Genomic DNA, 115,343 nt, shown 5'->3' on the forward strand with positions numbered 1-115,343 from the left:
GTTGTTAAAAGCAGCGCCACCCAGCGGGCCTTCAATCATAATATCCAGCGCATTCACAATACGGTCTGGTTTGCCAAAATCGGTTTCCCACGGCTGTTCAAAACCCGGAATCCGTAAGTTCGATACTGAAAAACCAACCAAACCCGCTTTTGGTTTAGAACCAACACCTGTTGCGCCTTCGTCACGAATTTCACCACCAGAGCCAGTGGCAGCGCCAGGGAATGGCGAAATGGCTGTTGGGTGGTTGTGGGTTTCTACTTTCATCAGCACATGAATGTCTTCATGGTGATATTGGTATTCTTGGGAGTCTGGTTTTGGGAAAAACCGGCCGGCTTTTGAACCTTCCATCACGGCAGCATTGTCTTTGTAAGCAGACAACACATAATCCGGTGTTTTTTCAAAAGTGTTTTTAATCATTTTAAACAGCGACTTAGGCTGCTCTACGCCGTCAATGGTCCAGTCGGCGTTAAAAATTTTGTGACGGCAATGCTCAGAGTTGGCCTGCGCGAACATATAAAGTTCGATGTCGTTTGGGTTACGACCCAAAGTTTTGAAGTTGCTGACCAGATAATCAATTTCATCTTCAGCTAAAGCCAGACCTAAGCGGATATTGGCTTCAACCAAAGCTTCACGGCCACCGGTTAAAATATTGACTGATGATAATTGGGCAGGTTCAGCTTTACGGAACAAAGCTTGCGCCTGATCCAGTTCAGTAAATACCGATTCCATCATACGGTCATGTAATAACGCCGCCAGCTGTTTATGTTCATCCGCCGTTAAAGCGCGGCTGGTATCTACATAATAAGCCAGGCCACGTTCTAACCTGTTGATTTGGTTTAAACCACAGTTATGAGCAATGTCAGTGGCTTTGGACGACCATGGCGAAATAGTGCCTGGTCTTGGCGTCACCAACAGCAAAAATCCTGTTGGTTGATGGCTGGTGATGGTGGGTCCGTAAGTCAGTAATTTATCCAGAACTGTCTGCTGCTGGGCGGTTAATTCGCCTACAACATCAGCAAAATGGACAAACTCGGCATAAATTGCAGTGACAGGTAACGCCGCTTTGGCGCATTGATCGATGAACTTTTGAATTCTGAACTCGGACAGTGCTGGTGCACCACGCAGGATCAACATAGGCTTTTTTCCCGTGGGTTGAACGTCGATGGAACCTCAAATCAGGCGCTGCATTATATAGAAGAACCAACACAAAGGGTATGAGTAAAAACTGACGACAAGGCGGATTTTTGATATAACTGGCGGCTCAAATTTGGTGAAGGCAAAAAATAATGCGTTGGAAACTGCTGTTGATAGTGCTGATTCTGAGTCTGGCTGCTTGTACGCCAGCGCCAGAGCCTATGCATTTACATCAGATTTATCAACGCGATAGCATTAGAGTGGGCATCTTAAACGGCCCTACCAGTTATTATGTCACCGCCGATGGCGCCACAGGTTATGAGTATGAACTGGCGGTGGCCCTGGCCGACAAACTGGGGGTGAAATTAGATTTGGTTCCCAGCTTTCATTTAGAAGAATTATTGGAAAAACTGCGTACCGGTCAGGTTGATGTGATTGCATCCGGCTCCACTGTTTCAGAAAGTCTGCGTCAGCAATACCGTTTGGCGCCGGCCTATCAATGGAGTGACGAAGTACTGGTATTTCGTCAAAGTGACAAAAAGCCCAAATCACTGGATGAACTTGCCGCCCCTGTGGTGGTGTTAAAAGGCTCAAGTCAGGCCGAAACTTTGCTGCATAAACAAAAAGAGCTGCCTGAGCTTGCCATTCAGTTAAATGAAACCGATGACGCCACTGAGTTATTACAACAAGTGGCAGACGGCAAAATTCAATACACTGTCGCCGACTCGCATTTATTGGCCATTAATCAACGTTTTTATCCCAACCTTGGCACGGCCATGGTGTTAAAAAGTCAGCAACCGGTGGCCTGGTTATTGGCCAAAAATAATGACGACTCTTTAATGAGTGTGCTGGTGGAGTTTTTTGGCCGCAGTTACGAAGGCGCTGAGTTATTAAGTTTAGAAGATAAATATTTTGGCCATGTCAGGCGTTTTAACTACGCCGATACGCTGGATTATATTGAAGCTATTGATAAAACCCTGCCGCGTTACCGTGCTTTATTTGAACAACATTCCGGCAATTTAGACTGGCGTTTGCTGGCCGCAATTGCTTATCAGGAATCACGTTGGGACCCCAAAGCACGCAGCCCACAAGGTGTAGTGGGCATGATGATGTTAACAGTGAACACCGCCAATTTAATGAAAGTCACCAGCCGGGTTGATGCAGCGCAAAGTATCAGAGGCGGCAGTAAATACCTGCAAAAGTTAATCGACCGTATACCGGAGAGGGTTCAAATGCCGGACCGGCTTTGGTTTGCTTTGGCTGGCTACAATATTGGTTATAACCACGTGGAAAGCGCCCGCATGCTGACTGAAAAAGATGGTGCCGACCCTGATAAATGGGCAGAAGTAAAACAACGTTTGTCATTATTACGCCAACGCAAATATTACAGCCAGACCCGTACCGGTTACGCCAGGGGCGATCACGCTGTTTATTATGTGGAAAATATCCGCCGTTATTTTGATACCCTGCTGTGGGTGGATGAGAAAAAACAGGCCGAGCTCAAAGTTCAGCAACAAAAACAGAAGCTTGCGGAAGAATATAGCGAACAGCTTGAAGCTGCTGCCAATAAACCTGTGGTGAAAGACCATAAAAAACCAGCCAAAACCGGCAACCAGACTGATAAATCAGGCCCTGGCAGCAAAAATTAACCAAACAAAAACTGTATCTGCACTGTTAGCCATCAAGCCAGCTTGAGATAAAATGCAACGCTGTTTATAGTGGCGGGCTGTCATACCGGAGCTGGAGTGCTGAATGCTCAAACGTAAAAGACCCAAAATGTTAAGAAAACGCCGCATTATGGATGTTGGCGCAGTACGTCGTCGTATTAAACGTAATGTGGCTGTGATGAAACTGCATCGCAGACAACGTAATTTCCAGACTATCCTGCACACCGAACAACAAAACGAAGCTGCGTGCTGAAATTTTGTGTTACCGCTGTTTTTCCTGACGCTCAGCCTGAACTAAAGCTTTTGCAGCCTTCTGCTCTTGCCGCCGGCGTCTGAAAAAACTGGAAAGTTTATCTGCACATAACTGTGCCAGTACGCCAGAAGTCACTTCCAGCTGATGATTCAGCGCCGGATGGCGCACTAAATCTGTCACAGAGCCTGCAGCCCCAGTTTTGGCATCCAAAGCACCAAATACCAGCCGTTTGACTCTGCTATGCACCAAAAGTCCGGCACACATAGCACAAGGCTCCAGCGTGACATACAAAGTGGTATCCAGCAGCCGGTAGTTTTTTATCTGATTTGCAGCCTGGCGTATCGCCAGCATTTCAGCGTGAGCGGATGGATCGTGCTGACAAATCGACATATTCCAGCCTTCGCCAACCACCTGATTGTCTTTTACCAGCACGGCCCCTACCGGAATTTCACCGGCCTGCTCTGCTTTGTCGGCAAGCGCCAGCGCATAATGCATCCAGTGTTCATCATTTTGCTGCAGCACAGTAGTCACCGGCTTATTTATGTCAGTCATCACAACTCTCAGAGAAAACAACAGAGTTAAAAATTTTACCATCAGCCACTGCAAAATTGCCTATTTTCTGGTGAAGTTGCCAAAGAGCTCAGACACCAGCTTTTGCAACACATTGTTTTCATTGAGTTATAACTTTGGTATAACAATTGCTATTCTTCAAATCATTTCAACAAGAAGGGAAACATCATGGGTGTATTTGATATTGGTTTTGTCGCAGTAGTTCTGGCTTTTGCCTATGCATTTTATGAACAACGTAATAAAACGAAAGTGAAGTTACAAAATGCCGGCGCCGGCAGTGAAGCATTACAGCAAGAAATTGCAGATTTAAAACAGCGGGTTGCAACGCTGGAAGCCATAGTGACCGACAAATCTTATAACCTGAAACAACAAATTAGCCAGCTTTGAGCCAAGCGCAAGAGCAAAAAACAAAAGGAGCCTGAAGGCTCCTTTTACGTTTTTACGCAGATGATGGCAATAGCCGCCAATACCGGCTTTATTCCCACTCAATGGTCGCTGGTGGTTTACCGGAAACGTCGTAAACCACACGGGAAATGCCGTTTACTTCATTGATGATGCGGTTCGACACATGACCCAGCAGCTCGTATGGCAGGTGTGCCCAGTGCGCAGTCATAAAGTCGACGGTTTGTACTGCACGCAGAGAAACCACCCAATCGTATTTACGACCATCACCCATCACACCCACTGATTTTACCGGCAGGAATACAGTAAATGCCTGGCTGACTTGCTCGTACCAACCGGATTTATGCAATTCTTCAATAAAAATCGCATCGGCTTTACGCAATAAATCACAATATTCTTTTTTCACTTCACCCAGCACCCGAACCCCTAAACCAGGGCCAGGGAAGGGGTGGCGGTACAGCATGTCGTATGGTAAACCCAGTGCCAGACCTACTTTACGCACTTCGTCTTTAAACAGCTCACGCAGCGGCTCAACCAGACCCATCTTCATTTCCGCAGGCAGGCCACCAACGTTATGGTGTGATTTAATCACATGGGCTTTGCCGGTTTTAGAAGCAGCAGATTCAATCACATCCGGATAAATCGTGCCCTGGGCTAACCATTTGGCATTGGTTAATTTTTTCGCTTCTTCATCAAATACTTCCACAAAAACACGACCAATGATTTTACGTTTGGCTTCTGGTTCTGCTTCTGACGCCAAAGCATTCAGGAAACGATCTTCAGCTTTGACATGAATAATGTTCAGACCAAAATGGTCACCAAACATATCCATCACTTGCTGGCCTTCGTTTAAACGCAATAAACCGTTATCAACAAAAACACAGGTCAGGTTTTTGCCGATAGCGCGGTGCAGCAGCATGGCCACTACCGAAGAGTCAACACCACCGGACAGGCCTAAAATGACCTGATCGTCACCCACTTGTTTTTTGATGTTGGCAATAGCGTCATCAATGATGGTGGCTGGGGTCCAGAGTTTTTCACAACCGCAGATATCAACAACAAACTGTTCCAGCATGCGCAAACCCTGACGGGTATGGGTCACTTCAGGGTGGAACTGTACACCGTAGAATTGCTTGGTTTCATTGGCCATAGCGGCATGCGGGCAAGTTGGCGTTTGGGCAGTGGTAACAAAACCAGCTGGAATTTCAACAACTTTATCGCCGTGGCTCATCCAGACGTCCAATAAACCGTGGCCTTTGTCATTCACGTGATCTTCAATGCCGGCAAACATCGGGTTATTGGCAATAATTTCTACCTGCGCATAACCAAATTCACGTTTGTCAGAGCTGGCAACTTTACCACCTAACTGCTCGGCCATGGTTTGCATGCCATAACAAACGCCTAATACCGGCACATTGGCTTCAAACACATACTGCGGCGCACGCGGTGAACCGGCTTCGGTCACACTCTCAGGGCCGCCAGATAAAATAATACCGGTCGGGTTAAATTCAGCGATTTGTTCAGCTGTGACATCCCAGGCCCAGAGTTCACAATAAACGCCAATTTCGCGGACACGACGCGCGATTAACTGGGTATATTGCGAACCGAAGTCGAGGATCAGAATACGGTGGAAATGGATATTTTTGCTCATATCAACCTTGTGTCGGTAGCTGGCCAGTTAACACTGGCCGGAAAAACCACGCTGGCACGCACCAGCGATAAAAACCACACCAGCATAGCTGCCAGCGCTTTATCCCCATCATCCCTGAAGCCGCGGGGGCTGCTTTCACTCACTGGGAAACCAGCCGCCCTATCGCATAACTCACTACGCTCATGGGTCGGACTGGCGTTCCAGAACCGTTCAATTGCCGCCTACCCGCATCATCAATGATTTAGGGGATATCATTAGCCAATACGGTAGTTTGGCGCTTCTTTGGTAATTTGAACGTCATGAACGTGCGATTCACCCATACCAGCAGAGGTCACTTTGACAAATACTGGTTTAGTGCGCAGCACTTCAATAGTTTCACAACCGGTTAAACCCATAGATGAACGTAGACCGCCCATTTGCTGGTGAATAATGTTTTCGATTGGACCTTTGTAAGCCACCCGGCCTTCGATACCTTCAGGGACCAGTTTTTCAGCGTTGTTGCTGCCCTGGAAATAACGGTCAGAAGAACCATTACGTTGTGCCATGGCGCCCAGAGAGCCCATACCACGGTAAGATTTGTAATAACGGCCCTGATACAGTTCTACTTCACCCGGTGCTTCTTCAGTACCGGCAAACATAGAACCGACCATCACACAATGCGCGCCAGCCACTAAAGCTTTGGAAACGTCACCGGAAAAACGGATACCACCGTCGGCAATAATACAAACGTCCAGGCCTTTCACGCCTTCAGCAGCATCGGCAATTGCGGTAATTTGTGGCACACCACAACCTGTGACAATACGGGTGGTACAGATAGAACCTGGGCCAATACCAACTTTTACTGCGTTAGCACCGGCTTCTGCCAGCGCTTTGGCGCCTTCGGCAGTAGCCACGTTACCGGCAACAATTTGCAAATCAGGGTAAGCAGCGCGGGTTTGTTTCACGCGGTCAATCACACCTTGCGAATGGCCATGAGAGGTGTCAATTAGCAGAATATCCACACCGGCTTCTACCAAAGCTGCAATACGTTCGTCAGTGCCCGGGCCTACACCCACAGCAGCACCAACACGTAAACGGCCAAATTCATCTTTACAGGCGTTTGGTTTGCTTGCCGCTTTGTAATAATCGCGAACTGTAATTAAACCTTTGAGTTTAAATGCATTATCAACCACTAATACTTTTTCAATACGGTGTTTATGCATTAAAGCCAGGGCGTCAGGGCGTGGTGAATCTTCGTGTACTGTCACCAGACGCTCGCGTGGAGTCATTACAGAAGAAATTGGGGCTTGTGGATTGCTTTCAACGTTTAAATCGCGGCCGGTCACAATACCCACTAAGTTATTGTCGGCGTCGACCACCGGAAAGCCTGAAAAACCATGTTGTTGTGACAGCTGCTGCACATCACGTACTGTTTGTTCAGGACGTACAGTCACAGGGTCAGACACTACACCACTTTCGTATTTTTTCACTTTACGAACGTTGGCGGCCTGCTCTTCGATGGTCATATTTTTGTGGATAAAACCAAGACCACCTTCCTGCGCTAAGGCAATAGCCAGGCGTGCTTCGGTCACTGTATCCATCGAGGCAGACACCATCGGGATATTCAGAGTGATTTTGCTGGTCAGTTGAGTCCGCAGATCTGCGGTATGGGGTAACACTGTGGAGTGCGCTGGTACAAGTAACACGTCGTCAAATGTGAGCGCTTCTTTCACTATCCTGAGCATTGCAACAATCTCTCTGTGTGAGTTAAATAACGGGGAATGTTGCGGCGCTATTTTAGTCGCTTTTACTGAGTGTCACAACGCATTTTTTACTTTTGTGGTAGATTAGCAAAAGTTTTCGTTAAAGCGCTTTGCCAGAACCCCAGCTATGCAACAAGCCGATATCTACACAGTTTCCCGGTTAAACTCCGAAGTTCGCCTCACCTTAGAGCTGCAATTCCGTCAGTTATGGCTGGTCGGTGAAGTGTCAAATTTTGTCGCTGCCAGCTCAGGTCACTGGTATTTTTCACTGAAAGATCAAGCGGCTCAGGTCAAAGTTGCGATGTTTAAAACCACCAACCGCAACGCCACTTTTACCCCACGCAATGGCCAGCAAGTGATGGTGCGTGCCCGCATCAGCGTGTACGAACCCCGTGGTGAATATCAGTTATTGGCCGATTTTATTGAACCGGCCGGTGACGGATTATTACGACAACAATATGAACAACTGAAAGCCAAATTGGCCGCCGAAGGTTTATTTGCACCTGAGCGGAAAAAACCATTGCCGCTAAACGCCCAAAAAATTGGTGTGATCACCTCACCAACAGGCGCTGCTATCCGCGATATTCTGACGGTGTTAAAACGCCGTGCGCCAGGTATTGAAATTGTTATTTACCCCTCTTTGGTGCAAGGTGCTCAGGCTGCCAGCGATTTAACTGCTGCGCTGAATCATGCCATCCGCCGCAATGAATGTGATGTTTTAATCATCGGCCGTGGGGGTGGTTCATTAGAAGATATGTGGTGTTTTAACGACGAAACGCTGGCCCGTACTATTGCCCATTGCCCCATTGCTATTGTCAGCGCTGTTGGCCATGAAATTGATTTTTCCATCAGCGATTTTGTGGCAGATTTACGTGCTGCCACCCCTTCGGCAGCGGCTGAACTGGTATCACCGGATCAACAACATCAGCTTGCTACTTTATTGCAATTAAAACAGCGTCTTAGCCAAAGCATCAGGCAAAAGCTCGGACAAAAAGCCCAGCAGTTTTTACATCAGCACAGTAAATTGCAGTTATTACACCCGGCCAGACGTTTGCAACAGCAACAACAACGGTTGGATGAATTGCAAATCCGCTTGCAGCAGTCGGTGTTACATAAATTACAGCAAAGCCAGCAACAGCTTCAGCTGCAACAAAAAGCTTTGTGGTTATTGTCGCCGGAGCAACAACTCAAACGGCAGCAACTTAAACTGCAACAGTTACAGCAGCGTTTAGAACGTGGCTTTAGCCAGCAGCTGGCGAAAAAACAACAAAGCTGGCAGGCACTTAGCCGCGAGCTGCATACCGTCAGCCCGCTAGCCACCTTACAACGGGGTTATAGTATTGTGTTTGATGCAAACAACACTGTGGTGAAATCTGTATCCCAGCTGCAACAAGGTGATTTAGTGCAGATGAAACTGGCGGATGGTGAGGTTCAAGCGCAAATTAGCGCAGTCAAGCCACAACAATAACAGCAACAAGTATAAAAAAGCCGGCAACATTAGCGCTGCGCTTATTTCCGTTGCTGCAGAAAAGTTTGCAGCAATAACACCCGCTCTGATCTGTTAAACAGCTGGTACAGTTCCAGCCAGTCTAACGCTGTCATCCAGGGCAGTTGATGGCGCCATTCAACTTGTTCTGGCCTGAACTGCCAACACTGCTGCTGATGTTGTTTTACTCTGATGCCCGCCATTAAATCCACTTCAGTGCCATCCGTCGCGACAAAACGGGCAAAAGCTTCACTTTGGTATTCCGGGTGTGGGGCCACTTCAATGGGGGTCAGCACATGGCCTAGCGCAGCTGCTATCAAAGAGAAATCTTTGAGGCTGCAGACTAAATCCAGATCCCGGGCTTTGGTTAATAAACCAAGTTCCATTAGCAATAAACTGCCGCCAATACCAAATTGCAAACCGCTTAAAGCCGGAGTGAGTTGTCTGGCAAGCTGAAAAGGCGCACTTTGCAGCAGAAGCTGAGGAGTTGCCGGCTCGCAGGTCAAAGGTTCGGTTGATGTAGAATGATTAGCTGTCGTCATTTTGCTTACCTGTTACATCCGGTTATTTCCAACATCAGCACAAAGTACAGCCTGATCAATCACTTTTGCTGCTGTTGAAGTGTTGTGCTTTTGTTCAGCCTTTGTTTGAGAAGAAAGACGACAAAACAAAAAACCGCCAGCAGGCGGTTTTTTACTTTCCAGCCGCCTGTTAACCAGGCTGACCAGGTTTCTTTTTATTCGCCAGATTTGCCCGCGCTTTTAAAATACGTTCACGTTTATATTGCTGGTTTGGCGTTAAGGTATTACGACGCTCGGCAAATGGGTTATCACCACCACGGAATTCCACCCGCACCGGTGTGCCCATCATCTGCAACGACTTACGGAAGTAGTTCATCAGATAACGTTTGTACGAATCCGGTAAATCTTCGACCTGGTTACCGTGAATAACAATCAGCGGTGGGTTATAACCACCGGCGTGAGCGTATTTCAGCTTGACCCGACGGCCTTTCACCAATGGCGGCTGGTGATCTTCCTGCGCCATGGTCATTATTTTGGTCAAAAGCGCGGTGCTGACACGGCGGGTGGCAGAATCAAAAGCTTCTTCTACCGATTCAAACAAATTACCGACACCAGAGCCATGCAAAGCAGAAATAAAATGCAAACGGGCAAAGTCGATAAAACCTAAACGACGGTCAAGTTCACGTTTGACTTCATCTTTGATGCTATCGTTTAAGCCGTCCCATTTATTCACAGCAATAACCAGAGAACGACCGGCGTTCAGCACAAAACCTAAAATGCTTAAATCCTGATCAGAAATACCCTGTTGTGCATCCAGCACTAAAATCACCACGTTGGCATCTTCAATGGCTTGCAGCGTTTTCACCACTGAGAACTTCTCAACAACGTCATCAATTTTGCCACGACGACGTACACCGGCAGTGTCAATCAGGGTGTATTTACGCTCGCCCCGCTCCATCGGAATATAAATAGAGTCACGGGTGGTGCCTGGCATATCATAAACAATGACCCGCTCTTCACCGAGAATACGGTTGGTTAAGGTGGATTTGCCCACATTAGGCCGGCCAACGATGGCCAATTTAATATGTAAATCACGCGCCAGTTTTTCTGCTTCTTCATCCACAGGTTCCAGTTCTTCCCCTGCTTCAAAAGCAGCTAAACGGGCTGCTTGTTGTTCAGACAACAAAGGCACTAAAGCACGTTGCAGTAAGTTGGTGACACCACGGCCATGCGCTGCTGCTATTGGGTACACTTCACCAATACCCAGGCTGTAAAAATCAGCAATTGCAGTGTCGGCGTCTAAACCATCGGTTTTATTGGCCACCAAAAACACTGTTTTATTGATTTTGCGAATGTGATTGGCAATAGCGCTATCGGCACCGTTGACACCGGTACGGGCATCGACCATAAACAGCACAATGTCGGCTTCGTCGATGGCGCGCAGTGATTGTTCGGCCATTTCCAGCTCAATACCTTCTTCACTGCCGTCGATACCACCGGTATCCACCACAATAAATTCCAGGCCTTCGTAATCGACAGAGCCGTATTTACGATCCCGCGTCAACCCCGGAAAATCCGCCACTAAAGCATCGCGGGTGCGGGTGAGACGGTTAAATAATGTAGATTTGCCGACATTAGGACGGCCAACCAGGGCGACTACCGGTAACATGTAAATTCCTCAATACTCAGGGCTACCTGATACAGGTAGCTGGATTTTTACCCTTTGGGGTAAAGTGCAGCAGCATGCTGCCTGATACAGCTTTAGTGCTGCCATCAGTAAAACTACGGGTGTTTTATAACGGGTCTTTTACAACAAAAAAACAGGCCTGCAAGCAGGCCTGTTTCTGCAAAACATATTTTTTGCGGTTATTCAGGCACATTCAGCAAGGTGATTTCACCATTGCGACTTTGCAACAATAAATGCTCGCTGGTGGTAACAGCTTCAGCATAAAAGCCTGAACTGTCAAACTCATGCCGCGCCAGATATTCACCACTGCTTTTGTTAAACCAATGCAGGTTGCCTTCGTTGTCACCTACCACCAGATAATTTTTATACACAGCAGGGGCAGTGACAAAATGTTTATGCAACGTCAGCTGAGCCCAGGTTTCCAAACCGGTGCGGGCATCCACTGCATACAATTTACCTACAGAATCAACCAGATAAAGAACATTATCCTCTAAAACCATATCGCGGAAACTGGCATATTCACGCTTCCACAAAGTGCGGCCACTGCGTAATTCCATCGCCACCAGCTGACCGTTATAAGCAATGGCGTAAATTGTACCATTGTCCACTATAGGTGTCGCGTCCACATCGATGATACGGGCTAAATCAGTGGCGCCTTTGGCCACAGTAATAGGCTCTTCCCAGGCTGGTACCCCTTTGTCTGCAATCAGGGCGCCAACTTTACCGTTGCCACTGCCGTAAATGACACCACCACTTTGTGCCGACACCTGGCTGATGCCACGCAAGGTTAAAATAGCGTTTTCGGTTTCGTGCATCCAGCGTTGTTCGCCAGTGTCAGGTTGCAACGCAAAAATACGGCCACCACCGGTATTCACCAGCAATAAACCTTCACCTGCAACAGGTGCTGACAACACTTCACCTTTGATATTCACTGACCAGACTTTTTCGCCGGTTTGCGGGTTCAGCGCCAACACCTGACCGTCTTCAGTACCGACAAACACTTTGTCAAAACCAACGGCGACGCCACCACCAATTTTGGCAGAACGGCCGTTCCACCAGTGGCTGATACCACCAAATAACGGCGCATCGTCACCGTCGCGCAAATCAATAGACCAGAGCGTGTCGCCAGAGGCCAGATCAAAAGCTGATACCATGCCATCACGGCTGGCGGCATACACTTTGTTATCAAAAATGGCAGGCTTTAACCGTGAATCGTAATGGTCAATACCATCACCCACTGCACTGCTCCAGACTTCTTCTGGTTCTACTTTGTTACTGATTTCCGGCAGGACTAACTCTTCTTCATCTTTAGAGGAACAGCCAGCCAACGCCAGCACCAACAATACTGGTGCCCAGGTTCTTACCGATAACTTCACAGCAACCTCTTAACCGGCGACGTGGGCCAGTTCATTTAATTTAACTTGTAACAGCGGATTTTTACCCGCTTCAGAAGCAGTTAACGCAGCCTGATAGGCCGCTTTGGCTTTGCTTTCGTCACCTGATTTCAGCAGCACATCACCTTTCAGTTCTTGCTGTTGTGCCACAAAACTTTCAGGCAATTTTGCTTCCAGTGTTTTTAATGCGGCTTCGTAGTTGGCTTGTTCTAATTGCAGCCGTGCCTGACGCAAAGTTGCCAATGCAATCACCTCAGGTGCTTTACTGCTGGCAATCACAAAGGCCAGTTGTTTTTCTGCTGCGGCGTAGTCTTTCAAAAAAGCAGCTTCTTTGGCGGCAAGCAAAGCAGCAAGTACGCTATAGCTACTGCTCTTGTTGGCATCAATAAATTTTTGCGTTTCAACCAGCCAGGTCGCTTTATCAGCACCTTCAGCACTGACCTGCTCAACTAAGGCGGCATATTGGCCAGACTGAGCTTCAATTGCGCCTAGTTGTTGCGCCTGGTAATAACGAAAACCATACAGGCCAGCCAGACCAATAGCGATACCAGCCAGAATAGAGGTACCGTTGTTTTTCCAGAAACGTTTAATCGCTTCAACCTGTTGTTCTTCGGTGTTGTAAATTTCCATCCATCACTCCGTTACGACTGCATTCAGCACTGTGGCCAGCTCAGTTATTGCGACTGTTTGTTGTGGTTTATCAGCTCTGAGCCATTTTAAGGTCACCTGACCTGTGGCCAGTTCTTCGTCACCCAATAACAAACCCACAGCTGCACCGGACTTATCAGCCCGCTTTAATTGTTTTTTCAGGTTGCCGCCACCGCAGTGCATCACAATACGCTTGCCCGGTAAGGCGTTGCGAAGCTGTTCGGCAACTGAAACTGCGGCAAGTTCCGCCGCTTCGCCAAGTGGCATTAAATAAAGGTCTGCATTGTTACTGACAGCCGGCACTAAGTCCAGACTTTGCAGCAACAACACCAGCCGCTCCATGCCCATGGCAAAACCAACAGCAGGGGTGGCTTTACCGCCCAGTTGTTCCACCAGACCGTCATAACGGCCACCGGCGCAGACAGTACCTTGTGAACCTAGATTGGTGGTGACCCACTCGAACACTGTTCTGTTGTAATAATCAAGACCACGCACCAGCCGTGGATTAATCTCAAAACTAATGCCAGCAGCTGTTAAACGTTGTGTTAAACCTTCGAGGTGAGCCGCAGATTCTTCATCCAGATGATCAAGTAACTGTGGTGCTTTTGATAACATCTCTGCCATGGCCGGGTTTTTGCTATCCAGTACCCGCAGTGGATTGCTGTGCAAGCGGCGCTGGCTGTCTTCATCCAGCAGTTCCTGATGCTGTTCCAGATAAGCCACCAGCTTGTCGCGGTAAGCTGCACGGGCAGCATTGGAGCCCAGTGAGTTCAGCTCCAGCTTGACATAAGGCGCCAGCCCCAGCTGCTGCCATAAACGGGCTGTCAGAATAATAACTTCAGCGTCAATATCCGGGCCCTGCATACCAAAGGCTTCCAGACCAAATTGATGGAACTGACGGTAACGGCCTTTTTGTGGTCTTTCGTGACGGAACATCGGGCCCATATACCACAATCTTTGTTCCTGATTGTAGAGCAGGCCATGCTGATTACCGGCGCGCACACAACAGGCTGTGCCTTCCGGGCGCAAAGTGAGGCTGTCGCCATTGCGATCTTCGAAGCTATACATTTCTTTTTCAACGATATCAGTGACTTCACCGATAGAACGTTTAAAAAGTTCAGTCATTTCGACTATAGGAAAACGAATTTCGTCATAACCGTAGCTGCTGACGGTACTTCTGATCATTTGTTCCAGATACTGCCAAACCGGCGTATCCTGCGGCAGGCAATCGTTCATGCCGCGAATCGCTTGAATATCTTTAGACACTTTAAACCCTGATTATGCGTGTGCTACCCACTGCTGAGGGCAACACTTTGTTCAAATTCAACAATCGTTTATTCAACAGCTTTGATATCAATCAGCTGCTTTTGCTGCGCCAGATAAGCGCGGATTTGTTGTTCCAGCTGCTCGGCCACACTGTCGTTATCGATGCGTAGTTTTTGTCTTTCCCCTTTGAGGTAAAAACCACTTTTACGGTTGGCGCCAGCCACGCCTAAATCGGAAATGAGTGCTTCACCCGGGCCATTCACCACGCACCCTATCACAGAGACAGTCAGAGGGTCGATGATATCTTCCAAACGCTGCTCCAGCTCATTCATGGTTTTAATCACGTCAAATTCCTGCCGTGAACAACTTGGGCAAGCGATGAAGTTAATACCACGGGAGCGGATGCGCAGAGATTTTAAAATATCAAAAGCAACTTTCACTTCTTCAACAGGGTCAGCCGCCAGCGAAATACGTAAAGTGTCGCCAATACCTTCGGCCAATAACATGCCTAAACCTATGGCAGATTTGACGGCACCGGCACGGGCGCCACCTGCTTCGGTAATACCCAGATGCAAAGGTTGTTCAATTTGTTTGGCCAGTAAACGATAAGCACCTACTGCTAAAAACACATCGGACGCTTTGACACTGACTTTAAAATTATCAAAATTCAGCCGGTCTAAAATTTCGACATGACGCATCGCAGATTCCACCAGCGCTTCGGGCGTTGGCTCACCGTATTTTTCCTGAATATCAGCTTCCAGCGAACCGCCGTTGACACCAATACGGATAGGAATATTGTGGTCACGTGCTGATTCAACCACAGCACGGATGCGGTCTTCACGGCCGATATTACCCGGGTTAATGCGCAGGCAATCGACCCCATATTCCGCCACTTTCAGCGCAATACGGTAATCAAAATGAATATCTGCCACCAGCGGAATAGGCGATTGTTGTTTAATCAGTTTAAAAGCTTCGGCCGCTTCCATAGTGGGCACTGACACCCTTACTAAATCAGCGCCTGCTTTGGCAATGGCCTGAATTTGTGCAACTGTTGCATCCACATCTGTGGTTCTGGTGTTGGTCATCGACTGCACCGCTATAGGTGCATCTCCGCCAATCAGCACATTGCCAACACGAATTTGTTTTGATTTGCGGCGGATAATAGGACTTTCTGCAAACATATTAAGGCTGTCCACCTAAGGTTAAACGTGCGACCCGTCCGGCAGCATAACCAGACAAATCAACAGCAACATCATTCAATTGCACTCTGGCCGCTGCTGCATTACCAAGCAGCACTTTAAAGGGCGCAGTACCGGTTAAACGTTCACTCTGACCAGCCTGGCGGGTGCCATAAGCCAATCGTTTTCCTGTAGCGTCTGTCACTTCCAGCCAACATTCAGCACTAAATTGCAAAGTTAACAGCTGAGCATCAACAGCTGCGGCATCAGTGGCCGGCTGCTCTGTTGTCACAGGCGTGGTAATATTTGCAGCAGTGCTGTCCGTTGTGGCAGTGACTGGTGCTGCAGTGGCCGGGCTTGGCTGTTCCGGCAAAGGTGCAGCGGATTGTTGCAACGACTCTGGTTGCACCTGGTTAAGTTGTGGAGCTTCTGCCACTGGCGCTTGTTGAGTCTCAGCACTAAGCACAGCGGTTTCACCAGCCACACTGGTGTCGTCCGAATTCTGGCTCTGGGACTGTTCAGTAGCGGCGGCAACTGTATTTTCAGCTACGCCGGCCGGCTGCTGGTCGTTCTCTGCAGGCACCGCCTGTGGATCTGTCACTGTCACCACCGACATATCAGGCAAGGCAGTCACAGGCTCAGAATCAAGCAGATGGGTTTGCCAGAACCAAATCAAAAATAAACCAATTAACAGCACTATCAGCATATAACTGGCCAGCATAAATCTGTTATCAACGGCGTCCAGGCTGGCTTTGTTAGAAAAGCTGTGCATAGGTTTGGCCTGGTTTCGCAGGTAAGCGGCTTGCAATTCAAAATTGGCCAGAATTTCCTGTTCAGGCAGTTTCATCAATTTGGCATAAGCCCGCAAATAACCGCGGATAAAGGTAGCGGAAACGGCCGGATCCCATTGTTCTGCTTCAATCTGTTCAATCAGACTGACTTTCAGCCGCAACTGACTGGCAACTTCGGCAGTCGTCAGGCCGCGTTGCTCGCGGCTTTGTTTTAACAGGGCGCCGACTCCGCCGGCTTGTGATTGCGCTTGAGTACTCATAATGACGGTGTGGCAGGATCCCGAAGATTAATCGTTTGACCGATCGACAGTGGCTGATCCACCGTCATGTTGTTCCATTTTAATAAGGTATCAAGTTTGATGTTGTATTTATAAGAAATGCTAAACATCGACTCGCCATCTTTCACCTGATAGGTCGCTGGAATCTCTGCAACCTCAGTGTTGCCGGCATCCGGCGCTTTTACTGCGGCATCTGCGGTTAACTTCAGTATCTGACCGGTTTTTATCAGCGCAGCGTTACTCAAATTATTGATGGCCTGTAACTCGGACACCGATAAACGGTAACGACTGGCAATACTATAAAGAGTTTCCCCGGCGGCTACCTGATGGCTGCTGACATCTTCTGCAGCTGTTTCAGTCACAGTACTGCCGGTTTCGGTGATTGTGCTATTTGTGTCAGTCGTGTCAGCTACAACCGCAGTGCTGCTGGTGTCGTTTGCCGGGGGGACGCTATGCGTTGTGTCATGCTGTATCGCTGTCGTAGTGTTTTCAACCACAGTGGTGACAGTTTCTGCCGGCATAGGCTCAGGCGCCTGCAGCGCAGCCAATTCTTCAGCAGCAACAGACGACGTCTGTTCCTGCGCTGCTTCAACGGGCTCTTCAAGATTTGTAGTAGTTGCCGGCGGCACCGCTGTTATTTGGGCAGTATCCACTGCAACAGTTGCTGGTTGCTGTATTTCGGCGGCTTTGCTGAACTCTGCAGTTGTGTCGTCTGATAACACCTGGTCAGTTACAGCACTATCGACGGCCGGGCTGACTGAGGTCTGTGCTTCAGTTGCAACCACCTTCACTTCATCAGCGGGCAAGGCTGCAGCCACCATAGGCGTGACGGCCGCTTTGGCAGTAGTGGCCGACTTGCGTTTGATAATTTTCATCTTAGGTTTATCAGCGCTGGCTACTGCCGGCGAGGTTGTGCCTGCTTCCTGCACTATCGAACTTTTATACGCCTTGCGCATTTGTTCAGGTTTACTCTGGCTAAAATCACTGGCCAGCAACATGGCAGCTTCTGAGCTGCCCGGGTATACCGACAACAGGAATTTTTCGGCGGTTTGTTGTTCTGCAACGTCACCACTGTAATAGGCCACTATATAACGCAACAAGGTGGCTTCAGCCGATACCTGTCCCAGCTGATGCAAGCGGTTTTGCCATCTTTTGGCTTCCGCCAGATTACCCATAGCATATTCCATCACCGCCATATTGTATAAAGCAGAGCTGCGGTTGCTGTTGTGTTGCAGTGACTGTTTCAGGTACTGATGATATTTCACATAATCTTTTTGTTCGAGCGCACAAAAAGCGAGGTTTTCATAACTGTCGGCCACCCGGATATAACCTGGTCTTTTAATTGCCGCCAATAATAATTCTTCAGCTTGCTGATATTTCTGGTGCTGACATAAAAAAGCACCAAAATTGTTGTAAGTGTCGGCGTTATTGCTGTCTTTACGTAACGCGTCGCGATAGGACTCTTCTGCTTGTTTTAGCTCACCGACCTGCTCGTAATAATAAGCCAGTGCATTATCAACTTCGGCCAGATCCGGTGCCAGTTGTTTGGCTTTTTCCAGATTATATTTGGCCTGGGTATTATCACCACGCTGCAAATAGTTTAAACCAAGCGACATCCGGGTGCGGGCGGCTTCTTTCATGTCCGTGCGGGGTTGCCCCGGCCTGTCATTGCCAACAATGGTAGATTCAGACACACAGCCGCTTAAAAGCAGCAGGAAAACACAACCAGCAACCGAAATTTTTCGCATCTTGGTGCACTAATCCTTGTTGTTATCACACTATTTTTACGGAAATCGCCTCACCTTTCATCTGTTTTTTCTCCAGACGTTTAGTGCGGTCAATCACATCACCAACCAGCTGTCCACAAGCGGCATCGATATCATCACCTCTTGTTTTGCGCACCATCACGGTAAAACCGTGTTCCTGCAGCACTTTATTAAAGCGGTCGATACGCGAATTGCTTGATCTTTTATATGGCGACCCCGGATAAGGGTTAAATGGAATCAGGTTAATTTTTGACGGCGTGTCTTTTAACGCTTTTGCCAGTTCATGTGCCTGTTCCATGCTGTCATTGATGCCTTCAAGCATCACATATTCAACCGTCACTTTATCATTGGCTCTCGAATCTTGCACATATCGTTTTGCCGAGGCCAGAAATTCTTCCATCGGGTACTTTTTGTTGACCGGCACCAGCTGGTCGCGCAACTCGTTATTGGGTGCATGTAACGAAATAGCCAGAGCCACATCAATTTTATCTTTTAATAAATCCAAAGCCGGCACCACACCAGAGGTACTTAAAGTAACGCGGCGTTTGGACAGACCAAAACCATAATCTTCCAGCATCAGCTCCATCGCCGGCACCACGTTGTTCAGATTCAGCAAAGGTTCGCCCATGCCCATCATCACCACGTTGGTGACAGGTTTTACGTCGGTATCGCCATAAGAGCCGATGATTTGGCTCACCCGCCAGACCTGACCAATAATTTCTGACACACTCAGGTTACGGTTAAAACCTTGTTGTGCCGTTGAACAAAAAGAACAGTCCAGCGCACAACCGACCTGAGAAGACACACACAAAGTACGGCGGTCTTTTTCCGGGATCCAGACAGTTTCGACTTCCTGACCACCTTTGAGGCCCATCACAAACTTAATGGTGCCATCGGCGCTGTCCTGGCGCGTAACCACTACCGGCGCTTCAATCACACAACTGCGTTTTAGTTTCTCACGCAAGTCTTTGTTGATGTTAGTCATTTTGTCAAAATCATCAATACAGAAATGATAAATCCATTTCATCAGTTGATCAGCCCGGAACGGCTTTTCGCCCAGAGACACCAGAAACTCTTTCATCTGCTCGCGGGTTAAATCTAACAGATTGATTTTGTTTTCAACTGCGCTCATTAATGGTCACTCCTGATGCAACTTAGCGGTCTTGCGGCTGGATTTTGTCTGTGCCATCAACGGGTTGAGACAGATAAAATACAACCGGGTTCAATCATTTAAAAACAGTACAACAAATAGACAGAAAGGGGGCCAGGCCCCCTTTCTGTTATTCAACCCAATCCCGGGCTGAATTCACTTTAACTTAGCGAGTGCGTGCACACAGCTCAGCGTCAGTGAAGAAGAAAGCGATTTCACGGGCAGCTGAAGCAGCAGCGTCAGAACCGTGTACCGCGTTTTCGTCGATGCTGGCAGCATAGTCAGCACGCAGAGTGCCGGCAGCAGCGTCTTTCGGGTTCGTTGCACCCATGATTTCACGGTTTTTACGCACAGCGTCTTCACCTTCTAACACCTGAACCATAACCGGGCCAGACGTCATGAAAGATACTAAAGCGTTGAAAAATGGACGCTCTTTGTGTTCGCCGTAGAAACCTTCAGCCTGTTCGCGGCTCAGGTGTAACATTTTAGCGGCAACAATACGTAAACCGGCAGTTTCAAAACGGTGATAAATAGCACCAATGTGGTTTTTAGCTACTGCGTCTGGTTTTACGATTGAAAAAGTACGTTCTAAGGCCATCGGAGACTCCCTGAATATCTGATTAAATAACTGGTTAAAATTTAGCGGCCGCGAATTATACGCTATTGCTTGCCAAATGCCTATTTGTGCTTAAAAAAAATGCCGGCCCGGCTTTTGGCCTGAATTTAGAAAATCCAGATGTAAGATAAACAACAAAGGCAGCAAAAACCCGGCTGTCGCCGGGTTTTTGGATGGGGCAAAACTAAGCTTGAAGTGTTACTTAAAACTTTCCTACCACTTTTACTGAAGCGTCCACAGCAGCAGCATCGATATAACCTATGGCATTGGCGTCCGCCGCTACTGCAGCTTTCACTTCAGCATCAGAGGCGAGCTCTTTTGGCGGTGTGCCTTTACCGGTAAACACCAGTTTTGACCAATAAGCTTTCATCTGGCTGGATGATTTACCTAATACCTTGCTGTCAAAATGAGCTCGGGCTGGCGCAGACTCAGCCAGATTGAATGGTGTGGCTTTATTGCCGTTATTAAAAGTTGCACCCCGTCCGGTAAAAAGACGGGTAATCTCAGACTGATCAAGGCTGACAGCATTGGACGGATGTACAATCACCGCCACTTCTGCAATTGCTGCGTTAACAATCAGCGCCATAGTCAGGGTCATCACTTTGAACCAGTTCATGGTTTTCTCCAATACTTAAAAAACTAAATCAACACCCATGGTGATAGCTTTGCTGTCACCGGCCACCTGGTTGTTTCCGACCCCTTTATCATTCACGTCATCAAACTGAAATTTAAAGGCGGCTGAATTATGAAAATCCCAGCGCACACCAACACTGGTGGTGTTGTGCATTTCGCCTTCAGAGTCAAAATCAGCATAAGAAACATAAGGTGTGAGCTTGTTAATACGATATCCGGCTGACACCAGATAAGTATCATAATCATCCCCATCCAGCGTCAGGCGATTCACCTCTGACAATAACAGCCAGTTGTTGTAATCAATATTGACTGAAAGACCGGCAAAATTCCCTCTGCGTGTGTCTTTACCGTCCCAGATCACTCTGATGCCATCGCTGTACCTTTCATTCTGATAAGTCATATAAGTCAGGCGAAAATCGAACCAATCCCGGTTCAGACTCAACACACCACCAATAATGTCTTTCCAGATCTCACGTACCGGATCAGTGCCAAAAAACTCTGACAACAGTTTGTTTTCCGCATCATCTTCGCGCCCGGTATAAATGTTACCTGACAAAGACCAGTCGCTGAGCTGATAATTAAACTGCGCATTCACGCCTGTGTAGTTAAAAATCTGCCAGGTGTAGTTATCTGCCGGCGGACGGATCCAGAGGTAAGCGTAACTAACGTCAAAAAAGTCGGAATAATAATACAGCGGTAGACGTTTTTTACCGGCCTGAATAGTCCAGTGTTCGTTCAGCACATAAGATAAATACGCCCACTCAAAACCGGCGTCAAAATCATCAGCCCCACGCCCAACCAATTGTGCGGTCGCGGTCAGTCCTTCGGTAAGCTCAGCAGTCAGTTGCAAACCAAATTTGGAATCCGGTTTAAAGGTCCATTCATCTTCATAAACACCAACAGTCGGATAATTGGCCAGAAAGGTGGGTTCAAGACCAAACAGTGCCACCCCAGTACCGCTGGTTAATTTGCCTCCCATCACAGACGCAAAACCAGAAATATCCACTTCAGCCTGCACCGGATAACTGCAAATTGTCGCTATTGCAGTAGCGAGTAATAGCTGTTTCATGCCTACTCCTCAGTCGTTAAAATGCTTTGAGCAAAAGCCCGTATTGTTAAAATACCAGGTCGACACCAACAGCCATCAGGCTGTCTTTGTTGTCACTCAGTTTGTCTTTGGCCGTACTGAACTCAAGTTTTAATGCTGCTGCCGGGTGGAAATCATAACGAAGCCCCAGATTCCAGGTGGTATTGTCAAACCACTGGGTATTCACGATAGCCGCTATAGTCGGGCGCAACGGGAAATTAGCTGGCAATGCCGCATAAATGTCCGGCTTGGCATCATCTTCATCTTTTTCGTAAGAAACATAAGGGGTGAAAGCCCCAAATCGGCGACCCAAAGACAGATAATAAGAATCCTGATTGGCATAAAAGCTGTCTTCAACTTTTACATGGGTGTATTCAGCGACCATCAGCCAGTCATTACGATCGTAGTTCAGGCCAAAACCAAAAAAACTGCCATCATCTTCATTAAAATCAATAGCCTGAGCTACTGATCCTAAACCGATGTTGGTTAAACCCGCCAATAATGGATTCAGCGAACTGGCCTGAATACTGACATCACCCATCAGATAAGCCAAACGGACCGATAACCAGTCCTGACTCAGCTCCCAGGTGGCGCCAACAATATCATTAATTTTGGCCGGGGATACGGTGCCAACCACAGCCACTTCACCATCGTAAGCACCAAACACCAGTTGCAGATTGGACTGCATTTCACTGAAATTACTGCTGTGATACAAGGACACACCTTCGATGGTGTTAAAGCCCAGATCATAAACACTTTGTGGTGTGCGTAACCAATCGTAGGCATAACCTACATCGCGAAAATCTGAATATTTATAAAAAGGTGTGCGCAAGCGGCCGGCATTTAACCGCCATTCGTCGGTTAACTGATAGGTTAAAAAAGCCCATTCAAATTCAGCGTCAAAATCATTGGCACCCCGCGCCATAATTTGTGCTGTCACCGACAATTTTTCGCCCAAATCAGACTGCACCTGCAGTGCAAACAAACTCTCATTTTTAAAATCAATGTCGTCGGTATATCCGTATAAGGTATCTCCACTGGCTGCCTTACCGGCTTTAATCGAAGCAAAACCATTGATACTCACTTCAGCGGCCACATTTGTTGCACAACAAGCTATTGCGACCCAGGCCGCTAACCAAGTTTTTTTCATAAACAGATCTCCGAGCAGAATGCTTACAGCTATGTCTAGCGTAGACAACGAAGCCAAAAAAACCAGAAAATTCAGAACTATAAATTTTAGTTCCCGATGAACGAAAATAAAAAAGTGCAGAAACTTATATTAAGTTTCAATCATTTACAAGGAAGAGTGCATTTTTACGCAAAGAAAAAGCCAGCATCAATGCTGGCTTAAAAAAATGAACAAAAACAAAAAGATATATTTTTTGCAATAATGCTGTTAATGGCCTTCACTGACCATATTGATGGTGTATTTTGGAATTTCCACCACTAAGTCGTCATCGGCAATACGGGCCTGACAACCTAAACGCGACTCCGGCTCTAAACCCCAGGCTTTATCCAGCATGTCCTCTTCGAGTTCGTCACTTTCGTTCAGACTGTAAAAACCTTCCCGAACTATGACATGGCAAGTAGTGCAGGCACAGGATTTTTCACAGGCATGCTCAATAGCAATACCGTTGCGTAAAGCCACATCCAGCACTGTCTCGCCTTTTTCTGCTGTTAAAGCGGCACCTTCAGGACAGAGTTCGGCATGAGGTAAAAAGATAATTTGTGGCATGTTACACCTCGTCAACTTTATGACCCTGCAGGGCCTGCCGGATTGAATTGTCCATCCGGCGGGCGGCAAAATCGTCGGTGATATGATTGGTTTTATCAATAGCGGCTTTGATGGCTGCGGTATCGTCGCTTTGACTGAGTTGTTTTAACTCAGACAAGGCTTGTTCAATTTCTAAAAGCTCAGCTGCCCCCAACAAGTGGGCATCAGCAGAAATAGCGGCGCTCACCGCTTCCCAAACGCGGCTGGCTTCCACCTGCTGCTCACGTAACAAACGTAATTGCATATCGTGTTTGGCATATTGCATCGAACTTTGGATCATGGTCGCCACCTGATCGTCAGTTAACCCATAAGATGGTTTCACCTGAATGCTGGCGCTGACGCCACTGGATTTTTCCTGAGCTGTGACACTGAGCAAACCATCGGCATCGACCTGAAAGGTCACGCGGATATGAGCGCCACCAGCGGCCATAGGCGGAATATTGGTGAGGTTAAACTGCGCCAGAGAGCGGCAATCGGCCACCAGCTCACGCTCGCCTTGCAATACGTGCAGCGACATGGCGGTCTGGCCGTCTTTAAAAGTGGTAAATTCCTGCGCTCTTGCCACCGGAATGATGGTGTTACGCGGGATGATTTTTTCCACTAAACCACCCATGGTTTCTAAACCAAGCGACAGTGGTATTACATCTAATAATAAAGTGTCGGCATCTGACTTGTTGCCCACCAGCACATTGGCCTGAATAGCGGCGCCAATGGCCACTACTTTATCCGGGTCAATGGAGGTTAAAGGTTCGGCCTGGAAAAACTCTGCCACCAGGCTTCGCACCAGCGGCACCCGGGTAGAACCGCCCACCAGCACCACTTGCGCTACATCGTCGGTTTCAACACCGGCGTCACGCAAACTTTGTTTACAAGCGCGGATAGTGCGGCGCACCAAAGGCAATATCAGACTGTCGAGCTCTTCACGGCTTAAACTCAGCGACAGCCCGCCTTTGGCTGTTGGCAGCACAAAACTGTAACTTGCCTGCGAACTTAACTGCTCTTTAATTTCACGGGCCAGCTGTAAATGCTGGCGCAGACTTTGGTGCGACAACTCAGTTTCGCCACTTTGTTGTTGCAGCCAGTCGACAATAGCGTGGTCAAAATCGTCACCACCCAGCGCAGAATCGCCACCTGTTGCCAATACTTCAAACACACCACGTTTTAAGCGCAGAATAGAAATATCAAAGGTGCCACCGCCTAAATCGTAAACGGCAATCACCCCTTCCTGGCCGGAATCCAGACCGTATGCCAGCGCCGCTGCAGTTGGTTCGTTTAATAAACGCAGCACTGTTAAACCAGCCAGCTTGGCGGCATCTTTAGTGGCCTGACGCTGGGCATCATCAAAATAAGCCGGCACAGTAATGACCACACCTGTCAACTCACCACCTAAGGTTTGACTGGCAGTATCGGCCAGGGTTGCCAGAATTTCAGCCGACACTTCCACCGGGTTTTTAATACCCTGAGCTGTTTCTATCGCCACTAAACCTTGTTGATCGACCAGCTGATACGGCAGCTTATGTGGCAAAGACATAATCTCGGCAAAACCACGCCCCATCAGACGTTTCACCGAGCTGATGGTATTGTGTGGGTCGCTGACAGCAGATTGCTGCGCCACTTTGCCCACCTGCACCGCATCAGCCGTGTAACGCACCACTGAAGGCACCATATCGTCACCACTGCTGTTAAACAGTGTTTTGGCTTCGCCACTGCGCACAGTAGCAACCAAAGAATTGGTGGTGCCAAGGTCAATACCCGCTGCCAGCTTGTGCTGGTGCGGTGCGGCGCTTTGGCCGGGTTCAGCGATTTGTAATAAAGCCATAGTGGGATTTAGTCTTGTAGTTGCTGTTCAATTAACTCCAGCTCATGCTGAAGTTTAAAGAAAAATTTGAGTTTGCGGATTATATCAGCCGCCAGCAGATCCTGCTCGGGCTGATTGGCATCAAGTGCATAGGCTAACTGCTTGAGTAATAACTTTTTCTGCTGCTGAATTTGTTGTTCTGCTTCGTCGATAAGCGCATATGGATCGGTCGAATGCAGAATGTCAGCCAGCAGTTCCCGAAGCTCCATCTGCTGCATTAAAAATACAGTGTCGGTAAAGCTACGTTGTTCATGGCTGATTTTTACACCACGCAGCGCCAGCAAATGTTCGGCGCGCAGCAGCGGTTGTTTCAGGCTGTGATAAGCATCATTAATATTGGCAGCTTGTTGCACTGCCAATAAACGATCGCGTTCAGAAGCAGATGCAAAGTTATCCGGATGAAAATTCCGTTGCAGTTCTAAATAGCGGGTACCAAGCTCAGTTAAATCGAGATCAAACTGAGCAGGCACCTGAAACAGCTGGAAATAATTCATCAGACCGCCAGTTTATACTGTGAAACTTTCGCCACAACCACATTCGCCGTTGACGTTTGGGTTGTTAAACTGGAAACCTTCGTTCAGGCCTTCTTTAACAAAATCAAGTTGGGTGCCGTCGATATAAACCAGGCTTTTGCCATCAACAATCAGTTTCAGATCGTCTTGTTCAAACACCTGGTCGTCTTCATTCAGCTCGTCGACAAATTCCAACACATAAGCAAGGCCAGAACAGCCGGTGGTTTTTACACCAACCCGCAAGCCTAAACCTTTACCACGGTTCGTTAAAAAACTACGGACGCGGTCTGCTGCTGCTGCAGTCATTGAAATTGCCATAACAACTTAACTCCCGTGCCGGCTTTTATAATCAGCAATGGCTGCTTTAATGGCATCTTCCGCCAGAATAGAACAGTGAATTTTGACCGGTGGTAACGCCAGTTCCTGCGCTATGTCGGTGTTTTTGATTTGTGCTGCTTCGTCAAGGCTTTTACCTTTCACCCACTCCGTCACCAACGAGCTGGAGGCGATGGCGCTGCCACAACCATAAGTTTTGAACTTGGCATCTTCAATAATGCCTTGCTCGTTTACTTTAATTTGCAGTTTCATTACGTCACCACAAGCCGGAGCGCCAACCATACCGGTGGCAACCGTCGGGTCGTCTTTGGCAAAAGCGCCAACGTTACGTGGGTTTTCGTAGTGATCTATGACTTTTTCGCTGTATGCCATGGTGCTTTACCTCATTAATCTGGTTTGCCCGCCATAAGGGACGGGCGCCGGTCACAAACTGATCAGATGTTGATCAGTGTGCGACCCAGGCCACTGTGTTTAAATCGATGCCGTCTTTGAACATGTCCCACAGCGGCGACATAGCACGGAGTTTATCAATGGCTTCGTGCACTATTTTAATAGTGTGATCAATCTGTTCTTCAGTGGTAAAACGGCCAATGCTAAAACGGATTGAGCTGTGCGCCAGTTCGTCGGTTAAACCTAAAGCACGCAGTACATAAGAAGGTTCTAAACTGGCAGAAGTACAGGCTGAACCTGACGACACTGCAATATCTTTCAGCGCCATAATCAAAGATTCACCTTCAACATAGTTAAAGCTGATATTGGTAATGCCAGGCACCCGATGGGTGGCATCACCATTTAAAAACACTTGTTCAATGTCCTGAATACCGTCCCACAAGCGCTGACGCAGCTTGGCAAAACGTTCGTTTTCAGCGGCCATTTCCACTTTGGCAATACGGAAAGCTTCACCCATACCGACAATCTGGTGGGTTGGCAAAGTACCTGAACGCATACCACGTTCATGGCCACCACCGTGCGTTTGCGCTTCTAAACGAATCCGTGGTTTACGGCGCACATATAAAGCACCAATACCTTTAGGGCCATAAATTTTGTGAGCAGAAAACGACATTAAATCTACTTTTAATGTTTGCAGATCAATAGCCACTTTACCTGCAGCCTGAGCCGCATCCACATGGAAAATAATACCTTTAGCGCGGCATAACTCACCAATGGCAGCCACATCCTGCACCACACCGGTTTCGTTGTTCACCATCATAATGCTGACAACAGTGGTATCCGGGCGCATCGCTGCTTCTAACTTGGCAAGGTCAACCAGACCGTTGCTTTCCACGTCTAAATAAGTCACTTCAAAACCTTCACGTTCTAAAGCGCGCATGGTGTCCAGCACGGCTTTATGTTCGGTTTTGCAGGTGATCAGGTGTTTACCTTTTTTATGGTAAAACTGCGCCGCACCTTTAATCGCCAGGTTATTAGATTCAGTAGCGCCTGAGGTATAAACAATTTCACGTGGGTCGGCGTTGACCAGCTCAGCAATCTGGCTACGGGCCACTTCAATGGCCTCTTCCGCCTGCCAGCCAAAACGGTGTGAACGTGAGGCCGGATTACCAAAATCGCCATCCATCGTCAGGTACTGCATCATTTTTTCAGCAACACGAGGGTCAACCGGGGTTGTTGCGGCGTAATCTAAATAAATAGGTAACTTCATCTTTGGCTCCGTCTGCTGTTACAACTGGCAGCTGACTTCAATTTCAGTTTCAGGGTTCTTTAATACGCGGCTGTCCTGCCGCTTGGCCACGCTCTGAATTTCATTCTGGCTGACCAATTCACCCAAAGTTATTTGGGTCAGAAAATCTTCAATACGGTGACTTAAGTCACTCCACAAGGTATGGGTCAGGCACTTGGCACCGCCCTGACAATCAGATTTACCCTGACAACGGGTGGCATCCACCGACTCATCCACTGCACTGATCACTTCAGACACTGAAATTTCAGCGGCCGGTTTACCCAGCTGATAACCACCACCAGGGCCGCGCACACTGCTGACCAGACCCTGTTTACGTAAGCGGGCGAACAATTGTTCAAGATAAGACAACGAAATTTCCTGCCGGGCAGAAATATCTGCCAGCGGCACCGGACCTGAACTGGTGTGTAATGCCACATCCAGCATTGCAGTCACGGCATAACGCCCTTTCGATGTTAACCTCATCCTGACCCCATTAGCTTCGACCTGAGAATGGCGCAAATTGTACATTCCTGACTGATTTAGTCAAGTATAAAACCTACTAAAACAGTCAACTATTATGTCCTTTATCCTTGAAGCCGCAGGGGTGTTGACTTCGCTGCTTTGCTGGAGCGCCAGCCCGGCCCGTCACATAGGGTGCTATGTTCCTGGCCGGGCTGGCGTTCCAGTCTCACTTACTCGTCGCGGTTCCACCGTGGCCTACCTGTAACTTCAATGATTTTGGACATAACTCATAGCAAATCTCATTTAATTTCAAATAGTTGGATCAAACTCTTCATGGGCTTTTTTGCGCTGCTGCGCGGCTTCACGTTCAGCGGCTAAAAAAGCTTCATCACCAATATCCATGCTGGGCACTGCGTCACAGACGTTACCGCCTAAGTCGTTGACACTTTTACAAAGCTCGGCCACTTTGTTGTCCAGGCAATGCATGTGATCCAGCATGCGGCCTATGGCATTAGCGACCGGATCCGGGTTGTCACTGGCCACAGCATAAGCGTCAAAACCAAATTTTTTCGCCAGATTCTGCCGTTGTTCCGACACCGCTGAATCCTGCTTGGCAACAATACGACCCGGAATACCGACCACAGTGGCGCCAGGTGGCACGTCTTTCACCACCACAGCGTTAGAACCAATACGGGCGTTCTCGCCGACATACAAGGGACCTAACACCTTTGCGCCGGCGCCTATCACCACATTGTTACCTAAAGTGGGGTGGCGTTTGCCCGGGTTCCAGCTGGTGCCACCTAAAGTCACGCCATGATACAAAGTGACGTCATCGCCAATTTCGGCCGTTTCACCTATCACCACGCCCATGCCATGGTCGATAAAAAAACGCCGGCCAATTTTAGCACCAGGGTGAATTTCCACCCCTGTGAGCCAGCGCGCTATAGTGCTTAAAAACCGTGCCAGCCATTTCCAGCCGGCCAACCAGAGTTTGTGGTTCATCCGGTGCCACCAGATGGCGTGCAAACCCGGATAATTGGTCAGCACTTCAAAAAAACTGCGTGCTGCCGGGTCACGGTCAAATACACTTTTTATATCTTCTTTGATACCTGCAAACATGGAACTGTCCTTTTGCCGCTTCGGTTTATTCGCTTTGGCTCTGTTGTTTTTGCTTACGCTGCATCGAAGTTAAAATGCCCCGCAGAATATTCAGTTCTGCCTCTTCCGGTCTGGCTCTGGTAAACAAACGTTTCAGTTTGGTCATCACCACACCAGGGTGTTGTTTGATAATAAAACCTGTGTCGTTCAGCGTGTCTTCCAGATGCACAAAAAACCTTTCCATCTGCTCTGAACTTGGATATTGAGTTTCATCTGCTTCAACAGCCACAGGTTTGGCAGCAAGTGCCGCTACCCGCACTTCATAAGTAACGATCTGCACTGCCATCGCCAGATTCAGCGAGCTGTATTCAGGGTTGGCCGGAATACAGACATGGAAATTACACAGCTGTAATTCTTCATTGCTCAGGCCATTATTTTCGCGGCCAAATACCAGCGCCACCGGTTTTTGCGTGGCTTCCTGTACTGCTTTTTCACCACATTCACGCGGCTCCAGCATAGGCCAGGACAAAGTACGGGAACGGGCGCTGGCGCCAACAATCAGGCCACAATCGCTGATGGCTTCTTCCAGCGTATCCACCACTTTGGCATTGGCCAGCACTTCGCTGGCACCAGCCGATAACGCATAAGCCTGACCATCGGGCAATTCTTTGGGCGATACCAGCCATAACTGACTTAAGCCCATGGTTTTCATCGCCCGGGCGACAGAGCCGATATTGCCGGTGTGTGAGGTTCCAACCAGAACAATGCGGATTTGATCGAGCATAAAATGAAAATTCCCGGAAAAAGCATAGCGCCTGAAAAAAGAGCGGCATTTTAGCATAAGGATTTTGCAACTGCGCGCAAAATTCGGAAGTGTAGACATCTAAAGTCGGATAAATTTCACTGGTCGGGTCAAAAGGCGAATTTGTCCATTTGCCACTGCAAAGCTGGTTCAGCTTTGCTAAACTAGCGCCTCCTCAACATAACAAGGATCGATCGCATGAAAGCTTTGACCAAGTTCGTTGTATTCGCAGGCTTATTTGCCACTACTATCAATACCTTACCAAGTTACGCCGCCACTAATCCTTTAAAAGACGCCATCAACCACCCGGCACGCAGCGCTGTGAATAAAGCGCGTGATGTGCATCGCCACCCTTACGAAACCCTGAGCTTTTTTGATGTAAAAGCCGACAGCACTGTGGTGGAAATTTCTCCTGGCGGCGGCTGGTACAGCGAAATTCTGGCGCCCTTATTAAAAGAAAAAGGCAAATATTACGCTGCGCACCAACCCGCTGATGCCACTTCTGATTACGCCAAAAGAACCCGTGCTGCTTATCTGGAAAAACTGGCGGCGGACCCTGTGTACAAAGCCGTGACTGTGACAGGTTTTGCGCCGGATAAAATGTATGAAGTAGCGCCAGCCGGTTCTGCCGATGTTGTGTTAACTTTCCGTAACCTGCACAACTGGTACGAAAAAGATAAAGGTGAAGCCAGTCTGCTGACTGCTTTTAAAACTTTTCATGCCGCATTAAAACCAGGTGGTGTGCTGGGTGTGGTTGAACACCGTTTACCTGAAAGCAAATTAAAAACTGACTGGACAGATTCTGGTTATATGCCACAAAGCATGGTGGTGAAAGTGGCAGAACAAGCTGGTTTTGTGCTGGATGGCACCAGCGAAGTGAATGCCAATCCAAAAGATACTGCGGATCATCCAAAAGGTGTCTGGACTTTACCACCAGTGCTGGCACTGAAAGATCAGGACAAAGCCAAATATATCGCCATTGGCGAAAGCGACCGTATGACGCTGAAGTTCCGTAAGCCAAAAGCTGAATAATTCCCAAAACCTTAAGCCAACGAAGTGGACGTATTGATGAAAGTTTTAGTGATAGGCGGCGGTGGCCGCGAACACGCGCTGGCGTGGAAAGCAGCCCAATCGCCAAAAGTCAGTCAGGTGTTTGTAGCTCCTGGTAATGCCGGTACTGCACTGGAAAACAATCTGAAAAATGTGGCTGTTGCAGCCGACGATGTACCGGCTTTATTGGCATTTGCTAAAGCCGAACAGATTGACCTGACCATTGTTGGCCCTGAAGCACCGCTGGCCCGTGGTGTGGTGGACAGCTTCCGCGCTGCTGGTCTGGCTATTTTTGGCCCAACCAAAGCGGCAGCTCAGCTGGAAAGCTCCAAGGCATTTGCCAAAGACTTTTTAGCCCGCCATCAGATCCCAACCGCCGGTTACGGCACTTTCAGCGATATTTCCGATGCCAAAGCTTATGTGGCTGAACAAGGCACCCCTATTGTGATTAAGGCCGATGGTTTAGCGGCTGGCAAAGGGGTGATTATTGCGCAGACCGAAGCTGAAGCTTTTGCGGCCATAGAAGATATGTTGTCTGGCAACAAGTTTGGTGATGCCGGCAGCCGCGTGGTGATTGAAGAGTTTCTGGTTGGTGAAGAAGCCTCTTTTATTGTGATGGTTGACGGTAAAAACGCTTTGGCTTTTGCGTCCAGTCAGGATCACAAAGCCCGCGATAATGGTGATAAAGGCCCAAATACCGGTGGTATGGGTGCTTATTCACCGGCGCCAGTGGTCACTCCGGCAGTGCACGATTGGGTGATGCAAAACGTGATTTACCCTACAGTGAATGGCATGGCAGCAGAAGGCACTGTGTATACAGGCTTTTTGTACGCAGGTTTAATGGTAGCGCCAAATGGCACCTGTAAAGTGCTGGAGTTTAACTGCCGTTTTGGTGACCCTGAAACTCAGCCAATTATGCTGCGCCTGCAGTCAGATTTAGTTGAGCTGTGCCAGAACGCTGTTGAAGGCAAGCTCGACCAAACTGAGATTGCTTTTGACAGCCGCGCTGCAGTTGGTGTGGTGCTTGCTGCCGGTGGTTACCCTGATGATTACCGTAAAGGTGATGTGATCAGCGGTTTACCACAAGCCGACAGCCGTGAAGCCAAGGTATTCCACGCCGGTACCAAACTGGAAGATGGCAAAGTGGTGACAGCAGGTGGCCGGGTCTTATGTGCCACTGCTTTAGGTGCCAATGTGACAGCAGCACAACAAGCCGCTTATCAGCTGGTTGACCAAATTCAGTGGGATGGTGTGTTTAGCCGTCGTGACATTGGTTACCGAGCCATAGCGCGCGAACAGCAAAAATAACCCTTTGTTATCGCTGAAATCAGCAAAAGGCAGCCATTGGCTGCCTTTTTTATCGTTAAAATCCGGCGCTTGATGCCAAGCCCCTTTGTTTGTCAGCATAACTTGATTAAGCTAAGCCGCTATCGCGCGCTGCTGCGCTTTTTCTGTCAGGACATTCCGATGAAGTTTTCTACTGCTGCTCTGGTGTTGTTACCACTGAGTTGTTCTTTGTTGTCGCTACCGCTTGCCGCACAGTGCAGCAAAGAATTTACCACTATTGCCGAAATTCAGGGTGCAGAAGCCCAAAGCCCTTTGCTGGGCAACACTTTAACCACTCAGGGTGTTGTCATTGGCACCTTATATAAAAACAGCAAACAGCCGATGTTGCTGCTGCAAAGTGTGTTGCCAGACAACAAAACACAAACATCGGAAGCCATATTAATTGCCGACAAAGAACTGGCCGGTATTTACCAGCAAGGTCAGTTACTTGAACTGACAGGCACAGTACGTGAATTACAACAAATGACGGCTTTAACCAATATCAGCCACAGTGTTGTTTGTGCCGAAAATCAGCCAGTGCGCCAAAGCACAGTCACACTGCCAGTAAAACAACTGTCTGACTGGGAAAGTTTAGAAGGCCATTATGTCGTATTGCCACAACAGTTGGTGGTGAACGACAGTTACGGCCTGGCGCGTTTTGGTGAGCTGTTATTGGCTGATAAAAGGTTATTTATCGCCACCGAAATTAACCAGCCTGGCAGAGCAGCGGCCGCTTTTGAACAACAACAACTGTTGCATGAGATTGTCATTGACGATCAAAATTCAAAACAGAATGTCGAACCTGTGCCATTTCCGGGCGAGGGTTTAACCGCCGACAATACGGTGCGGGTTGGTGACAAAGTGCAGGCGGTTGAAGGTTATCTGGTACAAAACAAAGCCGGTTATCGCCTGCTGGTAAACAAAAAGCCGGTTTTTACCGCCGCCAATGCACGACAAACAGCACCTAAAGCCAAAAGCACAGGCACAATCCGGGTCGCCAGTTTTAATGTGCTGAATTTTTTCACTGGCGCCGGCAATAACCCACAATTTCCAACCAAAAGAGGCGCCAGTAACCAGGCTGAGCTTGAGCGGCAACAAGCCAAAATGCTGGCCACTTTAACGGCGCTGGACGCTGATGTGATTGGTTTGCTGGAAGTTGAAAATAACGGTGAAGCCAAAGACAGCGCTATTGCCACTATAGTCTCAAGCCTGAACCAGCAACTTGGCAGTGAACAATATGCTTTTGTCAGCAGCAAGGTAAAACCCGGTGGTGACGATATTAAAGTGGCGATGATTTACCGCACTGAAGTGGTACAGCCGATAGGCACAGCAGCACTGAAACTGGACGCACCTTTTGACCGCGGCAGCCGCCCGCCTTTGGCGCAAAGTTTCCGCGATCAGGCGTCCGGCACTGAATTTACCGTCAGTATCAACCACTTTAAATCCAAAGGCAGTTGCCCAAAACAACAGATGCCGGACAGTGATCAGGGCGACGGTCAGGCCTGTTGGAATCCAACCAGAGTAAAAGCTGCCAAAGCATTGCTCAGCTGGCTGGACACTAATCCAACCGGAATTAACAGCCCAAACCGGCTGATCATCGGTGATTTAAATGCTTACCGGATGGAAGATCCGGTAAAAACCTTAGAACAAGCCGGTTTTGTGCATCTGGCGGGTAAAGGTCAGCATTGGTCTTTTGTTTATCGTGGCCGCTCCGGCACTTTGGATCACGCTTTAGCCAGCCCTACACTTGCGAAGCAGCTTCAGCAGTTCCAGCACTGGAATATCAACGCCGATGAACCGGCAGTGCTTGATTACAACACTGAATTTAAATCGAAAAACCAGCAACAGAGCCTGTACGCGCCAACGCCGTTCCGCTCTTCTGATCACGACCCTCTGTTGATGGATTTTAAGTTCTGATAGCTTACAAGAACAACAAAGGGGCCGCTGGCCCCTTTGTTTTTTAAGAGTTTTTATTGTGTTTCCGTTCAGCCTGCGGCTAAAGCAGAGCGCACCAGCATAGTTAAAATTGCGGCGCAGCCCAGCACCCAAACCGCAGAGCGTAAATAAGCTTTATCCAGCCAATACAACAGCACAAACAGCAGCCGGCAAATCAGATAAGCCACCGCCAGTTGTTGCATCAAAACATCTGTGTTGCCGCTCGCCACACAAGCAATAAAAGCCGCCAGATACAGCTGCAAGGCTTCAAAACTATTGTGATGCGCCGCATTGGCGCGCTGGCCCAAACCTTCTAATTTGGCCTGTTGCGCCCGAGGATTATGGTAGTCATAACCACCCAGTTTTTTTTGCGCCTGAATAACCGGAATACGCGCCAGATAAATCACCAGCACCAGGGAAAAAGCCACCCAAATCAACACTGTCATTTAGCGCTCTCCCCTTTCGGCTGGCAAACAAAGGCCAGTTTTTGCTGATTGGCGCTGATACTAAAACGGCTGACACTGCCGTTGCAGCTTTTACTTAAATCCAGCCAGACTTGCCAGCTGTTTGTACCAGGTTGCCAGCTGTAAATGCTGTTGCCGGCCGACACCAGCAAGGTATCGCTGTTGTACCAACGCAAATCCTGCCCGGTTTCCGGCAATAACAGCTGTTTGGATTTTAGGGTTTTGCTGTTAGTTTCAAACCAACTTAATGACAATCTATCCCCATGCTTTTCGGTGAAATAAGCTTCCTTACTATCAGGGCGCCATGCCAGGGAGCGACCAATATTTTTTGCCAGCGTCTGCATTTCACCTTTGCTGCTGCGATAAGCAATCTGATGGTCAGCTTCGTCTTTGCCCAGAATAAATAACAATAAATCAGCATCAGGGCCCCAGGCGTGATAACCCACGTCTTTTGGCTCGGCAAACAAAGCTTTGGCCTCGCCTTGCGCCGGAATACGCCATAGCCGCTGTGTGCCATCGGCTTCCACCACTACAGCAGAAAGCGCACCGTCCGGCAAAACAGTGGGTGAAAATTCACTCAGTGGTGTAGCACGATACAGGCCGGACTCACCGCTTTTAATATTCAGACTGGCAATATCCATTTGGCTTTGCTCAGCGTTTTTTTGCTCTGAGGTCCAGTATAAAAACCGGCCATCGTGACTAAAAGCCGGCTGGTTCTGGTAACCGGTTTTGTGATTGACCTTTTTTATATTACTGATTTTTTGCTGATGTAAATCAGCCAGATAAAGATCGAACTCTGGAGAGGCCGTTTGCGCCTGAACAAAATTAACCACAGCTATCGTACTGATAAAAAGCGTATTTTTAAAAACAGCCATCAAGGTCCTTCCCTAACAAATGTTGTGGCAGCTTCATCTGCTCACCACAAAAGCGGTTGCGAAGTTTTCACTTTATCCTTTATGGTAAGGCCAAGGCAAATGAGGTCAGAGAAGTTATGTCAGAACGCAATCCGATTATTGCCGTCACAGGTTCCAGTGGCGCAGGCACCAGTACCACGACCAATTCTTTTTCGCATATTTTCAGAAGCTTAGGCATTGATGCAGCCATGGTGGAAGGTGACTGTTTTCATAAATTCAGCCGCCCTGAAATGGACGTTGCTATTAGAAAAGCCAAAGAACAAGGCAAATACATCAGCTATTTTGGTGCCGAAGCCAATGATTTTGGCGCGCTGGAAAACTGTTTTGCCAGTTATGCCGAACATGGCATGGCCAAAATTCGCCGTTATCTGCACACTTTTGATGAAGCTGTGCCTTATAACCAGCTGCCCGGCACTTTTACGCCATGGCAGGAGTTACGCCCAGACACCGATTTGTTGTTTTATGAAGGCCTGCATGGTGGTGTGGTTACCGACCACCATAACGTGGCGCAGCATGTGGATTTACTGATTGGCATGGTGCCTATCGTCAACCTGGAGTGGATCCAGAAAATTATCCGCGACACCTCCGAGCGTGGTCACTCGCGTGAAGCGGTACAAGCTAGCATAGTGCGCAGCATGGATGATTACATCAACCACATCACACCGCAGTTTTCCCGTACTCATATTAACTTTCAACGCGTGCCGACGGTGGACACCTCTAACCCTTTTAGCGCCAAAGACATTCCGTCTTTGGATGAAAGTTTTGTGGTGATCCGCTTTCGCGGCATTAAACACGTGGATTTCCCTTATTACCTGCAAATGATCAACGGCTCATTTATGTCGCGGGTGAATACGCTGGTGGTGCCGGGCGGTAAAATGGGTTTGGCAATGGAGCTGATTTTAACGCCGCTGATAGAAGAGCTGATGCTCAAACGCCGTCAGGCACGTGGGCAGGTGAACTGGCTCGAGTGAGGTGGTTTGAGTCTAGTGGCTTGGATCATCCAATAAAAAAACCGCATGCAGCGGTTTTTTTATTTGGCAAAGTATTTATCAACACATCAGTTCATATCGGGCAGATTACGGCCGTAAAAAATTTCCCGCATTTCGCGTTTTACTTTTTTGCTGATGTCTTTTTGTTCGTCACTGCTGAGCGATTCTGCACCAGCACCAAACAAATAGTTATTTAAATCAAAGTCTTTGAGCATCATTTTGGTGTGAAACAGGTTTTCCTGATACACATTCACATCCACCATCTGGAAGGCATTTTTAGTTGGTGCATCCATAAAGTTCTGAATCGAATGAATCGGATGGTCGATGTAATGTTTGACACCATGCACATCACGGGTAAAACCACGCACTCTGTAATCGATGGTGACAATGTCAGATTCAAAACTGTGGATCAGGTAATTCAGCGCTTTGAGGGGTGAAATCACACCACAGGTCGACACTTCGATGTCGGCGCGGAAAGTACAGATGCCGCCATGCGGATGATGTTCAGGGTAAGTGTGCACACAGATATGGCTTTTATCCAGATGCGCCACTATGGCGTCCGGCAGCGGCCCTGGTTGTTCTGAATTATCGTTTTTGGCGTCTTCAGGTTTTTCAATGGGTTCTTCACACACCAGAATGGTCACGCTGGCACCTTGTGGATCATAATCCTGGCGCGCCACATTCAGAATATTGGCACCAATAATATCAACAACTTCACTAAGGATATCGGTCAGACGGTCAGCGTTATATTGCTCGTCGATATACGAAATATATTCCTGCCTGTCCTGTTCAGTCGGGGCATAACAAATATCGTAAATGCTGAAACTTAAGCTTTTGGTTAAATTGTTAAAGCCATGCAGCTTCAATTTTTCAAAAGGTTTTACCACGGTATAAATTCTCCACTGCCGGTGTCAGACACCAGCAGTATAGTGTAAACAAACTTTCTTCAGCTTTGTGGCTGAACTTCAGAAGGATGTACGCTAAACGAATGGGTCACTTCCATAGCCTGCTGCAGCATAATAGACACTGAGCAGTATTTTTCAGCCGACAGGTTTACGGCACGTTCCACGTGTTTTTCGCTGACATCAAAACCTGTGACTTCAAAATGCAGGTGAATTTTGCTAAATACCCGCGGAATAGTGTCAACCCGCTCGCCTGTGAGTACCACACGGCAATTGGTGACCTGTTGTTTGGCTTTTTGCAAAATGCTGACCACATCCACCGACGAACAGGCGCCAGCCGACATTAACAACATTTCCATTGGAGTGGGTGCTACGCCGGAATCTTTATTGGAATCAAACACCACTGCATGACCAGTGCCGGAACGACCTATAAAATTACTGTCGCCCGCCCAACTGACTGTTGCTTGTAATTGGTTATCGCCTGCCATTTTGTTGCTCCATCAAAAATCAGGCAGTTATTCTACGAAAAATGCGCCGGGCAAGCCAGCCAATGCAGGTCGATTTACCGGATTAATCCATCAGGTGGGCAATAGCGGTGTCAAACAGGTTTTTAATCAGCAGCGCAACTTCATTAATTAATTCAATCTGTTCTTCAGTGGCAGGCCTGTTAAGCACAGACGCAAGCACTTCCTGGAAGTCGTACATAATACCGTCAACTTCGCGGATAATCTGGCTACGGTGAATGGTTTCAAGCTCAGTGTGCTGAGTGCAAAGCTGAATAATTTGTTCGGCAATACTTTCTTCAATAATCACACCCAGGGTTTTGCCGTCTGCCGTGGCAGTACCAGCCTGTTCGAACAAGGCTAAATGCTCAGTTAAAAACTGGATCAGGTGTTCATAACCGGGTTTGTCTGTGACCATGGTAAAAACCAAAAAACCGAAGTATGGAAAGAGTAGTCAAATCTGCCACAGAACGCGAAGCAGCGTAAAGCACTGAACGAAAATATTTTTATTGGCTTCGTCAGGGATCGGCCGGGGTTCTGGTTGCACGCTGCAACAACAGATCCATCCGCCACAACACAAAAAATAAAGGGGCATTCACTGCCCCTGCTCTGCTGCATCTGGTCTCTGATGGTTAAAACTTCAGCCCAGGTGATAACTGTGCTGGCATTTCCAAACTGGCCATTTCGACTGAAGCCACCGGATAAGCACAATAATCAGCCGCATAATAAGCGCTGGCTCTGTGATTGCCACTGCCACCTATACCACCAAAAGGCGCCGCTGAACTGGCGCCTGTGATAGGCCGGTTCCAGTTGACAATACCGGCCCTGATACGGCGGAAAAAACGCTGATATAAAGCTTGGTTATCTGAAAGCAATCCAGCCGACAAACCAAAGCTGGTGTTGTTCGCCTGACGAATGGCGTCGTCGAAGTCACTGAATCTGAACACTTTCAGCAGTGGCCCAAAATGCTCTTCATCCGGCAAAGCAGCAGCCGTTGTGCATTCGATAATGCCAGGTGTTAACAAACCGGTGCCTTCCGCCAATAACTGCATAGGTAACAACACTTTAGCACCAAGCTCCACCAGCTGTTTTTCCACTGCCAGCATGCCAAGCGCTACTTTGTTGGAGATCATAGCGCCGATAAATGGCTGATTTTCATCATCATATAAACCAACCTTAAGATTGGCAGTGACTTCCAGCAAACGCGCCAGAACAGCGTCGCCTTGTGCGCCTGTTGGCAAATACAAACGGCGGGCACAGGTACAACGCTGACCGGCAGAGATAAAAGCCGACTGAATAATGTCATGAACAGCGGCGTCTATATCGGCAACATCCTGCACTATCAGTGGGTTATTGCCGCCCATTTCCAAAGCCAGAATTTTATCCGGCCGGCCGGAAAATTGTTGATGCAAAAAATGACCGGTGCGTGAACTGCCGGTAAAAAACAAACCATCCAACTCCTGATGTGCGGCAACTGCTTTACCTGTTGCCACTTCACCTTGCAGTAAATTTAATACACCGGCTGGTAAACCCGCTTCTTGCCATAACTTCACTGTGGCTTCGGCTACTTTTGGCGTCATTTCACTAGGTTTAAACACCACAGTGTTACCCGCCAGCAAAGCCGGCACTATATGACCATTGGGTAAGTGCCCCGGGAAATTATAAGGGCCAAACACCGCAACAACACCATGCGGTTTATGCCGGATAAAAGCCCGGCCTTGTGGCATCGGGTTTTCTTTTTCTCCGGTGCGCTCCTGATAAGCGCGGATGGAAATATCAATTTTGCCAATCATGGCAGCTACTTCAGTGCGGGTTTCCCACAAAGGTTTGCCGGTTTCTTCGGCAATAGTGAAAGCCAATGCTTCTTTGTGCTCTGTGAGTTTGGCGGCAAAGTTTTTCACTACTTCGCAGCGCTGTGCAAAAGATAAATCGGCCCAGGGCTCAAAAGCCGCACGTGCCGCCTGAAAAGCCGCGTCTACCTGAACTTCTGTTGCGGCCTGGCCTTGCCAGATTTGCTGGTTTTTTGCAGGATCCAAAGAGACAAAAAGCTGACCCTGGCCCTGTTGCCACTGGCCGTTGATAAAATGAGTTGTCATGCTGAAAATTCCAATTGTTACTTGCGCTTATAACCGGGCTAACCGCACCCAATCGCCGTCCTGAACCTGTAAGCCTTCGGCAATATCCAGTGGCAAATTCACTTCTTCACTGGTTTCATTCACATGCAAATGTGCCCAGCCAGCGCGGAAATTCATCCGGTCGGTATTACAAATCAGATAAGGCTGACCACCGCTGACATCTTTCACCCGCACCTGCAAACGACGGCTATTGCGCGCAGTGCGGATATGCTCGAGCTTGGCTTCCACTGTTGGACCAGCGTCAAAAATATCAACATAACCTGTGGTGGAAAAACCTTCGGAATGCAATAAAGCTAAAGCTGGTTTGGTTTTTTCATGCACCTGACCAATCACAGCCTGAGCACTTTTACTGAGCAAACTGACATAGATGGGGTATTTGGGCATCAGTTCGGCAATAAACACTTTTTGGCCTATGCCGGTCAGGTAATCTGCGGTTGGAAAGTCCACTGAAAAAAAGTGCTCTTCCAGCCATTGCCAGAATGGCGAATTACCTTTTTCGTCTGACACACCACGCATTTCGGCAATAACACGGTCGGCAAAACGCTGACGAAATTCCGCCATAAACAAAAAGCGAAACCGCGACAACAACTTGCCATTGTGTTTTAAACGGCGGTTTTCCCGAAGGAACAAAGTGCAAAGTTCAGTAGCGCCTGTGTAGTCATTACAAAGCGTCAGAATATCAACAGTGTTGTAAACACCCAGCGCTCTGGAGGTATGCACCACCTTACCCAGATGATAATGGTAAAACGCATCATCCAGGCCAACAGCGGCTTCTATCGCACTGGTACCGCAGATATGGCCGGTTTCAGTGTCTTCCAGCACAAACAAATAACCTTCATCTCCTGGTTTGCTGATTTCTTTGGCAAATGAACTTTCAGAGCGGTTAATTTTGCGTTGTAACAGCTCATCATTGACAGGCAAAGAGGTAAAACCGTGGCCGGACTCCACTGCCATCTCATAGAGGGCAGGATAATCAGCGGCGCGGATTGGGCGAATAATCATCATCGTCGCTTACTCCAATTGGGTGGCAGGTGCTTCACGCCTGCCAGTTTTTTTGCTTTATGTACGCTGTGTTGCCTGATGGCGAATGCCACAGCTGCTTCTTTTTTATTTTGACCTGCTGTTACTGCAGCTCAGGGTTTCGCTATTTTGCTAAGCCCGGACAACACATTAGTGCCTGCCAGATACAGGCACAACTGTGTCTTAACCTTGTACTACTTTGGCAACAGCCCGTTCAAAACGTGCCATACCTTCAATAATGTCGGCATCCGGGATCACCAGACTTGGTGCAAAACGCACCACGTCATAACCGGCCATCAGCACAAATAAACCTTGTTCGGCGCTCGCCAGCAGGAAATCACGCGAGCGGCCTTTAAACTTTTCACTCAGTGCTGCCCCCAATAACATGCCCTGGCCGCGCACTTCGCTAAATACGTCATATTTGGCGTTAATACGCGAAAGCTCAGCGCGAAACAGCGCTTCTTTGGCTACAACTGCAGCCAACACCTGGGGTGTATTGATGGTATCAAGTGCAGCTTCAGCTACAGCACAAGCCAGCGGGTTACCGCCATAAGTAGAACCGTGGGTGCCTACTTTTAAATGGGCGGCAATAGCAGTGGTGGTCAGCATAGCGCCGATAGGGAAACCACCACCAAGCGACTTGGCGCTGGTCAGAATGTCGGGTGTGACGCCATATTGCATATAAGCGTATAAATGACCGGTGCGGCCCACCCCGGTTTGTACCTCATCAAAAATCAGCAGTGCATTGTGTTTGTCACAAAGCTCGCGCACACCTTGAATAAATTCCGCAGTTGCCGGAATAATACCGCCTTCACCCTGGATAGGCTCCATGATCACGGCGCAGGTATTGTCTGAAATCAGCGCTTTTAAGCTGTCCAGATTATTGTATTCGGCATGGTAAACAGCACCTGGCTTAGGACCAAAACCGTCAGAATAAGCAGCCTGGCCGCCCACTGTCACAGTAAAAAAAGTACGGCCGTGGAAACTTTTACCAAAAGAAATAATGTCTTGTTTTTGCTCGCCATGCAGATCTAAAGCCCAGCGGCGTGCCAGTTTTAATGCACCTTCGTTCGCTTCAGCACCAGAGTTGGCAAAATACACTTTTTCAGCAAAGGTGCTGTCGACCAGTTTTTTTGCCAGACGCAGCGCTGGCTCGTTGGTCATCACATTGCTTAAATGCCAGAGTTTATTGGCCTGAGTAGTGAGTGCATTGACCAAAGCCGGATGGCAATGGCCTAAACAATTCACCGCTATACCACCGGCAAAATCAACATACTCTTTGTCTTGTTGATCCCACACGCGTGAACCCAGACCACGCACCGGGATCAGGTTGGCTGGGGCATAGTTTGGCACCATTACTTCATCAAATAAGGCACGGGTCACTGCAAATGTTTCAGACATTATCTTCTCCTGGGCGTGGGTTCTGGCCGGGCGCCACAGGCCCGGCACTGCAACAGCAAAGGCCATATCAGCCGCTGTTTTTTTGTTCAGATTGACATTTATTATTGCAGATTAAAAATTGAAAGTCTTGAGTGAAAATGGCTAAAACCCAAGAAAATCAAGGGCTGCAGATAGATTTGCAGTTCAGATGAATAACTAAGCAGAAGCTTGGATCTGGCTGGGTGCTCCAGCCTTGTTAGCATGCAACAGGCAAGCTTGCCTTAAAACGGCCCGCTTGCTGCTGCATGAATATGGTAAAAAAAATTCGGTTTTATTCAATACTGAGCTTATCCAGTCGGGTATTTTTTAATATTTCCAGATAATCCGGCCGTAATTGCACTTCCTGACGCCACAATAAGTCTTCAGCTTCAGACAACTGCCGGGTCCGGCGTAACCATTGTGCCTGAGCAAAATAATCAGCCTGTTGCAGTAATTTGGCCAAAGGCCCGGCGCCCTGAAAACCAACACCTTCGGCCAGTTGGTCCAAAGTTTGCCCCAGCGGCATCCTTTTTAACTGCCACTTCGACACTAAATCAGCACTGATAAAAGCTGCAAACTCGGTAAAACAACTGGTAAGGAAACTGGCGTCAGCACTCAAGCTGTCCAGAGCGTCAGTCAGCTCGGTATCACGTTCATGTCTGGCTTTGAGCAATGCATCCTGTTTTACCTGAGTATAAGTACGCAGGTAAGTGCGGGTGACTACTAAATAACCCAGACTCTGAAATAACCCAGTGCAAAAGGCGACAAAAGCATTATCACCACTTTCTTCCGCCAGTCGTTTGGCTGCCATAGCAACCGCCATGCTGTATTCCCAGATATTACTTTTAAAGCGGGTAAAAGGATCGGTAGAATGCGGCAGGCAACGTTTCAATGCAAAAAGCGGAATAATTTGTTTCAGGCTTTCAATACCAAACATGCCTAACGCTACTTTCAGCTCTTTGACAAAAGAAGTGGCCACCTTTTTGCGGTATTGCGGCTGATTGGCCAGCTTCAGTAAATCTTCTTTTAGCCATTCAACAGGATTGATCAAGGCTTCCAGCTGACTGAGGGTGACCGCTTTGGCGCTGAGCGCATCCAGCACCGCAGGGAAACCATCTGCCAGATTAAAGACAGTGCTTGCCACTGTTTCGAACTTGCTGAGTTTTAAAAACAGCTCTTCTGCCACCTGATCATGCAAATGCGCCTGAGTAAATTCCAGAAATTGTTGTTTGGCCACAACACCGGCTTGCCGGCTTTGCATAGCCTGCTGCTCTACTGCCAGCAAAGTGCGTTTATCCTGGGCCCCGGCAACTTGTTGTTGGCCGCGCTTTACACCAAAACGGGTTTGCTCAGGGTTCACTTCAAGAATGCAATCAAAAAAACGCTGTTGTAACACTACTGCAATAGACATGCTGTTTCAGGCTTCCAAAATCAAATAACAGGCCAGTGTGCAATCCGGTCGGAGGGCTGTCAACAAAGAGTCGTTTAGCGGCGGGTTATTGCTAAAAAATTCGCCAAAAGCTGGTGTCCTTGTTCTGTCAAAATAGCTTCAGGGTGAAACTGCACTGAATGCAGCGGTAAACTAAGGTGCATCATACCCATAATTTCATCCATTTGACCTTCGGCAGTTTGGGTCCAGGCTGTAACCACAAAATCATCGGATAAGGTATCAGCGGCAACCACCAAAGAATGATAACGGGTCACACTCAAAGGGTTATTTAAACCCTGGAACACCGACAAATTATTGTGTTGAATCAAAGAGTTTTTACCATGCATCACTTCTCTGGCACGCACCACCCTGGCCCCAAAAGCCTGAGCTATGGCCTGATGACCCAAACAAACCCCTAATATTGGAATTTTACCGGCAAAATGTTGAATCGCCTCAAGCGAAATGCCGGCTTCGTTGGGTGTACAAGGGCCTGGTGAAATCACCAAAAACTCAGGTGCCAGAGTGGTTATTTCAGCCAGCGAAATATCGTCATTACGCCGCACCACAACGTCCTGCCCCAGCTCAGCAAAATATTGCACCAGGTTGTAGGTAAAAGAGTCGTAATTGTCGATCATCAATAACATGCAATAAACCTTCAGCGCATAGCAGTATTAAAGCGGCGGCAGTTGTGTCATAGGCCAGCGTGGTGTGACGCCTATGGTTAAATCCTGTTGTTGACCCGCTGCAAGACGCTGATAACCGGCATAAGCAATCATGGCGCCGTTGTCGGTGCAGAATTCTTTTCGCGGATAATACACTTCACCTTTCAGGCTTTTTAACAGCTGCTCCAGCTGTTCACGCAGCGACTGATTGGCACTGACGCCGCCAGCCACCACCAGTCGTTTCAGGCCGGTTTCTTTTAAAGCACGGCGACATTTGAACACTAAAGTATCAACAACGGCCTGCTGAAATGAAGCTGCGATATCAGCCTGCACTGCCGGACTATTGCCTTCGCTGGCAATCACATTGGCCGCTGCGGTTTTTAAACCGCTAAAACTAAAATCAAGACCTGGTCTGTCGGTCATAGGGCGTGGGAACTTGTATTTAGCGCCATCCCCCTGCAGGGCAAGTTTGGCAAGTAAAGGGCCACCCGGATAATCCAGCCCCATCAATTTGGCTGTTTTATCAAAGGCTTCGCCTGCAGCGTCATCAACAGACTCACCCAGTAGCTCATACAAACCAATGCCATCCACTTTCACCAACTGGGTATGGCCACCAGAAACCAACAAGGCAATAAAAGGAAAAGCCGGCGGATTGGCTTCCAGCATAGGCGCTAATAAATGCCCTTCCATATGATGCACTGCAAGTGCAGGTTTACCCCAGGCAAAAGCCAGACTGCGGCCAATAGCAGCGCCAACCAATAAAGCGCCGGCAAGGCCAGGGCCGGCTGTATAAGCAACAGCGTCAATGCTGTCTGCGGTACAATTGGCTTCATTCAGCGCTTGTTGGATCAGGGGCAAAGTTTTACGGATATGGTCCCTTGATGCCAGTTCCGGCACCACACCACCATATTGCGCATGCAGTTCAATCTGACTGTACAAAACATGACTTAATAAGCCTTTTTCGCCGTCATAAACCGCAATAGCTGTCTCGTCACAGGAAGTTTCAATCCCAAGAACCCGCATTTTTTTGCCCCATTAATCATCTCGAAGCCGCGGATTGTAACGGGATCTGGCAGACAGAGCCAGCAAAGCATATATTTGCTTTACTTTGGGTCAGGCTTTTGAGTAAAATGCCGCACCAAATTTAAACGTATTGGTTAGCCGCTGACCAGAACGCGGTATCCAGATAAACCGAGGTGAGATTTTAATGCCTGTAGTGAAAGTAAAAGAAAACGAACCATTTGACGTTGCTTTACGTCGTTTCAAACGTTCTTGCGAAAAAGCTGGTGTATTAGCTGACGTACGCGCCAAAGAATTTTTCGAGAAGCCAACTTGGGTTCGTAAACGTAAGAAAGCTGCTGCTGTTAAGCGCCACATGAAAAAGCTTTCTCGCGAAAACGCACGTCGCATCAAGCTTTATTAAGATCGGACTCCTCAGATGGCTCTGTTAGAGCAACTTCAGGAAGCACAAAAAGACGCAATGCGTGCCAAAGACAAATTGCGTCTGAATACTATCCGTATGGCACTGGCTGAAGTTAAACAACGCCAGATCGACTTACAGATGATTCCTGATGATGCCAACGTTCTTGCAGTTCTGACTAAAATGTCAAAACAACGCAAAGAATCAGCAACTCAATATACTGCCGGTGGCAGACCTGATCTTGCTGAAACAGAGCTAGCTGAAATTGCGATTATTGAGCAGTTTTTACCGCAAGCCTTATCTCAGGCTGAGCTGAATGATTTACTGACGCAGGCAGTGGCCGCGACAGGAGCCAGCTCAATGCAAGACATGGCCAAAGTGATGGCATGGCTGAAACCTCAGGTTCAGGGTCGCACCGATATGGGCGCTTTGAGCGGTTTGGTTAAAAGCAAGCTGAACTAACCGCCTGAAACAACGGTAACCGCTGTTAAACTGCACACCGTGCCTAGCGCACGGTTTGTCTTTTTCTGAAATGAGCATTTTAAGCAAAAGGAAAAAGGTGGCAGGACAAATCCCAAGGCCCTTTATCGACGATTTGTTGGCAAGAACCGACATTGTTGAATTAATAGATTTACGGGTGCCGTTAAAAAAAGCCGGTAAAAATTATACCGCTTGTTGCCCTTTCCATAGTGAAAAATCACCTTCTTTTACGGTGAGTGCCGACAAACAGTTTTATCACTGTTTTGGTTGCGGCGCCCACGGCAATGCCATCAGTTTTATGATGGCCTTTGAACAGCTCGAATTTGTTGAAGCTATTGAAGAGCTTGCAAAAATACATCATCTGGAAGTACCGCGTGAAGCAGGTCACAAAGGCAAAACCTATGTGCAGGGCAGCGCTGACGATTACAGCCAGATGCAAAAAGCAACACAGATTTACCAGCAGCAACTAAAACTGCATCCACAAGCCGCTGCTTATGTTGCCAAACGTGGTTTATCAGCAGAGACCGTCAACAAATACGGTATTGGTTATGCACCTGAAAGCTGGGATTTATTATTAAAACAACTGGGCCAGGGTAAAACCAACCGCGATCAGTTGTTTGAGCTGAAACTGACCAACCGCAATGAAAACGGCCGCGAATATGATTTTTTCCGTGACCGTATTATGTTCCCTATCCGCGACAAACGCGGCAGGGTCATTGCTTTTGGCGGCCGGGTATTGGGTGACGGCACCCCCAAATATCTGAACTCACCGGAAACCCGGTTGTTTCACAAAGGCCGTGAACTTTATGGTTTGTATGAAGCCAGACAAAATCAGGACCGGCTTGAACAATTGCTGGTGGTTGAAGGTTATATGGATGTGGTGGCGCTTTCTGAACACGGCATCCATTTTGCGGTTGCTTGTCTTGGCACAGCCACCACTTCTGAACATATGCAAACCATGTTCAGATTCTGCGGCAAAGTGATTTGTTGTTATGACGGTGACAGAGCAGGCCGTGACGCCGCATGGCGTGCGTTACAAAGTGCCTTGCCGAATTTAAAAGACGGCGTGGAACTGAATTTTGTATTTTTACCCGATGGCGAAGACCCGGACACTTTAGTGCAAAAAGAAGGCAAAGATGCCTTTTTGGCCAGGCTTAGCGACGCTATGCCATTGAGCAATTACCTGTTTGAGCATTTATTGCAGGAGCTGGACGTCAACAGCGATGCTGGTAAATCAGCCCTTTGGGCTAAAGCCAATGAGATGATAGCGCTGATCCCCAGTGAATTTTACCGTGACAGCCTGCTGGAGCGTTTAGCCAATCTGGTTGGCCGAAAACGTCCGGATCAACAAATAAGTGCCGGTAAAAACCGCAAAACAGCGGCAGTGGTACAAAGCACCAAAATTACACCAATGCGTCGTGCTATCGCTTTGTTATTGCAGTACCCGTCGCTTGCACAAGTGATGCCGGTGGCGCCCGAACTGGCGCAGGCGAATATGCCGGGAATGCCTTTGTTAATGGCAATCCAACAACATTTATTGGAAAAACCCCAGTTAACCACAGCTCAGCTGCTGGAATACTGGCGTGAGTTACCTGAGTACAACATTCTGAGCAAACTTGCACTTTGGGACCATCAGGTTGCCGAAGAGCAGTTAACCCAGGAGTTTTTAGATACGTTTCGTTCTATCGAAGATCAATATTTGCAACAGCGCCTTGAATCATTACAACGCAAGGACCAATTAAGCAAATTAACGGTGGCCGAAAAACACGAATACGTGATGCTGTTAAAAGCTTTTAAGAGCAAATAACTGCGGATGAGCGCTCTTAGCTGGCTAGAAAAGCCGCGCTTTGTTATAATCGTTTATTCGCATTTTTGAAATTTAACTATATTTGGGTGGAAGAACAGCCTCTATGGAGCATAATCCTCAGTCGCAATTAAAACTCCTTATCTTAAAAGGTAAAGAGCAAGGTTATTTAACTTTTGCCGAAGTAAACGATCACCTTCCACAAGATATCATCGACTCTGATCAGATCGAAGATATTATCCGCATGATTAACGACATGGGTATTCAGGTGTTTGAAACCGCACCTGATGCTGACGATTTAATTATGTCTGATGCTGCGCCGGATGAAGACGCCGCGGAAGAAGCTGCACAAGCACTGGTTAGCGTCGACAAAGAACTGGGCCGCACTACAGATCCGGTCCGGATGTATATGCGCGAAATGGGTACAGTAGAGCTGCTCACCCGTGAAGGCGAAATTGACATCGCCAAGCGTATCGAAGAAGGCATTAACCAGGTTCAGACTTCAGTGGCTGAATACCCGGAAGCCATCACTTACCTGCTGGAACAGTGGGATAAATTCGAAGCCGAAGAAATTCGTTTAAGTGACATCGTTTCTGCTTTTGTTGATCCAAACGAAGTAGACGACATGGCACCAACAGCCACGCATATCGGTTCTGACGTTCCGGAAGAAGAGCTGGCTGATGAAGACGCCGATTTAACCGGCGACGACGAAGAAGAAGACGGTGAAGAAGAAGCGGACACTGGTCCGGATCCTGAACTTGCCAAAATTAAATTTGGTGAACTGCGTACTCAATACGAAGTGACCCGTAATTCAATTACCCAGAATGGCCGCGAACACGCGACCACCAAAGCTGAAATTGAAAAACTGTCTGAAGTTTTTCGTTGTTTCCGCTTAGTGCCAAAACAATTTGATCGTCTGGTCAAAAACATGCGTGAAATGATGGACCGCGTGCGCGTCCAGGAACGTATTGTGATGAAGCACTGTGTTGAATACGCCAAAATGCCTAAGAAAAACTTCTTAAAAGCATTTACCGGTAACGAAAACAGCAGCGCCTGGATTGACGCAGAAATTGCCGGCAACAAACCATATTCGCCAAAACTGGCTGATATGCGCGAAGAGCTGGTGCGTTCAACCGACAAATTACGCAAAATTGAAGAAGAAACTGGCTTGTCCATTTTCAAAATCAAAGATATTAACCGTCGCATGTCGATTGGCGAAGCCAAAGCCCGCCGTGCGAAAAAAGAGATGGTGGAAGCCAACTTACGTCTGGTTATTTCTATTGCGAAAAAATACACCAATCGTGGTTTGCAATTCCTTGATTTGATTCAGGAAGGCAACATCGGTTTGATGAAAGCTGTAGATAAATTTGAATACCGTCGTGGTTATAAGTTTTCAACTTACGCCACCTGGTGGATCCGTCAGGCCATCACCCGTTCAATCGCCGACCAGGCACGCACCATCCGGATTCCGGTGCATATGATTGAAACCATCAACAAGCTGAACCGTATTTCACGGCAAATGCTGCAGGAGATGGGACGTGAACCTTCGCCGGAAGAATTATCTGAGCGTATGGGCATGCCGGAAGACAAAATTCGTAAAGTGCTGAAAATCGCCAAAGAGCCAATTTCGATGGAAACCCCAATTGGTGACGACGAAGATTCGCATCTGGGCGATTTTATCGAAGACAGTGGTTCAGAATCACCACTGGATTCAGCGACGATGGAAAGCTTAAAAGCCGCTACCAACGAAGTGCTGGCAGGCCTGACCGCCCGCGAAGCCAAAGTTCTGCGCATGCGTTTTGGTATTGATATGAATACCGACCATACGCTGGAAGAAGTGGGTAAACAATTTGACGTAACGCGTGAGCGTATTCGTCAGATTGAAGCCAAAGCGCTGCGCAAGCTGCGCCACCCTTCCCGTTCAGAAGTGTTAAAAAGCTTCCTGGACGAATAAACTTTATAACCAGCACGCTGTTATCGCCGCTTAATGTGGTGCTAGCAAAATTAAAAAAGCGCCTTTGGGCGCTTTTTTAATTCAGGATGAGTCAGGAACCTAGTCATCCGGAAAATTCTGTACAAAGCTTATGTTACTTCCTCTGTACAAGACAAATTAGCAATGCGTTTAAAAAACAAGCAATTGAAACGCTAAAGCCCATCACAGCAAGTGACAAGAGTACAAAATCTTCTTATACTGCCTGCGTTTTATTGCATGCCGCTTTCGCAGCTGCTTCCAGACATGGCCCTATAGCTCAGTTGGTTAGAGCATCCGACTCATAATCGGCAGGTCCCTGGTTCAAGTCCAGGTGGGGCCACCATTTTATTCTCCTTCTGGTTTTAACCTCAGTTTTAGTTTTTTGCATTTGTCAGCAGACTTTTGCTACACGCTGAAAACAAAACATCAAGTGCCGCCACACCCAAAAACATTTCACAAACAGCGACACTCTGAAGCCACTATTATTGATCTTTGCTTTCACCAAAGGGCTTGTAATCGGTTTGTTTTATCACGGGATTGGTATTACTTTCTGCAATCACTGACCCAGTCACATCGGTATGCAGGTAAATGACAGTGCTGAGCGGCACCACACTAAATTCAGCACTGATCAGACAATCATTGCTAATAGTTGCCGTGGTGTATTGCGAACCTGACTGAATGCCGTTACAACCACTCACTTTAAGCAGTGTGGCCCCTGGAGCAGCGGTGAAGGTAAACACGGCTTTCTGACCGGCAATAACTTTTGCTTCCGTAGGCGTCACAGTGCCGGATCCCACAATACTGGTGCTGACCAGATAACTGCCGCCAGTTAATAGCTGAGTGTTACTTAATGCTGAAAATGCCGAACAACCAAAGCTATTACAGGCTTTGACCCGGAATTGATAACTTTTGCCAGCTATCCCACTGCGCTGCACAAGGCTAACATCCGCTGCATTTTGTACACCCAGCGAAATATTGTTTTCAAAGAGTTCATATTGATAAGAACTTGCCGCATAAAGCGCAGTCCAGCTTAACTGCAGCTGCAGCATATTGGCACTAAGTACCGGCGTGGCAGGTATAGCCGGAATTGCCGTTGCAGCCGGAGCTGTCACCACAACACTGGCCGGAGAATAAGCGGAACAACCGGCATTATTGCAGGCTTTTAATAAAAACTGATATTTTCTGCCTGCCCGGGTTGCATGAAGGTAGCGGGTGACATTACCAACAATCACCTCGCCTGTTGCAACCCCGCCTTCATAAGGCTCGACTTTGTAATAGCTGCTGAAACTAACAGCCTGCCAGCTCAGTTCTATCTGAGTTCCAGCGAGCTTAGCCAAGGGGGCTGCCGGTCTGGCCGGCACCTGAGATACAGTCACAACATTACTGGCTGGCGAATAAGCAGAACAACCCGAACTGTTACAAGCTTTGATTAAAAACTGGTAGCTACTGCCATCAGCGACATTATGGCGATACAAAGTGGTATTACCCAGCTTCTGTTGACCTGTTGCTGTCCCATTTTGATAAGGCTCAACCAGATAATAACTGGCAGCTGCCACAGCTCCCCAGGTTAAATCCAGATAACTACCTTTTAAAGTTGCCAGCGGCGCAGCTGGTCTTGCCGGCTGCTGTGGCACTGTCACCAGATTACTGGCTGTTGAATAAGCAGAGCAGCCCGAGGTATTACAGGCCTTCAGCAAAAACTGATAACTATGCCCGATAGTGACATTACGTTGATATAAAGTTGTGTTGCCAACATTCAACTGGCCGGTCGGCAAAGTATTCACATAAGGCTCTACCAGATAATAACTGGCTGCCGCTACCTGGCTCCATTTTAAATCCAGATACAGGCCGGGCAGACTGACAACGGGTGCTGCAGGTTTAGCAGGAACCAAAGGTACATTCACCAGATTACTTGCCGCGGAATAAGCAGAACAGCCTGTGGCATCACAGGCTTTCAGTAAAAACTGATACTGCTGCCCCGGCAATACATTCAGCTGATATAAGCTGGTTTGGCCAACATTAACCTGACCTGTTGGAACCCCACCACGGTATGGTTCCACCAGATAATAACTGGCGCCGGCAACCTGCGACCAGGTTAAATCTATATAAAGGCCTGGCAAGCTGGCTTTGGGCGCCGCTGGTGTTGCCGGCGCCGCCAGCAAAACCGCCGGAACCCATAAAAACATACATAACAACAGCATTTTGGCATGATTTAACATAACAACCTCCTTGTTGTATTGGGCTGCAGTCATGGCATAGCCAAAGCTATACCTGCAGTGATCTGAACATAACGCAGAAATCGATAATTACAATTAATTTACATTTATTAGTTCAAATATTCACATTTAGCCGTAACCAAACAGCAAGCACCACAAGCCAGACTGCCGGATGCAGCCGCTTCGGCCTTTCTGCTATGGGTTGTTTATTTTGGCAACAAGGGCTATCAGGAGAGCAGGTGTGAATTGGCAAAAAAAAGAGCTCCAAAAGGAGCTCAAAATAACAGGAACATAACCCAGGACAACAAAAGTGGCACAGCGCACTGTACTGGCATTGATCATGCACTTTGATGCTGACATTTTTATGGCGTTTTGGTGACATAAATAAGAAAAAGCGCCATCAAGGCGCTGGACTCAGAAGTTTTGTCTTAATCAGCCGGCATTTTTAGCTGTTGTTGATACCAAAGGCTGCTATCCGACAACGGGGTTTCCGGCGGTAATAACGGGTTTTTCAGTTCAATAACCCGGCGTTGTGCCAGCCGGGCTTTTTTTATTGCATCCCCATAACGCTGCTGAAATAACAGTTCAAACTGACCATTTTTACGCAACATCTGCAGCCCGCGTTCCACGTCCGCAGCCAGCTGCTTTTCGGTTTTATTAAAGAAAAAATACACTGCAGAGGGATAATGCATCACCAACTCAGGTTCAACCACAAAACGCTCTCTGGCTTTTTGCTGCTCCTGCTCAATTTCAATCACCGAACGCGGAAAAGCACTGGCTCTGTGGCGTGCCAACATATCAAACAGCTGCTCCGGATGAGGTGCCGTTAATACTTTTAACTGATTAAACCGCAGAATTTGTGTATCTGGCCAGTCGTGGCCCTGCAAAAAACTGAGCCGCCTGAGCCCCTTCAAACTGTCAACACCTTCAGCAATATCGGCCTGATCTGCTGCTAACAACAATAAACGCCAACCATTCAGGCCCTTATCCAGCGGAATGCGCACCGGCAACAGCTGTTTTTCCCTTTCAATGGACGTCATGCTCCAATACACATCTACATTGCCAAGTTCAATTTCTTTCAGGACCCGGCTTTGCACCATATCAAGGTTGGCTGGTTTTAATTGATAGTTGCCACCGCTGGCTTTCAGCGCCGCTGTTAATAATTTAAAAGGATACATCTGCGCTGTTTGTTCGGCAGATATTAACGGACTGCCATAAACCACCACACGGGCCGGATTAGGCTTAGCCTCTGCTGCTTTGCTGGCAAAGCCGCTTAGCATCAACAACAGCACAACAGCAGATAACAAGGTTCTCATTCCTTTGGCTTTTCCTTGATTTTTCCTGCACTTCCCGAATTTGGGGTGCAGCGCCTCAAACACTATAACAAAGTTGTGCACCAGAGCTCAAAACAACAAAGCACTGTTTTCCATCAAAGAAAAGTCCTTTGCATGCCCAGATTAAAACGACAAACCACCGGCCCAAACCGGTCAAAGGCATTTTTCCTGCTTGAATTTCCAACAAACAAAACATAGAATGATCGTTCACTCTAAAGTTGGAGATTTATCATGCGACGTCCATTACGTCCTGTTATTGCCCTGGGGGCCACTGTTATTTCATTGCTGTTGTTAAGCGCCTGCCAACCGGCAACCACCCAACAGGCAGCTTCAGCACCGGCCGCTGTGGAAGTGGCTGTAGTACAACTGCAACCTCAGGCAGTGACACTGAACACTGAATTACCGGGCCGCACAGTTGCATTTCAAAAAGCGCAAATCCGCCCTCAGGTTGGCGGTATTATTTTGTCGCGTAACTTTACTGAAGGCAGTGAAGTTAAAGCGGGCGACACTTTGTATCAGATAGATCCGGCGCAGTATCAAAGTGCGGTGAACAACGCCAAAGCCCAGCTTGCCAAAGCAACAGCCAATTTAACCCAGGCCAAAGCCAAAGCCAGCCGCTTTCAAGACTTACGTAAAAGTAAACTGGTGAGCCAACAAGACGCTGATGAAGTTTTCGCTTTGCATCAACAGGCAGAGGCCGATGTGCTGGCCGCCAAAGCCAGTCTGGAACAAGCCAGTTTGCAGCTGACCTACAGCAAAGTGCTGGCGCCTATCAGCGGTCGTATTGGCAAATCTGCCGTGACTGCCGGCGCATTGGTGAGCTCAGGTCAGGCAGAAGCTTTGGCCACTATCACGGCACTTGATCCTATGTATGTTGAAGTGACCCAATCAAGCAAAGAGTTGCTGCAACTGAAACAAGCGCTGGCAAATGGCAGCCTGAATGCCGCCAGCACTGAAGTGAGTTTAACGCTGGAAGATGGCAGTTTGTATCAGCACAAAGGTCAGCTGCAATTTTCGGAAGTCAGTGTTGATGAAAGCACTGGCTCAGTGGTGCTGCGTGCTCAGTTTGCCAACCCGGATCAGCTGTTATTACCTGGCATGTATGTACGCGCCACCCTCAATAGTGGCGTAAAAACTGCCGCTATTCTGGCACCACAACGGGGTGTTAGCCGCAATGCCAAAGGTGAAGCAACTGCACTGGTGGTGAACAACGAAGGCAAAGCTGAACTGCGGTTATTAAAAGCCAGCCGCACTTTGGGCGATCAGTGGCTGATTGAAGATGGTTTAGCCGCCGGCGATCAGCTGATTGTTGAAGGTTTGCAAAAAGTACGGCCAGGTAGCCCGGTTAAAGCTGTGCCTTTTGAGGTTGAGCCAGCCGCTGATGCAGGCAATGCAACCGGCAATAAAGCCAAAGGCAACGGAGCCGCGTTATGAGTCGTTTTTTTATCGACAGGCCCATTTTTGCCTGGGTTATTGCCATTGTCATTATGCTGGCCGGTGTGCTCGCCATTAAAGGTTTGCCCATAGCGCAATACCCTTCTATTGCACCACCCGCCATCAGCATTAGCGCCAGTTACCCCGGCGCTTCGGCCAAAACGCTGGAAGACAGTGTCACGCAAGTCATTGAGCAAAAAATGAAAGGTCTGGATGGCTTGTTGTATATGTCATCCACCAGTGAATCCAGTGGCACTGCCACTTTAACCCTGACTTTCAGCGCTGACACTAACCCCGATATTGCCCAGGTGCAGGTGCAGAATAAACTGGCGCTGGCCACACCGTTATTGCCACAAGAAGTGCAGCGCCAGGGCGTGCAGGTGGCAAAATCTGCCCGCAATTTCTTGTTAGTGATGGGTTTTGTCTCTGAAGATGGCAGCATGAACAATATCGACATTGGCGATTATGTGTCAGCCAATGTGCAGGACATTATCGCCAGGGTGGAAGGTGTGGGTGAAGTGCAGATGTTTGGTACCCAATATGCTATGCGCATCTGGTTAGACCCTGCCAAACTCGCCAACTACAAACTGAACCCGGCGGATATTAACGCCGCTATTCAAGCGCAAAACGCTCAGGTATCGGCCGGTCAGCTCGGTGGTTTACCTTCAGCAACAGGCCAGCAACTCAATGCTTCCGTTACAGCGCAAAGCCGGCTGCAAAGCACAGAGCAATTTGGCAATATTTTGCTGCGTATTAATGCCGATGGCTCTGCGGTAAAACTCGCTGATGTCGCCCGTATTGAACTGGGTGGTGAAACTTATGAAGTGTCAGCCCGTTATAACGGCAAACCGGCCATTGGTTTAGGAGTAAAACTCGCCAGTGGCGCCAATGCACTGGACGCCGCCGATGGTGTTAAGGCAGCAATCGCCAATATGCAGCCGTATTTTCCGGCCGGTTTACAGGCGGTGGTGCCATTTGACACTACCCCTTTTGTCAAAATTTCGATAGAAAAAGTGGTACACACTTTAATTGAAGCCATAGTGTTGGTGTTTTTAGTGATGTATCTGTTTTTACAGAACTTTCGCGCGACGTTAATCCCAACTATCGCCGTGCCGGTGGTGTTGCTTGGCACCTTTGCGGTGTTATCGGCTTTTGGGTATTCCATCAATACCCTCACTATGTTTGCCATGGTGCTGGCGATAGGTTTGTTGGTGGATGACGCCATAGTGGTGGTGGAAAACGTGGAACGGGTAATGACCGAAGAAGGTTTATCGGCCCGCGACGCCACCCGTAAATCGATGGACGAAATTACCGGCGCTCTGGTGGGTATTGCCTTGGTGCTGTCGGCAGTTTTTGTACCTATGGCGTTTTTTGGTGGTTCTACCGGCGTCATTTACCGCCAGTTTTCTATCACGCTGGTGTCTGCCATGGCGCTGTCGGTGTTGGTGGCCCTGGTGTTAACACCGGCACTTTGCGCCACTATGCTCAAACCGTCCGGCCACAGCGGTGGCGGTTGGCTGGGTAAATTTTTCTCCGGTTTTAACCGTGGTTTTGATGCCACCAATAACAGCACTCAATCTATTGCCAGACGCATGATCAATCAGCCCAAACGTTATTTATTGGTTTACGGCCTGATTGTCGGTGGCATGGTGCTGCTGATGTTACGTTTACCTTCGGCCTTTTTACCGGATGAAGACCAGGGCATTTTATTTAACCAGATTGTGTTACCGGCCGGCGCCACCAGTGAACGTACACTGGAAGTGGTCAAGCAAGTGGAACAACACTTTTTGGTTGAGCAAAAAGAAGCGGTGAAATCGGTGTTTTCGGTCAGTGGTTTTAGTTTTGCCGGTCGTGGCCAGAACGCCGCCATTGGTTTTGTTAATTTAAAACACTGGGACGAACGCCAGCGCCCCGACCTCACAGTCAAAGCTGTCAGCGGCAAAGCCATGGGCGCTTTTAGCCAAATCAAAGATGCTATGGTGTTTGCATTTGCGCCGCCAGCAGTCGTTGAACTTGGCACCGCCAATGGTTTTAACCTGCATCTGCAAGACAGAGCCAACTTAGGCCATGAAGGTTTGCTAGCTGCCCGTAACCAGTTATTGGGTATGGCAGCACAAGACAAACGCCTGATGGCAGTGCGGCCCAATGGTCAGGAAGACACACCGGAGCTGAAGCTTGATATTGATTTGGCCAAAGCCGGTGCTTTAGGTGTCAGTCAGGCCGATATTAACCAGACAGTACAAACCGGCTGGGGCGCAAGTTATGTTAATGATTTTATTGATAAAGGCCGGGTGAAAAAGGTATTTGTGCAAGGCGATGCGCAAGCCCGTATGGTGCCGGAAGATTTAGCCAAGTGGTATGTGCGCAATCACAACAATGAGATGGTGCCTTTTACCGCTTTTGCCAGCGCACACTGGAGTTATGGCTCACCAAGGCTGGAACGTTATAACGGTATGTCGTCGATGGAAATTCAGGGCATGGCAGGCCCTGGCTTCAGCACAGGTGAAGCTATGCTGGCGATGGAAGAATTGGTGGCCAAACTGCCGGCCGGTGTTGGTTTTGAATGGACGGGCATGTCGTATCAGGAACGCATGACCGGCGATCAGGCGCCTATGTTATATGCCCTGAGTTTATTGGTGGTGTTTTTATGTCTGGCCGCTTTATATGAAAGCTGGTCGATACCTGCAGCTGTAATGGCCGTGGTGCCGCTGGGTATTTTTGGTGCTTTGGTCGCCTCAACGGTACTGAAGTTATCCAACGATATTTATTTCCAGGTGGGTTTATTAACCACTATGGGTTTGGCCGCCAAAAACGCCATTTTAATTGTTGAGTTTGCCAAAGGCGCTTTGCAACAAGGTATGTCTTTAAGTGACGCCGCTATTGCCGCAGTGCGTTTGCGGTTAAGGCCTATTTTAATGACGTCTTTTGCTTTTATTTTTGGTGTATTGCCGCTGGCGACTGCATCAAGCGCGGGCTCAGGTGCACAAAATGCACTGGGCAGCAGCGTGATTGGCGGTATGTTGGCATCCGCTATTCTGGCGGTGCTTTTTGTACCACTGTTTTATGTGCTGATTGGCAGAGTGTTCCCGCAGCTTCCTTCAACTGAAAGGACAACTGAAGAGACAGCTGCAGAAACAGCCTTAAAAACGCTGGCGCAAAACCCCGACAAAGCCTGATAATCCCGGCAACTTACAACGGCAGCCCCAGCTGCCGTTTGTTTTGGAGTGGTGATGAATACAAAAACTAAAAAACATCAGGATCCGGCACAAGCCGAAGCCAGGAGGCAACAAGTATTAACGGCAGCCGCCGATTGTTTCCGTCGTCGTGGTTATCACGGCGCCGGTATGGCGGAAATTTCCAAAACGGCCGGCATGAGCCCTGGCCATATTTACAATTATTTTGTTAGTAAAGAAGCCATTATCGAAGCCATAGTGGCGCAGAATATGGCGGACATGTTTTCGATGTTAAGCGCTTTTGCCCAAGTGGAAGGTGATTTACTGGACGCTTTGGTGAATGGTGCTGATCAGGGTGTGGAAAAAAACCTGAATCCGGCTTATTCAGCTTTGCAGCTGGAAATGTTGTCAGAAGCAGCCCGTAACGACAAAGTAGCAGCATTGCTGCGCCATGCCGATCAGGCCGCCCGCGCACAAATTAAAGCGCTGTTAACCGGGCCTGAAGGTACTTTACGCAGCCTGCCGGATATTGAAGTGGACGCCCGGCTGGAGCTGCTTTCATCGGTGTTTAACGGTTTATTGGTGCGGGCTGTGTTAAACCCGGAGTTGTCGCGCCAGCAACTATTGCTGGCACTGAAACCCTGGCTTCGGCAGTTGTTGTCTGTTTAAAACTGCTGACTACAACGGCTGGGTAACATTCAGCGCAGCGGCAGGCCGCAGCAGCTACCTCTTGCGGCACATTGACAAGCAGGTCGCAACTTTGTAAAAACACCGCCTTGTTTGCTGTGCTGTTATTTTTGAACCGGAGTGTCTGATGAATCACATTTCTTTAAACTGGCCAACACGCCAGGACTGGATCAGCGACATCATGCCGGATTTTTATCAGCATGGTCTGGCAATATTGCCACAGGCTATTCCGGCAGAGTTATGTCAGGCACTGCTGGACGAAGTTTCTAAGCGGCAGGATTTAACAGCGGCAGGTGTTGGCAGAGCTGGCGCCCTGCAACAAAACACTGAAATACGCCGCGACCAAACCGCCTGGCTGGATGCTAGCAGTGAAGCACAACAACACTATCTGGCACTGATGCTGGCGCTGCAACAACAAATGAACCGTCAGTGTTTTTTAGGCCTCACCCATCACGAATGCCATTTTGCCCGTTACCAGATTGGCGATTTTTACCAAACCCATCTGGACGCTTTTCGCGGCCGCTCTAACAGAGTGCTGACCACAGTGCTGTATTTAAACTCTGTGGCCGAAGGTGGCGAGCTGGTGATTTATGATGAAAACAACAACGAGCTACAACGGGTGTTGCCACAAGCTGGTTTATTGGTGATGTTTGAAAGCGAAAGATTCCCGCATCAGGTGTTACCTGCTAAAGCGCTACGCTACAGCATCGCCGGTTGGTTTCGCAAAGATTAAATCCCGCTTTATTGGGCTTATAACAAGCGCAATCTGGCATTACACACTTTATTCTGACGAAGAATTCAGCTGGCCAGAACTGCGTCTGACACCAGCTTTGCAAGATCCGTCGCAGCGCCCTGTTGTGCTTGTTGAATAAGCAACAATAACTCCACAGTAGCGCGGGCATCGGCATAAGCACGGTGATGGTTATGCAGTGGTATGGCAAAATGCTGGCATAAATTGCCAAGACTATAAGATTGCAGCCCTGGATAATAACGGCGCATTTGCACCACAGTGCATAACTTAGGGTTTTGTAGCGTGAGACCACAACGCTGTAACTCAGCGCGGACAAAACCATAATCAAAAGCGGCGTTATGAGCGACAAAAATACTGTCACCGATAAACTCAATAATGTCTGTCGCAAGCTCACTAAAAGTGGGGGCGCCCGCCACCAGACTGTTGCTGATGCCGGTCAGGCCTGTGATAAAAGACGGAATATGTCGTTTCGGATTAACCAGACTTTGGTACTCGCCAATGATTTGGCCACACTGCACTTTAATTAACGCTATTTCAGTAATACGGTCGTTTTCACCATGTCCACCTGTGGTTTCCACGTCCACCACCACATAAAGCCGGTTGGGGTCTTGCCACCACAACACTTTTTCCAGCCGTACCATAAAACCCAGTTGCTGCATGCTTAACAAACGGCTGAGTTGGTTACGACGCAACACATCACCCTGAGCTTTGAGCTCAACAAAAATCAGCTGGTCATTTTTCACCAACATTAAATCCGGGTACCCACTGCGATGATTGCGAAAATCCAGCGCCATTTGTTTCAGCATTGTGGCAAGGGCGTCAGCCGGCGCCAGTTTGACCAACAGCGGTAACGCAGTAGCAAGCTCTGGCGTCCAGTTAAACAGCGCATTGGGGCTTTGAAAATATAAAGTCTGGTTCTGCAATAACAACTGCAATGCCTGCTTTGGCGAGGCGAACAACGCCAGTTTGTGGTCTATCGCTTGTTGTTGCTGCTGATAAAAACCGCCACTGGTTAAATTAACGGGTTTAAGTTCAAACTCGTTATAAATGGCACTGTGTTCTGCTAAAAACAGCTCCTGCCAGAACAACAAGGTAAATAACGCCAGCCATAACTGGTTTTCGGCAAAAAATACCTGATAACCCTGCTGCTGGTAATACAGCATGGCCCCCCGCTCTGCCTGGCCCAGATACAACTCATCCAGCTGAATACTACCGGCACTATTTAATAAATCGGTTAAATCTGAAGTTTTTTTCCGGCCAAATTTACGGCTGGCAAAATCACGGGCAAACCAGAATTCGTCATCACAACAGGGGTTTTGTTGCATTTGCGCCAGCAATTGATCCAGCGCCTGTTGTTTGGCAGGGTCGCTGCGACCGGCATAATACAGCCGCACTAAACGTTCGGATGCCGGATAACCAGCGCTTTGCTGATAAAAATAAATAGCGAGTTCAGTGACTTGCCGGCGCAGCTGTTGGCATAAACCGCTAAAGGCCAGCTCAGGCTCAGACTCAGACTCAGACTCAGACTCAGACTCAGACAGCTTCAGGTTCAACCCTGGCTCAGCGCCCAGCACTGCAGCACGCAACAAAAAAACGTTGTGTTCATCTGCGGCATTCAGCGTCGATACCGCAGTAAGCAGCTTTTCCGCCAAACGCCCCAGCTGGGTATAAAGTTGCTCCCGCCACAGTTCAGTGCGTTCGTCCAAAGGCTGTGGCCATTGTTGTTGCCGCTGCCACCAAAGCTTTAACTGTTGTAGCTGCCACGGGAGGTTTTGTGTTTTCCAGTCAAGTTGTAGTTGTTCGAATGCCGGTTTGAGTCTGGCATAGACAAAAGCCGCTTTGGCTTCGTCTACTGAGGCAAAACGTGCTTTGAATGTTGATTTAAAAGCAGGTTTAGCAACAAGACCTAAATCCCTTAACGTAAAAGCACTCAGGTTGCTTTCAAAACGGCCAAAAAATAAAAAATAACAATATTGCAGTTCGTCCTGGGCTTTCAGGCAGATATATAACCCACTCAGGTTAATCAGCTCTGCCAGCGCTACAAATTCACGAACTGTCTGAATTAGCGCTAACAATTCGGCTTTGGTCGCTGCTTTTTTCAGTTTTTGCTCAGGCAACACCCCATTTTTGTCCGCTTGCCGAATCAGCTGCCATAACTGCTGTTTATCAGCGCGTAACAAAAAATCGGCAACTTCGTCTTGCTGTTCAATGTGCCCCACCAGATTGGCGGCGCGCAACTCTGCCACTGCAGCGGCCTGATCCGGCACTTCGTCATACAGAATATCCGCAAGTGCAAACACCAGCCCTTTGCGGTTCAGCATCCGCAGCCATAACCTTTTGGCCGGCAACGACAAAGCATAAAAACGCTGCAGCAGCGCCTGATGCTGCGGCAACAATAACTCTGCACTCTGGTTTTGCAGCTGCGTTAATAACTCGGAAAAATGGTTCAGATAATAATCGGGCGGCAATAACAAGGCTGGTTTTGGCATACAGTTTCCCGACAGGGCACACAACATCTGTTTGCAGTCTAATCAAAGACTGTATGTTTGCACAGCACTTCAGCACAAAAGAGCTGCATAACGATAAAAACCGACTTTTGTTACATTCTGATACAGCAGCTTTTGTATTAAGTCTTGCCCTGTACAGAACTTGACCGCTAAGCTGGCTTCTGGCTTGTTTTTTAGCCTCAGGATTTTTCAGTGCGGACTGTGTTTCCGGGCTCAGTTTGTGGACTGTGGCTATGTTTGCAAACTGGGTTGGTCAAACACAGCCTATTGGCAACAACATCATTTATTTATCAAAGGCACTTTTACCCATCAAAGCTGCCTTGTTACAAGGAGCTGTTATGAATACCAAAAGCCTGCTGGATCAATTATTTCGTTCTGGTGCAGAAATGTTGCAAGGCAAAAGCAGCAGCCAGAGCGGTTATTCGACGTCTCAATATTCGTCGCATTCGTCAGCACAGCATTCACAGCACACCACACAAAAGCAAAGCGGCTCAGATCTCAGCTCGCAGCTGTCGTCGTTATTGCCGGGATCTTTAGCTGGCGCCTTGTCGGGCAAAGCTGGTGCAGCACTGGCCGGTGGTGCCTTGGGTTTATTACTTGGCAGTAAAAGTGGCCGCAAAATGGGTGGCACTGTGCTGACTTATGGCGGTTTGGCGGCTCTTGGCGCCCTTGCTTATAAGGCCTACCAGAATTACCAGCAACAGCAACCGGCCACTGCTGCCAATACAGGACATGCAGCATCAGTGCAGCCGCTGGAGCAATTGCCAGCCCCGGTGCAGGAAGCCCATAGCAAAGCCATTTTGGTGGCTTTAATTGCTGCCGCCAAAGCCGATGGTCATATTGATGCTAAAGAGCGGCAGCTGATTGACGGTGAAATTGCCAAAATCACCCATGACCACAGCGTGCAGCAGTGGTTTGACGCCGAGCTGCAAAAACCTTTGGATCCTGCTGAAATTGCCCGTTATGCCACAGATCAGGCCATGGCCAGCGAAATGTTTTTAGCCAGTGTACTGGTGGTGGACGAAGAAAACTTTATGGAAAAATCTTATTTGCAGGAGCTGGCGCGTCAGCTGCAATTACCGGCAGAACTGCAACAAAGTTTAAGAGCACAAGTGGCTGAAGTGCAGCAAGCGATGCGCTCATAACTTTGCTTATCTAACAAGGGCGGCGTTTTGCACCGCAACGCCGCCTTTGTTATTTTTATTGTGGTCAGGCGGTAGATGTCAAAAAATGGCGGATCAATACCCGATGCCCCCAAAAAATCTACCCCAAAAATCCGACGCAACCCAGCAGCACAACTTCCTGACAAATCAGCTAAATCTGCGCCAATAACACTTCCTGCTCCAGAAAATGTTTGCTTTGCAAAAACGCCGCCTCAAGGCCAAATAAACGATGTTTTGCCGCCAGTGTGATGGCCTTTTCAAGTTGCGTTTTTTGTTTGGGCTGATATTTAAAACCGGCAAGCCAGGGTGTTAAATCAGGCGCCACCACAAACTGCACTTTATCACCGTACTTTTTTTGCAAAGTATCAAAGACTTCAAGGCCGGCGGCGTCAAAATCAAAAGCACAATAAATCTGGTTATATTGCGCCAGCCAGCCGGTTAATAACGCCGAGCCAATACGGGAGCCCGCCGCCAAAGCCACATCACAGTTATCCAGATTTAACGACAACGCCAGCATCTGGTTGGTTAACTGCAACACTTTGGGATAACAAAAGAAATTTTCTTCGTTTTCAATCAGCAGCAGCGTATTTTTTGGCTGATAACCTTGCGAAATATTCGCTGAACCATCCGGATTATTGCTGGCCAGCACCAGATCGGGTCTTGGGCTTTGAAGTGCATTGTGATACAGCAGCAAATAACAATAAGAAGTGACCGAATTGTGCGAGTTGCCCTGCAAACTGGCGGTTTGCCGGTCGGCAGGTGCCAAAGCACTTTGCCATAACTGCTCAAACAACTGCTCGTCCAGTACCGTCAGCAACCATTTGCCGGCGCCAGTGGCTTTTACTTTAAAAAGTTCACTACGGCGCTGATAAAAACCAGGCGGCAACAACTGCAATAATTTAGTGTAATGCACTGATTTGCCATCTTTTATTTGCTGCAGATACTTTTTTAACATGCCAGCACCTGAGCGACTGCCTTGTGCCAGGCCAGCAGCAATTGTTGCCGCTCTGTGTCTGTCATTCTGGGTTCAAAACGTTGCAGTGGCCTTGGCAAAGCTGCTGTTGCCGCTAAATTGGCGTACCAGCCATGGGCAATACCAGCAAGCAGCGCAGCGCCATAAGCTGAGGTTTCGGCTGAAGCAGGCCTGAGCACAGGCACATTCAGCATGTCTGCCAGATATTGGCAAAACCAGCTATTCACCACCATGCCGCCATCCACTTTCAGCGCCGTTACTTTGGCGCCATCGGCTTGCATCGCCGCTAATAAATCAGCGGTTTGATACACCACTGCTTCAAGCGCCGCCCTTGCCAGTTGTGCCTTGCCGGTGCCAAGCGTCATACCCACCAAAGCTGCACGCACATCGGCGCGCCAATAAGGCGCGGCTAAACCGGTAAAAGCCGGTACTAAATACACACCGCCGTTATCCAGAAGCCCAGCGGCCAGAGTTTCAGTTTCACTGGCACACTGAATCACGCCCAGCTGGTCGCGCAGCCATTTCACTGCAGCACCGGCCACAAAAATAGCGCCTTCCAGCGCATATTGGGTTTGGCCCTGCACTGTGCTGGCCACAGTGGTCAACAACCTGTTGTTGGAAAAAAGCGGTTTATCGCCGGTATTCAGTAAGGCAAAACAGCCGGTACCATAGGTACTTTTTAACGCGCCCTGGCTGACACAACCCTGCCCTATAGCCGCTGCCTGCTGATCGCCAACCAGCGCCAGAATGGGCAAAGCAACACCTAAAACAGTTTCTGCACAAAGGCCATAAAAATCAGCACTTTGTTTTACCTCTGGCAAACAATGCTCCGGCACGTTAAACAGCGCAAGTAACTCGCCATCCCATTGCAGACTATTGATATTAAACAACATAGTGCGACTGGCATTGCTACTGTCGGTGGCAAACACAGCACCACCTGTCAGGCGCCATAATAAAAAACAGTCGATGGTGCCAACACAAAGTTGTTTTGCCGCCGCCTCTTGTTGCACAGCAGTATTGTGCTTGAGCAACCAATTGATTTTGCTGGCTGAAAAATACGGGTCCAGCTCCAGTCCGGTTTTTTGTTGTACCAGAGTGGCGTGGCCCTGCGCTTTAAGCGCAGCACAATCATCAGCAGTGCGCCTGTCTTGCCAGACAATAGCGGGCGCCAGTACTTGTCCTGTGGTTTTATGCCAGGCCACTGTGGTTTCGCGCTGATTGCTGATGCCAAGCCCCACCACCTGCAATTGCAGTTGCTCGGCTTGTTTAAGCACATCACGGCATACTTTCAGCACCGACAACCAGATATGTTCGGCGTCCTGCTCTACCCAACCTTGCGATGGATATTGGCAATTGAGCTCCTGCTGCGCCTCTGCCAGCACTTCACCTTGTTGATTAAATAACAAAGCCCGGCTGGACGAAGTGCCCTGATCCAGCGCCAACATCACCTGTTGCATCACAACTCCTGTAGCCAAAGCCAGTTAAAAGGTTTGTCCCAAAGACAAATAAAAACGATAAGGTTGTTGTTCTGTAGTGGCTTGTGCCTGGCCATAACCCAGATATAAAGGGCCAAAAGGGCTGTCCCAACCGGCAAAAATACTGCCGGCCCAAATCCAGCCTGCACCTGCAACACCATCAGCACGGTTAAACCTTGGCTGATATACAGCACCCCGCTCCAGCGAAGCGCCCAGATAAAATGGTGCGTTAAAAAAACTAAATTTACTGTCATTCAGCTGATACAAATACACCAGACTGCCAAAACGCACTTCAGAACCAAACAAATAAGCTTTGGGGTAACCGGACAAATTTAATAAACCACCCAGCGAATACTGCTCCAGCGCCAGCACACCGGCATCACCATTAAAAGTATCCCAGCGCAGCCTGCTGCGCAGCACATGGGTGCCAAAACGCCGTGCGCCCTGCAGCTGCAACATCGAACTGACACTACGAGTGCGGCTTTGGAATACATTGTCTTGCATCCGCTGCACTGTCAGATCCAGTTTTAAACCCCGGCTTGGGAAACTGACACTGTCCAGATTATCCCAGGACCAGCTGCTGGCCACACCACGTCGCAGGTAAGAAAACGAATTAAAACCAAGCGTTGCCGCCACACCGGCCGGCAAAATGTATTGGCCGTCTTTTTGTAATAAAGCCAGACTCATTCTGCTGTGGTCGGACAACTCATAACCCAATTCCGAACTTAACAACAACTCTGAGTTGGTCAATTCACCATCCGACAACCCCTGATCACTCTCCAAACCAAGCACAGTGCGCTGTTGCGCCAATCTGGCGGCGGTATAAAAACCGGAAGCTGCCAAAGGCCAATACAATTCAGTTTGCAGATTTTTGTCGGTGCCAAGGGCAATATCTGTTTGCCACTCTGCACCATAAGGTGAAAGCCCTGTCCATAAATAAGAAGCCGCCAGCTGATAATTGTGAGTATTACGAAAATCGTCCTGCAACTGCAAACGAAAGTTCAGATAGGCAGGACCCCAGCTTTTTTCCAGCGCCTGCACCTGTAGCAACTGTTGGCCATCAGCTTTACGCTGTAAGTTGGAACTAACCCGTTCCATAGTGTCCAGGCCATACACCCGGTGCAGCGCCTGACTTAGTTCATCTTTGCTTAATAATTGTCCTGGAGTTAAATCCAGCCTTTTTAATAACACTTCATCAGCCAGCGCTGTTTGGTTGTCGAGCTCAACCCCTGATAACTTAAGCGGCAGCTGACGTTTTTGCCGGTGTTGTTGCCGCCAGCCGGCATAAATTTCTGGTTGGCTTAACGCAGCAAAAGCCTGCTGCTGCGCCTTGGCATTAACAAAACCTGCGCGAATCGCTTCAGCAATACGTTCAAATTCTAAAGTACCAATCTGCTCCAGTTTGGGTTTGAGTAAAATATCACACGGCTCCAACAGGGCCAGTTGGCGCTCTACTGCTTCACGCACTAAAAAACTGGTCAGCTGCTCGGTGATGGCCACTGCGCTGTTCAGTTCATCTTGTTCCAGTAAAGGTGCGTCTATCGCAACAGCTATCACTCTGTCGGCACCAAGGGCCTTGGCCACACTGACAGGCAGGTTATTGGCTACTCCACCATCCACCAGCCAGAGGCCGTTTAATTCCATTGGCCGCACCACACCCGGAATAGACATAGAGGCCTGCACCGCCTGCAATAAACTGCCATGGTCTAATACCACTTCAGCTCTGTTCACCAGATTGGTGGCAACAGCCCGAAACGGAATGGCCAGCCCGTCAAAACTGGCAAGCTCAGGCACCACCCCATAAGCGTGACGAATAAGGGCTGCCATCGACTGACCATGCAATACCCCCTTGGGCAACTTCACACCAGAGGCATCAACACCTATATCCAGATTGATGGGAAAATCATCTTTTTGTTGTTTACGCCGCACCGGCATTTCGTCACGCACCACTCTGTCGCGAAAACCTAACCCCCAGTCAGTGTGAAGCAGCATTTTTTCAATAGCTGCCGGGCTGTGCCCTTGCGCATATAAACCGCCCACATAAGCACCTATGCTGGTGCCCACTATCAAATCCACCGGCACTTGCTGTAACTCAAGCTGTTTTAGCACGCCAACATGGGCACCACCGCGGGCGCCCCCCCCACCCAACACCAAAGCAATACAAGGCCGGTTTTTCACAACGGCACAAGGACCACTTGTTGGTTGTGCCGCAAAAAGCTGCAGCGACAGACACAACAGCAATAAAAAAATGGGAAAAATAAGCTTCATCATCAATCCCTTATGCATGATTGCTCCAGCTTAGCGGAGCCCTCACCTTCTGCCAATTGCTGTCTGCCCGTCAAGTTGATCTGCAGCGGGAAAACTGAAAAAAAATTTAAATTTTTTTAGCTGACTGATCCGTCCAGTAAATCAACTATTTACCGCAAAAAATGTCAGCTAATTTTACAAAAGCATGTAAAGGTTTCAGAAAGATTCATTAGTCTTTATTGAAATTGTCATAAATATTCTCTAACGTGCAGCAGCTAAATAAAAAACAGCTATTTTTTGCCCAACTTTAGCTACAAATTGCGGCAAATTTTAACAACAGCCAAGCCCAACAATTTCAGTCATGGAAACCCTATGAACATTAAAATGCTCCTGCTGCCGGCGTTACTGGCGCCGACACTTCAGGCAGAACCGTTTTTTTCGGAATATGTAGAAGGTACTTCAAACAATAAAGCGCTGGAAATTTATAATCCGGCCGAAACCGCGCTGGATTTATCCGGTTATTCCATCAAAGTGTTTTCCAATGGTGCTGTCACTGCTGGCAAAACCATCAATTTGTCTGGCCAGGTGGCAGCAAAGTCAGTGCTGGTGCTGGTCGATACCAGTGCAGAACAAGCTTTAAAAGACAAACAAAGTTCAGCCAGCCTGACACTGGGCTCGGGCAACTTTAACGGTGATGACGCCGTTGCTTTATATAAAGGCACCACCTTACTGGACGTGATTGGCCAGATTGGTCTGGATCCTGGCACAACCTGGGGCAGCACAGTCAAAACGCTGGACACTACCCTCGTGCGTAAAAGCAGCATCGGCAAAGGTGATAATGTAGCTGACGATGCTTTTGACCCGGCCGCTGAGTGGGACGGTTTTGCCGCCAATACTTACAGCAACCTGGGCAGCCATGCCGGTGGTACCGGTGGTGGCACTGAACCAGAGCCAGAAGAGCCGGTGCCAACCCCGGCCTTAGGCAGCTGTGGTGACGCCGCCAGCAAAATCAGCCTGATCCAGGGCGCAACTGCCGTATCAGCTGAAGTAGGTAAAACCCATATTATTGAAGCTGTGGTCACTCAGGTGCTGCCAACAGCAAATGGCTTTTTTGTACAGGAAGAAGCCGCAGATCAAGACGCTGACGCCAATACCTCAGAAGCAATTTTTATCTACAACAGCGGTGTGACTGATTACCCACAACCAGGTCAAAAAGTGCGGGTGCAGGGTGTAGTGGAAGAGTTTTTCACGAAAACCCAATTAAAACGCAGCACTGCCCTGCTGGACTGTGGTGTCGGTGAAACTATTGCTGCGCTGAGCGTGACTTTACCTGTCAGCAACCTGAGCCAGTGGGAAAACATGGAGAGTATGCAGGTTGAATTTAACCAGACTCTGACTGTGGTCGATACTTACAACCTCGGCACTTATGGCGAGCTGACTTTGGCCTCAGAGCGGTTATTTACCCCAACCAATCTGTATCGCCCGGGCAGCGCCGAAGCTGTGGCACTGAGCGACCAGAACCGTCGGAATAAAATTGTGCTGGATGACCTGCAAAACGGCAAAAACCCGGCCAACATTCTTTACCCAGCTCCTGGCCTGACCATGCAAAACCCGGTACGTAGTGGTGACAGCTTCAGCAATCTGCGTGGCACCCTGGATTACAGCTTCAGTGCCTGGCGTTTATTACCGGTCAGCGCACCACAACTGTTAAACACCAACCCACGCACCGAACAAGCACCGCTGAAAAATACCGGCACTTTAAAAGTCGCCAGTTTTAACGTGCTGAATTATTTTAACGGTGACGGCGCTGGTGCTGGTTTCCCAACCTCACGTGGTGCCAGTTCAGTGGCAGAGTTTGAACGTCAGTCAGACAAAGTGATTGCCGCTCTGGCCGCTTTGGATGCCGATGTGGTTGGTTTAATGGAAATTGAAAACGATGGTTATGCCGCCAGCAGCGCCATTGTTGATTTAGTCAGCAAACTGAATCAGCGTCTTGGCAGCACTGTGTATCAGTTTGCCCAGGTGCCAGGCTTAAACCTGCTTGGCAGTGACGAAATTGCCGTGGGTCTGATTTACAAAACCGCCAAAGTGGCGCCTTTGGGTGCAGCTGTCACTAATAACACTGGTGTCTTTGCTTATGGCAACCGTCAGCCACTGGTACAGACCTTTAAACAACTGTCAAACAACGAAGTCTTTACGCTGGCCGTGAACCACTTTAAATCAAAAGGCGGTTGTCCAAGCGGCAGCACCAATCCGGATCGTGATTTTAAAGACGGTCAGAGCTGCTGGAATGCTACCAGGGTGCAGGCTGCCAACGAGCTGATGACCTGGCTTGCCACTAACCCAACAGGTTCTGCCGATAAAGATGTGCTGGTGATTGGTGACTTAAACTCTTACGCCAAAGAAGATCCAATCCACGCTTTTGTCAGCAACGGTTTTATCGACTTAGTGGGTAAATATCAGGGCAGCCATGGTTATGGTTATGTGTTCAGCGGTGAAAGTGGTTATTTAGACCATGCGCTTGCCAGCACAAACTTATCTTCTCAGGTGACTTATGCCACTGAATGGCATATCAATGCTGACGAACCTATCCTGTTCGACTACAACGTTGAAAACAAAACGCTGCAACAACAAAACGATTTGTATCAGCCAACCCAGTTCCGTTCATCTGACCATGATCCTGTGGTGATTGAGCTGGCGCTGAAAACCGACAATCCGGCCGACTTCGATAAAGACGGTGATGTCGACAACAAAGATATCAGCCTGTTTAACAACCTGCTGCGCACCGGCGCTGTATTACCGCTGATTTATGACTTTAACAAAGATGGCAAAGTGAATTTGCTGGATGCCCGCGCCATGACTGCGCTGTGCACCTATGCCCGTTGTGCCATTTACTAACAGCGCCATTTACTAAATGTGCCATTTACAAACAGGAATTAAAAAATGATGTTTAAAACTTTATTTGCCGCCGCAGCGCTGCTGTTTTCACTGCAAAGCCAGGCCACTATCATCAATATTCAGCTGGACCAAAACCAATATGAAGTGGGTGACACTGTTACTGCTGAATTGTGGCTCAGCGATATTCAGGATCTGGTAACAGGTTTTGATGCCAGCCTGTTGTTTAACACTCAGTTATTACAACTGCAAAATGTCAGTTTTGGCGATTTCCTCAGCATCCCAGCTGTTGGCAGCGATCGCGATTTTTTTGCCAATGGTGGTCAGCTGGACTTGTGGGAACTGTATTTTGGTTTTTCCACTGAAGATATGGCAGATTTACGTGCCGTGCAGCCTGGCAATAACTTCCGTTTAGCCAGCATCAGCTTTACTGCGCTGAAAAACGGCTTAGCGAAGCTGCAACTGGGCTCGGCCAATGTGGTGTATGAACCTGTAGGCAACATGCCATATCTCGATATGGAAGTGCGCGCAGATCAGGCTCTGGTACAGATTGGTGATCAGGTCACTGCAGTCTCAGCTCCGACCACCGCCTGGCTGGTGCTGCCGGCACTGCTGCTGATGTTGCGTTTACGCCGTCGTTAATCTTTGCCTGAACTCTTAATCAGCCGCCTTAGGGCGGCTTTTTTATGCTGTTGATAAGCCAAATTCCCTTTTTGTTATCCGGTTAAAGGCCACTTTTTGCCAAAAGCCGGCAATTTTTCCAAGTTTCATCCCGTCCCCGTTGAAAGCATGGCCTTCAACGCCTATTGTTAAACAACTTAACACTAAGCTACTGAAACAGCACAGATGTTCGCAGCTGCCGTCCCCATTATGATATTCTCCACCTCAGCAAAACATACCAGTCCGACGAGGTCTCATGTTTGACTCTTTACGTGTTCGCCTGATTATTCTGTTCACGGGTTTATTAAGCCTGATGACAGTTGCTATTGCAGTCGCCACTTTAAGTGCGATGAAACGTGATAATTACAGCGAAGCACAACAAAGTCTTTCGGTTGCCACCAAAGTGTTCCAGCAACTGCTCAGCAATAGATCCGAACAGCTCAATACCTCAGTGCGTATTGTGGCCAGCGATTTTGGTTTTCGCCGTGCAGTCGCAACCTCAGAGCAGGACACCATCAGCTCAGTGCTGGAAAATCATGGTGACCGTATTGATGCCAGCATAGGTATGCTGCTGTCCCCTGCCGGTGAATTGCTGGCCAGCACGCAGAACCAGATAGCACAACAACAAATCAGCGATTTGTATCAGCAAATTAAACAAAGTGGCCGCAATGGTTACACCGACATAGTTCTGCTGGGCGAAGACGCTTATCAGCTGGTGATGGCACCAGTACTGGCGCCCCAGTTAATCGCCTGGGTGGGGATGGGGTTTAAACTGGATCAACAACTGGCGGCACAAATAAAAGGGGTCACAGAGCTGGATATCAGTTTTCAGCGCCATCAGGCTGACCAGCTGGTGCCACTGGCCGCCACCATACCATTACCACAAGCAGCTGAGCTGGCAACAGCCAGCCAGCAGCTGACTTCAGATACTTTTGCCGACAGCATCCCGGCTTATTTAAATCAGGCGGTGGCGCTGGATCAACATCAACAACTTTTTGCCTATTTGCATTTGCCAACCATACGCTGGCGTGAAAATTACCTGCAAGCCAGAGCGCAGCTGCTGGTCATTTTTGGCCTGGGGTTATCGCTGGCTTTGGTGCTGGCTTATATCGTTGCCCGCAGTATCACGCATCCGCTCAAACAACTGAGCGAATTTGCCCGCCGTATTGGTCAGGGTTTACAAGCCGACGCCCCTGCAGTGCATAAAGGGGAAGTAGGTTTGTTAAGTCAGACACTGCGCCGTATGCAACTGGATATCAGCAAAAGGGAACAACTGATTTTATATCAGTCACAACATGATGGCCTGACCGGCCTTGCCAACCGCAGTCTGGCTGAGCTGCAACTGCCTGAATTGTTAAAATTGCCCCAAGCACAGCTGCTGCTGGTCAATATCAAAGACTTTAAACATATCAACGACACCTTTGGTTATCAGAACGGTGATTTATTGTTGCAGCAGCTGGCCAAAAGGCTGGAAACGTCGATGTTAAAACCTTTGTTGATCGCCAGGCTTGGCGGTGATGAGTTTTTATTATTACATCAGCGCCTGCTGACAAAAGAGCTGCTGCAAGCCGCACAACAACAGTTATCGCTGGATTTTAAGTTACAGGACTCCAGCCTGAATCTGACGCTGGCACTGGCCTTTTATGCGCCTGTTGCCAGCGACAATGTCACGGCCGGCGATGCGTTAAGACGGGTTGATATTGCCATGATGCACGCCAAACGTCAGGCCGATCATCTGGCCTGGTATCAGAGTGGGCAGGATGAAAGCCACCAGCGTGAACTCACTATCTTGCGCGACTTACCTTTATCTTTACAAAGCGGCCAGATGTTTGTGGTGTATCAGCCCAAGGTGGAACTGCAACAACGACGTTGCCACAGTGCCGAAGCGCTGATCCGCTGGCAACATCCGGAGCTGGGTTTTATTCCACCCGATGAATTTATCCGGCTGGCAGAACATTCCGGCCTGATTGCACTGGTGACACACTGGATGATCGATCAGGTAATGGCGCAACTGGCGCAATGGCAACAACAACAAATTCAAATGCAGGTTGCTATTAACCTGTCGGCCAATGATTTAACCAACCCTGAGTTACCGGCTTTATTGGCAACCAAACTGCAGCAGTTTGGTTTAAACGCCAGCTCGTTGGCGCTTGAAGTGACCGAAGGCGCTGTGATGCAGGAACCGCTAAAAGTCATTCAGATCCTCGGAGAACTGCGCACCATGGGTATTGAACTGGCTATTGATGACTTTGGCACTGGTCAGTCGTCTTTGGCTTATATTAAACAGCTGCCGGTGCATGAGGTAAAAATTGACCGGGCTTTTGTCAAAGAAATTGAACACAATCAGAATGATGAACTGATAGTGGCCGCCACCACCCAGCTGGCGCATGGTCTGGGCTTACTGGTCACAGCCGAAGGGTTGGAAAACCAACAGGGGCTGGCAAAACTGCAACAACATGGCATCGACAAGGTACAGGGATATTATTTTTCCAAACCTTTAACTGCTGAAGCTTTTTATCAGTGGTTGCTGCAATTTCCTTTACAACAATCCAGTTTATTTGAGGAGAATGCCTGATGAAATATGCAGTTTTGTGCTTGCTGGCGCTGGCATTGCCCGCTCAGGCTGGCAGCAAAGTGATAGCAACGGGCGGCGCCAGCAGCATTGAAGGTGCTGCCGGCGGAGGCATTGTGCCCTGGGCTGTGATTAATGGTTATGCCAGCAGCGATCAGTGGTCTGTAATTGCTTTTAACAATAATGTTGGGGTTGATGATTTCAGCCTGCACACTTATGGCATGGCCGCCAGTTATAACAATCAGTGGGAGCTGTCTTATACCAGACAACAGTTTGATCTCGATACGCTGGGTGGTGAGTTACAACAGGATGTGATAGGGCTGAAATACCATATCGCCGGTGAACTGTTATACAGCCAGCTGCCACAACTCAGCGCTGGCATTCAGTATAAAAAACACCGTAATTTTGCACTGCCCTCTGCTGTTGGCGCCCATGACGATGATGATATCGATTATTACCTCGCCGCCAGTAAAGTGTATTTTGCCGCTGTGGCAGGCCGGAACCTGTTGCTTAATGCCACAGTGCGCGCCAGCAGAGCCAACCAGATTGGTTTATTAGGTTTTGGCAGTCACAACGACAACAGTTATCAATATTTAGTTGAAACTTCAGCCGCTGTAATGCTGACACCACAACTGGCGCTTGGGGTGGAATTCCGGCAAAAACCAAATCAACTGGCTTTTGCCGATGAGCAGCACTGGCGCGATATTTTTGCCGCCTGGTTTATTAATAAAAATTTCAGTCTGGTGGGCGGTTATGTCGACCTTGGCCGTATTGCCGGTTTTGCAGAGCAGCAAGGTTATTATCTGGCGCTGGAAGCAACATGGTAAACGACTTCACACAGAACAGGAAAACAGTATGACATCTCACGCAAAGCTTTGGCGTCTGGCTTATTGCCTGACGTTTTGCCTCAGCATCACAGCCTGCAGCCAGACGCCGTTGGCAAAAGATGAACTATATCAGAAGCTTGGCGCCAAAGCTGGCCTGGAACAACTGGTGGATGGCCTGCTTGTTGAAATTGAACAAGACCGGCAAATTGTGCATCATTTTCAGGACACTGATATTCCAAGGTTTCGCAACCTGCTGATTGAACAACTTTGTGAACTCAGTGGCGGCCCTTGTAAATACAGCGGCGCTACGATGCAGGAAAGCCATACCGGTTTTCACATCACCCAGGCGGACTTTGATAACCTGGTGAACCATCTGATGAAAGTGATGCAGCAACAAAATATTGATATCAAAGCACAAAATCAGCTGTTAGCTTTATTGGCTCCGATGTACAAAGATGTAGTGTACCGTTAGGGATTTACAGCTTCCGCGACTTGGCTGAATCTGGCTTGCTGATATAAAGCGGCATTGTTAAACAGAGTTTTCAACCGGCCTGATTGATACAGCCTGAGCATACCTTCATCAAAAGCTCTGGCTAACAAACGACCTTGCAGATCATCACGAAACACCGGATACATGGCCCTCGCCTGCTGCAGCTCGATAGCAGACAACTGCGACTGCAGGTTTGGCGGCACATGCACCTGATAACTGATAAAAGCCTTTAACCGGCCATGCTGTAATAACTGAAAACCTTCGGTGTGGCTGGCCACTTCATAAGCTTTCACCTGCACCGGCAGATATTGGTCAAAATCATAACCCAGCAACCAGCCGACAGGTTGTTCCGCCAGCTCAGCGATGTCGCCGAGTTTACTAAGACTAAATACTATTACACTGGGATCATAATCCAGATGCCAGCGCGGATAATACCAACCGGGATGTTCAGTTTTATAATCACAAATTAAGATGTCAGCACGATTGGCCAGAAAGCTATGTTTGGCTCTTTTCCAGTTGCTGACTCTGATATGCATTTTTAAATCCGGCTGATTTAACGCTTCACGCAGAATATCAAAATAAAGGCCTGAACCATTGGCGTGGGTGTAACCCGGCCACTCGCCGGCTGCTATTACAATAGATTTTGCCTGCGCCTGTGTCATAAACAGCAGCACGAAGAATGCCAAAGCTGCACGGCAGAACACAGCGAAAAAAGTTGCCAGATGAGTCATTTACACCAAAACACCAGCTGAATTTCAGCAACAGGACAAAAATGGAAAAATTCCTTTATTGATAGGTGTTTCATCTGGTAAAAGCAAGGTTTTTACGGTGACAGGGGCGAAAGATGAACAAAATGGTCTTCCTCGATGCGGCGAGTCTGCCAGGCGTCGATTTAACGCCGTTACAACAATCAGGGTTGTCCTTGTGTTGTTATCCTCACACCAGCCCTTTGCAGGTGTTAGAGCGGCTGGCTGATGCAACAGTGGCTATTGTCAATAAAGTGGTGCTGGATGCCAAAACCCTGGCCGCTTTACCTCAGTTAAAACTGATTTGTGTGACAGCTACCGGCATTAACAATATTGATCTGGCTGCGGCCACTGCAGCCGGCATCCGGGTTTGTAATGCCCGGGATTATGCAAAAGACGCAGTACCACAACACACCATGGCGTTATTGTTGGCGCTGGTTAATCAGGTCCTGCCTTATCAGGCAGCCATCCGCCGGGGCGACTGGAGCCGGAGCCCACAATTTTGTCTGCTGGACTACCCTATCCGCCAGCTCAGCGGTTTAAATTTTGCGGTGATTGGTTTTGGTGGTCTGGGACAGGCGACAGCTGCGCTGGCCCGTGCTTTTGGCATGCAGATTCTGGTAGCAGAACGACCAGATGCCAGCAGTATCAGGCCAGGCCGGCTGTCCTTTCGCCAGACGCTGGAGCAGGCCGATGTGTTGTCTTTGCATTGCCCGGCGACCAGCGAAAATCATCAGTTGTTAAACAGCACCACTTTAAGCTGGCTGAAACCAGGCGCCATAGTGCTGAATACGGCGCGGGGCAGCCTGATAGATTCTGCCGCTCTGGCTTTGGCACTGAAAAACCATCAGTTGTCAGGCGCAGCATTGGATGTGCTGGAACAGGAACCGCCCCCGGCTGACCATCCGTTATTAGACCCAACAGTGCCGAATTTATTGTTATCACCCCATGTTGCCTGGGCAAGCGGCCAGGCAATGCAGAATTTAATTATTCAAACAGCTGACAATATCCGCGGCTGGCAACAACATCAGCTGCTGCGTTGCTGCAATTTGCCAGAGCCCGCCAATCCAATATAAGTGACTGAAGTTACGCTGGAATTCACTGGTATAGCAGGTAAAAGCTGTTGGCGCCCTGTGCACTAACAGGTACACTGCAGAACAACACACACTGTGCAGGGAGGCCGTGATGAAAAAATACGGATTATTATTGTTATGGCTTTATGCCCTGCCGGTTGTTGCCGCTGACTTTGCCGGCGAACTGAAAAAAATCCAGCAAAATCCTGCCCAATACGCCACTGAACTGAGCCAGACCGCGGAAGCACAAAGAGATGCCGAACAGTGGTTAAAACTGGGTGTTGCTTACCTGCAATTAAAGAACAAAGATGCGGCGCTGAATGCACTGAATCATGCGATTGAGGCTGGTTTAAACCCGGCGCTGCAGTTGCAGGCCTGGCAACAAAAAGCCCTGGTGTATGGCATGTTGTTCAGAGATAACAACAATGCTTTGCAGTCGTTGCAGCAGGCCGAGCTATTGCTGGCGCAAGTACCTGCCATCGAAAAACCACAGCTACAAGCCAGTTTGTATGAAAATTTTGCTCAGGCTTACAATCAGCTTGGCAATCTGAATCAGGCCAGCCGTTATGCCGAACTCAGTGTCAACATTGCCGTTGCCCATCAACTTGCTTATGCCGAATTAAAAGCCCGTCTTATTGCCGGCCGGCTGGCATTGCAACAAAATAACTTTGCCTTGACCCAGCGTCAGCTCAGCCGCGCCCTTATATTGGCGCAACAGCTGGACGAACAAACCTCTTTGGCTTCTATTCACATGCGCCTGGGCATGGCTTATCGCAAGCTGGCGCAGCTGCCTTTGTCGCTGCAACATTTACAGGCGGCTGAAACTTTGTATCAGCAGTCGGTGCATCAGAATCTGTTGGTCAACGCCAGGATCAATCTGGCAGAAACTTATCTGCAACTGGGTGAAATTGACAAAACAGCTCAGACCTTGCGGCTGGCGATGCAAGACGCCCAGCAGCTTGATGACAGCCATCTGATAGCGCTGGTGCATTATGGTCAGGCACAACTGGCGATGAAACAAAACGACTATGCCCTGGCAAAACAACGGCTGACCAAAGCCATGCAGCTGTTTTCACAGCTGGGTCACGATACTTTGTATCAGGAGTTATTACTGGCCCTGGCCGAAATTGCTGTTGCCCAACAAGATTGGCAAGCCGCAACTAAAGCGCTGCCGGCAGAAGCAGAATTGCAACAGGCCGCTGACTTTCTGAAATTAAGGTATTGGGAGCTGAAAGCCAGCCTGCATGCCGGCCAGCAACAATGGCAACAGGCATTTTACGCTAGCCAGCAGCTGGTGGCATTGCGTTTTGCCCAAACCGCCATACAACAAAAATACACGCTGGATTTGCTGACCGATGATTTAAACCAACAACAGTTAAAACAACAGTTGCAACAAGCACTTGCCCGGCTACAACAACAGAATTTATGGCTGGCAGGCCTTGGCAGTTTAGTGTTGTTGTTATTGCTTGCTGCGGCCTGGCGGCATTTTTTCCGCCCAAATACCGACACAAGCCCTGAATTGCCGGCTTTACCGCAAGCCACCAGCTGGACTGAATTTGCCCGTAAAGTACACAAAGAAGCACAAAAAACCGATCAGCTGCAGTTACAGGCGCTGCAACTGGCTGGTCCACAACAATTTAAATTTCAGTTTGGTGAACAGATTTTACGCGACGCTATGCTGCAGCTGGTGGAAGAACTGCCGGTGGCCGCCATGGCCGCTTATACAGTACACACTGACGCTTTATGGTTGGCCTGGCGCTGCCCGCCAGAGCAACTGGCAGCGCTGCAACAACAATTGCAGGCAGCTGTCACGTTGATCCGGCGTCAGTTACCGACCCAACCCAAAATTTATAGTTGTGTAACAGCACTGACCCCTTTGCTGGGCAAACAATGGCCTGTCCAGGAATTGGCTGGTATCCGCGAACTGGTCTGGCTCAGCTGGGCTCAGGCCACCGAACAACAAAACACAGCCGACCATTATCAGGTTGAGGTACAGTGTCTGCAGCCCAACCCTTGCAGCTGGCAAACCGAGGATGTCAGGGCTGATTTAATCAACGCCTTGCGTCTGGATTTACTGCGGATCAGTTGTAATCAACAGCTGCTGGAAAAACCGCAGCTTTAAGGCCGGTTCCCGCAAGGGCAAATCCGGGTTTGCAATCATCAGTTTGTGCCGGCATAACGACGCAGCGCTTTGGGCAAAGTGTAATGATAAAGTTTTGGCTGGCCTGCAAACTGAAAACTCAGCTCAACAGCCTGCAAACCAAGACCTGCCGGATCCTGATTTTGTTCTCCATAACGCGGATCGCCCATCACCGCATGGCCTATAGCAGCAAAATGGCGACGGATCTGGTGTTTACGACCGCTAATCAGCTGAATATCCAACAAAGTATGTTGCGCTGAAGGTTGCACCCCGGCCAGCTTAAAATGGGTTTCACATTTTTTGCCATCCAGCGGCAAGTCGATAACCCCCTTGTGCAGCAATTCATCGGCCAACTTACCACGCACCAGCACCTGATAATGTTTGGCCATCTGTCGACCAGCAATCAGCTGGCTCAGCGCTGCTGCAAGTTTTGGACTATGCGCCAGCAACAACAAACCACTGGCTTCTCTGTCCAGCCGGTGAATTAAAAACACAGCTCTGTTACCAAGCTGTTGTTCGGCAAAACGCAATAAACTCAGATGATCTCCCCATTCATTGCCTTGCGACAACATACCAGGCGGTTTGTACCAGACGCTAAAAGTGCGTTCATCGGCCAGTAAGACCGCAGCTTCACACTGGCGCGACAACAAATCGTCATCATAATTCAGTTCAAGCTGTTCACCGGCAGCCACCGGGCTTTGCGCCCGGCGCAGCCGTTTTGTTTGTTTACCACGGCGCCAGATCACCGCGCCTTTATTCATGGCATCTTTTAACCGGCCTTTAGACAACTCAGGCACAGCAGCGGCCAATAAATCAACAGCCAGACCCGGTGTTGCCACCAGAATGGTTTTACTAATTTTCATCAGATTTCCATACAACCCCATGTGCCGGAAAAACAACGGTCAGGGTGGTTAAAAATTCAGGAGCTATTCAGCCATCTCAGCTCAGGATCATATCAAAGCCGCCGGAGATATGCCCATGAAAACCCTGAGTTCACCGTCTTTACTGCAATATTGGTTATTTATTGTCTTTTTTTGCTTCACCGGATTCAGTGCCCGGGCCGATGACGAGCTGCAGGCACTGCAACCGACCAAAGAACAACATCTGGCTGCCAGTGTTGTTGCGGCTTCCGCCAAAACCGGCACTACAGCCCAGGCCAACAGCCGCAGCATGGCCACCAGTCAGGCTTATCAAAGTACTGCCTGGTTCCAGAGTATTGACTTAACCTTAAAAAGGGACTTAAACGGCAACGGTTTTTATTCCCAACTTTATGTGCGTTTTGACGCCCACACCGACTATGCCAGCCAGCCGGTGTACGCCATTTACAGCCTGATCGGCAGCAATGGTGTGTCACGCCGAATCCACACCAGTTCCATTTTTACCCTGTACGGCCAGAGTTCACAGGACTGGTTTAGCGTCGAGACCAATCTGGTTAGTTTGGGGCGGGATTATTACAAACTAAAAATTCAGCTGGTTGATGCACAAAGTGGTTATCTGCTGGCTGAAATGTCAGGTTACGACAATGCCACCCTGGACCGGTTAGCGCTGGAAGATCAACACAGTGACAGCTACAGTCAGGTGATCATTCATGAAGAATCAGGTGGTAGTTTTGGTATTTTCGCCCTGCTCGGCTTAAGCTGTGTTTATCTGTGGCGAAGGAAACAACATGTTGTTCAGAATTGTGATGTTACTCAGTGCCTTGCTGCTGGCCAATCCGCTGCAGGCAACAATGGAATTTCAGCGTATTGAAGGTGAAACCAGCACTGAATTTATCTATCAGCGGCCACCACTGCCAACCTTAAGTTTTATGCTGAACAACCAACAAATGCGCGGCCAGCACAGCAGCAAAAAAAAGTATTCTGCTGAGCTGGCCGAACTGCATGTGCGTCATCAGCTGTTACTGAACTCCGTCAAACTGCAACAACGTGGGGTGAAAATCCGGCTGTCGCCAAACAACCTGCCATTAACAGTCACAGTGTCGGGTGGCGACCTTCATCAGGTTGCCGCCATCCGCGATAAGCTGGCAGCAACGCAGCAGCAGGCTTATCAAAGTTATCTGCAACGTGATTATCTTTATTTACTCACCACCAACCTTGGCGAAAGTTATGTGATCCCGGACCATGTCCGTGTCATGCGAGAACACTTAGCCCTGTTGCAACCCGTAGCTGCCAGTTTTATCAGTTTGTATGGCCGCAACAATATCCGCAAAATTTCAGCCCAGATAGCACAATGGCTGCAGCAAATTCCATATCAGGATTTATCCGACAGACGCGAGTCTGCCGGTGCCGGTTATTTAACACCGGTGCAAATGTTGATGGCTAATCAGGGAGACTGTGACAGTAAAGCTGTGGTTTTTGCGGCAGTGCTGAGGAATATTTTCCCAAAACTGGGCATCGCTATTATTTATTTTAATGATCACGCTGTGATTGCAGCACAAATTCCGGCGCTGGACGATGAATTGACAGTGCAGTTAAACAACATGAGTTATTTGCTGCTCGACCCGACAGGGCCGGCAGCAATGCCGCTTGGCAAACTGAACCCACCTTACGATGTGCAGCTACAAAGCCGCCAGTTTAGTTACCGGTTATTTTGATCCTGCTCTTTGCCCCTGAGTTGTTCCACCTGATGAAACAACTCCAGCCAGTCTGCCGGAATATGCCTGACACCTTGTGGATCGCCCCGGCCCAGTCGTTCTACATGCACCAATAAACGTTGAAATGGCGCCAGAACTTTGCTGCGAAAACGACGGCGAAAATACCACCACAAAGACAATAAGGTCAGCAAATACAACAAAAAATGTCCAAACAGATCACGCAGTTCCGCCAGAGCCGAGCGTGCATCCTGAGGTTCCAGATGCAGTGTCACCGGCAGAATATTTAAAGTGCGTAATCTGTCGCTATGATGCAGCGCTTCAGTGTCGGCATCCAGCATCACCTGACCCTGAGCTATTGCCAACAAAGGTTCACCAATGTCATTTAATAACTGTAAAGTGCTGTCCTGCTGGCCTTTGGCCACCCGCTGCAGCATAGCGGCCAAATCAAAATTCAACACCAGCTCACCCAATATCTGGTTATTTTGTTGTAATGGCACCGACAACATAAACACTGTTTCAGCCGCTTTAATCCGATGCAGCTGCAGCTCCTGATGATTTAACTTATGCAGTTGCTCCTTCTGTTGCCAGAATAACTGTGCTTCCAGCTCCAATGCCGCTGAACGTTGTTCTACCGGCACGTACCAGACACCAGACGCTGATAAATAACTGAATTGTTTGACAATATTGGAGGTGCGCTGCGCCATCTGCAATTGTGGCAATAACCCATTTAACATTGCTTTTTCAACATCCGACAGTTCCAGCCCGGTCGCTGAAGGCTGCAATGACCATTGTTGACCGTACAGGGATGCGGGAGCCGGCTGCGCCTGCAACACACTGGCTTCGGCATCCTGTTTCAGCATCTGGAGTAAATGAGCCACGGGCGCCAATTGGTGTTCCAAATCTTCAGCCGCCGACAATAACAGCTGCTGGCGCTGCACAATACGCTGATTCAACGCAAGAAAATAATCAACAGTTGCAGCTGTCACCGCTAAAGCTGCGACCAGCAATAAAGTATATAACCGCGCTTTTTTATATTCGTTATACAGTGGATTCATCAATTATTTTCCCTGTTGCGGCCTGAAGATGCCGGACTCTGAGTTGGTAAAGGTACTGACTCAGTTTTGCAGCCCCTTCAGACATTTGCCAATACAAAGCGGCATCAGTCGCTGCAACCTCAGTCTGCTTTTGTTCACCACACCAGAGCAGCAGTGCCGGTTTGTGGTGGATATCCAGTTCCTGCTGCAATGACCATGGCAGGCAATACAGATCCTGCTGCAAATCACCGGGTAAAGCAGGCCAATGTTCGATCAACGCTGTTTCATAAGGCAAGGTCAACAACTGTTGCTCCAGATACCACAACGCCAGTGGATCCGGTTGATACAGCCAAACCCTGGTTTTGGGTAACAAAATTTCACCTTCAGCCGCTGAATTCAGCGCTAATGCCAGCTGTGGCAATACCATAGGTTTAGCCAACAACTGAATACCGGCGCTTTGTTGTTGCCATTGTGATGGTTGACGCACACAAAACAGGATCCGGACTTTAGGAAAATAACGTCGTACCACAGTCGCTATTTTGCCCAGCAGGCTTGGGTCGGCTGCGGCAAAACTTTCGTCAATCACCAGTTGGTCAAGCTGCTGCTCTGTATCGCTGCACCACTTTAACAACTGACTGGCATCGTCCATCGGCAATAAATCATAACCAAGCTGGCGCAACATTCTGTTGTACAACTGCTGGGAAGCGCCGGGCGGACACAACAACATTACCCGACCAGTTAACTTGGGTAAGGTAAAACTCTCAACAGCGGGTTCCGGCAGTTCGTAATGAAACTCCAGCACTTGTTTATTACCATGGGCCGGGTCGGAGTGGCCGGATAAATGGGCCTGAAACAGCGGTAACAGTTGTTGCAAGCGACGATAATGCTGCGCCTGCTCTGATTGCTGATCGGCAGGCGGGTCCAGTAACTTCAGCCACTGGCCGTCCGTTAAGGCATCCCCCTGATCCAATAATTCCAATCTGAGCTGATGATTGGCTGCCACCAGCAAACGCAGCTGGCACTGCTGATGCCCCAGTCGCTGCCGGGTCAGTTGCAACCATATTTCTATACAACGGAACAACGCCAGTTTTGCCACTAATACCACAGCGGGTAATTCAGTATTCAGTTCCAGCAGACAATCAAGCTGCTCATCCTGCTGCATCTGCAGCTGGATCAACTCAGGCAGTTCAGTCACCAGTTCACAGGCATAAATGGCGTCGAATTTCAGCTCTTGCTGCTGTGCCTGCAGGTAGCTGCGGCTCAGCTCTGCCAATCTGCTGTTATGCGGCTGCTGCAACCAGGCCTGCAACAAAGCATTGGCTGCCGGCAGATGATGTGGCGTCTGTACCTGGTCTTCAACAATTCCCTGTTGCTGGCTTAAGTTTTGGCTAACTGCCGGCTCGTCCGGCGGTAGCTCATCTTCCAGCTGCACCGTGGTTAGGTCTCCGGTGACGGGGGGATCAAAATCATGTAAAGCCCAATCTTTTTCCTCAGGCTGGCTGGCAAGCGCCGTCTGACGACCACGGATGATGCTGCGATTCAGGTACCAGAACATCAGCAACAACACCACTGTAACTCCGCCCAGAGCGGCCAGCAGTTGTTGTTTCAGTAATTTTAATTGTTGCAGCATGGTACTGGCGTCTTGTTCGGCCACCAGATACAGTTGCCAGCCTGGTAACCAGCGCCATGCCGCCAGCGTTTTTCTACCCAGATAATTTTGATAGGGTTTTAACAACAAACCCTGACGACGTTGCTGCATAGCACTTACCACTGCACTCAGTGGCCAGGCTCCGGCATCCTGATACTTTTGCCGGCTCAATAACAGGTTTTCAGGTGGTCTGCGGGCAAAAAGCTGCAGCTGCTGATTATCGTCCGTTTGTTCCATGCCAAGACGCGGCAACAAAGATTTCTGGTAACGGCTACGGCCATATAAACCAGCCTCAGTATCCAGTAACAACAACTCACCGGCCGAACCACCACTTGCCATCAACTGTTGCAACTGGGTTTGTAAAGTTGCAGCATCAAACCACAACACCAGCTGCAGATTATTTTGTTGCACTTGCAATGGCAGTACCCAAAGTTTGCTTAACACCAGCGGAGGCAAAAAAGTCGGTGCTTCGGTACTGCTGAATTTGGTTTGACTAAAGAGTTGCCGCGCCTGGCTGGAGCTGAAACGTAGTACTTTGCCTTCATTGTCCAGCACCACATAAGCCAATAAAGGGTCTGGCCATAAAATGCGGCGAATGCGATCGTCCAGCTCCTGCAACGGATCCAGCAAGGGGGTGGCTTCAGCCGAAGGTGTTAACGCCGTTTTTAAATAAGACAGATGCAGCTGATAACCCTGTTGCCAGTCTTGCAGCAGGGCTTCAGCTTTGTCGAGTTGTACAGTGAGCTCAGTTTTTTGTTGATTGAGGTGCCAGTTGCCGTTTTGTAACCATAACCAGTAGCCGCAGCTCCAGATAAAAACCAACGACAATACAAACACTAAGCCAGACCACGAAAACAATTTCACCAGGCTTCCGCTTCCTTGATGTGAACAGAGTGACTAGCCTAGCGGATCAGCCACTCAAGTCAACCTGTTTACAAATTGGCCTCGGCAAAAGAGGCTAATCTGCTACGTACCACCCCATTTAAGTTAATAGTGGTGCTGCCTTCAAAGTTTTTAAAACGCTCAACAATATAAGTCAGACCCGAGGTCACCGCTGTCAGATAGTTACTGTCAATTTGTGACAAGTTCCCGGAACAAATCAGCTTGGTGCCTTCGCCACATCGGGTGATGATGGTTTTTAGCTGGGCTGCACTTAAGTTCTGGCATTCATCCAACAGCACTATCGCATTCTGAATACTGCGCCCACGCATAAAGTTCACCGATTTAAACTGAATATTGGCTTTGTCCATTATGTATTGCACGCTGGCATGTGGATGTTCATCGGTTTTATGCAACACTTCCAGCGAGTCGGTAATAGCTGCCAGCCATGGCGCCATTTTTTCTTCTTCAGTCCCTGGTAAAAAACCAATAGATTCAGCAATTTCCGGTGTATTACGCGTCACTATCACTTTGTCGTATAACCCCCTTTCTATCACCATTTCCAGTGCAGCGGCCAGCGCCAGCAAAGTTTTGCCACAACCGGCAGGCCCGGTCAGAATCACCAGATCCATTTCAGGGTCGAGCAAAGCGTTTAATGCCATCGCCTGATAGACATTTTTTGGATGTACACCCCAGGCTTTTTTATGCATCAGTCGCTCAAAACCTAAATCCAGCACTTTAATTTCAGTTTCCGAAATGCTGACTACCCGGCCGGCAAAAGTTTCGTGTTCATCCACCAGGTATTCGTTCAGATAAGGATTAGGTAACACGGCTTTGGGCAAATAATGGTAAGTTTCGCGGCCTTCGTTGGCACTGCGGCAATCTTTAATCTGGCTCCAGAAATCGCCCGGCACCTTAAAATAACCTTTGTATAAAAACCGAACGTCGTCAATCAGCTGGTCGGTGCGGTAGTCTTCCACCAGTTTCAGACCAGCGCCTTTGGCCTTCAGCCGCATATTGATATCTTTAGTCACCAAAATCACTTTGACCGGTGCTTTTTCTCTTTGTAAAAACAAGGCGGTATTAATAATTAAGTGGTCGTTTTCGCCGCCAGGTAAACCCGGAATTTGATCAGACAGATGATGGTCATTCACAATAAATAAGTGACCGTTTTCTTTATTTTCCAAAGGGGAAGGCAAAGCTACCCCTTGCAACATTTGTTCGGGACTGGCGTCTTTCAGCACATCTTCCAGCGCCCGGATAGCCACCCGCGCTTCGCGGCTAACGTCTTTGTGTTTATCCTTAATATGGTCTAATTCTTCTAACACTGTCATAGGGATAACAACGTCGTGTTCTTCAAAGTTCAGGAAGGCAAAGGGTTCGTGCAGCAGGATGTTGGTATCAAGAACGTAGATTTTTTTTTCTTTGCTTTTTCTTCGCGCCATATGCAGCTCCTTAGCGTTGGACCAGCGTAAACAACTTTCGCTGTTATTTTAACTTTAGAGCAAGAATCCACAGCACGGATGACATTTGCATGACAGATTTTCAGCCATGTTAAAAAAATCTGCTGTGACAGATGCAGTTTGGGTCTTTTCTTAGTACCATGCAGCCCCTTTTTTGGAGTGGTATCAAACATGATGAAATTTGCACTTGGGCAACGTTGGATCAGCGATTCAGAATCAGATTTAGGCTTAGGCACCATTGTTGGTATTGAAGGCCGGATGCTGACCCTGCTGTTCCCGGCCAGCGGTGAAACACGCTTGTATGCCACTGCAGAAGCGCCACTGACCCGCGTGCAGTTTAATCCGGGTGACACCATCAAAAGCGCTGAAGACTTCAGTTTGGTTGTTGATACTATTGAAGAAAAAAACGATACCCTAACCTATCACGGCCACAGAACTGACAATGGCGAAGCGGTCAGTTTACGTGAAACTTTTCTGGATCACTTCATCAGTTTTAACCAGCCCCAAGACCGTCTTTTTGCCGGCCAGCTCGACCGTTTTGAGTGGTTTACGTTGCGTTACCACAGCTGGCAACATATTCACCGCCAACAACAAAACCCGATGCGCGGTTTAGGCGGCGGTAGGGTTAGCCTTATTCCACACCAATTATACATTGCCGATGAAGTGGCCAAACGCCATGCTCCACGCGTTTTATTATCAGACGAAGTAGGTTTGGGTAAAACCATTGAAGCTGGTCTTATTATTCATCAGCAGCTGATCGCCGGTTTAGCACAGCGGGTGCTGGTGGTGGTGCCCGAGTCGCTCATGCACCAGTGGCTGGTGGAAATGCTGCGCCGTTTTAACCTGAAATTTGCCATTTTTGATGAAGAACGTTGCACCGAAGCCAAAGCTGATGGCGGTAATCCGTTTGAATCTGAACAGCTGGTACTGACTAGCCTGGAATTTTTCAGCCGGAAAAAAAGCTGGCACGAAGCGGCCACCGAAGCGCACTGGGATTTATTGGTGGTGGACGAAGCCCACCATTTACAGTGGAGTGAAGACAACCCCAGCACTGAATACCAGCGTATTGAAGCTTTGGCACAAGACACCCCAGGCGTTATTTTATTAACTGCAACACCGGATCAGCTTGGCCATGAAAGCCATTTTGCCCGTTTGCGTTTACTCGATCCAAACCGGTTTTATGATTATCAGGCCTTCCTCCGGGAAGAGCTGCAATACAAAGAAATTGCCGATTTAGCCAAGCTGGTGTTAGCCACTGAACCGCTGGATAACAACACCGCCCAAACTTTACAACAACGTATTGCCGAAACGGATTTATCCAAAGAGCTGGCGTTATTACAGCAACAAGATGAAAACGACGACAAAGAACAAGCCCGTCAGTCGGTGATCCGCCAATTGCTGGACCGTCATGGCACAGGCCGCATTTTATTCCGTAATAGCCGCAGCGCCATCAAAGGTTTCCCTAAACGTCAGGCGCATTTATTGCCTTTAACTTTGCCTGAGCAATATCAGAACGCCATTAAAGTGCAGCAAGCCTTTAACGGCAGCCAGACCGATTTACAAAAAGCCACGGCGCAGTTATTCCCGGAACGTATTTTTCAGGAATTTGAAGGTTCAAAATCCAGCTGGTGGCAGTTCGACCCGCGGGTTGAACTCTTAATTGAACGTATCAAAGGCAATAAATACAAAAAGTTTTTAGTGATTTGCGCCCATGCCGACACCGCCATTGCGCTGGAAGAAGCACTGCGCCTGAAAGAAGGTATCAGAGCAGCAGTGTTCCACGAAGGCATGAGCATAGTGGAGCGTGACAAAGCCGCCGCTTATTTTGCCCAGGACGACAACAGTGCCCAGGCGCTGATTTGTTCGGAAATTGGCAGTGAAGGCCGTAACTTCCAGTTTGCCCATCACCTGGTGTTATTTGATTTACCGTTGAACCCGGATTTACTGGAGCAGCGTATTGGCCGTCTGGACCGTATTGGCCAGCAGCATGATATTCAAATCCATCTGCCGTATTTTACCAACCATCCACAACAGATTTTGCTGGACTGGTACCATCAGGGTTTACAGGCGCTGGAACAAACCAGCCAGACCGGCCGCGCCGTGTTTGATCAGGTCAAAGAAGAATTATTGGCGCAACTGGCCGCCAAAGAATCAGACAACAACGCTGTTGCTGCCCTTATCAGCAAAACTTATGAGCTGAATCAGGCGCTGAAACAAAAATTAGAACAAGGCCGCGACAAACTGCTGGAAATCAACTCGGCCGGTGCCGGCCGTGCTGAACAAATTGCAGCAGCTATTGCAGCGCAGGACGACGAAACTATTTTGCCACTTTATATGATCAAAGCCTGGGATATTCTGGGCATTAATCAGGATGACCGCAGCGACACCAGTATTATTCTGACGCCCTCAGAACAAACCCAGGGCCATTACCCTGGCCTCGAAGATGACGGTGTTTCTGTTACTTTTGACCGCAAGACCGCATTGGCACAAGAAGATATCCAGTTTTTAAGCTGGGACCATCCTATGGTGCAAGGCACGCTGGATATTGTTACTAATGACTCGATGGGCAATAGTTCTGCCGCCATTTTGTTTAATAAACAACTGCCGGTGGGCAGCTTTTTTGTTGAGTTTATTTATGTGGCTGAAGCCAGCGCACCACCTGAGCTGCAGTTAGGTCGTTATTTACCACCCACCCCTATCCGGTTGTTGTTGGAAAAAACCGGTAAAAATTTAGCACCGAATGTGCCTTTTGATAATTTTAACCGTCAGCTAAAACCTGTTGGCCGCCAGACAGCGGCCAAACTGGTGGGCGCTTTACAAAGCACTATTCACCCGTTAATTGCCAAAGCCGAAGCTTATGCCAGCGCACAACTGGCGCAAATTCAGCAGGATGCCCAGCATAAAATGGACGAAGCTTTACAAGCGCAAATCAACAGGTTAACAGCACTGCGTGCCATAAACCCTGCGGTGCGGCCGGAAGAAATTGCCCATTTTGAACAAATGCAGCGTGAACTGACCGACTACATCGGCAAAGCGCGGCTGAAGTTTGATGCCATCCGGGTGATAGTGGCGAGCCACGAGTGAGTCAAATGACGCTGTTTTGGGAACTCTGTTAATGCTGTTGGTCTACGAACCGCCATTGTCGCCCTATCTGGATATTTTGTATCAGGATGAGCAGTTGCTCATTCTGAATAAACCCAGTGGTTTATTAACAGTGCCGGGGCGTTTGCCGGAGCACCAGGACAGCCTGGAGCTTAGGGTAAAAAGGGTGTTTCCAGAAGCGCGCATTGTGCACAGGCTGGATATGGCAACCTCAGGTTTGGTGGTGATGGCACTTGGCGCCGACAGTCAACGCCATCTGAACCTGCAGTTTGAGAAGCGCCAAACCGAAAAACACTATATAGCGCGCCTGGAAGGCAAAGTACCGGTGCATTGTGGTTCAGTCGAATTACCACTGATTTGTGACTGGCCAAACAGACCCAAACAAATGGTGTGTTTTAGCCGTGGTAAAAAAGCCCTGACCCACTTTGCCGTGCTGTCGCAGGATGAACACAGCAGCTTTGTGAAACTTATTCCGGTCACGGGACGTTCGCATCAGCTGCGGGTGCACATGCAGTGGCTCGGGCATCCTATTCTTGGGGATAAGTTTTATGCGTCTCAACAAGGACTTGCAGCGGCGTCTCGCTTGCAACTGCATGCTGCTTACCTGGCGTTTTACCATCCGTCAGATGGCCGTTGGTTGAGCTTTAGCTGTCCTTGCCCTTTTTAAGCTGGCACAACACAAAATTTAATTAACCTCAGATTCATCTTCAGCTGTTATGCTGCCGCCGCTTTCGCAACCTATTGCCACACAACTGAAATAATATTGAGTGAAATTTGTTTAATCCCAGCAAATCAAATAAAATTAGCCGGTTGGAAAAAACACCCCTTAAGGAGATACGGATGAAACTTAAAACTAGCGCAATTGCCATTTTGGCAGCTTTTCCCCTGATGTCGTTTGTAGCATCTGCGGCTCCAACTGCAGAACAGTTACAAGATCGGGCTTTTGGTTCTATATTCTGGGAATATTACACACCAGACAGCGACAAATCACGTTCTGCTGAATGGGAAGGTGCTGACAATGGTGACGGCATGGGTCTGCAACTGGGCTACCGCATCAACAAAGCATGGGCTATCCGTGCTGAATACGTACGTCAGGATCTGGAATCTGCATTAAGCGATCTGGATGTTGAAGGTAACCGTGTTGGTCTGGACCTGATGTATCACGTTGACAGCCTGCCAGTGTACGTTGTTGGTGGTGTGAAAAACTTCACTACTGGCCGCAGTGCTTCTGCAGCTAACATCGGTATCGGTGCAAACCTGTTTGCCACTGACGACCTGGCTGTATTTGTTGAAGCCAACCGTTATCAGGGTATCAGCAAATCATTTGCTGATGCCGGTGTTAAATTAGGCTTAAGCTACCACTTTGGTTCAGCTCCTGTTGCGGCGCCTGCGCCAGCTCCAGAGCCAGCTCCTGCTCCGGCACCAGTGATTGGTGATGCGGATCAGGACGGTGTAACTGATGATAAAGATCAGTGTGCTAACACACCAATCACTGACAAAGTAGACACTGTTGGTTGTTCAATTTTCACTGAACAGTCAGTCAGCATCGCACTGAACGCTCAGTTTGATAACGACTCTGCAGTAGTAAAAACTCAGTACCATGCTGATATCGAAAAACTGGCAAACTTCTTAAAACGTTTCCCAAATACTGACGTTGAAATTGGTGGCCACGCTTCTAACGTAGGTAAACCAGCTTACAACATGGCACTGTCACAACGTCGTGCTGACGCTATCGCTGCAGTACTGGTGAACGAGTTTGGTATCGCTTCTTCACGCGTAAAAGCTGTAGGTTATGGCGTGACTAAACCACGTGCTGCCGGTAACACAGCTGCAGCTCATGCTGTAAACCGTCGTATCGAAGCGACAGTGACTGCTTCTGTGAAAGAAGCTGTTCAGCGTTAATTGCTGATGTTTTGCTGAAAAAGCCGCCGCCTGGCGGCTTTTTTTTGCCGGAAAAACACCTTTCAGCAACAGGCTTCAGACAAAATGTGCACTGCGATTTAAGTTCTCTGCCAAAAGGCCGATACTCTTTTTAATCAGTCTTTTGCCGGAATGTTCAGATGTTAAAACCTTTGTTGTGTTGTGGCCTGCTGATGTTCAGCAGCATCACTCCAGCTGTTGATATGGCAGCCAGTGTGGAAAGCGCCCACAGCTTTGATTTACAAAGACAATTAGCAAGCAATGAATTTGAAACGCTCAAAGCCGGCGACATTACTTTTACCACTTTGTATAAACCGGCCATGACAGCTTTTACCAAAGGCACTGTGATTTTATTGCCTGACTGGTCACAACACGCCGCCAGCCCGCGGGCTATTAATATGCTGCGCCAACAACTGGTGGATTATGGTTGGGACACCCTGGCTGTGATGGTGCCAGATCCTTTGCCGCACCCTGATGCGGAAAACTTATTAACTTATCAAAATGAATTGTTGTTGCGACTGCAAGCCGCGATGGAAAAAGCCCAAAGCAAAACCGGCAGTGTGATAGTAGTGGCACAGGGCAGCAGTGGCGCCATCTTAAATCAGTTATATCAGAGCAGCGACGTGGCAAAACCCGACGGCCTGGTGCTGCTCAGTGCTTATCTGGCAGAGCCGGCTTTAAACGAAGCAGTGTCGCTGGCGTTGGCCAAACACAAAGTACCTACCCTCGATATTCAGCAACAAGATGACAATGCTTTTGTGCTGGCCAGCAGCACACTGCGGTTACAGCTGGTACGTAAACATATTAAAGAACTGTACCGGCAACGTATTTTGCCAGGCTCCATGGATGACCGTCATAACCAGCAGTGGTTATTCAGCGAAGTAAATGGCTGGCTGAGTTATCTGGGGTATTAGTCGGGAAAAAACGCCGCCATTTGCTGCTGCCCGGCCACCCGCCAAGCGTGAGGCGCAACCACGGCAGCACGCCAAACTGTTGGTGTGCGATCCCGCAGTTGCCCTGCAATAGCGGCATACCTTCAGCCCGGCCACCCGCCAAGCGGGAGGCGCAACCACGGCAGCACGCCAAACTGTTGGTGTGCGATCCCGCAGTTGCCCTGCAATAGCGGCATACCTTCAGCCCGGCCACCCGCCAAGCGGGAGGCGCAACCACGGCAGCTCGCCAAACTGTTGGCGTGCCGAGATCCCGCAGTTGCCCTGCAATAGCGGCATACCGTACATCCTGTACATAAAAAAAGGGCGCTTTGAGCGCCCCTTGTCAGCAATAAACAACACTTATTTTTTAAAACGTTCCACTAACTGATACAAAGATTCAGCGTTTCGTTCCAAATCACTGCTGACGGCTGCTGCCTGCTCGCTGTTGTGATAACTGTCACCGGCTAAATCAGCAATACGGCTGACCTGCCTGTTAATATCCTCGGAGACATGGGCTTGTTCTTCCACAGCAACCGCAATCTGATGGCCCATTTTGGCAATAATATTCACCGCATCCATAATGCCGTTGAGCATCTGTTCGGTTTCCTGCACCTTGGCAACCCCTAACTCTGTGGCATGTATACCTTCATTGGCCGCCGACACCGCCGCAGTGGCGCCACTTTGTAAATTATTAATAATTACCTGAATTTGTTTGGTCGATTCCTGAGTTCTTTGTGCCAAATGCCGCACCTCATCGGCCACCACCGCAAACCCCCTGCCCTGATCACCGGCTCTGGCAGCTTCAATGGCCGCATTGAGTGCCAATAAATTGGTTTGTTCAGCAATTTGCTGAATAATTTCGGCAGCCTGGGTAATGCTGGACGTTTGGGTCGCCAAATCTGTGACAGCTGTGGAGATGGCCTGCACAGTGCGTGCTAAGGCATTAATCGCTTCTTTGGTCTGCTGGGCCACTAGCTGACCCTGACAGGTCAGTTCATTGGCATTGGCGGCCTGATTCGAGGTCAGTTGCACATTCTGCGCAACCTCAGCAATGGTATGGGTCATCTGGTTCATTGCAGTGGCTGTCTGGTCAGTTTCCTGCTGCTGCGAGCTGATAGAACCCAAAGTTGCTTCTGAAAGCTCATGGGCTTGCGCTGATTCTTTTGAAGCCAATAAAGCAGCATCTTCCAGCCGGGTTAACACAGTGCGCAGATGAGCTGTTTCTGTCACCAGCGCCAGTTCCAGTTGCCCCCAACTATTAGATTTGCCGGTATAAACCTGACTGGCAATAGGACATAAAAACGGATTGCTCAGCTGGGCCTGCAATTGTTGTCTTGCACGCACTGTGCCTGCTCTTTCAAACCACAACATGGCAAAACTGCTGGCTGCTGCTGCAATACCGGCGCCGTATTGCCCTAACACGCTTGCCGCCATCACTGTCACCACTAATACGGCCGCTGCCCCAAGTGGCAAGCGGACTGCTTCCGGCAACAACTGACCCGCGGGTTGTTTACCCAGACTCATTTGCCGGTAAACTTGTTCAGCCCTTTGTACCTGCTCCAGCGTTGGTTTGACCCGGACAGATTCAAAACCCACCACCTGACCTTGTTGCAAAATGGGTGTGACATAAGCATTCACCCAATAATAATCGCCATTTTTACAACGGTTTTTCACTACGCCCATCCAGCATTTACCGGTTTTCAGGTAGTCCCACATGCCGGCAAAAACCGTTTCCGGCATATCCGGATGGCGCACCAGATTATGTGGCTGACCGATAAGCTCTTCACGGGTAAAACCGCTGACATCAACAAAAGCATCGTTACAATACTGAATATTTCCCCGCACATCAGTTGCAGAAATTAATCGTTGTTCAGCGGGAAAGGTTCGTTCTCTGGAAGTAACCGGCAGATTCTGGCGCATGGCAGGCAATCCTTTGTTAGACACACAAAAAGAAAATACCGGATTTCAATATTCGGTACTATGTACCGATAAATCTAGATCAACACCTTGTCATTGCAAGGAAAAAACTGATTAAAATTTAAACTGTTATCATACTAGTTACCAAAGCTGAACAACTGCCGTTTTCAGCGCCTGCATGTTAGGATCTGCAGTTGTTTGCAGCCATTTTTCTGAGGTATCCATGTTCCAGCCAAGTCCGGTGCTCAGCACCATTATTCTGCTGTTATTGAGTAATATTTTTATGACTTTTGCCTGGTATGGCCATCTGAAGCACTTGAAAGGCTCGGCGATTTACATCGCTATTCTGGTGTCCTGGGGCATTGCGTTTTTTGAATATATGTTGATGGTGCCTGCCAACCGGATTGGTTCACAGGTGCTGTCGCTGGCACAACTGAAGATATTGCAGGAAGTGATTACACTGTCGGTGTTTATTCCATTTGCGCTGTTTTATATGAAAGAGCCGTTTAAATGGAATTATGTGTATGCCGGCTTTTGTTTATTGGGCGCAGTGTATTTTATGTTTTATCACAAGAGTTAAAGCGGGCAGCGCAGCTTGATAAAGCCTGTATTTGACGTTTCATGTTGTGGATGGTGTTTTGCGGTCAGCAGCTCAAGGTTGCTGCCGGCAATAACCGGCAACCCAACTTAACTGCGGTGTTGCTTAATCATTTCATAAGCGGCCTGAATATCCTGAGTTTTGCGTTTGGCCAGTTCCAGCATTTCTGCCGGCAGGCCTTGCGACATCAGTTTATCCGGATGATGTTGCGCCATCTGTTTTTTGTAAGCTTTTTTCAACTCACTTTCGCTGCATTCCGACGTCACCCCCAACAACTGATAAGCGTCCTGCAAGGTATCGGCCTTGGCCGCTGTCTGGCGCGGTCTTTTGGCAAAACGGGCTTCCGCCTGATAACGCCCGAGCAGATATTGCAGTCTGCTGGCTGAAATTGACAAAGCGTCGGCCAGTTGCTGCAACAACCTCTCTTCCACAGCACTTAAATGCGCGTCCACATATGCGATGCTGATTTGGATTTCTAAAAACAGCTGCAATAAATCCGGACGCCAGCGGTAGCTTTGTTTTAACAAGGCCAGCTGCGTCAATAATGGAAAATCAGCAGCCTTACCTTCACGAAACGCCCGTTGTGCTTCCTGTTGCTGCCTGGTATTCAAGCCAAGCTGCTGCATAAAATCAGTGGCTTTATCAATATGGGCAGTGGTTACCACACCATCAGCTTTGGCCAGGTGCCCCATCACCGCAAAGGTGCTGTACATAAACACGCCCTGGGCTTCGCTGTTGTCTTTTTTTAGTGCGGCAAAACCGCCGGACGCTTCAAAAGAAGAACGCAAACTGCGGTCAAACCAATGACCAATCAGCAGACCCAATAACAAACCCGGCCACTTAAACAATGCCATACCAAACATAGCGCCCAGCAATTTACCCCACATTAGTTGTACTCCTGCGCGCTGCGAAACTCTTTGTCGGCCAGCGCCAACCGCTCAGGCGTACCAATATCTGCCCAAAAACCGCGATAAATGTCACCGCTGACCTGCGATTGAGCCATAGCCTGACGTAAAAATGGCGCCAGTTTTTGTTTGCCATCCGGCACATCTGCAAAAAACTCCGGCCGGTACAACCCTATACCACTGAAGGTAAATTGTTCCGTTCCCTGGCTTGTGACTTTTGCAGTTGCAAAGTCAAAACCAAAATCTCCCTGAGGATGTTGAGGTGGGTTGGGCACCAACACCAAATGCGCCAGCAGCTGAGCCGGCAGCACCTTTGTTAAGGCGGCAAAGTTAAAGTCGGTCAGCACATCACCGTTTACCACTAAAAACGGCTCAGCACCCAACAACGGCAATGCTTTTTTAATACCGCCAGCGGTCTCCAGCCCGGTTTCACCTTCAGCTGAATAGTGCAACCTGACACCAAACTGGCTGCCATCACCCAATTGCTGCTCTATTAAAGCACCTAACCAAGCGTGGTTAATGACAATATCGATAATGCCAGCTCGGGCTAAGGCTTCAATATGATGAACAATCAAAGGCTTACCAGCTACAGGTAACAAAGGTTTAGGCAAATGGTCGGTCAAAGGCCGCATCCGTTCGCCACGACCAGCTGCCAGAATCATGGCTCGCATGCGGTTACCTCAAAAAAACGCGGCAAAATTTTTGCCTGTAACAACGCAGAAAAATCAGCAAACTCCTGATACAAAGCGGCGGTATCGGCAACATAAGCCACGACTCTGGGTAAATCCGGCAAATAACCGGCTTTGCCATCGCGATGATACAACCTGGCAAAAATGCCACAAACTTTGATATGGCGTTGCAGCCCCATCCAGTCAAAACTTTGCGCAAAACGTGTTTTATTCCAGTCGGCGCCAAGCTCACCACTTTGTTGTAACTGAGTAAAAAAATCGTCCCGCAATTGCGCAACAACGGCATCGGGCCAACGTAAATAACAGTCTTTTAATAACGAAACAGCATCATAACTGACAGGCCCAAACACCATATCCTGAAAATCAATCACCGCCAGACTTTGATCCGGCAGCACCATCAGATTACGGGCATGATAATCGCGGTGCATACCTGCTTGCGGCTGTGCCAGCGCCGAATCAGCCAGCAGACTAAAAGTTTTCGCCAGCAGCTGTTGTTCGGCATCACTGAGTTCCAGCTGTAAATGCACCAGACAAAACCAATCAATAAACAGCTGCATTTCGCGTAATAAAAAAGCCTGATCAAAGACCGGCAAAGGTCCTTGTGCAGTAGCCCTGACCCGGCGCACCTGCGACAACAAGGCCAAAGCCTGCTGATACCGCTGCACTACAGTGTTATCGTTCAGCTCTGACAACAACAAAGAATCACCTAAATCTTCCAGCAGAATAAGTCCATTGGCTAAATCCTGCGCTACAACTGCCGGCACCCGGACTTCTTGTGCAACCAGCGCCTGCTGTACAGCAACAAAACGCGCACCGTCTTCCAGTGTCGGCGGAGCGTCCATCAGCACATAAGGCCGATTTTGCTGAATCACGCGAAAATAACGGCGGAAACTGGCGTCACCACTGAGCGGCAACAGCTGATAATCCTGCTTTGGCCAGACACTGGCTAAAAAACTACAAATAAAAGTCATGCGATCCGGCACTTTTTACTCCCAGCGGGTCAAAGAGCGCACTATATCCGATTAGCAACAACCATAAAATTGCTTTATCATGACCAACCTGCTGTTTTTGCAACGATGCAACTGCAGCAAGGCTTCTACTCTGAGACTGCGGGATGAAACGAACTTTATTAAATCAATGGATACTGCTGGCCATCAGTGGTGCTGCTGCGCCATGGTTTTCGCATGCGGCGACAGTACTGCAGTGTTATCCCAAACCCGAATTACCGCCCATTCTGGCCAGTCTTAATAAAAATGATGACCAGCTGCGCATCGATTCGGGCCGTGCACAACTTATTGGCAATCAGGTGGCTGAATTCAGCGACACTGTGCAGCTGACATATCGCGACACTTTATTAACAGCGCCAAGCGCCCGTTTTAGTAAACCTGAGCAGAGTATGTCAGCCGATGGCGGCATCAGTTATTACAGTTCAATGCTCAAAGTTAGTAGTAGCTCATTCAGCGCACGCCTGGCAGAAAACAAAGTTACTTTGCAGGATGCTGAATACCGCTTTTTAGGCCAGGCTGGCCGCGGTTATGCCGCACAAATGTCGGCCTCAGATCAGAACGTCGAGTTGCAGGAAGCGAGTTTCACCACTTGCCCGGATGGCGACAATGGCTGGGCATTGGAAGCAGAAAAAATTCAGATCAACGCCGATGATGGCTGGGGCGAAGCCTGGAATTCCTTTGTGAAAATCAAAGGCGTGCCTGTGTTATATCTGCCTTATATGACTTACCCTGTCAGCAACAAACGCAAAACAGGGGTGTTATTTCCCAATATCGGTAGTTCACAAAAACTCGGTTTAGATATCCAACTGCCGTATTATCTGAATCTGGCGGAAAACTACGACGCCACTTTAACCCCCAGATATATGAGCCAACGTGGCACCCAGCTCAATTCTGAATTCCGCTATCTGACAGAGGCCCACCGTGGTTCTTTGTATCTGGAATATCTGGATAAAGATCAGGAAAAAGCCGTCGATTTTGGTGCCCGTTATTTATCCCATATCAGCCATATTGCCGATTTTAGCGACCGCTGGCGCGCCAGTGTCGATTTTACCGATGTCAGTGATGATGCTTATTTAACTGAACTCGGCTCTGCCATCAATAACCAGAGTGATACCCAACTGTACCGTCAGGCCAATCTGAGTTATTACGGCGATTATGTGCATTCGGATATTCAGCTGCAAGGTTTTGAAATTCTCGGCAATTACAATAAAGCCTTCAGCGCTTTACCGCAGTGGGACTTCAGCTCTGCCAAAGCTTTGCCATTGGGCGACAAGCTGCAACTGCTGTGGGCCGGTCAATATGCCCATTTTGAAAATGATGACCTGTATAAGCGCAGCGCCGACCGGGTGCATCTGGAGCCAACGCTGCGGCTGCCTTATACCACTCCGGCACTGGAACTGGTGCTGGAAGGCAGTTTATTACATACCTATTATCAGCAAAAAACCACTGAACCCGGCATCTTGCTGGACGAGTCTGTACAACGCAGCATGCCCAAAGTCAGCTTGAACGGTAAACTGAATTTTGAACGGGAAACCCGCTGGTTCGGGCAGGATTCATTGCAAACGCTGGAACCCCAGCTGCAATATTTGTATATCCCTTTTCGCGACCAAAGCAATATTGAACTGTATGACACCGCCAGGTTACAGGACGACTATTCGGGTTTATTCCGCCAGAACCGTTATTCAGGCCTGGACCGCATTAATGATGCCAATCAGCTGACATTAGGCTGGACGACCAGGGTGTACGACGAGCAAGACACCGAACGTTTCAGGTTCAGCATGGGTCAGATTTTGTTTTTAGCTGATCCGAAGTCACCTGCATTAACAGATCCTGCAGGTCCAACAGGCGAACAACAAAGTGTCGCCGCCACTGAATCTATTTTTGCTGCCGAAACGCTGGTGCACTGGCGGCAAAACTGGTTTCTGAATGGCGGTGTGCAATATGATGCTGAAAATAAAAAAATGGTCAAAAGCAATGTCACCCTGGATTATCGCAGTGATGATAAAAAATTATTTCAATTGAACCATAGATACAGCCGTTATGTCTCAAACACCGAAATTGCCCAGCTGGGTGCTTTAGGGACAATGCCCATTGCTAACCAATGGCAAGCAGTGGCCAGTTACTACCGCGATATCAATAATGACCGGATGATTGAAGCCAATATAGGTTTGCAGTATGAGTCCTGTTGTTGGGCAATCCGGCTGGTCGCCCGCCGTCAGATTGAAACTAATCTGGAGCTGTTGGTGAATAATCCAAACAATCCGGTGAAACTGGACAGCGGCATTGCGTTACGTTTTGTGTTAAAAGGATTCGGTGATTCAGCCGGATTTGATGTGTCAGATATGTTGTCCAGCGGCATCTTCGGATATCGCCGCCCTTATTTACTTAATAATTAATGTGGAAATTTATGAAGTTACAAAAGTTGATTGCTGTTGCCGTAACAACCTGCTTCATGCTGAGCAGCCAGGCTGCCGAAACAAAAGTTGATGCAGTTGCTGCTGTCGTCAATAACGGCGTGGTGCTGGAGAGCGAAGTTGAGGATATGGTCGCGCGCGTAAAGAAAAACGCAGCGGCACAAAATCAGACTTTGCCTTCCGACCGCGCACTGCGCACCCAGGCACTGGAAAGGCTTATTCTGAACAACCTGCAGATGCAAATGGCCAAACGGATGGGGTTACAAATTACCGACCCTCAACTGGATGAAACCATTGAAAACATTGCCAAAGAGCAAAAAATGACTGTGACCCAGCTGCGTGCTCAGGTGGTGAAGGAAGAAGGCAGTTATGAATTGTTCCGTGAGCGTCTGCGTGAAGAAATCACCACAGGTGAAGTATTACGTGCCAACGTACAACGCCGTATTTATGTCAGCCCACAAGAAGTGGACACTGTACTGAAGTTGATGGAACAACAAGGCGGCAGCAATGAACAATACAATATCGGTCATATTCTGGTGGCATTGCCAAGTGAACCCAGCACCGAACAAATGAAAGAAGCCGAAGAAAAAGCTAATAAAGTGATGGAGTTGCTGCGCTCCGGCAGCGATTTCAAAAAAATAGCTATTGCCTCTTCTTCCGCTGAAACTGCGCTGGAAGGTGGTGATATGGGCTGGCAGAACATTAACGAGATGCCAACCTTATTTGCCGATCAGGTTCGTGGTAAAAAGAAAAAAGACCTGATTGGTCCGCTGCGCTCGGGCGCTGGTTTTCATATTCTGACTATTTTTGATATCAAAGGCGCCAATGTGGTGGAGTTTGAAGAAGTGAATGCCCGTCATGTCCTGATCAAACCGTCCATTATTGTCAGCGAAGAAAAAGCCAAAAATATGCTGGCCACTTTTGTAAAAGACTTTAAAGCTGGCAAAGCCGATTTTGCTGAATTTGCCAAAACTTATTCTGAAGATCCGGGTTCAAAACTCAAAGGTGGCGAACTGGGTTGGGCAGATCCGGCTAAATATGTTGTTGCTTTTCGCAATACGCTGGCCACGCTGAAAAAAGGCGAGATCAGTGAGCCTTTTGCCTCAGAGTTCGGTTGGCATATTATTCAGTTGCATGACCGTCGCACCGTAGACGCTACCGCTGAGAAAAAACGTGAACAAGCAGGCCGGTTAATTTTCAACCGTCGTTATAACGAAGAATCCAGTAATTTCCTGCGTGAATTGCGCGATCAGGCCTTTATTGAAATTCTGGCGGAAGCTGAATGACATTACGTATCGGTATCACACCCGGAGAACCTGCAGGTATAGGGCCGGATCTGGTGGTGCAACTGGCGCAGCAAAGCTGGCCGGTTGAACTGGTGGTTTGTGCCGATCCAGAAGTACTGACACAAAGGGCAGCCCAGCTTGGGTTGCCTCTAACCTTATTGCCTTATCAGAGTGAACAAGAGCCCAAACCCCAACAAGCTGGAACCTTAACCATCGCCGCTATTCATGCACCCCAGTCTGTAATTCCTGGCGTATTAAATGAAAACAATGGCCATTATGTGGTGGAAACCTTAAGTTTTGTTGGGGAAAAATCTATCAGTGGTGAATTTGCCGCCATAGTGACAGGCCCGGTGCACAAAGGCATTATTAATAAAGCTGGCATCCCCTTTAGCGGCCATACCGAATTTTTTGCTCATCAGTCCAATACACCTTATGTGGTGATGATGCTGGCAACCGAAGGTTTAAGAGTGGCCTTAGCTACCACCCATATTCCACTGGCTTATGTTGCCAAGGCCATTACCCGTGAAAGACTGACCCAGGTACTGCGTATCCTGCAGCAGGATTTACAGCAAAAATTTGCCATTGCCAAACCGCGCATTTATGTCTGTGGCCTGAATCCACATGCGGGTGAAGACGGACATCTGGGGCGCGAAGAAATTGATGTGATGATCCCAACCCTGAATGAGCTACGTGCCCAGGGCATGGATCTGGTTGGCCCTTTGCCGGCCGATACCTTGTTCCAGCCAAAGTACCTGGACAATGCCGATGCCGTGCTGGCGATGTATCATGATCAGGGTTTACCTGTTCTCAAATATAAAGGTTTTGGCCGCTCAGTAAATATCAGTCTGGGTTTGCCACTTATCCGAACTTCCGTCGATCATGGCACCGCGCTGGATTTAGCAGGCAGCGGTAAAGCCGACGCAGGCAGTATGCTGCATGCCCTTGATCAGGCGATATTTTTAGCGACTCAATCGAAACTATCTCATGAATGATAAAGTACATTTAGGCCATACGGCCCGTAAAAGATTTGGCCAGAACTTCCTGCATGATCCTGTGGTGATTGAACGTATTGTCAAAGCTATAGCGCCAAAACCTGGTGAACATCTGGTGGAAATTGGCCCTGGCCTTGGCGCATTAACTGAACCTGTGGCTGAAAAAGCCGGTCACTTAACAGTGGTGGAACTTGACCGTGATTTAGCCCAGCGTCTGCGTGAACATCCGGTACTTGCCAACAAGCTGACGATTCATCAGGGCGATGCGATGAAATTTGATTTCAGCACGCTGGTGCCTGATGGCGGCAAGCTGAAAATTTTTGGTAACTTGCCTTATAACATTTCCACCCCTTTGCTGTTTCATCTGTTTGAATTTACCAATCACATTGAAAACATGCACTTTATGCTGCAAAAAGAAGTAGTGGAGCGCATGACTGCAGGTCACGGCTCTAAAACTTATGGCCGTTTAAGTGTGATGACGCAATTTTTCTGTCATGCCATGCCGGTGGTTGAAGTGGGGCCTGGTGCTTTTAAACCAGCACCTAAGGTAGATTCTGCTGTGGTGCGGCTGATCCCGAAGAACGACAGCGAACGTGATGGAGTTCCGGTGACTGTGCTGAACCGGGTTTGTCTGGAAGCCTTTAACCAACGCCGTAAAACTTTGCGTAATTGTTTTAGCAATTTTGCCACAGCCGAACAAATAGAAGCTTTGGGTATAGATCCGTCATTGCGGCCGGAACAACTACCGGTCAGTGAATTTATCCGTATTGCTAAGTGGTTATCACAACAACCGGATGTAAAAAATGACTGAGCAGTATTCAATCCCGATTCAGGTCGAAACTTTTTACATTGAAAATCAGTCGGATGAAAAAGCAAACCGCTATGTGTTTGCTTATACCATCAATATCCGCAACAACAGCCTGGTGACAGTACAGTTATTGCGCCGTTATTGGTCTATCACAGACGCCAATGGCAAAAACTCTGAAGTTTATGGTGATGGTGTTGTTGGTGAACAACCTCAACTGGCGCCGGGCAGCAGCTACAGCTACACCAGCGGTGCAGTACTGGAAACTCCGGTTGGTACTATGCAGGGGCATTATGAAATGAAAACCGAATCAGGTGAGATGTTTAATGCACCTATTCCGGTATTCCGGCTGGCCATCCCAAATATTCTGAACTGACAATGCCAAGATATGTGATTGGAGATGTGCAGGGCTGCTTTGACCAATTGCAGCAACTGCTCACAAAGATCAATTTTAAACCCGACCGTGATCAGCTCTGGTTTTGTGGTGACTTAATTGCCCGTGGCCCACAATCGCTGCAAACCTTAAGGTTTGTGCGTGATTTGGCAGATAACGCCATCACGGTACTTGGTAACCACGACTTAAACTTTCTGGCGTCCTTGCACGGTTATGGCAAAATTACTGCCGCCGATCAGCTGCAAGAACTACAGCAGGCCCCGGATAAACATCAACTGGCAGATTGGCTGCTACAACAACCGCTGATCCACTATAATGCCAGCGAAAATTTAATGCTGGTACATGCCGGGCTCGCGCCTGGCTGGAGTCTGGTAACAGCATTAGAGGCCGCAGCTGACGTTTGTCAAAGTCTGCTACAGGACGCCCCTTCAGTATTTAGCCAGATGTATGGCAATCAACCCGATTTATGGCAGGATGCCGACACCAAAGCGGCAAGATGGCGATTTACCATCAATAGTTGTACCCGAATGCGTTATTGTCTGGCAGATGGCCGGCTGGAATTAAAAGAAAAAGGCGAAGTCTCGGCAAATCCGGATTTGATCCCCTGGTTCGAGTTTTGGCGTGACAAGCAGCACCCAACCATTTTTTTTGGTCATTGGGCTGCACTACAGGGAATATGCGATGTGGAGGCCATCCACGCGCTTGACACAGGTTGTGTCTGGGGTAATTCTTTGACGGCCTATTGTATTGAATCGCAACGGCGTTATAGTGTAGTTGGATATAAAAAACAACTATAATACAGTCGTTTTCCGAAAGACAAATTGGTCGTCAGGCCAGGCCGCCGCAGATTTGCGCGACTAATTTAAAACCCGTTGGGAGTTCCATATGAAGTTAACTGTAGCACTGCGTATTGTGGGTGGCTTTGGTGTTATTTCACTGCTGTTGTTATTCATCGGTATCACGTCTTATATAAGTCTGAGCAATATTAGTGATTCAACCAGTCAGGTAAACACCATTTCTATTCCTGCGCTTGAAAACAGTGCAACCTTACAGAGTGAATTTGTAAAAATGAGCAAAGTAAGCCTGCAGGCTTATTACGCTGATGAAGTGAAAAATGTTTCTACTCTGGAAGGTCAGTTCCAGTCCGAAAAAGCCATGTACGATGCAGCTGCAAAATCTCTGCAGTCTGTGGTGGCAGCAGAACAAGAACTGGCAGCCAGCTTTAAACAAGTTAATGCTGCATATGAGCAGTTTATTCCAACCAGTAACGAGCTTTTCGCCGCGTTAAAAAAGAGCCTGACCTTAAGAGATCAGATGGACAATAAGCTGTCAGATCTGGAAGGTAACTCCGACGACGCAGCATCATTAATTCTTGATTTTACAGACATTCGCAGTGCAAGTAGCAGGTTCCCAAAATCTTATGCAGCCGCATCAGAGATGGAAACAAGCTTAAACTCTCTGGTGTCTACAGTGGTTGATCTCATTCGCACCAACACACCAACCACCAGCGAAACTTTGAGCAATGAAATTAAAAACCGCATGAGCGATATCGCCGGCAAAATGACGGTGATCAAAGACGAAGCTGGTGAATCAGTTGAAATGGTGGCAGATCTGGAAGAAAAAATTACTGCTATCAATGACCTGCTCAATTCAGCTGACGGCATCCTGGCACTGAAACAACAACGGCTTGCCGCCACTGCTTCTGCACAAAAAATGCTGACTACAGCAGAACAACAAACCACAGATGCAGTTTCTGCATTGAATCAGTTATTAAGCAAAGCCCGCAGCGCTGCAGGCGAAATTCAGCAGGAAGCTGAATCAGGTGTCAGTAATGCTGTGGTACTGATTTTTATCGTGGTACTGGTTTCAATCGTATTGGCTGTGGGTATTGCACTGTTAACGGTACGCAGCATCACTACGCCACTGGCTAAAGTAAATGAAATTTTAGGTGTGGTCGCTTCGGGTGACCTGACGAAAAAACTGGATGATTCGGCGTCCGATGAATTCGGCGAGCTGGCAAGAAACTGTAATCAGGTGATCAGTAATCTGCGTCAGTTAATTCAGGGTATTATTTCACGTTCTACCCAGCTGGCAGCGGCGTCAGAACAGACTTCGGCTATCACTGTACAGTCGACTCAGGCGATTCGTGAGCAGAAATCTCAGGTCACTCAGGCAGCAACAGCGACCACTGAAATGAGCAGCACCTCACAAGGTGTGATGCAAAGCTCAAGCGACGCTCTGGCTGAAATTAAACATGCCGACAGTGAAGCTGAGCGGGTAAAAGGTATTTCCAATACCAACAAACAGACCATTCTGCAGTTATCACAGGAAGTTGAACAAGCTTCTAAAGTGATCAACAAGCTACACCAGGACAGCGCTTCTATCGGTAGCATCCTTGATGTAATTCGCGGCATCGCTGAACAAACAAACCTGCTGGCATTAAACGCAGCCATTGAAGCGGCGCGCGCCGGTGAACAGGGACGTGGTTTTGCTGTTGTTGCCGATGAAGTTCGTTCACTGGCCAGTAAAACCCAATCTTCAACGCAGGAAATTCAGGCGATGATCCAGGTATTACAATCTGGGGCTCATGCTGCGGTTGAAGCCATGAACAAAGGCCGTCGTCAGGCGGAAAACTGTGTCACACAAACTGAAGTTGCCGCTGAAGCTCTGGACTCCATTACCCATGCGGTGCATTTGGCGCATGATATGAGCGAACAGATTTCCCACGCCGCCCGTGAGCAGAATCAGGTTTCACATGAAATCAGTAAGCTGCTGGAATCTATCGTAAATATCGCTGAAGAAACAGCCTCAGGTGCAGAGCAAACTTCGGATTCAAGTCACGAAGTAGCTCGTCTGGCGGAAGAATTACGCCAGTCTGTAGACCAGTTTAAAGTTTGATAAAACTGCATAGAAAAAAGGAGCTCACTGAGCTCCTTTTTTATTGCCTGTGACCCGTCCTGAATAATGGTGGCACTGCGGGCTTATTTGCTTTAGCAATACATCCGGGACTGGCATAAACACAACCCAGGTACCAGTAACCCTATAACGACGAGCTTGTTTTACCAGCGAGCAGGTTATTGTGACACCACCAATGCCACTTAATTTATACGCAAAAAAAACCGCTTAACAGCGGTTTTTTTAACTCAATTATTCACCGCCACCGGCGCGTTCTTTTAATACCGCAATCAGCGGTGAGCCTGCATGGTTCGACTCGGCCCAGGCAATGTCACCAGAAGCCGTAATTTGTGCTGCTGGAAGCTGTTTAATAATAAACTCCCCCGCCCCTGCCGCATTGTTTTTTACTGCATGGCGGATCATCGAGTTGCCATCACACATCACACCATCATATATATTGCGCAAACGCAGACGGTTTTCACTTAACAATTTACGAAAACGGTTTTTATCATCTGCTTTGACATAATCACACATGGATGCCGCCAGCTGCTGGTCGGCGTAAGCTGCAGGAGTAACCACGAACAGACCAGTTAACAGCGAACCGCATAACATCGCTGGTAATACTTTCATAGACGACCTCTCAGACTGTTGGGATCAAGAACCGACTAATAGTAGCAACATGTTATAAGCTGTGCAATCCACCAGCAACTCAGGAGCTTTTTTCAACTAACACAAAGCGATACGAATAAGGATTCTGTCCATCAGCCTGATGTTGTTCTGTTGAAATGACCTGCCAGCCCGGCTCACTCTGATAGTCAGGGAAAAATGCATCCCCTGTAGTTTCCAGATCAATATGTGTCAGATAAAGCCGGTTAGCCCGCGCTAACATCTGCCGGTATAACTGAGCGCCACCGATGATCATCACTTCCGGCTCATCGGCGACTAACGCCAGCGCAGCTTCCACTGAATCAACCCAGTCGGCCGTAAAGCCTGCAGGCGCAGTCTGACGGCTGATAATGATATTACGGCGGCCCGGCAACAACCTGCCGATAGAATCGTAAGTTTTACGCCCCATAATAACCGGCTTACCCAACGTAACTTTTTTAAAGTGCGCTAAATCTGCCGGCATATGCCAGGGCATCTGATTGTTAAGGCCAATCACATTTTGATTGGCCATAGCTGCAACCAGAGCTATTTTCATGCAGTTTCCTTAACGGCGGTAAATAACTTCAACATCATAATCATCTTCATCAAAATCATCGTCATCATCCAAATCGTCCGATAAATCCATCACTTGCTCATGGTAATCGTCCCATTTGAACTGCACCGGATCAAGTAACTGCTCGGTCGGTTGTTCTTTTGGTAATACATCTAAATAAGACTGGATGTCCTGACACATTTTTTCGGTGTTGGTGCGGGAAGCGGCTGAAACAGTGTAAACAGGACCATCCCACTGAATAGTATCAATAACACGCTGTTTAATTTCTTCCAGTTCGTCTTCAAGTACCAAATCAATCTTGTTAAAGACCAGCCAACGTGGCTTATGAGCCAGTTTGTCGCTGTATTTTGCCAGTTCCTGAATAATCACCTGGGCATTTTCTGCCGGATCTGAACCATCTGCTGGCAACACATCAACCATATGCAACAATAAACCACAACGCTCGAGGTGCTTCAGGAACTGAATACCAAGGCCAGCACCTTCGGATGCGCCTTCAATCAAACCTGGAATATCTGCAATTACAAAAGACTTACTGCTTTCGGTGCGCACTACACCCAGATTTGGCACTAAAGTGGTGAAAGGATAATCAGCAACTTTAGGTTTGGCAGATGAAACAGCACGTATAAAAGTAGACTTACCGGCATTAGGCAAACCCAGCATACCAACATCAGCTAAAAGCAGCAGTTCTAAGCGCAGGTTACGTACTTCACCTGGTGTACCATTGGTCTTTTTCCGCGGGGTACGGTTGGTGCTGCTGGCAAAACGGGCATTGCCCAAACCATGCCAGCCACCTTTGGCAACCATCAGTTTTTGGCCATTTTGCGTCAGATCACCTAAAGATTCGTTAGTGTCGATATCCACAGCACGGGTACCCACAGGCACACGCAACACCATATCTTCACCTCTTTTACCGGTGCAGTTGGTGCTCATACCATTTTGGCCGCGAGGGGCAATATGAATTTTTTCGAACTGATAATCTACCAGCGTATTAAGGTTACTATCTGCCAGTAAATAGACGTCGCCGCCATCCCCGCCGTCACCGCCGTTTGGACCGCCTTTTGAGACAAATTTTTCCCGGCGGAAACTGATAATACCGTTGCCACCATCACCGGCTTCGACGCGGATCACCGCTTCATCTACGAATTTCATCTGCAATATCCTGCTGTTGTTGCTAGCGGTTTAGTATAAACCGAATGCGCAGAATCGGCTAAATGAGCTGGATTACTGCGCTATACCAGTGCATCACTGGAAAACTATGGCCCGACAATAATGCTATATCAGCGCCATACTGACTTATCTGAACATCAAACTTCCTGAAACAAGCAAACCAAGCTTGTTTTGTTTCTGTGTCAGCCCACAGGCTTTCACGTAAAAAAAACCCCGCACTGGGCGGGGCTTTTTCCGGAAACTTTCGGATTATTCGCTGACAATGCTCACGAACTTACGATTGTGTTCACCTTTCACTTCAAACTTAACTTTACCGTCAGTTAAAGCGAATAATGTGTGGTCTTTACCGATACCAACGTTTGAACCAGCGTGGAACTTAGTACCACGTTGACGCACGATGATGTTACCGGCTAATACTGACTCGCCGCCGAAACGCTTAACACCTAAGCGTTTCGCTTCTGAATCACGACCGTTACGTGTACTACCTACACCTTTTTTACTTGCCATGAGTCGTTACTCCTGAAATTAAGCGCTGATGCCAGTAATTTTCACTTCAGTAAACCACTGACGATGGCCAGCTTGTTTACGGTAGTGCTTACGACGACGGAATTTGACGATTTTAACTTTATCGCCACGGTCATGATCGACCACTTCCGCAGTTACTTTACTGCCTTCAACTAAAGGAGTACCGATTTTGACTTCTTCGCCATTGACAATCATCAACGCAGCGAATTCAACGGTTGCACCCTTTTCTAAGTCCAGTTTTTCTAGACGAAGGGTTTGGCCTTCAGTCACACGGTGCTGTTTGCCACCACTTTGGAAAACCGCGTACATAGTTAACTCCGTACAGATCACGCCAGCCACATAAGGGGCGTGTTAATTATATTCACAGGGCGCGAATTGTACGCAATTTCCCCTACCCTCGCAAGAGGAAAACTGAAAAAGATCAGCACTTCACAAAATGTGAGACTTTTAGTTTTGCCAATATAGCTCTTGGTGTAGAATCGGGGCACTTTAACCGTTGGTGCAGTTATTCAGAATGACGCTCGATGAAATCAAGCTGTTAAGTCAAAACGACATGACAGCAGTCAACCAGCACATCTTCTCTCAGCTCAGTTCAGATGTCGCTTTAATCAATCAACTTGGCATCTATATAGTCAATAGTGGCGGCAAGAGATTGCGTCCGCTGCTGGCCGTGCTGGCCGCCCGTGCTTTGGGTTACCAGGGGCAGCAACATGTGACGCTTGCCACTATTATTGAATTTATTCACACCGCCACCTTATTGCATGATGACGTCGTTGATGAATCGATGTTGCGTCGTGGCAAAGAAACGGCAAATGCTGTTTTTGGCAATCAGGCCAGTGTACTGGTGGGCGATTTCCTTTATACCCGCTCTTTCCAGCTGATGGTGTCACTTGGCAGAATGCGTGTAATGGAAATCCTCGCTGATGCTACCAACATCATTGCTGAAGGCGAAGTATTGCAGTTGATGAATGTCAACGACCCTGATACCACCGAAGAAAGTTATATGCAGGTTATTTATTGCAAAACAGCCAAACTGTTTGAAGCGGCAACCCAACTGGCGGCTGTTTTATCAGATCAGGAAGAACATGTTGTAGACGCTATGAAAGCATATGGCATGCACTTAGGCACTGCATTCCAGCTGATTGACGATGTGCTGGATTATCAGGCCAACGTTGATGAGCTGGGCAAAAATATCGGTGACGACCTTGCTGAAGGTAAACCAACGTTACCGCTGATTCATGCACTGAAACATGGTACCAATGCCCAACAGGCACTTATTCGTGAAGCCATTGTTGAAAGTAATGGTTTAAGCAAGCTGGCTGAGATTATGGCAGCGCTGGAACAAACCCAGGCTTTTGAATACACACGCAATATCGCCGAACAGGAAGCGCAAAAGGCACGTGATGCTATCGCTTTCCTGGCTGATTCGCCTTATAAAAATGCTTTGCTCGCATTGGCTGACATGGCGGTAGACCGCAATCACTAAATTGTTTAGCAGATTCACTCCATGCACTCAGGCAGAGAATAGATGTGCATCTGAACGCGGTAAAACCGCATAAAAAAAGCCAGCATTAGCTGGCTTTTTTATCTGTTGAGCGGCCCTGTCCAGGTATCAACCTATTTCAGGACTCGTCATATCAATCATTATGCTTTGTTTACAAAGTCTTCGCCTAACGTGATATCTGCTTTTAATGTAGGCAGCATCTCGTTCATGGCTTTTTGCTCGTAAGCGCTTAAAGCACCAATTGGTAATAAAGCTTCAACACCGTTTTTACCTAAAGTAATAGGCTGAGCGAAGAAACGGGCGTGTTCGCCGTTGCCTTCAACATAAGCGTATTCAGTGACAGCTTCGCCTTGCAGACCTTTTACCAAAGATACGCAGAAACGGGCAGCTGCCTGACCCATAGATAAAGTTGCTGAACCGCCACCGGCTTTTGCTTCCACAACTTCAGTACCGGCATTCTGGATACGGTAAGTTAAGGAAGAAATCTCTTCATCAGTGAAGCTCACACCATCAACCTGAGACAACAAAGGCAGAATAGTAGTACCGCTGTGACCGCCAATTACCGGAACAATAACGTTGGCCGGGTTTTTGCCTTTTAATTCACCAACAAAGGTTTCAGCGCGGATCACGTCAAGTGTGGTTACACCAAACAGACGTTTTGCATCATAAGTACCGGCTTTTTTGAAAACTTCAGCAGCGATAGCAACAGTCGTATTCACCGGGTTAGTGATAATACCCACCAGAGCTTTTGGACATTGTTGCACAATAGCTTCAGCCAGTGTCTTCACAACACCTGCGTTGATGTTAAACAAGTCTGAACGATCCATACCTGGTTTGCGCGGCATACCGGCTGGGATCATCACGATATCAGCGCCTGCCAGGGCAGTGTTTAAATCTTCTTTACCATGGCCTGTCACTTTTACAGCTGTAGGGATATGGCTTAAATCTACCGCGACGCCTGGAGTGACCGGAGCCAGGTCGTATAACGCTAAATCCGTACCGGCTGGCAGGTTTAACTTCAGTAATAAAGATAAGGCCTGACCGATACCACCAGCAGCACCTAATACGGCAACTTTCATGCTATTCTCCCAATTTACGGTTCTGTTAAAAAACGCGCCCAACAATACTGAAATCATGGGCAAATTACAAATGACTTCTGCTTATTGTGCGCAATAAAAACACCAAGTAGAACACGGTTTCCAGCGAATAGATATTCACCAAAAGTCTAGCCATTTTAGCTTAACTGCATCGATTTTACTGCCTTCGTTCGTCAGCTGTGGTAACTTTGCTCAAACCGGCCGGTAAATTTGCAAAGAAAGATAAATGATGACTAAACAATCCAAACAAGAAGCGCTCATCTCTGCTTTTAAATCTCTGCTGAAGGAAGAGCGTTTTGGCTCCCAAAGTGACATTGTTGAAGCATTAAAAGCCGAGGGCTTTGACAATGTGAGTCAATCAAAAGTCTCCAGAATGCTGAGCAGATATGGTGCAGTACGTACCCGTAATGCCAGGCAGGAGATGGTGTATTGTTTGCCCCCAGAGCTGGGAGTACCAACCACCAAAAGCCCATTGCGCCAACTGGTGCTTGATATAGAACACAATGATGTCATGATTATTATCCGCACCAGCCCCGGAGCAGCTCAGCTGATAGCACGTTTGCTGGATTCCGTCGGAAAAGCCGAAGGAGTACTTGGTACTATTGCCGGTGATGACACTATTTTTATTGCCCCCACCAGTGTTAAAAATATCAATCAGACTTTGTGTAACGTCACCGCATTATTTGAAACTGTTTAATCAGCTTGACGCCTGAATGCCGGTTTATAAACCGGCTTCCTGCTCCATAAAACTGATTGACGGTGCAAAAAATGCAGCGCCACAGTCAGCCTGAACATAATCCAGCAACAAATCATAATTCTGTTGCCCACTCTGCCCCATCCGGTTTTTCAGCCATTGCAAATAGGCTCTGCCATCAGCAGAAAAACCTAGTGTAAGCATACCCTGCACTTTTAACTGCCCGTAAGGCATATTCTGAAACAACAATGGTAAAACCCTTGATTCTTCAGACGTCAGCGCTGCTGTGACCGCATGGCTTTGTCCGGATAACTGAGCGCTGGCGATGAAACTGCCATCCATTTTTTTATAACCCATAATCAGCTCTTGCTGATTTTGCGTCAGTTGTTGCCAGCGATTTAAATCGAGACGATATCGCTGAAAATGTAAATAACTGCCGCCTGCAAATAAAGGATCATTATCTTCTGAGACTAATGCTAACTCGCGTTTTCTTTTACCTTTAGGAGCGCCTGGCTGATCAATAAATCCTGTCAGATCACGACCATCCATATATCTGAATGCATGAATTTGCTCCTGAACTTCGACATGAGGTTGTAATAACTGAAAACATTGTTGTGCAGCCAGATGTAAAACATCATAACGATCAGAGCGAATTTGCAAAAGTAAATCAAAGGGTGATGCCGGCATATCTAAATCATCAACCACCAGCGGAGGAAATGACTGCAGCTCTTGAGGTCTGGCAGAAGGATAAAGCGAATCCCAATAACCTGCCCCGACCGCGATCACTGCAGATAAATTTGACTCCGAGAATTGATCAGACAGTCGCTGAATCAAAGCATGTAGCCTGGCTAGCTGCACCCGAAGCAATGCATGATGCCCATCTAATACATTGATAAGAAACACAAATCCATGTAAGTTTGCTTCAGCACAAATACCAAACTGCTCGCGTGCCATGTGGGGGTGGACTCCGGAAAACTCAGAGGATAAAGGCTGACAGGATAATATTTTGACTCCGAAATTACCATCCTTTGCGCTATAACTGACAATTGCACCTTCACAGTGTGAGATATATCTCACATATTAGTAAGCCATCACAGATTTTACATACAACAAATTCATAACAAATAAACATAATCATATGTTTTTAAAAGAATTAATCACCAAGTTCCTATATTGCAATCTTATTTCAGCAATCGCTGTTTTCCTACAAGGCGCATGGAACTGTCGTTTTAATTCATACTGTGTTTACTGGATTTGAAGGAACAAAGCCTGAGCAAGGATACAGCGGCAGGCGAAGGATGTAACACGGATTCAGGAAGTTCAGGAAGAACTCTACTGTAAGGATGACGGTAGCAAGGATAAGGACAGCTCAGGAAGAGCTTTAAAATCACGGATGATTTTAACAGGGACTGTGTGACAGCTCAGGACGAGCTTTAG

97 protein-coding genes, 1 tRNA gene and 2 pseudogenes are annotated in these 115,343 nt (G+C 48.3%); 41 read left to right on the top strand and 59 right to left on the bottom strand.

Annotated elements, in window-relative coordinates; genetic code table 11:
* Positions 1-1,134 (bottom strand): annotated as a pseudogene (locus RCH83_RS16420) (phosphoribosylformylglycinamidine synthase); the annotation flags it as partial.
* A 152-nt stretch (positions 1,135-1,286) separates the two neighbouring features.
* Here RCH83_RS16420 and mltF point away from each other — a divergent pair.
* Together mltF and RCH83_RS16430 are read left to right on the top strand one after the other, a co-directional pair.
* Entirely contained in the window at positions 1,287-2,783 is a 1,497-nt protein-coding gene (mltF, locus tag RCH83_RS16425; RefSeq protein ID WP_306523868.1) for a membrane-bound lytic murein transglycosylase MltF, read from the top strand.
* Positions 2,784-2,886: 103 nt separating this feature from the next.
* On the top strand, positions 2,887-3,054 hold the full coding sequence (locus RCH83_RS16430) for a hypothetical protein (RefSeq protein WP_306523869.1): 168 nt from the start codon (positions 2,887-2,889) through the stop codon (positions 3,052-3,054).
* A gap of 9 nt (positions 3,055-3,063) precedes the next feature.
* Here the strand turns inward: RCH83_RS16430 and tadA are convergent, their stop codons facing one another.
* Positions 3,064-3,606, bottom strand: coding sequence for a tRNA adenosine(34) deaminase TadA (tadA, locus tag RCH83_RS16435; protein ID WP_306523870.1), 543 nt, complete (start codon positions 3,604-3,606; stop codon positions 3,064-3,066).
* Between the two features lie 186 nt (positions 3,607-3,792).
* Between tadA and RCH83_RS16440 the strand changes: the two genes are divergently transcribed.
* Positions 3,793-4,011 carry a hypothetical protein gene (locus tag RCH83_RS16440; protein WP_306523871.1) on the top strand — a complete coding sequence of 73 codons (219 nt, stop codon included), beginning with the start codon at positions 3,793-3,795 and terminating at the stop codon, positions 4,009-4,011.
* 88 nt (positions 4,012-4,099) lie between these two features.
* Here the strand turns inward: RCH83_RS16440 and guaA are convergent, their stop codons facing one another.
* Positions 4,100-5,677 carry a glutamine-hydrolyzing GMP synthase gene (gene guaA, locus RCH83_RS16445; RefSeq protein WP_306523872.1) on the bottom strand — a complete coding sequence of 526 codons (1,578 nt, stop codon included), beginning with the start codon at positions 5,675-5,677 and terminating at the stop codon, positions 4,100-4,102.
* 254 nt (positions 5,678-5,931) lie between these two features.
* On the bottom strand, positions 5,932-7,401 hold the full coding sequence (gene guaB / locus RCH83_RS16450; protein WP_306523873.1) for an IMP dehydrogenase: 1,470 nt from the start codon (positions 7,399-7,401) through the stop codon (positions 5,932-5,934).
* Positions 7,402-7,546: 145 nt separating this feature from the next.
* Between guaB and xseA the strand changes: the two genes are divergently transcribed.
* Positions 7,547-8,887 carry an exodeoxyribonuclease VII large subunit gene (gene xseA / locus RCH83_RS16455; protein WP_306523874.1) on the top strand — a complete coding sequence of 447 codons (1,341 nt, stop codon included), beginning with the start codon at positions 7,547-7,549 and terminating at the stop codon, positions 8,885-8,887.
* 41 nt (positions 8,888-8,928) lie between these two features.
* Here xseA and RCH83_RS16460 read toward each other — a convergent pair whose 3' ends face one another.
* The 22 genes and pseudogenes from RCH83_RS16460 to trmJ all read right to left on the bottom strand — a co-directional run bounded on the left by RCH83_RS16460 (position 8,929) and on the right by trmJ (position 30,422).
* Positions 8,929-9,447, bottom strand: a complete 519-nt coding sequence (locus tag RCH83_RS16460; RefSeq protein ID WP_306523875.1) for a hypothetical protein — start codon at positions 9,445-9,447, stop codon at positions 8,929-8,931.
* Positions 9,448-9,616: 169 nt separating this feature from the next.
* The gene (der, locus tag RCH83_RS16465) at positions 9,617-11,095 is read right to left on the bottom strand and encodes a ribosome biogenesis GTPase Der (RefSeq protein WP_306523876.1); all 1,479 of its coding nucleotides are present in this window, start codon (positions 11,093-11,095) and stop codon (positions 9,617-9,619) included.
* A 197-nt stretch (positions 11,096-11,292) separates the two neighbouring features.
* Entirely contained in the window at positions 11,293-12,489 is a 1,197-nt protein-coding gene (bamB, locus tag RCH83_RS16470) for an outer membrane protein assembly factor BamB (RefSeq protein ID WP_306523877.1), read from the bottom strand.
* 9 nt (positions 12,490-12,498) lie between these two features.
* Positions 12,499-13,137 (bottom strand): tetratricopeptide repeat protein, encoded by a 639-nt coding sequence (locus tag RCH83_RS16475; RefSeq protein WP_306523878.1) that lies wholly within the window; start codon positions 13,135-13,137, stop codon positions 12,499-12,501.
* A gap of 3 nt (positions 13,138-13,140) precedes the next feature.
* Positions 13,141-14,421: a histidine--tRNA ligase gene (gene hisS / locus RCH83_RS16480; protein ID WP_306523879.1), complete on the bottom strand. Its 1,281-nt coding sequence runs from the start codon at positions 14,419-14,421 to the stop codon at positions 13,141-13,143.
* A gap of 68 nt (positions 14,422-14,489) precedes the next feature.
* Entirely contained in the window at positions 14,490-15,602 is a 1,113-nt protein-coding gene (gene ispG / locus RCH83_RS16485; protein WP_306523880.1) for a flavodoxin-dependent (E)-4-hydroxy-3-methylbut-2-enyl-diphosphate synthase, read from the bottom strand.
* 1 nt (position 15,603) lies between these two features.
* Entirely contained in the window at positions 15,604-16,650 is a 1,047-nt protein-coding gene (gene rodZ / locus RCH83_RS16490) for a cytoskeleton protein RodZ (protein ID WP_306523881.1), read from the bottom strand.
* Positions 16,647-18,416: a type IV pilus biogenesis/stability protein PilW gene (gene pilW, locus RCH83_RS16495; RefSeq protein WP_306523882.1), complete on the bottom strand. Its 1,770-nt coding sequence runs from the start codon at positions 18,414-18,416 to the stop codon at positions 16,647-16,649. Before pilW ends, rodZ begins: the two co-directional genes overlap by 4 nt.
* A gap of 25 nt (positions 18,417-18,441) precedes the next feature.
* Entirely contained in the window at positions 18,442-19,566 is a 1,125-nt protein-coding gene (locus RCH83_RS16500) for a bifunctional tRNA (adenosine(37)-C2)-methyltransferase TrmG/ribosomal RNA large subunit methyltransferase RlmN (RefSeq protein WP_306523883.1), read from the bottom strand.
* A 184-nt stretch (positions 19,567-19,750) separates the two neighbouring features.
* Positions 19,751-20,182, bottom strand: coding sequence for a nucleoside-diphosphate kinase (gene ndk, locus RCH83_RS16505; protein WP_306523884.1), 432 nt, complete (start codon positions 20,180-20,182; stop codon positions 19,751-19,753).
* A gap of 220 nt (positions 20,183-20,402) precedes the next feature.
* On the bottom strand, positions 20,403-20,816 hold the full coding sequence (locus tag RCH83_RS16510) for a phosphate ABC transporter substrate-binding protein (protein WP_306523885.1): 414 nt from the start codon (positions 20,814-20,816) through the stop codon (positions 20,403-20,405).
* 15 nt (positions 20,817-20,831) lie between these two features.
* Entirely contained in the window at positions 20,832-21,902 is a 1,071-nt protein-coding gene (locus RCH83_RS16515) for a porin (protein WP_306523886.1), read from the bottom strand.
* Between the two features lie 46 nt (positions 21,903-21,948).
* Positions 21,949-23,070 (bottom strand): porin, encoded by a 1,122-nt coding sequence (locus RCH83_RS16520; protein ID WP_306523887.1) that lies wholly within the window; start codon positions 23,068-23,070, stop codon positions 21,949-21,951.
* 246 nt (positions 23,071-23,316) lie between these two features.
* A complete protein-coding gene (fdx, locus tag RCH83_RS16525; RefSeq protein WP_306523888.1) occupies positions 23,317-23,655 on the bottom strand; it encodes an ISC system 2Fe-2S type ferredoxin in 339 nt (112 codons plus the stop codon).
* Between the two features lies 1 nt (position 23,656).
* The gene (hscA, locus tag RCH83_RS16530; RefSeq protein ID WP_306523889.1) at positions 23,657-25,513 is read right to left on the bottom strand and encodes a Fe-S protein assembly chaperone HscA; all 1,857 of its coding nucleotides are present in this window, start codon (positions 25,511-25,513) and stop codon (positions 23,657-23,659) included.
* A gap of 8 nt (positions 25,514-25,521) precedes the next feature.
* Positions 25,522-26,046 carry a co-chaperone HscB gene (hscB, locus tag RCH83_RS16535; protein WP_306523890.1) on the bottom strand — a complete coding sequence of 175 codons (525 nt, stop codon included), beginning with the start codon at positions 26,044-26,046 and terminating at the stop codon, positions 25,522-25,524.
* Between the two features lie 12 nt (positions 26,047-26,058).
* Positions 26,059-26,382, bottom strand: coding sequence for an iron-sulfur cluster assembly protein IscA (iscA, locus tag RCH83_RS16540; RefSeq protein ID WP_306523891.1), 324 nt, complete (start codon positions 26,380-26,382; stop codon positions 26,059-26,061).
* A gap of 6 nt (positions 26,383-26,388) precedes the next feature.
* Positions 26,389-26,772: a Fe-S cluster assembly scaffold IscU gene (gene iscU / locus RCH83_RS16545; RefSeq protein ID WP_306523892.1), complete on the bottom strand. Its 384-nt coding sequence runs from the start codon at positions 26,770-26,772 to the stop codon at positions 26,389-26,391.
* 73 nt (positions 26,773-26,845) lie between these two features.
* On the bottom strand, positions 26,846-28,060 hold the full coding sequence (locus RCH83_RS16550) for an IscS subfamily cysteine desulfurase (protein WP_306523893.1): 1,215 nt from the start codon (positions 28,058-28,060) through the stop codon (positions 26,846-26,848).
* Positions 28,061-28,078: 18 nt separating this feature from the next.
* Positions 28,079-28,561, bottom strand: coding sequence for a Fe-S cluster assembly transcriptional regulator IscR (iscR, locus tag RCH83_RS16555; RefSeq protein ID WP_306523894.1), 483 nt, complete (start codon positions 28,559-28,561; stop codon positions 28,079-28,081).
* A gap of 288 nt (positions 28,562-28,849) precedes the next feature.
* Positions 28,850-29,662, bottom strand: a pseudogene (gene cysE / locus RCH83_RS16560) (serine O-acetyltransferase); the annotation flags it as partial.
* 22 nt (positions 29,663-29,684) lie between these two features.
* Positions 29,685-30,422 (bottom strand): tRNA (cytosine(32)/uridine(32)-2'-O)-methyltransferase TrmJ, encoded by a 738-nt coding sequence (trmJ, locus tag RCH83_RS16565; RefSeq protein WP_306523895.1) that lies wholly within the window; start codon positions 30,420-30,422, stop codon positions 29,685-29,687.
* A 216-nt stretch (positions 30,423-30,638) separates the two neighbouring features.
* Here trmJ and RCH83_RS16570 point away from each other — a divergent pair, with 216 nt between their 5' ends.
* The 3 genes from RCH83_RS16570 to RCH83_RS16580 all read left to right on the top strand — a co-directional run bounded on the left by RCH83_RS16570 (position 30,639) and on the right by RCH83_RS16580 (position 34,733).
* On the top strand, positions 30,639-31,472 hold the full coding sequence (locus RCH83_RS16570) for a class I SAM-dependent methyltransferase (RefSeq protein ID WP_306523896.1): 834 nt from the start codon (positions 30,639-30,641) through the stop codon (positions 31,470-31,472).
* A gap of 36 nt (positions 31,473-31,508) precedes the next feature.
* A complete protein-coding gene (gene purD / locus RCH83_RS16575) occupies positions 31,509-32,798 on the top strand; it encodes a phosphoribosylamine--glycine ligase (RefSeq protein ID WP_306523897.1) in 1,290 nt (429 codons plus the stop codon).
* 159 nt (positions 32,799-32,957) lie between these two features.
* Positions 32,958-34,733 carry an ExeM/NucH family extracellular endonuclease gene (locus tag RCH83_RS16580; RefSeq protein ID WP_306523898.1) on the top strand — a complete coding sequence of 592 codons (1,776 nt, stop codon included), beginning with the start codon at positions 32,958-32,960 and terminating at the stop codon, positions 34,731-34,733.
* A 68-nt stretch (positions 34,734-34,801) separates the two neighbouring features.
* Here the strand turns inward: RCH83_RS16580 and RCH83_RS16585 are convergent, their stop codons facing one another.
* Complete coding sequence (locus RCH83_RS16585) at positions 34,802-35,197, bottom strand: MAPEG family protein (RefSeq protein ID WP_306523899.1); 396 nt, start codon at positions 35,195-35,197, stop codon at positions 34,802-34,804.
* Positions 35,194-36,090 (bottom strand): hypothetical protein, encoded by an 897-nt coding sequence (locus RCH83_RS16590; protein ID WP_306523900.1) that lies wholly within the window; start codon positions 36,088-36,090, stop codon positions 35,194-35,196. The genes RCH83_RS16585 and RCH83_RS16590 overlap by 4 nt, the downstream gene beginning before the upstream one ends.
* Positions 36,091-36,206: 116 nt before the next feature.
* Between RCH83_RS16590 and RCH83_RS16595 the strand changes: the two genes are divergently transcribed.
* Positions 36,207-37,100, top strand: a complete 894-nt coding sequence (locus RCH83_RS16595; RefSeq protein ID WP_306523901.1) for a phosphoribulokinase — start codon at positions 36,207-36,209, stop codon at positions 37,098-37,100.
* A gap of 86 nt (positions 37,101-37,186) precedes the next feature.
* On the opposite strand, the gene speD is transcribed toward RCH83_RS16595, so the two are convergent.
* The 9 genes from speD to tsaD form a co-directional block, all read right to left on the bottom strand.
* On the bottom strand, positions 37,187-38,005 hold the full coding sequence (gene speD / locus RCH83_RS16600) for an adenosylmethionine decarboxylase (RefSeq protein WP_306523902.1): 819 nt from the start codon (positions 38,003-38,005) through the stop codon (positions 37,187-37,189).
* A 59-nt stretch (positions 38,006-38,064) separates the two neighbouring features.
* Positions 38,065-38,508, bottom strand: a complete 444-nt coding sequence (locus RCH83_RS16605; RefSeq protein WP_306523903.1) for an OsmC family protein — start codon at positions 38,506-38,508, stop codon at positions 38,065-38,067.
* An 82-nt stretch (positions 38,509-38,590) separates the two neighbouring features.
* Positions 38,591-38,941, bottom strand: coding sequence for a DUF3802 family protein (locus RCH83_RS16610; protein ID WP_306523904.1), 351 nt, complete (start codon positions 38,939-38,941; stop codon positions 38,591-38,593).
* Between the two features lie 214 nt (positions 38,942-39,155).
* Positions 39,156-40,619 carry a succinylglutamate-semialdehyde dehydrogenase gene (gene astD, locus RCH83_RS16615; protein ID WP_306523905.1) on the bottom strand — a complete coding sequence of 488 codons (1,464 nt, stop codon included), beginning with the start codon at positions 40,617-40,619 and terminating at the stop codon, positions 39,156-39,158.
* Between the two features lie 27 nt (positions 40,620-40,646).
* On the bottom strand, positions 40,647-41,663 hold the full coding sequence (astA, locus tag RCH83_RS16620; RefSeq protein ID WP_306523906.1) for an arginine N-succinyltransferase: 1,017 nt from the start codon (positions 41,661-41,663) through the stop codon (positions 40,647-40,649).
* A gap of 198 nt (positions 41,664-41,861) precedes the next feature.
* Positions 41,862-43,079: an aspartate aminotransferase family protein gene (locus tag RCH83_RS16625; protein ID WP_306523907.1), complete on the bottom strand. Its 1,218-nt coding sequence runs from the start codon at positions 43,077-43,079 to the stop codon at positions 41,862-41,864.
* Between the two features lie 310 nt (positions 43,080-43,389).
* On the bottom strand, positions 43,390-44,508 hold the full coding sequence (locus tag RCH83_RS16630; RefSeq protein WP_306523908.1) for an HDOD domain-containing protein: 1,119 nt from the start codon (positions 44,506-44,508) through the stop codon (positions 43,390-43,392).
* Positions 44,509-44,582: 74 nt separating this feature from the next.
* On the bottom strand, positions 44,583-45,170 hold the full coding sequence (locus RCH83_RS16635; RefSeq protein ID WP_306523909.1) for an aminodeoxychorismate/anthranilate synthase component II: 588 nt from the start codon (positions 45,168-45,170) through the stop codon (positions 44,583-44,585).
* A 27-nt stretch (positions 45,171-45,197) separates the two neighbouring features.
* Positions 45,198-46,211: a tRNA (adenosine(37)-N6)-threonylcarbamoyltransferase complex transferase subunit TsaD gene (tsaD, locus tag RCH83_RS16640; protein ID WP_306523910.1), complete on the bottom strand. Its 1,014-nt coding sequence runs from the start codon at positions 46,209-46,211 to the stop codon at positions 45,198-45,200.
* Positions 46,212-46,395: 184 nt separating this feature from the next.
* On the opposite strand from tsaD, the gene rpsU reads away from it, so the two are divergent.
* The 5 genes from rpsU (at position 46,396) to RCH83_RS16665 (ending at position 51,207) form a co-directional block, all read left to right on the top strand.
* Positions 46,396-46,611: a 30S ribosomal protein S21 gene (gene rpsU, locus RCH83_RS16645; protein WP_031567241.1), complete on the top strand. Its 216-nt coding sequence runs from the start codon at positions 46,396-46,398 to the stop codon at positions 46,609-46,611.
* Between the two features lie 15 nt (positions 46,612-46,626).
* Complete coding sequence (locus RCH83_RS16650; RefSeq protein WP_306523911.1) at positions 46,627-47,070, top strand: GatB/YqeY domain-containing protein; 444 nt, start codon at positions 46,627-46,629, stop codon at positions 47,068-47,070.
* Positions 47,071-47,167: 97 nt separating this feature from the next.
* Positions 47,168-48,895: a DNA primase gene (gene dnaG, locus RCH83_RS16655; RefSeq protein WP_306523912.1), complete on the top strand. Its 1,728-nt coding sequence runs from the start codon at positions 47,168-47,170 to the stop codon at positions 48,893-48,895.
* 103 nt (positions 48,896-48,998) lie between these two features.
* Entirely contained in the window at positions 48,999-50,846 is a 1,848-nt protein-coding gene (gene rpoD / locus RCH83_RS16660; protein ID WP_306523913.1) for an RNA polymerase sigma factor RpoD, read from the top strand.
* A 284-nt stretch (positions 50,847-51,130) separates the two neighbouring features.
* A tRNA-Ile gene (locus RCH83_RS16665) sits at positions 51,131-51,207 on the top strand.
* A 139-nt stretch (positions 51,208-51,346) separates the two neighbouring features.
* Here RCH83_RS16665 and RCH83_RS16670 read toward each other — a convergent pair.
* Complete coding sequence (locus RCH83_RS16670) at positions 51,347-53,083, bottom strand: hypothetical protein (RefSeq protein WP_306523914.1); 1,737 nt, start codon at positions 53,081-53,083, stop codon at positions 51,347-51,349.
* 425 nt (positions 53,084-53,508) lie between these two features.
* The gene (locus RCH83_RS16675; protein WP_306523915.1) at positions 53,509-54,396 is read right to left on the bottom strand and encodes a transporter substrate-binding domain-containing protein; all 888 of its coding nucleotides are present in this window, start codon (positions 54,394-54,396) and stop codon (positions 53,509-53,511) included.
* Positions 54,397-54,645: 249 nt separating this feature from the next.
* On the opposite strand from RCH83_RS16675, the gene RCH83_RS16680 reads away from it, so the two are divergent.
* From RCH83_RS16680 to RCH83_RS16695, 4 genes are all read left to right on the top strand, one after another.
* A complete protein-coding gene (locus RCH83_RS16680; protein WP_306523916.1) occupies positions 54,646-55,848 on the top strand; it encodes an efflux RND transporter periplasmic adaptor subunit in 1,203 nt (400 codons plus the stop codon).
* The gene (locus tag RCH83_RS16685) at positions 55,845-59,024 is read left to right on the top strand and encodes an efflux RND transporter permease subunit (RefSeq protein ID WP_306523917.1); all 3,180 of its coding nucleotides are present in this window, start codon (positions 55,845-55,847) and stop codon (positions 59,022-59,024) included. The genes RCH83_RS16680 and RCH83_RS16685 overlap by 4 nt, the downstream gene beginning before the upstream one ends.
* Before the next feature lie 54 nt (positions 59,025-59,078).
* Entirely contained in the window at positions 59,079-59,690 is a 612-nt protein-coding gene (locus RCH83_RS16690) for a TetR/AcrR family transcriptional regulator (RefSeq protein WP_306523918.1), read from the top strand.
* Between the two features lie 145 nt (positions 59,691-59,835).
* Entirely contained in the window at positions 59,836-60,441 is a 606-nt protein-coding gene (locus RCH83_RS16695; RefSeq protein WP_306523919.1) for a 2OG-Fe(II) oxygenase, read from the top strand.
* Positions 60,442-60,506: 65 nt separating this feature from the next.
* Here the strand turns inward: RCH83_RS16695 and RCH83_RS16700 are convergent, their stop codons facing one another.
* Complete coding sequence (locus RCH83_RS16700) at positions 60,507-62,948, bottom strand: exonuclease domain-containing protein (protein ID WP_306523920.1); 2,442 nt, start codon at positions 62,946-62,948, stop codon at positions 60,507-60,509.
* Positions 62,949-63,352: 404 nt separating this feature from the next.
* On the opposite strand from RCH83_RS16700, the gene RCH83_RS16705 reads away from it, so the two are divergent.
* Positions 63,353-64,111 carry a tellurite resistance TerB family protein gene (locus RCH83_RS16705; RefSeq protein ID WP_373689816.1) on the top strand — a complete coding sequence of 253 codons (759 nt, stop codon included), beginning with the start codon at positions 63,353-63,355 and terminating at the stop codon, positions 64,109-64,111.
* 169 nt (positions 64,112-64,280) lie between these two features.
* On the opposite strand, the gene RCH83_RS16710 is transcribed toward RCH83_RS16705, so the two are convergent.
* Genes RCH83_RS16710 through RCH83_RS16720 form a run of 3 tightly spaced genes read right to left on the bottom strand, consistent with a single transcriptional unit; the run spans position 64,281 to position 68,845 of the window.
* Complete coding sequence (locus RCH83_RS16710) at positions 64,281-65,084, bottom strand: hypothetical protein (RefSeq protein WP_306523922.1); 804 nt, start codon at positions 65,082-65,084, stop codon at positions 64,281-64,283.
* Positions 65,078-66,559: a glycerol kinase GlpK gene (glpK, locus tag RCH83_RS16715; RefSeq protein ID WP_306523923.1), complete on the bottom strand. Its 1,482-nt coding sequence runs from the start codon at positions 66,557-66,559 to the stop codon at positions 65,078-65,080. The genes RCH83_RS16710 and glpK overlap by 7 nt, the downstream gene beginning before the upstream one ends.
* A gap of 24 nt (positions 66,560-66,583) precedes the next feature.
* Complete coding sequence (locus RCH83_RS16720) at positions 66,584-68,845, bottom strand: patatin-like phospholipase family protein (RefSeq protein ID WP_306523924.1); 2,262 nt, start codon at positions 68,843-68,845, stop codon at positions 66,584-66,586.
* Positions 68,846-69,196: 351 nt separating this feature from the next.
* Between RCH83_RS16720 and RCH83_RS16725 the strand changes: the two genes are divergently transcribed.
* The 5 genes from RCH83_RS16725 to RCH83_RS16745 all read left to right on the top strand — a co-directional run bounded on the left by RCH83_RS16725 (position 69,197) and on the right by RCH83_RS16745 (position 76,250).
* Positions 69,197-71,722 carry an ExeM/NucH family extracellular endonuclease gene (locus RCH83_RS16725; RefSeq protein WP_306523925.1) on the top strand — a complete coding sequence of 842 codons (2,526 nt, stop codon included), beginning with the start codon at positions 69,197-69,199 and terminating at the stop codon, positions 71,720-71,722.
* A 45-nt stretch (positions 71,723-71,767) separates the two neighbouring features.
* Positions 71,768-72,361, top strand: coding sequence for a cohesin domain-containing protein (locus tag RCH83_RS16730; RefSeq protein ID WP_306523926.1), 594 nt, complete (start codon positions 71,768-71,770; stop codon positions 72,359-72,361).
* Positions 72,362-72,635: 274 nt separating this feature from the next.
* Positions 72,636-74,954, top strand: a complete 2,319-nt coding sequence (locus RCH83_RS16735) for a bifunctional diguanylate cyclase/phosphodiesterase (protein WP_306523927.1) — start codon at positions 72,636-72,638, stop codon at positions 74,952-74,954.
* Positions 74,954-75,778, top strand: a complete 825-nt coding sequence (locus tag RCH83_RS16740; RefSeq protein ID WP_306523928.1) for a DUF3034 family protein — start codon at positions 74,954-74,956, stop codon at positions 75,776-75,778. Before RCH83_RS16735 ends, RCH83_RS16740 begins: the two co-directional genes overlap by 1 nt.
* Before the next feature lie 28 nt (positions 75,779-75,806).
* Positions 75,807-76,250 (top strand): group 1 truncated hemoglobin, encoded by a 444-nt coding sequence (locus RCH83_RS16745; protein ID WP_306523929.1) that lies wholly within the window; start codon positions 75,807-75,809, stop codon positions 76,248-76,250.
* Here RCH83_RS16745 and RCH83_RS16750 read toward each other — a convergent pair.
* Positions 76,247-76,999 carry an ABC transporter substrate-binding protein gene (locus tag RCH83_RS16750; RefSeq protein WP_306523930.1) on the bottom strand — a complete coding sequence of 251 codons (753 nt, stop codon included), beginning with the start codon at positions 76,997-76,999 and terminating at the stop codon, positions 76,247-76,249. The genes RCH83_RS16745 and RCH83_RS16750 overlap by 4 nt on opposite strands.
* Positions 77,000-77,112: 113 nt before the next feature.
* Here RCH83_RS16750 and RCH83_RS16755 point away from each other — a divergent pair, with 113 nt between their 5' ends.
* The gene (locus tag RCH83_RS16755; RefSeq protein WP_306523931.1) at positions 77,113-78,090 is read left to right on the top strand and encodes a D-2-hydroxyacid dehydrogenase; all 978 of its coding nucleotides are present in this window, start codon (positions 77,113-77,115) and stop codon (positions 78,088-78,090) included.
* 109 nt (positions 78,091-78,199) lie between these two features.
* Positions 78,200-80,209, top strand: coding sequence for a hypothetical protein (locus RCH83_RS16760; protein WP_306523932.1), 2,010 nt, complete (start codon positions 78,200-78,202; stop codon positions 80,207-80,209).
* 38 nt (positions 80,210-80,247) lie between these two features.
* Here the strand turns inward: RCH83_RS16760 and RCH83_RS16765 are convergent, their stop codons facing one another.
* Positions 80,248-81,090, bottom strand: a complete 843-nt coding sequence (locus RCH83_RS16765) for an RluA family pseudouridine synthase (protein ID WP_306523933.1) — start codon at positions 81,088-81,090, stop codon at positions 80,248-80,250.
* Positions 81,091-81,205: 115 nt separating this feature from the next.
* On the opposite strand from RCH83_RS16765, the gene RCH83_RS16770 reads away from it, so the two are divergent.
* Both RCH83_RS16770 and RCH83_RS16775 read left to right on the top strand, forming a co-directional pair.
* Positions 81,206-81,976 (top strand): choice-of-anchor H family protein, encoded by a 771-nt coding sequence (locus tag RCH83_RS16770; RefSeq protein ID WP_306523934.1) that lies wholly within the window; start codon positions 81,206-81,208, stop codon positions 81,974-81,976.
* Positions 81,894-82,820: a hypothetical protein gene (locus tag RCH83_RS16775; protein ID WP_306523935.1), complete on the top strand. Its 927-nt coding sequence runs from the start codon at positions 81,894-81,896 to the stop codon at positions 82,818-82,820. Before RCH83_RS16770 ends, RCH83_RS16775 begins: the two co-directional genes overlap by 83 nt.
* Here the strand turns inward: RCH83_RS16775 and RCH83_RS16780 are convergent.
* The 3 genes from RCH83_RS16780 to RCH83_RS16790 form a co-directional block, all read right to left on the bottom strand.
* Positions 82,805-83,875 (bottom strand): hypothetical protein, encoded by a 1,071-nt coding sequence (locus RCH83_RS16780; protein ID WP_306523936.1) that lies wholly within the window; start codon positions 83,873-83,875, stop codon positions 82,805-82,807. The genes RCH83_RS16775 and RCH83_RS16780 overlap by 16 nt on opposite strands.
* Positions 83,859-86,366, bottom strand: a complete 2,508-nt coding sequence (locus RCH83_RS16785) for a hypothetical protein (protein WP_306523937.1) — start codon at positions 86,364-86,366, stop codon at positions 83,859-83,861. Before RCH83_RS16785 ends, RCH83_RS16780 begins: the two co-directional genes overlap by 17 nt.
* Positions 86,367-86,434: 68 nt before the next feature.
* The gene (locus RCH83_RS16790) at positions 86,435-87,826 is read right to left on the bottom strand and encodes a PhoH family protein (protein WP_306523938.1); all 1,392 of its coding nucleotides are present in this window, start codon (positions 87,824-87,826) and stop codon (positions 86,435-86,437) included.
* Positions 87,827-88,015: 189 nt separating this feature from the next.
* Between RCH83_RS16790 and rapA the strand changes: the two genes are divergently transcribed.
* The 4 genes from rapA (at position 88,016) to RCH83_RS16810 (ending at position 93,780) form a co-directional block, all read left to right on the top strand.
* The gene (rapA, locus tag RCH83_RS16795; protein ID WP_373689810.1) at positions 88,016-90,928 is read left to right on the top strand and encodes an RNA polymerase-associated protein RapA; all 2,913 of its coding nucleotides are present in this window, start codon (positions 88,016-88,018) and stop codon (positions 90,926-90,928) included.
* Between the two features lie 16 nt (positions 90,929-90,944).
* On the top strand, positions 90,945-91,613 hold the full coding sequence (locus RCH83_RS16800) for a pseudouridine synthase (RefSeq protein WP_373689812.1): 669 nt from the start codon (positions 90,945-90,947) through the stop codon (positions 91,611-91,613).
* Positions 91,614-91,786: 173 nt separating this feature from the next.
* Positions 91,787-92,848, top strand: a complete 1,062-nt coding sequence (locus tag RCH83_RS16805; protein WP_306523939.1) for an OmpA family protein — start codon at positions 91,787-91,789, stop codon at positions 92,846-92,848.
* Positions 92,849-93,006: 158 nt separating this feature from the next.
* Positions 93,007-93,780, top strand: a complete 774-nt coding sequence (locus RCH83_RS16810; protein ID WP_306523940.1) for a DUF3530 family protein — start codon at positions 93,007-93,009, stop codon at positions 93,778-93,780.
* Between the two features lie 378 nt (positions 93,781-94,158).
* On the opposite strand, the gene RCH83_RS16815 is transcribed toward RCH83_RS16810, so the two are convergent.
* Positions 94,159-95,718 carry a PAS domain-containing methyl-accepting chemotaxis protein gene (locus RCH83_RS16815; protein WP_306523941.1) on the bottom strand — a complete coding sequence of 520 codons (1,560 nt, stop codon included), beginning with the start codon at positions 95,716-95,718 and terminating at the stop codon, positions 94,159-94,161.
* A 220-nt stretch (positions 95,719-95,938) separates the two neighbouring features.
* Between RCH83_RS16815 and RCH83_RS16820 the strand changes: the two genes are divergently transcribed.
* Positions 95,939-96,295 (top strand): DMT family protein, encoded by a 357-nt coding sequence (locus tag RCH83_RS16820; RefSeq protein ID WP_306523942.1) that lies wholly within the window; start codon positions 95,939-95,941, stop codon positions 96,293-96,295.
* 107 nt (positions 96,296-96,402) lie between these two features.
* On the opposite strand, the gene djlA is transcribed toward RCH83_RS16820, so the two are convergent.
* The 3 genes from djlA to RCH83_RS16835 are packed head-to-tail and all read right to left on the bottom strand — an operon-like array spanning position 96,403 to position 98,890.
* Positions 96,403-97,200, bottom strand: a complete 798-nt coding sequence (gene djlA / locus RCH83_RS16825) for a co-chaperone DjlA (RefSeq protein WP_306523943.1) — start codon at positions 97,198-97,200, stop codon at positions 96,403-96,405.
* On the bottom strand, positions 97,200-97,889 hold the full coding sequence (murU, locus tag RCH83_RS16830; RefSeq protein WP_306523944.1) for an N-acetylmuramate alpha-1-phosphate uridylyltransferase MurU: 690 nt from the start codon (positions 97,887-97,889) through the stop codon (positions 97,200-97,202). The genes djlA and murU overlap by 1 nt, the downstream gene beginning before the upstream one ends.
* On the bottom strand, positions 97,877-98,890 hold the full coding sequence (locus RCH83_RS16835) for an aminoglycoside phosphotransferase family protein (protein WP_306523945.1): 1,014 nt from the start codon (positions 98,888-98,890) through the stop codon (positions 97,877-97,879). The genes murU and RCH83_RS16835 overlap by 13 nt, the downstream gene beginning before the upstream one ends.
* A gap of 131 nt (positions 98,891-99,021) precedes the next feature.
* On the opposite strand from RCH83_RS16835, the gene lptD reads away from it, so the two are divergent.
* The 7 genes from lptD to RCH83_RS16870 all read left to right on the top strand — a co-directional run bounded on the left by lptD (position 99,022) and on the right by RCH83_RS16870 (position 107,703).
* Positions 99,022-101,310, top strand: coding sequence for an LPS assembly protein LptD (gene lptD, locus RCH83_RS16840; RefSeq protein ID WP_306523946.1), 2,289 nt, complete (start codon positions 99,022-99,024; stop codon positions 101,308-101,310).
* A gap of 11 nt (positions 101,311-101,321) precedes the next feature.
* A complete protein-coding gene (gene surA / locus RCH83_RS16845) occupies positions 101,322-102,614 on the top strand; it encodes a peptidylprolyl isomerase SurA (protein WP_306523947.1) in 1,293 nt (430 codons plus the stop codon).
* Complete coding sequence (gene pdxA / locus RCH83_RS16850; protein ID WP_306523948.1) at positions 102,611-103,606, top strand: 4-hydroxythreonine-4-phosphate dehydrogenase PdxA; 996 nt, start codon at positions 102,611-102,613, stop codon at positions 103,604-103,606. Before surA ends, pdxA begins: the two co-directional genes overlap by 4 nt.
* On the top strand, positions 103,599-104,417 hold the full coding sequence (rsmA, locus tag RCH83_RS16855) for a 16S rRNA (adenine(1518)-N(6)/adenine(1519)-N(6))-dimethyltransferase RsmA (RefSeq protein ID WP_306523949.1): 819 nt from the start codon (positions 103,599-103,601) through the stop codon (positions 104,415-104,417). Before pdxA ends, rsmA begins: the two co-directional genes overlap by 8 nt.
* Positions 104,410-104,787 carry a Co2+/Mg2+ efflux protein ApaG gene (gene apaG, locus RCH83_RS16860; protein ID WP_306523950.1) on the top strand — a complete coding sequence of 126 codons (378 nt, stop codon included), beginning with the start codon at positions 104,410-104,412 and terminating at the stop codon, positions 104,785-104,787. The genes rsmA and apaG overlap by 8 nt, the downstream gene beginning before the upstream one ends.
* Positions 104,788-104,789: 2 nt before the next feature.
* Positions 104,790-105,602: a symmetrical bis(5'-nucleosyl)-tetraphosphatase gene (locus RCH83_RS16865; RefSeq protein ID WP_306523951.1), complete on the top strand. Its 813-nt coding sequence runs from the start codon at positions 104,790-104,792 to the stop codon at positions 105,600-105,602.
* A gap of 88 nt (positions 105,603-105,690) precedes the next feature.
* Entirely contained in the window at positions 105,691-107,703 is a 2,013-nt protein-coding gene (locus RCH83_RS16870; protein WP_306523952.1) for a methyl-accepting chemotaxis protein, read from the top strand.
* Positions 107,704-107,952: 249 nt separating this feature from the next.
* On the opposite strand, the gene RCH83_RS16875 is transcribed toward RCH83_RS16870, so the two are convergent.
* The 5 genes from RCH83_RS16875 to rplU form a co-directional block, all read right to left on the bottom strand.
* Positions 107,953-108,330: a DUF3718 domain-containing protein gene (locus tag RCH83_RS16875; RefSeq protein ID WP_306523953.1), complete on the bottom strand. Its 378-nt coding sequence runs from the start codon at positions 108,328-108,330 to the stop codon at positions 107,953-107,955.
* A 79-nt stretch (positions 108,331-108,409) separates the two neighbouring features.
* On the bottom strand, positions 108,410-108,901 hold the full coding sequence (folA, locus tag RCH83_RS16880) for a type 3 dihydrofolate reductase (RefSeq protein ID WP_306523954.1): 492 nt from the start codon (positions 108,899-108,901) through the stop codon (positions 108,410-108,412).
* A gap of 9 nt (positions 108,902-108,910) precedes the next feature.
* Positions 108,911-110,068: an Obg family GTPase CgtA gene (cgtA, locus tag RCH83_RS16885; protein ID WP_306523955.1), complete on the bottom strand. Its 1,158-nt coding sequence runs from the start codon at positions 110,066-110,068 to the stop codon at positions 108,911-108,913.
* A gap of 267 nt (positions 110,069-110,335) precedes the next feature.
* The gene (rpmA, locus tag RCH83_RS16890; RefSeq protein ID WP_008609266.1) at positions 110,336-110,593 is read right to left on the bottom strand and encodes a 50S ribosomal protein L27; all 258 of its coding nucleotides are present in this window, start codon (positions 110,591-110,593) and stop codon (positions 110,336-110,338) included.
* An 18-nt stretch (positions 110,594-110,611) separates the two neighbouring features.
* Positions 110,612-110,920, bottom strand: a complete 309-nt coding sequence (gene rplU, locus RCH83_RS16895; protein WP_306523956.1) for a 50S ribosomal protein L21 — start codon at positions 110,918-110,920, stop codon at positions 110,612-110,614.
* Positions 110,921-111,125: 205 nt separating this feature from the next.
* Between rplU and ispB the strand changes: the two genes are divergently transcribed.
* Positions 111,126-112,097, top strand: coding sequence for an octaprenyl diphosphate synthase (gene ispB / locus RCH83_RS16900; RefSeq protein WP_306523957.1), 972 nt, complete (start codon positions 111,126-111,128; stop codon positions 112,095-112,097).
* A 158-nt stretch (positions 112,098-112,255) separates the two neighbouring features.
* On the opposite strand, the gene mdh is transcribed toward ispB, so the two are convergent.
* Positions 112,256-113,194: a malate dehydrogenase gene (gene mdh, locus RCH83_RS16905; protein WP_306523958.1), complete on the bottom strand. Its 939-nt coding sequence runs from the start codon at positions 113,192-113,194 to the stop codon at positions 112,256-112,258.
* Between the two features lie 244 nt (positions 113,195-113,438).
* Here mdh and argR point away from each other — a divergent pair, with 244 nt between their 5' ends.
* Positions 113,439-113,909 carry a transcriptional regulator ArgR gene (gene argR, locus RCH83_RS16910; RefSeq protein ID WP_306523959.1) on the top strand — a complete coding sequence of 157 codons (471 nt, stop codon included), beginning with the start codon at positions 113,439-113,441 and terminating at the stop codon, positions 113,907-113,909.
* Between the two features lie 24 nt (positions 113,910-113,933).
* Here argR and RCH83_RS16915 read toward each other — a convergent pair whose 3' ends face one another.
* A complete protein-coding gene (locus RCH83_RS16915; RefSeq protein ID WP_306523960.1) occupies positions 113,934-114,860 on the bottom strand; it encodes a Dyp-type peroxidase in 927 nt (308 codons plus the stop codon).
* Positions 114,861-115,343: the final 483 nt, after the last annotated feature.

The organism is Rheinheimera sp. (genome assembly GCF_030824435.1).
GTDB lineage: Bacteria > Pseudomonadota > Gammaproteobacteria > Enterobacterales > Alteromonadaceae > Pararheinheimera.

Bases quoted from the DNA above. Each gene is read 5' to 3' on its own strand.
- RCH83_RS16650 (WP_306523911.1), top strand. From the start codon at position 46,627: ATGGCTCTGTTAGAGCAACTTCAGGAAGCACAAAAAGACGCAATGCGT.
- tadA (WP_306523870.1), bottom strand. From the start codon at position 3,606: ATGACTGACATAAATAAGCCGGTGACTACTGTGCTGCAGCAAAATGAT.
- folA (WP_306523954.1), bottom strand. From the start codon at position 108,901: ATGAAAATAGCTCTGGTTGCAGCTATGGCCAATCAAAATGTGATTGGC.
- RCH83_RS16595 (WP_306523901.1), top strand. From the start codon at position 36,207: ATGTCAGAACGCAATCCGATTATTGCCGTCACAGGTTCCAGTGGCGCA.
- RCH83_RS16755 (WP_306523931.1), top strand. From the start codon at position 77,113: ATGAACAAAATGGTCTTCCTCGATGCGGCGAGTCTGCCAGGCGTCGAT.
- RCH83_RS16775 (WP_306523935.1), top strand. From the start codon at position 81,894: ATGTTGTTCAGAATTGTGATGTTACTCAGTGCCTTGCTGCTGGCCAAT.
- cgtA (WP_306523955.1), bottom strand. From the start codon at position 110,068: ATGAAATTCGTAGATGAAGCGGTGATCCGCGTCGAAGCCGGTGATGGT.
- RCH83_RS16725 (WP_306523925.1), top strand. From the start codon at position 69,197: ATGAACATTAAAATGCTCCTGCTGCCGGCGTTACTGGCGCCGACACTT.
- RCH83_RS16570 (WP_306523896.1), top strand. From the start codon at position 30,639: ATGAAAGCTTTGACCAAGTTCGTTGTATTCGCAGGCTTATTTGCCACT.
- RCH83_RS16790 (WP_306523938.1), bottom strand. From the start codon at position 87,826: ATGGCGCGAAGAAAAAGCAAAGAAAAAAAAATCTACGTTCTTGATACC.
- fdx (WP_306523888.1), bottom strand. From the start codon at position 23,655: ATGCCACAAATTATCTTTTTACCTCATGCCGAACTCTGTCCTGAAGGT.
- RCH83_RS16585 (WP_306523899.1), bottom strand. From the start codon at position 35,197: ATGACAGTGTTGATTTGGGTGGCTTTTTCCCTGGTGCTGGTGATTTAT.
- RCH83_RS16630 (WP_306523908.1), bottom strand. From the start codon at position 44,508: ATGTCTATTGCAGTAGTGTTACAACAGCGTTTTTTTGATTGCATTCTT.
- RCH83_RS16700 (WP_306523920.1), bottom strand. From the start codon at position 62,948: ATGCCAAAACCAGCCTTGTTATTGCCGCCCGATTATTATCTGAACCAT.
- rodZ (WP_306523881.1), bottom strand. From the start codon at position 16,650: ATGAGTACTCAAGCGCAATCACAAGCCGGCGGAGTCGGCGCCCTGTTA.
- RCH83_RS16720 (WP_306523924.1), bottom strand. From the start codon at position 68,845: ATGAAGCTTATTTTTCCCATTTTTTTATTGCTGTTGTGTCTGTCGCTG.
- RCH83_RS16590 (WP_306523900.1), bottom strand. From the start codon at position 36,090: ATGGCTGTTTTTAAAAATACGCTTTTTATCAGTACGATAGCTGTGGTT.
- rpsU (WP_031567241.1), top strand. From the start codon at position 46,396: ATGCCTGTAGTGAAAGTAAAAGAAAACGAACCATTTGACGTTGCTTTA.
- trmJ (WP_306523895.1), bottom strand. From the start codon at position 30,422: ATGCTCGATCAAATCCGCATTGTTCTGGTTGGAACCTCACACACCGGC.
- mltF (WP_306523868.1), top strand. From the start codon at position 1,287: ATGCGTTGGAAACTGCTGTTGATAGTGCTGATTCTGAGTCTGGCTGCT.
- RCH83_RS16430 (WP_306523869.1), top strand. From the start codon at position 2,887: ATGCTCAAACGTAAAAGACCCAAAATGTTAAGAAAACGCCGCATTATG.
- glpK (WP_306523923.1), bottom strand. From the start codon at position 66,559: ATGCAACAGGTGATGTTGGCGCTGGATCAGGGCACTTCGTCCAGCCGG.
- rplU (WP_306523956.1), bottom strand. From the start codon at position 110,920: ATGTACGCGGTTTTCCAAAGTGGTGGCAAACAGCACCGTGTGACTGAA.
- RCH83_RS16810 (WP_306523940.1), top strand. From the start codon at position 93,007: ATGTTAAAACCTTTGTTGTGTTGTGGCCTGCTGATGTTCAGCAGCATC.
- RCH83_RS16760 (WP_306523932.1), top strand. From the start codon at position 78,200: ATGAAAAAATACGGATTATTATTGTTATGGCTTTATGCCCTGCCGGTT.
- RCH83_RS16815 (WP_306523941.1), bottom strand. From the start codon at position 95,718: ATGCGCCAGAATCTGCCGGTTACTTCCAGAGAACGAACCTTTCCCGCT.
- iscA (WP_306523891.1), bottom strand. From the start codon at position 26,382: ATGGCAATTTCAATGACTGCAGCAGCAGCAGACCGCGTCCGTAGTTTT.
- RCH83_RS16460 (WP_306523875.1), bottom strand. From the start codon at position 9,447: ATGACGACAGCTAATCATTCTACATCAACCGAACCTTTGACCTGCGAG.
- RCH83_RS16580 (WP_306523898.1), top strand. From the start codon at position 32,958: ATGAAGTTTTCTACTGCTGCTCTGGTGTTGTTACCACTGAGTTGTTCT.
- RCH83_RS16685 (WP_306523917.1), top strand. From the start codon at position 55,845: ATGAGTCGTTTTTTTATCGACAGGCCCATTTTTGCCTGGGTTATTGCC.
- rpmA (WP_008609266.1), bottom strand. From the start codon at position 110,593: ATGGCAAGTAAAAAAGGTGTAGGTAGTACACGTAACGGTCGTGATTCA.
- RCH83_RS16745 (WP_306523929.1), top strand. From the start codon at position 75,807: ATGACATCTCACGCAAAGCTTTGGCGTCTGGCTTATTGCCTGACGTTT.
- murU (WP_306523944.1), bottom strand. From the start codon at position 97,889: ATGCGAGCCATGATTCTGGCAGCTGGTCGTGGCGAACGGATGCGGCCT.
- guaB (WP_306523873.1), bottom strand. From the start codon at position 7,401: ATGCTCAGGATAGTGAAAGAAGCGCTCACATTTGACGACGTGTTACTT.
- rapA (WP_373689810.1), top strand. From the start codon at position 88,016: ATGATGAAATTTGCACTTGGGCAACGTTGGATCAGCGATTCAGAATCA.
- RCH83_RS16670 (WP_306523914.1), bottom strand. From the start codon at position 53,083: ATGTTAAATCATGCCAAAATGCTGTTGTTATGTATGTTTTTATGGGTT.
- RCH83_RS16730 (WP_306523926.1), top strand. From the start codon at position 71,768: ATGATGTTTAAAACTTTATTTGCCGCCGCAGCGCTGCTGTTTTCACTG.
- rpoD (WP_306523913.1), top strand. From the start codon at position 48,999: ATGGAGCATAATCCTCAGTCGCAATTAAAACTCCTTATCTTAAAAGGT.
- RCH83_RS16680 (WP_306523916.1), top strand. From the start codon at position 54,646: ATGCGACGTCCATTACGTCCTGTTATTGCCCTGGGGGCCACTGTTATT.
- RCH83_RS16610 (WP_306523904.1), bottom strand. From the start codon at position 38,941: ATGGTCACAGACAAACCCGGTTATGAACACCTGATCCAGTTTTTAACT.
- RCH83_RS16875 (WP_306523953.1), bottom strand. From the start codon at position 108,330: ATGAAAGTATTACCAGCGATGTTATGCGGTTCGCTGTTAACTGGTCTG.
- purD (WP_306523897.1), top strand. From the start codon at position 31,509: ATGAAAGTTTTAGTGATAGGCGGCGGTGGCCGCGAACACGCGCTGGCG.
- RCH83_RS16605 (WP_306523903.1), bottom strand. From the start codon at position 38,508: ATGGCAGGCGATAACCAATTACAAGCAACAGTCAGTTGGGCGGGCGAC.
- RCH83_RS16705 (WP_373689816.1), top strand. From the start codon at position 63,353: ATGTTGCAAGGCAAAAGCAGCAGCCAGAGCGGTTATTCGACGTCTCAA.
- RCH83_RS16500 (WP_306523883.1), bottom strand. From the start codon at position 19,566: ATGAGCGCAGTTGAAAACAAAATCAATCTGTTAGATTTAACCCGCGAG.
- RCH83_RS16820 (WP_306523942.1), top strand. From the start codon at position 95,939: ATGTTCCAGCCAAGTCCGGTGCTCAGCACCATTATTCTGCTGTTATTG.
- xseA (WP_306523874.1), top strand. From the start codon at position 7,547: ATGCAACAAGCCGATATCTACACAGTTTCCCGGTTAAACTCCGAAGTT.
- RCH83_RS16635 (WP_306523909.1), bottom strand. From the start codon at position 45,170: ATGTTATTGATGATCGACAATTACGACTCTTTTACCTACAACCTGGTG.
- iscR (WP_306523894.1), bottom strand. From the start codon at position 28,561: ATGAGGTTAACATCGAAAGGGCGTTATGCCGTGACTGCAATGCTGGAT.
- guaA (WP_306523872.1), bottom strand. From the start codon at position 5,677: ATGAGCAAAAATATCCATTTCCACCGTATTCTGATCCTCGACTTCGGT.
- lptD (WP_306523946.1), top strand. From the start codon at position 99,022: ATGAAACGAACTTTATTAAATCAATGGATACTGCTGGCCATCAGTGGT.
- apaG (WP_306523950.1), top strand. From the start codon at position 104,410: ATGACTGAGCAGTATTCAATCCCGATTCAGGTCGAAACTTTTTACATT.
- RCH83_RS16520 (WP_306523887.1), bottom strand. From the start codon at position 23,070: ATGAAAAAAACTTGGTTAGCGGCCTGGGTCGCAATAGCTTGTTGTGCA.
- der (WP_306523876.1), bottom strand. From the start codon at position 11,095: ATGTTACCGGTAGTCGCCCTGGTTGGCCGTCCTAATGTCGGCAAATCT.
- tsaD (WP_306523910.1), bottom strand. From the start codon at position 46,211: ATGCGGGTTCTTGGGATTGAAACTTCCTGTGACGAGACAGCTATTGCG.
- RCH83_RS16690 (WP_306523918.1), top strand. From the start codon at position 59,079: ATGAATACAAAAACTAAAAAACATCAGGATCCGGCACAAGCCGAAGCC.
- RCH83_RS16510 (WP_306523885.1), bottom strand. From the start codon at position 20,816: ATGAACTGGTTCAAAGTGATGACCCTGACTATGGCGCTGATTGTTAAC.
- pdxA (WP_306523948.1), top strand. From the start codon at position 102,611: ATGACATTACGTATCGGTATCACACCCGGAGAACCTGCAGGTATAGGG.
- argR (WP_306523959.1), top strand. From the start codon at position 113,439: ATGATGACTAAACAATCCAAACAAGAAGCGCTCATCTCTGCTTTTAAA.
- RCH83_RS16740 (WP_306523928.1), top strand. From the start codon at position 74,954: ATGAAATATGCAGTTTTGTGCTTGCTGGCGCTGGCATTGCCCGCTCAG.
- astA (WP_306523906.1), bottom strand. From the start codon at position 41,663: ATGATGATTATTCGCCCAATCCGCGCCGCTGATTATCCTGCCCTCTAT.
- RCH83_RS16780 (WP_306523936.1), bottom strand. From the start codon at position 83,875: ATGAATCCACTGTATAACGAATATAAAAAAGCGCGGTTATATACTTTA.
- pilW (WP_306523882.1), bottom strand. From the start codon at position 18,416: ATGCGAAAAATTTCGGTTGCTGGTTGTGTTTTCCTGCTGCTTTTAAGC.
- mdh (WP_306523958.1), bottom strand. From the start codon at position 113,194: ATGAAAGTTGCCGTATTAGGTGCTGCTGGTGGTATCGGTCAGGCCTTA.
- astD (WP_306523905.1), bottom strand. From the start codon at position 40,619: ATGACAACTCATTTTATCAACGGCCAGTGGCAACAGGGCCAGGGTCAG.
- RCH83_RS16870 (WP_306523952.1), top strand. From the start codon at position 105,691: ATGAAGTTAACTGTAGCACTGCGTATTGTGGGTGGCTTTGGTGTTATT.
- RCH83_RS16735 (WP_306523927.1), top strand. From the start codon at position 72,636: ATGTTTGACTCTTTACGTGTTCGCCTGATTATTCTGTTCACGGGTTTA.
- djlA (WP_306523943.1), bottom strand. From the start codon at position 97,200: ATGTGGGGTAAATTGCTGGGCGCTATGTTTGGTATGGCATTGTTTAAG.
- RCH83_RS16865 (WP_306523951.1), top strand. From the start codon at position 104,790: ATGCCAAGATATGTGATTGGAGATGTGCAGGGCTGCTTTGACCAATTG.
- RCH83_RS16695 (WP_306523919.1), top strand. From the start codon at position 59,836: ATGAATCACATTTCTTTAAACTGGCCAACACGCCAGGACTGGATCAGC.
- RCH83_RS16770 (WP_306523934.1), top strand. From the start codon at position 81,206: ATGAAAACCCTGAGTTCACCGTCTTTACTGCAATATTGGTTATTTATT.
- RCH83_RS16750 (WP_306523930.1), bottom strand. From the start codon at position 76,999: ATGACTCATCTGGCAACTTTTTTCGCTGTGTTCTGCCGTGCAGCTTTG.
- RCH83_RS16765 (WP_306523933.1), bottom strand. From the start codon at position 81,090: ATGAAAATTAGTAAAACCATTCTGGTGGCAACACCGGGTCTGGCTGTT.
- RCH83_RS16915 (WP_306523960.1), bottom strand. From the start codon at position 114,860: ATGGCACGCGAGCAGTTTGGTATTTGTGCTGAAGCAAACTTACATGGA.
- RCH83_RS16440 (WP_306523871.1), top strand. From the start codon at position 3,793: ATGGGTGTATTTGATATTGGTTTTGTCGCAGTAGTTCTGGCTTTTGCC.
- RCH83_RS16675 (WP_306523915.1), bottom strand. From the start codon at position 54,396: ATGAGAACCTTGTTATCTGCTGTTGTGCTGTTGTTGATGCTAAGCGGC.
- RCH83_RS16710 (WP_306523922.1), bottom strand. From the start codon at position 65,084: ATGTTAAAAAAGTATCTGCAGCAAATAAAAGATGGCAAATCAGTGCAT.
- rsmA (WP_306523949.1), top strand. From the start codon at position 103,599: ATGAATGATAAAGTACATTTAGGCCATACGGCCCGTAAAAGATTTGGC.
- RCH83_RS16550 (WP_306523893.1), bottom strand. From the start codon at position 28,060: ATGAAGTTACCTATTTATTTAGATTACGCCGCAACAACCCCGGTTGAC.
- hscA (WP_306523889.1), bottom strand. From the start codon at position 25,513: ATGGCTTTATTACAAATCGCTGAACCCGGCCAAAGCGCCGCACCGCAC.
- RCH83_RS16805 (WP_306523939.1), top strand. From the start codon at position 91,787: ATGAAACTTAAAACTAGCGCAATTGCCATTTTGGCAGCTTTTCCCCTG.
- hscB (WP_306523890.1), bottom strand. From the start codon at position 26,046: ATGAATTATTTCCAGCTGTTTCAGGTGCCTGCTCAGTTTGATCTCGAT.
- RCH83_RS16625 (WP_306523907.1), bottom strand. From the start codon at position 43,079: ATGTCTGAAACATTTGCAGTGACCCGTGCCTTATTTGATGAAGTAATG.
- iscU (WP_306523892.1), bottom strand. From the start codon at position 26,772: ATGGCATACAGCGAAAAAGTCATAGATCACTACGAAAACCCACGTAAC.
- RCH83_RS16515 (WP_306523886.1), bottom strand. From the start codon at position 21,902: ATGAAACAGCTATTACTCGCTACTGCAATAGCGACAATTTGCAGTTAT.
- surA (WP_306523947.1), top strand. From the start codon at position 101,322: ATGAAGTTACAAAAGTTGATTGCTGTTGCCGTAACAACCTGCTTCATG.
- ispG (WP_306523880.1), bottom strand. From the start codon at position 15,602: ATGTTTGCAGAAAGTCCTATTATCCGCCGCAAATCAAAACAAATTCGT.
- ispB (WP_306523957.1), top strand. From the start codon at position 111,126: ATGACGCTCGATGAAATCAAGCTGTTAAGTCAAAACGACATGACAGCA.
- RCH83_RS16475 (WP_306523878.1), bottom strand. From the start codon at position 13,137: ATGGAAATTTACAACACCGAAGAACAACAGGTTGAAGCGATTAAACGT.
- ndk (WP_306523884.1), bottom strand. From the start codon at position 20,182: ATGGCCTTAGAACGTACTTTTTCAATCGTAAAACCAGACGCAGTAGCT.